We start from the raw sequence: 115,343 nt of genomic DNA, 5'->3' as shown, positions 1-115,343 counted from the left end.
CCCAAAGCGTTCTTCCAGCAGGGCGCAAAAGGCCGGGAAGTCCACGGAGTCGACGCCCTGGCGCAGCAGCGGCGCGGCCGGGTCGATGGCGCGGGCCAGTTCCGGTCGTACGCCGGCCTCTTCCAACAGCAACCGCAAGTCATCCATGCTCAGAGCCATCCGTGTGGCCTCCCTTGGTTCGTACCTGTCCGATCACCTTGACCCTGGTCCGGAAATATCGCCTCCATCTTGGCCGGCAGAGCGGAACCCACTGTGCCGGGTCCACGTGGAGCGACGAAACAAACACCGCCCTGGTCTGCTTGGCGCGACGATAATCGCTGTGCCGATCACACTTGGCGCAGCCGGAAACGCTGTGCCTGTCACACTTGGCGCAGCCGAAAGCGCTGTGCCGATCACATTTGGCGCAGCCGGAAACGCTGCACCTTGCCCGTGGGCGTTTTGGGAAGCTCGGCCAAAAATTGCACGCGTACCGGGCACATGTGGGGCGGCAGCACGCCGCGGGCAAAGCGCATGATCTCCGCGCCGAGCTTTTGCCCGGTCTCGAACCCCGGCGCGACGACCACGTGGGCGCAGGGCCGGACCAGGCCTTCCACGGCCAGGGCGGCCACGGCGCAGTCCAGCACGGCCGGGTGGGCGCGGAGCGCCTCCTCCACCTGCACCGGCGAAACCCAGTACGCCCCGACCTTGAGCATGTCGTCGCCGCGGCCCCGGTGGGTGTACACGCCATTTTCGCGCACGTACACATCGCCCGTGGCAAGCCAGCCGCCGGGCAGCATGGTCTCCCGCGTCTTGTCGGGCCGGTTCCAGTAGCCGGGGGCGATGCCAGCCCCGCGCACCTGCAGGTTGCCCGGCGCGCCATCGGCCACGGGCGCGCCCGCGTCGTCCACCAGCCGCGCCTCGTAGCCCGGCACCGGCACGCCGCTTGCGCCGCAGCGCGACTCGCCCGGGCGGTTGCTGATGAACACGTTCATGGCCTCGGTGGAGCCGATGCCGTCCAGAATCTCCACGCCCGTGGCCCGCATCCACTCGCGGCACAGAGCCTCGGGCAGGGCCTCCCCGGCGGAGAAGCACAGGCGCAGGGACGAGATGTCCATGTCCGCCGCGCCTGGCTCATAGGCGCGCAGCAGCATGTTGTAGAGCGTGGGCACGCAGAAGAACAGCGTGGGCTTGTGGCGGGCAATGGTCTCGAAAAGCTCGTAGGGGCTGGGCTTGCCGGAAAACAGCACAGCCGTGGCGCCGTGGTGCAGGGCCACGGCCAGGCTGCACTCCAGGCCGTAGGCGAAGGAGAACTTGCTGGCCGAGAAGATGACATCCTGCCCGGTGACGCCCAGCACCTGGCCGCCCCAGCCCGCGGGCGGCACCAGCAGATCCTCCTGCCGGTGGATGACGCCCTTGGGCCGCCCGGTGGAGCCGGAACTGTAGAGCATGAAGCCCGGCGCATCGTCTGGGGGCAGGGCGGGCTCGAAATCCGAGGAATGCCCGGCAAGCCCCCAGGGGCCGTGCGGACCGCACAGGATCACGGCGTCCAGCCCGTCCACGCCCCGCGCAGCCTGGGCGGCGGGAGAATCCTCCCAGGTGGCCAGGGCCTTGGCTCCGCAGTCGGCCAGGATGAAGGCGTGGTCCTCCCGCGTCAGGCTTGCGCCCACCGGAACGGGCGCGGCCCCCAGGAGCATGGCGCCCAGAAAGGCCTTGGGGTAGGCGAGGCTGTCCGGCAGGACCAGGGCCACGCGGTCGCCCGCGGAGACGCCGCGCGCGCGCAGCAGGTTGGCGAAGCGGGCCGCGTCGGCCGCCAGGGCCTGGTGGGTCAGGGTGTCGTCGCCGCAAAGATAGGCCGCCTTTTCAGGGTGGCGCGCCTGGTTGCGGGCCAAAAGCTGGGCGGCGATGTTGGCGTGCTCGGACATGGCGTGTTCCTTCTGCGGGGCCTGGCAAGTGCGGACGTGTGCGGACACGTATGCATAAAGGTACCAGAAGCTTTCCCCCATGGTCAATAATATCGCGGAGAACGGGCGCATGGCTTTACAGCGACGGGGCATCCCGGTACAAGCTTGCCATGTTGAAATTTGCGGCGCGACATACGTTTTGTGCAGCCATGCTGCTGGGCTTGCTGGCACTTTGCGGCTTGGCCGCCCGGCCGGTCATGGCGGCGGAGCCCGTGCATGCCGCCCTGGTCCTGCAATGGCAGCCCCAGGCCCAGTTCGCCGGCTATTACATGGCCCAGGTCAAGGGCTTTTACCGCGAGGCCGGGGTGGACCTGAACATCATCCCCGGCGGGCCGGATGTGGTCGCCTCGCGCCTGCTGACCTCGGGCCAGGCCCAGTTCGCCACCATGTTTCTGGCCACCGGCATGGAGCGCCGGGCCGAGGGCCTGCCCCTGGTGAACCTGGCGCAGCTGGTGCAGCGCTCCGCGCTCATGCTCTTCGTCCACGCCGGCTCCAACATCCGCGAGCCCAAAGACCTGGACGGCAAGCGCGTGGGCCTGTGGGACAACGAGTTCCAGCTCCAGCCCCGGGCCCTGTTCCAACGCCTGGGCGTCCATCCGGTCATCGTGCCCCAGTCCAACTCCCTGATCCTGTTTCTGCGCGGCGGCGTGGATGCGGCCTCGGGCATGTGGTACAACGAGTACCACACCCTGCTGGCTTCCGGGCTTGATCCGGAGGACCTGCGCGTGTTCTTCTACCGCGACATGGACCTGAATTTTCCCGAGGACGGCCTGTACACCCTGGAAAAGACCCTGGCCGCCGACCCCGCCCTGTGCCGGGCCGTGACCCAGGCCAGCCTGCGCGGTTGGGAATACGCCTTCGCCCACCCGGAGGAGGCCCTGGACGTGGTGCAGGCCCGCCAGCGCGAGGCGCACCTGCCCACGAACCGCGCCCACCAGCGTTTCATGCTCGCGCGCATGCGCGACGTCATCCTCGGACAGGCGGCGGACCACGTGCCGCCCCTTGGCGTGCTTTCGCGCGCCGACTTCGACCGCGTGGCCGAGACCTTGACCCGCCAGGGGCTCATCCATGCGCGGCCAAGCTTTGCCGACTTCTACAAAGGGGCGCAGAAATGAGGCGGGGCATAGCCCTACGGCTTTCGATCATGGTGCTTTCCGCGGCCGGGCTCATCTTCGTCCTCATGAGCGGGGTGGGCTATTACCTGGCCCGCGAGATGCTGCTCAAGAACGCGGAGGAGAACGCCCGCAACCAGGCCCAGGCCTTGGTGCAAAAAATAGAGTCCAAGCTGGCGCCCATTCCGCGCGTGCCCCGGAGCCTGGCCTACGAGCTGGCCGAGGGCCGTCTTGACGAGGCGGGGATCTTGCGCCGCCAGCGCCAGGCCCTGGCCGACAACGATGAAATATTCGGCATGGCCGTGGCCTTCGAGCCGCAGCCCGGCGTCCACGCCGAGGACGAGCCCGCGCCCTACACCTACCGCACGCCGCTTGGCCCCAAGGTCTCCCGTCTGGGCGGCTCGGCCTACCGCTACCGCAACATGGACTGGTACCAGCTCCCGCGCGAGCTGCGGCGCACCGTTTGGACCGAGCCCTACTTCGACGACGGCGGCGGCAACATCCTCATGGCCACATGCTCCGTGCCCTTCTACCAGGGCAGCGGAATCGACCTGCGGGTGCTTGGCGTGGTCACGGCAGATGTTTCGCTGGAGTGGCTGAAGCGTATGGTCGCCTCGGTCAACGTGCTGGAGACGGGTTATGCCTATCTCATCACCCGCACCGGCACCTATGTCACCCACCCGGCGCCGGGCGTGGCCTTCAACGAGACCATCTTCACCCGCGCGGAGGAGTTCGGCGACGCCAGGCTCCGGCGCATCGGCCAGGAAATGATCCACGGGGCCTCGGGCTTTGTGGCCACAACGAGCCAGCACACGGGCAAGCCGGGCTTTTTGGTCTACGCGCCCCTGCCCACCACGGGCTGGTCTTTGGCGGTGTTCTACCCCAAGGACGAACTGCTGGCCGATGTGGGCCGCCAGGCCCTCGTCAGCGGCGTGCTGAGCGGCGGCGGCTTCCTGCTTTTGGCCCTGGTCGTGGCCTTCATCGCCCGCGGCATCACCCGGCCCCTGCGCCGCCTGGCGGGCGTGGCCCACGCCGTGGCCCAGGGCGACCTGGACGCGCCCCTGCCCGCGCTGCGCACCCGCGACGAGGTCTCCGACCTGGCCGAGGCCTTTGGCCACATGCAGGGCGCGCTGAAGGAGCACATCCGCGAGCTGACCACGGCCACGGCCAGCCGCGAACGCATGGAGAGCGAGCTGCGCATCGCCCGCGACATCCAGATGGGCATTTTGCCCAAGCTCTTCCCGCCCTTTCCCAACCGCAGCGAGATAGACCTTTACGCCAGCCTGGAGCCCGCGCGCGAGGTCGGCGGCGACTTCTACGACTTCTTCCCCTGCGGAACGGATTGCTTCTGCTTCCTCATCGGCGACGTTTCCGGCAAGGGCGTGCCCGCGGCCTTTTACATGGCCGTGGCCAAAACGCTCATAAAGGCCCTGGCCGACTCCGCCTGCCAGCAGACCGAAGGCGTGCCCGACCCCGGCGAGATTCTGGCCCGCGCCAACGAGGACCTGGCCCAGGACAACGAGTCGTGCATGTTCGTCACCATCTTCCTGGCCACGCTCGACATGCGCGACGGCCAGGTGCGCTACGCCTCGGCCGGGCACAACCCGCCCGTGCTCATGCGCCGGGGAGCCAAGCCGGAGTACCTGCCCTCGCGCCAGGACCCCGTGGCCGGGGCCATGCCCGGCATGAGTTTTGTGACCGACAGCCTGCGCCTGGAGACGGGCGACGCGCTGTTGCTGTATACCGACGGCGTCACCGAGGCCATGAACCCGGAGAAGGAGTTCTTCAGCGACGCGCGCCTGCTTGAGCTCGCGGCGGAGCTGACAGGCCCGGAGGCCGGGCTGGACGCCAAGGGCGTTTGCGCGCGCCTGGCCACGGCGGTGCACGCCTTCGCCAACGGCGCGGACCAGTCCGACGACATCACCCTGCTGACCCTGCGCTACGTGGGAACCGGCAAGAAGCAGGGCTCATAAGGCCCGAAGGAGCGATTATGGAATTTTCCGGCGTCAAGGAAGGGAGTTTTCTCGTGCTTTCCGTGGGCGGGCGCATGGACGCCATGACCGCGAAAGAGTTTGAGGACGAATGCGCGCGCTGGATCGAGGCCGGGGAAAAACGCCTCGTCATCGATCTTTCCGGGCTGGAGTACATCAGCAGCGCGGGCTTGCGCAGCATCCTCATGCTGGCCAAGAAACTCAAGACCCAGGCGGGCGATCTGGCCTTTTGCGCCCTTTCGGAAATGGTCACCGAGATCTTCACGGTCTCCGGCTTTGTGAAGATGCTGCCTGTTTTCGCCACGCGCGCCGAAGCCCTGGCCCGGCCCTGAGGCACGCCCGTGCGCGCCGACGAAAGCCTGCGCCTGCCTGCGCAACTGGAGAGCCTTGAGCCCTTCCGCGCGCTGGCTCTGCGCGCCGCGGACCGCGCCGGCCTGCCGGCGGAGGCCGTGGGCCGCATGGAGCTTGTGCTGGAGGAGGCCCTGGTGAACATCGTCCGCCACGCCTATGGGGCGGGGGAGGGCGAGATGGAGCTTGACTGCGGCGTGCCGGAGCCAGGCCGGGTGGTCCTGGTCCTGCGGGACTGGGGCGCGCCCTTCGACCCGCTGCATGTGCGGGACCAGAGCCTGGAGGACGGGCTGGTGGCCAACCTTGAGGCCGACCTTGACGACCGCGAGCCGGGCGGCATGGGCCTGTTCTTCATCCGCAGCATGTCTCAGGCCAGCTACAGCCGCGTGGCCGAGGCCAACGAACTCACCCTGGGCATCGCCTAGCCGCGGCCTTCCGTCGCGTCCCGGTCCCGGGGCGGGAAAACCCTTTCGTGCGCGGACGCCGTTGCGTAACAAAAGAGCCTGTGGCCAATGGTCGCGGGCTCTTTTGTCGTGCAGGTTCCGGATGATTGCCTCCGGCTCGCCTCCCGAACTGCCAGCCTCAGCTCGCGCCAGAGGCCTCCGCGCCATGCAGGGGCTTGCGCCCGGCGCTGTCTCCATAAATCACAGCCAGGGCGTCCTTGACCGTGCCCGTGCCCACCACGATGTCGAGCCCCAGCTCGGTGAGAACCTTGCGCGGGGCGTCGCCCGCGGCCTGCACCAAAATGGCCCGGCAGTCGGACAACTGCTTGGCCAGCTCCTCCCAGCGGTCCGGCCCGCCGCAGCCCCGCCGGGTCGGGCGCTCCTCCATGAGGCGGAAGCTCCCGTTTCCGGCCCGGCTCCATATCTGCAGGCGCTTGGCCTCGCCCAGGTGCGTGTCGATGAGCACGCTGCTGCGCGAGGCCACGGCTGTATACGGACGGTCGTCCTGGGCCTGCGGGGGCAGCTTCCCGCAGGCCGCAAGGACGCCGCCCAGTTCACCGGAGCGGTCGGCGCAGAGAAGTCCTACGGCGTCCGCCCGGCAACGGCGGCAATGGGTCATTTGGGGCACCAGGGGGGCCATTTCCGCGCGCAGGGCGTGGATGGCCTCCTTGCCGGGCTCCGGAAGATGCGCAAAGGGCGTTTCCGCCGTGGGGTGCATGGGCATCAGGTTCATGAGGTCCACGCCGAGCTCATGGGCCTTTTCGGCCACGGCGCGCAGGGGCGCGCCCGCGTCGCCGTCGTTGACGCCCGGGATGACGATGGTGTTGACCTTGACGGCCAGACCGCTTGCCTTGAGCGCGGCGATGGACGCCAGCTGGCGCGAGAGGAGCAGCTCGGCCGCGTCGCGCCCGCGGTAGACCACGTTTCCGTCGCGCACCCAGGCGTAGATCCTGGCGCCTATCTCCGGGTCGACGGTGCTCATGGTCACCGTGGCGTGGGTGACGCCGAGGGCCGCCAGGTCGTGCACATGCTCCGGCATGGCCAGGCCGTTGGACGAAAGGCAGAAGAGCATGTGCGGGTACTCGGCCTTGATGAGCCGCATGGTCTCCAGGGTCTCCGCCGCGTTGGCCATGGGGTCGCCGGGTCCGGCGATGCCGATGACCGTGATGCGCGGCTCCTTGTCCAGCACGCGCCGAACGTATTCCAGCGCCTGGAAGGGCTTGAGAACGCCGCTGGTCACGCCCGGACGCGACTCGTTCACGCAGTCGTACTTCCTGTTGCAGTAGTTGCACTGGATGTTGCACCGGGGCGCCACGGGCAGATGCACGCGCCCGCACGAGCCCGAGGCCTCCTTGTTGAAGCAGGGGTGCTTGACGGACTGCGCAGCGATGGTCGTGGCGGCGGGAATTTCAATTGTGGATGGCATGCTCGGCTCCCTGTGTTGGCACGTGCGGCGGCAGGGCCTCGTCCTGGCGGAAAGGCCGGTACGTCAGGTTGAAACGCTTCATGCGCAGGCTCATGGCGCGGCGCGACAGGCGCAGGGCCGCAGCCGCCTGCGAGGTGTTGCCCTGGTGCCGGCGCAGGGCCTCCACCAGCATCTCGTACTCGATGGATGCCAGCCGGGCCTCCAGGCCGTGCGGGGTTTGCCGGCCGTGGAACACGGGCCCCTGCAGCGACAGGGGCAGGTCGTGCGCCTGTATGGTCTCTTCCTCGGCCAGGATGACGGCGCGGTGGATGGCGTTCTCCAGCTCCCGCACGTTGCCGGGCCAGGTGTGATTCAGAAGCATGTCCAGGGCGGCCGGGGCGATGGCGGTGACGCGCTTCTCCGATTCCTGGGCGTATTGGGCCACAAAGTGCTCCGCCAGGGAGACGATGTCGTTGCCGCGCTCCCGCAGGGCGGGCACCAGGATGGGGAAGACGTTGAGCCGGTAGAACAGGTCTTGCCGGAAGCCGCCCTGGGCGGCCATTTCCGCAAGATTGCGGTTGGTGGCGGCGATGACGCGGATGTTGACGGTGAGGGTGCGGTTGCCGCCCACGCGCTCGAACTGGCGCTCCTGCAGCACGCGCAAGAGCTTGGCCTGCACGGCCAGGGGCAGCTCGCCCACTTCGTCCAGAAAAATGGTGCCGCCGTCCGCTTCCTCGAAGCGCCCCTTGCGGAACTGGACGGCCCCGGTGAAGGAGCCCTTCTCGTGGCCGAAGAGCTCGCTCTCCACAAGGTGCTCCGGCAGGGCCGCGCAGTTGAACTTCACCAGCGGGCCCTTGGGGTTCGGGCCGCCATAGTGCAGCGCCCCCGCGATCATCTCCTTGCCGACGCCGGACTCTCCCAGCAACAGCAGGGTGGTGCGCGTCTGCGAGACCTTGCGCAGCAGGTCGTAAAGCTCGAGCATGGGCCGGGATGAGCCGATGATGCTGGACGGCCGGTAGCGCTCCTTGAGCTTGTCCACCAGCACGCGCGTGCGTTCCTCCCACAGGGTCTTGTCCACGTTTTCGACCAGATGCAGCTCCACGGCCTGGGCCAGCATGTGCGCCACCACCACCAGGGCGTCCACGTGCTTGTCCAGCAGGGCCGCGCTCTCGTAGCGGCGCTCCGCGCTGATGGTGCCGAGCACCTTGGCCCCGCGCAGAATGGGCACGCACATGAAGGAAAGTTCCAGGTCGGCCTTTTGGCACAGGCTCTTGGTGCGGTTCAAAAAGGCCGGCTCGTCGCCGATGCGCCGCACCACGATGGGCCGGGCCGTCTCCACCACCTTGCCGGTGATGCCCTCGCCCAGGGCGTACACGCCGCGCTCCTCTTCCTCGCGGGTGAGGCCGATGCTCTTGTGTACGAAGATGCGGCCGGACTCCCGGTGGTGCAGGCTGATCATGGCGCGCTGCATGCCCATGGCCGCGCGCATGTAGCCGAGCAGGGCCTTGAGCGCGCCGCCGAAGTCGTTCTGCTCCGAGAGCAGGCGGCCCATCTCGAAGAGCAGCGGCACGATCTTGCCCCGGCACACCCCGGCGTGGCACTCCTTCATCTCGCCCGCGGCATCCTGGCCGCAAGTCCGCCCCTCCGCGTCCATGCCGACCTTGGGCTCGGCTCCGTGGTTCGCGGCGTGCTCCGGACCGTGGTTTGCGCCGTGATTGGCGCTGTGGTCTGGCGGGGCCGAGAGGCCGGTGTGTCGTGTCATGCGCGGCCTCCAAAGGTTGCGGGATCACCAGAGCAAGGCATGTGCCAGCGCGGCCGATTGGCTTTGCTTCTTGCTTATTGCTGATTCCAGTTTTGTAACACACTGAATTTATGAATAAAAATATTGAATTCTCGCGGGCGCATCTCTGGCGTGGCAGCCCGCGCCCTGCGCGCCGCATACACCTTGGGCTACCCTTTTGTGTGGCGCCGCCGTTTTTGTCGCCGCCTGTCCGGGGCAAGCCCGGCGGCGCTCACGGCAGCACTAGAATCCGTGCTTTTTGCCCTTCAGGGAGGCGATCTCGATGCGCACCACCGCCGTGGTTTTGAGGTTCGCCTTGGGATATTCGAAGGCCTTGTCCGTGAAGCGGCCCACAATCATGTTGAGCGCCTTGATCTTCTCCGCCTCGTCCTCCACGAACACGGCCCGGCCGAAGCCGATGACCGTGCGGTGCCGGGCCTCGAAGTCGCAAGGCTTGTCGCTTTCGATGATGCCGTGGTCCACGGTGATGCAGAAGCAGACCTTGCTGTTGCGCTGCATGATGTCGATCTTGGTGCCCGCCTTGGCGGAATGGAAATAGAGGGCCGCGCCGTCGTAGGCGTAGAACACCGGCACCACAAAGGGCATGTCGCCGTCGGCCAGGGCCAGGTGCAGCACCTTGCCCGCGCCGATGATGGCGTCCATCTCCGCGCGGTCGGTCACTTCGCGGTCCATGCGGCGCATGGGGCGGCAAGCGGATTCTGGGGAATGGTCTGCTGTCGTGCTCATTGTCTGCTCCAGGGCTGAGGTTGCGTTGGTCCGTGCGGGCGCGGGGCAGGGGCCGGCTTAGGCCCCGCATTCCGCGCAGCTGGTGATGACCCTGATCTCGCGCAGGGTGTCGCCGCGGTCCGGCACCGGGTAGCTTGCCGGAACCGAGGCCATGCGGCGCAGACCCTCGACGTAGTCCGCAGGCAGGCCGCGCTCCGCCGCTCCCTGGACGATGCGCTCCAGATACTCGCGGCTTGGCGCCCTGGCCGGGCCCAGCAGGTCCTTCTTGTACAGCAGCGCCGTCAGCGCGCCGCCCGCGGCGTCGGTCACCTGGACCGGATAATGAAAGTAATTTCCGCCGCCGTCCAGCCGGGCGTCCTGCCATTCGTCCAGCCTTTGCAGGTCCATGAAGGTCAGCTCGTACACCACGCCCCAGAGGTCGTGCCCCGGCGCGGGCACGGCCGTCTCCAGCGCGCCGTCCCAGACCTCGGACCGGCCATGGAAGCCGATGCGGTGGCCGGGCAGCTTGGCCACGGCGAAGACCACCGGCCGCGAGCAGCGCTCGGCCATTTGCGCGGCGTTCATGTTGGCCCCGTAGGCGAAGTAGTATTGCCGGTCCGGGCGGCCGCCAAAGGCGATGCCGCTGGTGGTGCGGAAATCCGCCTCGGCTCTGGTGGTTATCGGTGCATCCGCGCGCATTGTTCACCTCCGCAAGCCTCAAAAAAGCAAGGTTGAAACAGACCGGGAAAGGGAACCGCCCAGGTCGGCGCTCCGTTGCCGGAGCTTGCGCCGGGCGGCTCCCGGCAATCGGCATGGCATGGCTGGCCCCGGGGCTACCAGACGTTCAGGATCCACTCCTTGTTCTTCTTGTATTCCATGTCGGTGAACAGCGTGTTGGCCATCTGCTCCGCAAGCCAGATGGCGCCCGCGTAGCCCACCACCGGATGGCGGTACAGGCCCGCGCGGTCGTAGGTGGGAAAGCCCACCCGCACCATGGGGATGTTGTTGTCGATGGAGATGAAGCGGCCCTTGGAGTGGCCCAGGATCAGGTCGAGCTCCAGGCCCTCGTTCTTGATGCGGTTCTCCAACTCCCAGAAGTCGGCGTTGGTGATGACCTCCATCTCATAATCCACGTTCTCCTGCAGGGCCAGAATGCGCGGGTCGTTCTTGTAGTTCGGGTTGTCGTCGCCCAAAAGCAGCAGCTTGGGCTTCATCTCCAGGTCCAGGCAGAACTCCGCCAGGCCGATGACCAGGTCCGGGTTGCCGTAGATGGCCACGCGCTTGTCGGCCAGGAACATGTGCGTCAGGTCGGTCAGCGCGTCGAGGGCGATGCCGCGCTCCCTCACCAGGGATTCCGGAATGGGCTTGCCCGTCAGGGTCTTGAGGTTCTTGAGGAAGGTGTCCGTGTTGCGGATGCCGATGGGCGTGGGCCCGATGATGGTCGGGATGTCGAACTCGTTGGCCAGGTACTCCGCCGCCTTGCCGCCCTCGTAGCGGTTGAGCGCCAGGGTGCCCAGGGCGTTGGCCGTGCCGGTCAGGTCCTCTATGGTCGTGTCGCCGTGGGAAACGTGGTTGCCCGAGGGCATGATGGGCGAGTCGAAGGCCTCGATTTCGAACAGCACGGTGGCGTCGATGCCCATCTCGGCCAGCAGGTGCTTCAGGGCCGTCACGTCGCCGGGGTTCACCCAGCCGGTGAGCAGGTTCAGCTTGCCGCTGGGCTCGGTCTTCTTGGCGAAGTACTTCACGAAGTCGCGCACGGCGATGTCGTAGCCGGAGACCATGCTGCCCACGAAGCTCGGGGTGTGGATGGGGATGAGATGCACCTCGCGTCCCGGGTACTTCTCCTTCAAAAGCCCTTCGTTCAGCTTGCGCACCACGCCCTCTATGTCGTCGCCGATGACTTCGGTGAGGCAGGTGGAGATGATGGGCACCACCTTCACGTCCGGGTAGCGCATGAGCAGCACATCGACGCCTTGCTCCACGCGGCCGCAGGCGCCGAACACCGCGCCGTCCTCGTGCACGGAGGAGGAGGCGATTTCGAAGCTCTCCTTGAAGTGCTGCGAAATGAGCAGGCGCACGAACATGACGCAGCCCTGGCCGCCGTGGACTATGCCGATGCAGTCCTTGACGCCGATGCTGGCGAACTGCGCGCCGCAGGGCTGGCAGGTGAATATGGGATTGATGATGCCAGCACGTTCCTTGTCCTTAACCTGGCAAAGCATAAGACTCTCCTTGCTAATAGTGCTGGTCGGTAAGCTCGAGATTGAGCGAGCCGTCGATGGTCAGGTAATCCATGCGCGCGTGGAGCATGCCCATGAGCCGGGCGATCTCCTCGTTGCTCATGCCCTCAAGCCAGGCGAAGCGACGCTTGAACTCGTCGGCCAGGCACACGGCGTCGACCCAGAAGCACTTGTCCGCCGGGGTTTCGTTGTTGGCGCGCTCGCCGCACAAAATCTGCCGGGTCTTGGTCAGAATCTGCTCGTTCTGCACCTTTCTGTCCCAGCTGCGGGAGTGGAACTGCCACAGGCAGTTCTTCATGATGTAGTTCTCCATCTCGGCCATGCGGGTCTTCATGAGGTCTTCCATTGCGCCCCCCTATTCCGCCACGGCCGTCTGCCGTTCAAAGGCCGGGTAGGTCTTGCCGCGCAGCTTGGCCAGGCTGTCATACTGGCCGCTGTACGGGCGCATGTCGGTTGCGTTGCGCACGTCCTCGGGCAGGTCCGCGTCGGAGAGCATGCGCGCGGTGGCGAAGCCCTTGTCGCCGGGAATCTCGTCCTTGCTGATGTCGAGCAGGGCCAGCTGGTGAATGGGCGAGTAGATGGCGTTGTAGATGTCGCGCGCAAAGCGCACCCAGCCTTCCCAGCCCTTCCAGGGGCCGTTGTGGTAGGCGTGGGCGTTCAGGTAGGGCACGCGGATCTTCTTGGCCACCTCGCCGGGGCGCTTGCCCGTGAAGATGATGTCCGGCTTGAGCGTCTCCATGGCCTCCAGGCCCTCCAGTTCGTTGGGGTCGTCGATGGCCAGCGCCCCTTCCTCGCAGCGGGAGATGCCCTTCTCCATGTCGCCCTGGTGGCCGAACTTGGTGTAGACCGAAACGACCTCCACGCCCATTTCCTCGTGGATGACATGCGCCCAGTGCCACAGCTTGGAGCCGCCGGGCCACAGGCAGACCTTCTTGCCCGTGAGCCTGGCCTTGTACCAGTCGAGCTCGGGCTTCCAGCGCGCGGTCTCCTCGTCGATGATGGCCTGGGCGCGCTCCTCGATGCCGAAGAACAGGGCGATCTTGCGCAGGGAGTTGGCCAGCGGCTCGAAGCCGAAGCCGTCGATGTCGAGCCGGGGGATGCCGTAGCGCACGCGCAGCTCGTTGCAGATGTATTCGGCGGAGCGCGCGCATTCGAGCACGTTCAGGTGGGCCCGGTGCATGCCCCGCAGGTCGTCGTACGAGCCGTTGCCCGTGAAGGTGGAGAGCACCTGCACGCCCATGCGCTTGAAGAAGTCGGTCATGACCTCCTGGTCGCCCTGGATGTTGTACTCGCCCACGTAGTTGATGACGTGGTCGCTGGTGATCTTGGGCTCGAAGGTGCCCACCTTCTGGTTGATCCAGGCGATGTTGATCTTGTGGTGCCCGCCGGACTGGCTGGGCCCGGCGAAGCCGGGCGAGTTGCACACGAAGATGTCCACCTCGGGCAGTTCTTCCATGACCTCCTGGGCGATGGCGTTCAGGTCGTCGCCGATGAGCGCCGAGGCGCAGGTCTGGTAGATGGTCATGCGCTTGATGTTCGGGAAGGCCTTGAAGGCCTCGAGGATGTTGCTCTTGAGCAGCTTTTCCGCGCCGAAGACGACATGCTTCTCCTTCATGTCCGAGGCGAAGGTGTACTTGAGCTGGAAGTTGTCGTTGTCGCTTATGTAGCGCTTGGTCTGCCACGTGTCGTAGGTGCAGCCTATGGGCCCGTGGCTCAAGTGGATGACGTCCTTCATGGGCGAGCCGATGACGTGCTTGGCGCCGCAGTAGGCGCAGCCGCGCTCGGAAATGGTGCCGGGTATGGTGTTCAGGTAGCCAAGGGGAAGAGCCGATGTCAAATCTTCGCCCGGGCCCTTTATGACAGCGTGCTTCTTCCGCTCCGGGATGCACTTGCTGCATTCAAACTCATGATATGGCATAGTTCGCTTCTCCTTGGCGCGTCTTACAGAATGGCGCTTTCACCGGTTTCGTCCGTGCGCACGCGGACGGCGTCCTCGATGGGGCAGATGAAGATCTTGCCGTCCCCTATCTGCGCGGTCTGGTTGGCCTTGACCACGGCCTCCACCACGGTGTCCACGTTGGCGTCGGGCACGATGATGGAGAGCATGCGCTTGGGGATGTACTTCATGCCGCCGGACTTGCCCTGGCCGTGCAGCTCGGTGGGGATCTCGCAGGCTATTTCGCCCGCGATGCCGCGCTGGTGCCCGCGGCCCAGCACGGAGACGGCCAGGAAGCAGGGAAAGCCGGTGGCCTCAAGCGCTTCCTTTGTGGCCCGCACCTTCTTGGGGCGGATGATGGCGATTATCTCCTTCATGGCGGCACCAGCCTACAGGCCCTTGAGGCCGGTGCGCACGGTGATGGCCTGCTCGACCGAGGTGACGAAGATCTTGCCGTCGCCGAAGTTGCCGGAATAGGCCTTGTACTTGATGAGCTTCAACACCTCTTCCAGGGCGTCGTCCTCCACCACCATCATGATGAGCGTCTTGGGCAGCTCGTCGTAGTGCACGTTGCCCACGGTGATGCCCTTTTGCTTGCCGCGGCCAAAGGCGTTGATCTTGGTCATGGTGTAGTAGCCGGCCTCGGCCAGGCCGTCGGTCACGGCCTCGGCGGAATCGGGGCGCACAATGGCTCGAATCATCTTCATACGCTGCTCCTTTGCGTCCTTGGTTCCGGGTTAGTCGGAGATGCCGTACTTCACGACCATGGCCTCAAGCTCGTCCATGGTCAGCGGCTTGGGGATGACGAAGTTGGTGTTCTCAATGATCTTGCGGCCAAGCTCCTTGTATTCCAGGGCCTGGTTCTCGGTGTCGTCGTACTCGGTCACGGTCTTCTTGTTGAACTCGGCCTTCTGCACAATGTTGTCGCGCGGGACGAAGTGGATCATCTGCGTGCCGATGGACGCGGTGAACTCCTCCAAAAACTCGCGCTCGCGGTCCACCTTGCGGCTGTTGCAGATGACGCCGCCAAGGCGCACGCCGCTCTGCTTGGCGAACTTCAAAAGACCCTTGCAGATGTTGTTGGCGGCGTAGATGGCCATCATCTCGCCGGAGGCCACGATGTAGACCTCCTGGGCCTTGCCGTCGCGGATGGGCATGGCGAAGCCGCCGCAGACCACGTCGCCCAGCACGTCGAAGAACACGAAGTCGAGGTCCGAGGTATAGGCGCCGTTGGCCTCCATGAGGTCGATGGCGGTGATGATGCCGCGGCCCGCGCAGCCCACGCCGGGCTCTGGCCCGCCGGACTCCACGCAGTTGATGTTCATGAATCCGGCCTTGATGACCTTGTCGTTGGTGACCTTTTCCGCGCCCTGGGTGCGCAGCACGTCCATCAGGGTCTCCTGGGGCTTGCCGCCCAGAATCAGGCGGGTGGAGTCGGCCTTGGGGTCGCAGCCGTGGATGAAGACCTTCTTGCCGTGAAAGTGCGCCAGCGCGGCGGCGGTGTTCTGGGTGGTGGTGGACTTCCCGATGCCGCCCTTGCCGTAAATCGCGATCTTGCGTGTCATGTCAGAACTCCTTTGCTGTGCATCAGGGCCCCAGGATGGAAGCGCCCTCGTTGGGAGGGATAAAGCGATTAGCGTGCCACCAAGGGCCCGACACGGGGGCTGCAATACCGGTGATTGTAAGTATAGTATACTGTAATTATTTGATTTATCAAGAGGCGCCGAAACGCGACGCATGGGAGGACGGAATGCGGACGCCAGCCGCGAACGCCTCGGGCGCGGGCCTTGGCGGGTAATTTTCGGGGAAGTTTGCGGCGGGTCGCGGCGGCCGGGCAGCCGGGCTGAAAGCGCTGCCGCCAAGCCCGCCGCGAAGTGACGCAACAGGGCGGAAGCGGCAGGGCGCATGCAGAGACACATCGGGCAGGTTCTGGCTAACGAGCCGGTTTTAAATGATTTTGACGCAAACGGCGCATGTTTTGGGAAATGTTCCGATCCGTAGATTCCGCATTTTCGCCTCCGTCCAAGCCGGGGCCGCAGGCGCGGCGCGTGTGGGCAGGTGGCCGTTGCGGGGGCGGGAGGCGGAGCAAGGCGAAAGGAACGCGAGAGACGGGCGCGCGCCAAGCACATGCAGCAAGGGCATGCGCATGGGCCGGGTGCAAGCGGACGAGGAAGGGCGGGCGTCGAAGGGGGGGGAGAGAAGAACGGAGCGGGTGCGGTGAAGGGTCGCAACGATCCCAAAGACAATGGCTGTCCAGGTGACTGGGGCAGGCGAAACTCCTCGGTCGGTTCAGGCTGCCCGCGGGCCGGGTCAGGTCTGTGCGGCTTCGCCCCCGCGGCCCTTGCGGAACGCGCCGTAGCGCAGCTGGTGCTTCTTCATGCGCAGGCCCATGCTGCGATAGGTCAGACCCAGCTCAAGCGCGGCCTTGCTGGCGTTGCCCTGGTTGCGGCGCAGGGCCTCGACGAGCATCTCGCGCTCAATGGCCCCGAGCTTGTCCTCCAGGCCGCCGCTCTCGTGCCCGGCCGGGGCGGGCGGTTGCAGCGCTTGCGGCAGATTGTAGCCGTGGATGGCGTCGTCCTCGGTCAGAATCACCGCGCGCTCGATGACGTTCTCCAGCTCGCGCACGTTGCCCGGCCAGGAATGGTTCATGAGCATGTTCAGCGCGGGCGTGGTGATGCGCGCCACGGGCTTTTCCGTCTCGCGCGCAAAGCGCGCCGCAAAGTGCTCGGCCAGGGTCACTATGTCGCTGCCGCGCTCGCGCAGGGGGGGCACCACAAGGGGAAACACGTTGAGCCGGAAGTAAAGGTCCTGGCGAAAGGTCCCGCGCTCCACCATCCCGGCCAGGTCCCTGTTGGTGGCGGCAATGACCCGGATGTCCACGTTGACGGGCTTGTTGCCGCCCACGCGCTCAAAGGACTTCTCCTGCAGCACGCGCAAAAGCTTGGCCTGAACGCCCAGGGACATCTCGCCCACTTCGTCGAGGAAGATGGTGCCGCCGTCGGCTTCCTCGAAGCGGCCCTTGCGCAGCTGCGCGGCTCCGGTGAACGAGCCCTTTTCGTGGCCGAACAGCTCGCTTTCCAGAATGCTCTCCGGCAGGGCCGCGCAGTTGAACTTCACCAGCGGACCGCCCGGATTGAAGCCCTCGAAGTGGATGGCGCCGGCGATCATCTCCTTGCCCACGCCGGATTCGCCCAAAAGCAGCACCGTGGTCCTTGTCTGGGCCACCTTGTGCATCAGGGCGAAGACCTCCATCATGGGCTTGGACGAGCCGATGATGTTGGAGGGCTTGAAGCGCGCGCGCAGCTGAACCATGAGCTCCTGATGACGCTCTTCCCACTGCACCTTGTCCACATGCTCAAGCAGATAGAGCTCCACGGCCTGGGCCAGCATGTTGGCGGCCACGGTCAAAGCGCCCAGGCGCTTGCGCATCAGCTCCTCGTCGTCGAAGGGGAGAATGGCGCTGATGCTGCCAAGGACCTTTTTGCCTCGCTGGATGGGCACGCACAGGAACGCATGGTCGCGGTCCTCCGGGCGGGAAAGGCAGCCCGTACGGTTCAGAAAGGCGGGCTCGTCGCCGATGCGCGGCACCAGAATGGGCCGGGCCAGATGGTCCACCTGCCCGGTGATGCCCTCGCCCGGGAAATACACGCCCCGCGCCCGTTCCTCCTCGGTCAGCCCCAGACATTTGTGGATGAAGATGCAGCCGGTCTCCCGGTCGTGCAGGTTGATCATGGCGCGCTCCACGGCCATGTCCGCCCGCATGTAGTCCAGCAGCGACTCCAGGGCCAGGGAGAGGTCACCCTGTTCCGAAACGGCCCGGCACATCCGCAGCAGCAGGGGCACGATTCTGCCGCGGCACGCATCGGCGTGGCACTCCTTGGTGCGCGGGTCGCAGTGTTTGCTGGTGCCTGCGGGGCAGGCGGTCCCGAAGGGCAAGCTACTGCTCCCGCCGCGCTGGCCGCGTCGGCCGGGCTGGCCCCGGGCATGCGCGCCTGAGAGCGTTTGTGCGAGCTGTCCGCAAGGACACGGGCGGGGTTTCGGGAATATCAGGCATGGCTGCGTCGTGCATGGAGCCTCCGACGCATGTCTATACAAGAGTTGTGCCGAAGGGGTAATGCCCAAGCGTGGCGCAGGAATCACGTTGCATAATGTAATTGTACGCGATGCAATTGTGCCATTTCTGTGCACATTGAGAAGCGTGTTATGGCGTCATTGTAAAAGACGCATGCGTCAGTCACGGCAATAATACATTCAGTGACAAATGCATTTGTCGACACGCTTCATGCAATATCGGTGTGTTGCCGTGGCGCGCCCGCGCCGCCCGTTCCGGAACGCGCCGCTACATTTCGCTCCAGGGATGTCCGGCCAGGGGCGCATAGCCCTGGGCCTTGGCCTGCAACTCCAGGGGCAGCATGGTCAGCGCGGCCACGTCGGCGTCCGGCACGTCCACCATCTCGCCCGCGTCCAGGCAGAGGACAAAGGTCTTGCAGCGTTTGCAGGCGTCGGCGCGCTCATGGGGCCGCGCCGGGTCGCGCAGCACCACCAGCTCCTCCGGCTCCTCGCAGCCGCAGGCCGGGCACGACACGCGCTTGACCGTCCATTCCGTGGCGCAGCACGAGCAGCGCAAAAAGCGCCGTCCGCCGTGGGCCTGGATGAATTCCGTGTCGTCCTTGACGCGCCGCAGCGCGCTCATGTTGGGAGCGCCGCCGCAAACCGGGCACATGGCCTGCCGCCACGACAACTCCAGAGTCGGCGCGGCCAGATCCTGGGCCTGGCGCTCCACAAAGGGCCGCACCAGTTCGGCGGCGGCGAAAATCAAGGTTTCGGGGCTGACGCCGGGCACGCTGGCGGTTTCGCCGAAGCCGATGGCGGCCAAGGTCTCCGGCGCAAGCGCGCCGGTCTCCACGGCGGCGAGCAGGGCGCGCAGTTCATCGGCCACGGCCGGAAACGACTGCGCCATGACCGGCAGCAGCAACCCGGCCGCCGCGGGCAGCTGGGCGCTCATGTCCTGAAAGCCCTGGCCGTGCTCCATTTGCGCCAGCACGAAAACGCCCTGGCAGAAGCGCTCGGCGTCGAAGGCCGGGAGCGGGCCGGTCCAGCCCGGAGCGCTCTCGCGCAGTGTTGCGCGCGCGGCGAAAAGCGGGCCAAAGGCCGCAAGCAGGGGCGCCAGGGCCGGCAGCTCCGCGTTGGCTCGGGCGAGCGCGGTCTCGATGGCGCGCAGGGACGGGGAATCCTGTGTGGCGGTGGACGCGGGGCTGGTCATGAAGGCTCCTTGAGGCGTTGGTTCTTGGAAAGGGCGGGGCCGCCCGGCTCTGGAGTGCCGGACGACCCCGCGTCTCTTGGAAGGCGTCTTGTCCCGTTGATGCCGTTGTTAGCCCTGCAACTGCTTGGCGGACTTGCGCAGCGGCGCGAGAAGCCCGGCCAGCATCTCCTGGCGGGTCATGCCCGGCGCGCCCTTCATGGCGTCGGAGGCATCGGCCACGGCCAGCTTGTGGTACTTGTTCGGCGCATCGGCCACCAGGTAGATGACCGAGACGCTTTCCATATCGCACAGCTGGGCTTTGGGGAAGTCCTTCTGCACGGCCACCAGGCGTTCGGCCGCGAGCTTGAGCATGTCGGCCCGCTCGCCGAAGCTCATGGCGCCCATGGCGCAGCTTTTGACGCACATGGGCAGCCGGTTGGCCTTCACGCGGTCGATGCACATGTCGCATTTGACGATGCGCTTGGTCTTGGGATCCTTGCGCGGGATGTCGTACGGGCAGGCCGAGCGGATGGTCTCGAAGTCGTCCTTGGCCGTCTTTTCGGTGTAGATGATGGCGCCGGTGGCCTCATCCCTGATGATGGCCCCTTCCACCGAGGCGCCGCTCATGCAGGGCGCGTCCAGGCAATGGCGGCACTGGTCGGGGAAGAAGTACCATTTCACGGTGTCGCCTTCCAAGTGTTCGGAAAAGCGCACCAGCTTGAAGTTGTAGTGCGTCAGGTCGGGCGGATTTTGATGCGTGCCGCGCTGTTTGGTGGGCACGGCGGGCATGTTCTTCCACTCCTTGCAGCCCACCTGGCAGCCCCGGCAGGCGGTGCAGCGCGTGGTGTCTATCAAAAATGCCTTGGGCATGGTTTTGCTCCTTGCTTGATCGGGCGGACGCGCGTTTGCTGTGGCTTGGCGCGCCCGCCCGGTTGCGACTGCGGGTTGGCGATTACAGCTCGGTCACCTTGGTGGCCTTCTTCACATTCACCAGACAGGCCTTGTACTCCGGTATGGTGGTGTTGGGGTCACCAACCGAGGTGGTCAGCCTGTTCGCCGCATCGCCGCATTTGGGCTTGGTCCAGCCGAAGGCAAAGGGCATGCCGACCAGGTGCACGGTCTTGCCCATGACGGTGAAGGGCCGGATGCGCACCGTGACCATGGCCACGGCCTCCACCCTGCCGCGCAGGCTTTCCACCACGACCACGTCGCCGTTCTTGATGCCTTTCTCCGCAGCCAGCTGCGGGCTCATCTCCACGTACTGCTGCGGTTCGGCCTCGAGCAGGGCCGGGCCGTTGCGCGTTTCCGAGCCGGAGCACCAATGCTCGGTCATGCAGTACGTCGTCAGCACGATGGGGAAGCGCGGGTCGCCGTTCTTGCACAGCACGTCGTACTCGCTGGCGTGAACCTGCTTCATGCACGGATTGCTCATCTGCGCGGAGAAGGGGTTCACGGTCAGCGGAGTCTCGGCCGGCTCGTAGTGCTCGGGGAAGGGTCCGTCCTCGCGGCCGGGGCCGTAAAGCTGGCCGTGGCCCTCGGTCTGCATGATGAACGGGTAGGGGCCGCCCAGGGCCATGGGCTTGGCCGGGCCGTCGGGCACGTCGCCCACCCAGCCCTTGCCGTCCCACGCGATGACGGCCTTGGCCGGGTTGTAGGGCTTGCCGTTCAGGTCCACGCCCGCGCGGTTGTACAGCACCCGGCGGTTCATGGGCCAGGCCCAGGCGAACTTCGGGTACAGGTGGATCTTGGCCTGCATGGGCGTCTGGGTCAGGTCGCGCCGCTTGGCCAGGTTGCCCTCGGCCTCGGTGTAGCCGCCGCAATACACCCAGCACAGGCTCGAAGTGCTGCCGTCGGCCTGGAGGTTGGCGAAGCCCGGCACCAGCTGGCCCTTCTTGTATTCCTTGTCGCCTATCTTGGTGTCGCGGGTGAAGAAGCCGTTGATCTTCTTGGTGATCTCTTCCGCCACGAACTTTTCGGGCAGGTCGTGCTTGAGGATCGGATCCGGGAGGGCGCCGCCTTCCTTCTTGTACAGGGCGCGCACGCGGCCCATGATCTGGACGAACATGTCGCCCATGCTGCGGCTCTGGCCCAGGGGCTCAACGGCCTTGTAGTGCCACATGTGCCAGCGGCCGGAGTTCGATATGGTGCCTTCCTTTTCCGCGCGGTAGGCGCTGGGCAGCAGGAAGATCTCGGTCTTGCACTTTTTGGGGTCCGCGCCGGGGCGCTTGAAGTTGTCGCTGGTTTCGTTGTGGAACACCTCGCCCACCACCAGCCAGTCCAGCTTGTCAAAGGCCTTGCGGACCTTGTTGGAGTTGGGGAAGCTTTGGCAGGGATTGTGGCCGAAGATGAACCCGCCCTTGATCTTGCCCTGGTACATGCGGTCGAAGAGGAACAGGTGCGAGCAGTCCTGGCCCGGGTCGAGCTTGGGCAGCAGGCCGTAGCAGAAGTCGTTCTCCTTGGTGGCGTTTTCGCCAAACCAGCCCTTGAGCAGGCTGACGATGTACTTGGGCCGGTTGCCCCACCAGTTGACGCTCAAGGGATCGACGGTCTTGGGCGTGTTGGCCTTCTGGTAGTCTTCCAGGGTTTTCCACGCCGTCGTGGGCGCGTTGTGGTAGCCGGGCATATAGCCGTAGAGCAGGGCATGGTCGGTTGAGCCCTGGACGTTGGGCTCGCCGCGCAGGGCGTTGATGCCGCCGCCGGCCACGCCGAAGTTGCCCAAAAGCAGCTGGATGATGCCGGCCAGGCGGATGTTTTGCACGCCAACGGTGTGCTGGGTCCAGCCCAGGGCGTAGAGCATGGTGCCGGCCTTGTCGGGCTTGCCCGTGGCGCTGAAGGCCTCGTACACCTTGAGCAGGTTATCCTTGGAGACGCCCGTCACCTGGCTCACGAGGTCCAGATTGTAGCGCTCGTAGTGGGCCTTGAGCACATTGATGACGCAGCGGGGATGAGCAAGCGTCTTGTCGCGCTTGACCATGCCCTTGTCGTCCTTCTCAAAGGCCCACTGACTCTTGTCGTACTTCTTTTTCGCCGCGTCGAAGCCCGCAAACAGGCCGTCCTTGAAGGAGAACTTCTCGCCCACAAGGAAGCTGGCGTTGGTGTAGTTCAGCACGTATTCGGAGAAGTAGAGCTTCTTGTCCAGGATGTACTTGCACATGCCGCCCAGGAAGGCGATGTCCGTGCCGCTGCGCAGGGGAACGTGATAGCTGCTGCGCGCTGAGGTGCGCGAGAACTTGGGGTCCACGTGGATGACCACGGCCCCGGCCTCTTTGGCCTTAAGCACCCAACGGAACGAAATGGGATGGTGTTCGGCAGCGTTGCTGCCCATGATGAGCACCGCATCGGCGTTCGCGATGTCGGTGTAGTGCTGAGTCATCGCGCCGCGTCCAACCGACTCTGCCAGAGCCGGTACAGTGGGGCTGTGTCAGACTCGCGCCTGGTGGTCCATGTGGACGATGCCCAGGCTTCTCAAAGATTGGTGTGCGACGGAGCATTCCTCGTTGCTCATCTGCGAGGAGCCGAGGGAGAAGATGCTCTCCACGCGGTTGACTTCAACGCCCTCGGCGTTCTTCAGCATGAAGTCCTTGTCGCGCTGGTCCTTCACCTTGCGGGCGATGCGGTCGAGCATCCAGTCCCAGTCCTTCTCCACCCACTTGGCGCTGCCGGGAGCGCGGTACATGGGCTTGGTGAGCCGGTTTTCGCTCACGTGCAGCGAGCGCAGGGCCGCGCCCTTGGCGCACAGGCCACCCGCGCTGATGGGGTAGTCCGGGTCGCCCTCGACGTTGATGATCTTGCCTTCCTTGACGTGCACCAGCGTGTTGCACCCGCAGGAGCAGAACGGGCAGATGGAGATGACCTCTTTGCTGCCCTCGATTTTGAGCCCGGCCGCATAGGCCTGGGTGGGCGCGAGATTGACGCCCAGCTTTGACAGCCCGAGTGCGGCTGTGCCCGCCCCGAGCAGTTTGATGAATCCTCGACGTGATACGCTCATGAACCCTCCTTGTGTCTTCCGCTTGGACTCCGGCCGAAAGGGCGGAGTCCTGCCCTCCTCTTGGGGCTTATTATGCCATTACTGACACAGGCAGGTTTTTTCGTCAAAGTTTATCTAATTATTACGATATGTTTTGTGTAGCACATATCCGCTTTCGGCAATGGCTACATAAAATGCGGGGAATTTCAGGGGAGAAGCGAAAGCCGCCCTGTCACGCCGCACCGCATTTTGGTGTCAGTTCAAGGACAAGATCTCGCAACTCGACCGGGATGACCTGCGAACATATAGGGTTGATGCTGAAAAACCGTTTTGCGGCGCAAAGCGCATTCGCGCCGCGAAGGGGACAAGGGAGGTTGCCGATGGCCTTGAACAGTGCATTGTTGTCACCCGCGAGGCCGCTGCCTTCCGGCGAGGAAGCCCAGGGCCCGCAGAACGAGCGCCTAACCAAAGCAGGCCAGCCACGGTCCGTGCCGCGCCGGTCGAGCGGCCCGGCCGCCATCCAGTCCGAGGCCGCGTCCTTTCAGCCGCAGTCGCCGTATCATCCCATCATCCGCCTGCACCTGTGGCTGGAGGACGGGGGCGAGATGTTCTTCGGCATCGGGCGGGCCCAGCTGCTCTTCAACGTGCAGCAGCAGGGCTCCATCAAGAAGGCCGCGGCCAGCATGGGCATGAGCTACCGCGCGGCCTGGGGCAAGATCCAGCAAAGCGAGCAGGCCCTTGGTGTCAAGCTTGTGGAGAGTCGCGGCTCCAAGCGGGATGGCGTGCGCCTGACTCCGGCCGGAGAGGACATCGCGGAGATGTTCCTGGCCTGGTTTACGGTGGTGGAACGTTGCGCGTTGTCCTCCGCCGCCTCGATCTTCCCGTTCCGCGTGGCCGGGTTCGGACAAGAGAACTCCTGAGCCGCGGCCAGCGGCGCAAAAATCACATGCAACGCGCCACGGGCTGAGCCGCAAAGCGCCCAGTTTCCAGCACTGGCGTCCGCGCTGCGGCCTTCCGGATTCCAACCGCGTCCTTGCGCATCTCACTGCATCCGTTGCGCACACCTCTGCCATCCCTCCATTCCTCCCCTTCTTTGCCGCATCACAGGCCCACGCTTCATCATGAAGAACAGCAAAATGCGCGGCCAGTCCAAGGCGCTAATCCTTGCAGTGCGTGGTCGAATCCGTAGATGTAACAAGAGTGGTATATAGCGTATCCATATGCCATAGCACGTTATTTTTGTTTACAGGTCTTCGATGTTTGACTAAGTATTTTTGTGGGTATTTTGTGGCAACTATAATGGGAACAGCTAGTTAACCAACGTCGGTTCTTAACGACATTTCGTGGGGTGGGGTATGAAGACAAAGACGAAGCTGGTGGGGCTGGCCTGCATCTTATCGTTCCTGACGGCCCTGCTGGCATTCTATTGCTTGAACGGATTCAGCAAGCTGGCTGACAACACGCAGTCGCTGTACGCCAAGGACCTTTTGGGGCTGGATATGACCCGGCAAATCCAGACGGATCTGCTCATGGTCGTGCGCGAGGAAAAGAACCTGATCCTGTGCGACAACGAGACCGACTGCGCGAAGTATTTCGAAGGGATTAAAAAGGCGCGTACCGAGTTGGAGAAGGACGTTGCCGAACTGGACAAGTTCTTCTACTCCGAGGCGGGCAAGGCGGATATTGCCAGGCTTCGCGCCGCATTGGCCGACTGGCTGAAGGTGCAGGACGAGGTGGCGCGCCTTGGCAACACCACGGACGCCGCCCAGAGCAAGAAGGCCCAGCAGCTTTCCGCCACGGAAGGCCGGGAAAAGATGCGGGTGGTGCGGGAGATTGCGGACGAGCTCGTGGTTCTGAAGCAGAAGGTTGCGCACGAGGAAGCGGAGAAGGCCGCCGCGGCTTACTCCAACGTCCGCATGGTGGCCATCCTCGCCACCCTCGCCTCCATCCTCATCGGCATCGGCCTGGGGTTCTACATGGCGCGCAACATGCTTCGCCAACTGGGCGACGAGCCCGGTTCCATTTCGGACTTGGCCTTGCGCATCGCCGGGGGCGACCTGAACGTCGTTTTCGATCCCAAGCGTCCGGAAGTCGGCGTTTTCGGCGCCATGAAGCATATGGTCGCCACGCTCAAGAGCAAGATCGCCGAGGCCGAACAGAAGAGTATGGAAGCCGCGGAGCAGGCCCGCCTGGCGGAGATCGCCACCACCGAGGCCACCGAGGCCAAGGCCCGGGCCGAACACGCCAAGGCCGAGGGCATGATGCAGGCAGCCACGCAGTTGGAGAAGGTGGTGGAGGTGGTGTCGAGCGCCAGCGAGGAACTCTCCGCCCAGATCGAGCAGTCGAGCCGCGGCACCGAGGTGCAGAGCCAGCGCGTGGGCGAAACGGCCACGGCCATGGAAGAGATGAACGCCACGGTGCTTGAGGTGGCGAAAAACGCCTCTCAGGCGGCGGAGTCCTCGAACACCGCACGGAACAAGGCCATGGACGGAGCCCAGATCGTGGCTCAGGTCGTGGCGGGCATAGACACCATGAAGCACGTCTCCATGACCATGAAGGAGGACATGGGCGTGCTGGGCAAGCAGGCAGAGGGCATCGGCCAGATCATGAACGTCATTTCAGACATAGCCGACCAGACCAACCTGCTGGCCTTGAACGCCGCCATCGAGGCGGCGCGCGCGGGCGACGCCGGCCGGGGCTTTGCCGTGGTGGCCGACGAGGTGCGCAAGCTGGCCGAGAAGACCATGACCGCCACCAAGGAGGTCGGCGCCGCCATCTCCGGCATACAAAACGGCACGAAGAAGAATTTGGACAACGTGGAGCGCGCGGTGACCACGGTCGAGGAGGCCACCGAGTTGGCGGGCAAGAGCGGCGACGCCTTGCAGGAAATCGTGAACCTTGTGGAGGTCGCCACCGACCAGGTGCGCAGCATTGCCACCGCCAGCGAGGAGCAGTCCGCCGCCAGCGAGGAGATCAACCGCAGCATCGATGAGATCAACCGCATCTCCAGCGAGACGGCCAGCGCCATGAACCAGTCGGCCCAGGCCGTGGGCGAGCTGGCCAGCCAGGCCGGCAATCTGCGCGGGCTCATCGACAAGATGAAGAGCGGCGCGTAGGTTCCGGGGGCGGGCCGGGAGGTGTGAACCACCCGGCCCGTGTTCTCAACTTGAGTGAACCGAATTCTTATTTTGGCTGCGCGCTTACATGGATTCTTGTTTTTTGATTGCACGGTTGCCGTCGTGCGCAACGAAAAAGGGCTTGCGAATCGCTTCGCAAGCCCTTGTCGTTTCGGTGGTGGAGCTGGAGGGAATTGAACCCACGGCCTCTTGAATGCCATTCAAGCAGGATGACGCGCATACCCTGAAATCATTAGTGAAATTTTTTAATGCACTACAAAAAAAAGACCTTTGGACGACATTTGTAGTGCGGATTTGTAGTGCAAAGGGGGGGCGCTCCACGTGCTTCCTGAGCGGCAGACTCCATCCGAAGTCGACGCATGTGGCCGCCCTTCATGCCGGGAAACAGGGAGCCGGCACCATGTTGTCCATGCTTTGAGACGCCTCCTATTTCAGCACCAAATTCTCGCCATCCCGCTCAATGTCGTTAGCCAGCGCCAGCAGGGAAACACCTCTCTGCATATGCGCGCGGACGTTCTGCGTCACGCGTCTGAAGCCCAGGAGGCGAGCGGTTTCCTGTTCAAGGACATCCCGCGAGGCCGAGATGTGCTGACGGAGCACGTGGCGGGCGGTGTTGGCGATCTCCTCCGGCGGAATCTCGCCGGGGTCGCGCTGGCTCTCCTCGCTGCCTCCCGGAATTCTGAATCCCGTGTAGGCATCAGGCGGGGTCTGTCTCTCCCAAAGGAACGTCTCGTCCTTGCCGCGGCGAACCAGGGCATCGCTGGTGTTCTTGGCCACTGCGAGCACCCGTTCCTTGCACTTCTCCGTCGCCTTGGTGAAGCCCCAGCGCGCGGCGACACGCCGTGTAAGCAGCGTCAGGCTCATGGGCGCCTCGCGCTCCATGACCTCCAGCAAGGCCTGCCGGATCTGCGGCGTGCTCTGGGGCTGGTAGTATTCCTCCTGGGTGCCGAAGACGAGGGGCGCAAAGCTGGGCCTGTATTTCTCCAGGTTCTCGTCCGGCGTTGGCCTCGCAGCCTGCCCCGAGGCCGGAGCGCTGGCGAACTGCGGCATGCAGGTCTCGGGCGGACTGAAGGCCGGGGGAGAACACGCCTCAAGCTCTTCCTGCTTTTCCGCCCGGCGGAGCAGCGCTTCCTCGATGGCGGCCTCCACCTTGGCCAGGGCGGCCTGCGCGTTCTGCCACCAGTCCGTGGACCAGATGCGGGCGATCTCCCAGCCCAGTCCACGCAGCACCATCTCCCGCAACCTGTCGCGGTCGCGGGCGTTGCGCGAGCGGTGGTAATTGGCTCCGTCGCACTCAATGCCCAGGAGATAGCGGCCCGGACACTCCGGGTCCACCACGGCCAAGTCGATGCGGTAGCCGGAACAACCCACCTGGGCATGCACCGCGTGCCCCTTGGCCCGCAGCGCCTCGCAGACCTGCTGCTCAAAGGGCGAGTCGAAGTCCGCCGAGGGGTCGCGGGCGATGGCCTCGCGGATGGCCGCCATGCCGCGTTCCGCATACTCCATGTAGCACTTCAAGTCCTGCACGCCCCTGGCCCGTGTGCGCGCCAAGTCGATCTGCTCCGGCTTGAGGGAGGTGAACAGGACCACTTCCTTTCGCGCGCGGGTTACAGCCACGTTGAGCCGCCGCTCGCCGCCGTCGCGGTTGAGCGGGCCGAAGCTCATGCTCACCTTGCCCGCAGCGTCCGGGCCATAACCCACGGAGAAGAAGATGGCGTCGCGCTCGTCGCCTTGGACGTTCTCCAGGTTTTTGATGAACACCCGATTCGGATTCTCGGGGTCGAAGAAGCGTTCAATCTCCGGGTGGTTCCTGCGCTCCGCCTCCAGCAGGTCGGCGATGAGGTCGCGTTGCGCCTGACTGAAGGTCACCACGCCGATGCTCACGGAGGAAAGCACGGGGTCGAGCAGGCGCCGGACCATCTCGCTCACCAGCGCCTCGGCCTCGATGCGGTTGGTGCGGGACTTGGACTTGTCGTAGACGCCCGGCACGTGGCGAAAGCTCACGCCCTGTTCCAGGTGCGGCGAGGGGAAGGTCAACAGGCTGTTGTCGTAGTAGTGGTGGTTGCTGAAGGCGATGAGCCCTTCATTGCGGCTGCGGTAGTGCCAGCGCAGGTGCAACTGGGGCAGTCTGGCCGCAAGGCACTCGTCCAGGATGCTTTCCTGGTCCGCCACGATCTCCTCATCCATGTCGCTCTCGTCATCCTCGCGCTGGAAGAAGCTCGTTGGTGGCAGCTGCTTGGGGTCGCCTACGATGATGGCCTGCCGCCCGCGTGCAATGGCGCCCACGGCGTCCCACACGGGAATCTGCGAGGCCTCGTCAAAGACCACGAGGTCGAAGGGCGTCTGCCCGGCGTCCATGTACTGGGCGATGGACATGGGGCTCATGAGCAGACAGGGCTTGAGCCGGGGCAGGAGGTTAGGAATCTTCTGCACCAGGGCGCGGATGGACATGTGGCTGCGCTGCCGCCGAAGCTGACCGCTCAGGACGCCCATCTCGGACTCGTCGTTGGCCTTGGCCCCGGCGATGGGCACACGGGCGGACAGGCGCGCGTGGATTTCGGCCTGCGTCAGCTTGGTGTAGCGCTCGTCCGTGTCGCGGAACTGCCGGATCTTGTCCTCGAAGCCGGTGCTGAAGAAATTGCGCAACACGGGCTCGGCGTGGACGATGCTCTCCACCCACCACTGGTAGTAGCCGCGCTGGAACACGGGCTCGGTCTGTTCCGGCGTGATGCGCCCCTGCTCCAGGGTCAGCACTAGGGGCTTCAGCCCGATGTCCAGGGCCTCATGGCGGGCTTTGCGCCACTGGCACCAGAGCCTGAATTTGCCCAGGTGCTCGGTCAGCAATTCGGCCCGGCTGACGATGCGCTCCAGGGGCAACGCCTCGCCAGAGGAGGAGGCGAGGGAGACGCCCTTGCCGAAGCCCAGCAACCCGTCCAGGCGCTCCACGGCCTGGCGGAAGCCCTTGCGGGCAGTAGAGTAAGCTTCGACGCCGACGCAGAGGCGGTCATAATCGTTCCATAGCGTGGCGGCCCAGATGCGCTGGATGTCCGCGACGCCGCGCCCGGACAGGTTGGCGGCCTTGACGGCCTTGGCCCGGAGCGCCGTGGCCCGCGTCGAGAGAACCTCCAACTCCGCATCCGTGATCTGGCCCTCGGCCCAGGCAGAGCCAAGGAGGCGGGCGCCGGCATCGGATACGGCCTTCCATTGGCTCTCCAACTCGCGCAGCTCGCGGGCCTGGGCCAGGATGGACTCGAAGCGGTCCGAGGCGGGTGCCTGTCCGCTTTTGGAGACGGGACGCAGCGTCTTGGCGATGGCCCTGTTCTTGAACCAGCGCCCCAGGCCCCAGCTGGCTTTGGCGGCCAGGTGCAGCGCGGCCAAGGCGTCCAGGTCAAGAGCTATGAGTTCTGGCGTGAACGCCTCGCCAAGGGACTCCCACAAAGTCTTGCGGCGGCGGCTCTTGCGCACCAGCTCGTCGATTTCCGTGCGCAGCGCAGGCCAGTCGGCGGCTTCGAGCAAGGGGGCTGGCGGACGCGGCTGTGCCGTCAGGCTCTGGCCCAGTTCCTCGTATTCGTCCAGGCGGGCGGGCTGGAGCTGCCCGATGCCGAGCAGCGGCAGCAGCGCATTCGCCGAACGCTCAAGTTCTCCCGCAACCTCGGGAACATTCTCCAGGGCTTCTTGGACCTCCCGCTGCACCACCGGGCTCCAGTCCTCGCAGACGACGCCCTCCCAGGGATGCCCGGCGGGAGTCCCGATAGCCCCTGCGGTGAGGGCCAATTGCCGGGAGGCTTGATTCAGGCGCTCAAGAAGAGGCTGGTCGATGGAATCCGGCGATGGCCAGGACAGTGTCACATGCAGCACGTCCGTGAGCCCAATGAGTTTGGAAAGACCCTGAAAGGCTGTTTCGCCGGAGCCCTGTACCTTGTGCAGGGCCTGCACGTACTCGTTCAGCTCTGCGCGCAGGGCGGCCAGGCGCTCGGCTTCGCGCCGCCAGTGCTCGGAGTCGAAGGTGGACGGCCCGGTGAGGGACTGGCCGAGCTGCTTGATTACCTCCTGCTTGCTGCTCTTGTTCGAGTGCAGCTCCAGGCAGAATTGCCCCAGTCCGCACTGAGTCAGGCGGTCGCGCACCACCGTGAGCGCGGCCATCTTCTCCGAGACGAAGAGCACGGACTTGCCGCAGGCCAGGCAGTGGGCGATGAGGTTGGTGATGGTCTGGGACTTGCCTGTGCCCGGGGGGCCGTGCAGCACGAAGCTTTTGCCTTCCGCAGCGGCATATACGGCCGCAAGCTGCGAGGAGTCGGTCAGCACCGGGCAGAAGGTTTCCGTGGGCGAGTGGGAGTGGTCCAGCCGCTCGGCGTCGGGGAAGCCCCCGGAGTCCGGAAAGGGCAGGTCCGGCGTGTTGACCAAATGGGACACTATGGGATTCTTGAGCAGTTCCTCGGTGCGCTCCTCAAGGTCACGCCACATGAGAAACTTGGCGAAGGAGAAGAAGCCGAGACAGGCGTTCTCCACAATCTCCCAGCGGTCGATCTTCTTCACCGCCTCGCGGAAGGTGCTCAGGATGAACGGCACGTCAACGCCGTGGTCGTCCTGGGGCACAGGGTCCATGCTGGGCAGAGAAAGCTGAAAATCCTTGGACAGAAGCTCCAGCAGGGTGGTGTTGACGCGCGCCTCGTCATCGCGCTTGCGCAGGCGGAAGCCCTCCAGGGCCGAACCGCGCGAGACCTCCACGGGCACGAGGATGAGCGGCGCGAGCAGGCGTTTCTGGCTGGCCGGCGTCTCGTACCAGGCCAGGAAGCCCAGGGCGAGGTACAAGGTGCTGGCCCCGCCTTCCTCCATTTGCAGAGTGGCTTCGCGGTAAATCTCCAGCATCTGGCGCGACAGCCTGTCGCGTCCGGCCTCGGCGCGCAGGCGCCTGGCCTTGAACTCCTCCTGGAGCACCACCTTGCGGGCGTCGTCGCCCGTCCTGCGGCGGAACACCTCGGCGCTGCGCGGGTCGTCCTCGACGAACTCGCTGGGGTTGGCCAGGACTTCGAACTTGTCGCCGTCGGCCAGCGCGTCCTCAAGGCTGGCGATGTCCGGGCAGAGGATTTGCACGGCCTTGTTGGTGAACTTGAAGTTCAGCAGTTTGTTGCGGAGTGAAAGGTCGAGCAGCTTGCGCTTCCAACGGTCCAGCCGCGTGGCCGGTGTCTCGGGCTGCTCCTCGACTTGGCCATTGGACGGGCCGTCGGGCCGCACCGCCCCTTCCACCAGCGAGAGGTCGGGGGGCAAAGCCGCCCCGTCTGCCGCCTGCCCGGAATTTGCGCGCTCCGCCCCGCCAAGCGCGCCCCGCAGCGGCAACGGACGGATGGCGGCCTTGCGGCACCTCGCCACGTCCACCACGCAGACGAAGTCCTGCTCGCTCTCAAGTTTGGCCTTGCCCAACTGTACGGCGAGATTGAAGTCGTTGGGCGGCGCGGAAGTGAGCGTCGTCGCCTCCACAAGGCAGATTTCCGCAAGCTCGGCGCGCTTGCGCAGCCGCAGCACGTCATCACCGACCACATCGGGGAAGGTCTCCTCCACCAGCCAGAATCCGGCAAAGGCGTGCCCCTTGGTGAAAACCACGAGGGGATGCAGCCCGGCCTGCTCGAAACAGGAGGCCAGGAACAGGGCCAGATCCAGGCAGGTGCCCAGGCCGTTCTCCAGGATGCGCTCGGCCAGACGCACCTTTTGCCCGGCTTGCTCGAAGCTGGCTGGCGGCGATATGTATTTGAGTCCACGGCGGCGGATGGCCTCGTAGATGGCCCCTCCCTGCCGGAGCGCGTCCTGCTTCTTCTTCGTCTGGTAGGCGCAGAGCGAGGCGCCGCGCTCCCAGCCGGAAAGGATGCCTGCGGCGTCGGCCAGGATGCCCTCCACCACCGGGTGATTCGGGGTGACAAAGGCCGCCAGCACCTCAGGCAGGGAGCGCAGGCCGCTCCATTCGTCGTAGGCCAGCACGTCGATGCGCGCGGTCTCTTGCTTCAACTCCTGGCCTGAGGCGCTGACAGACACCGTGATGGTTCCGGCTACGCGTTCGGTAAGTTCTGCCAGGAATTTTGGCGAAAGCTGCAAGGGCACATGGCCGAAGGCATACGAGGCCCCCGGCTCCAGACTGGTGACCCGCCCCTCCCACGTGCTTGCGAAGTCGGGCTCGACCTCGACGCGGACCAGCACATCCTTCAGGCACTCGCCGCCGGAATTGGTCAGGCGAAGCTGCTTGATGACCGGGACGTCATTCTGCTGGAGGGCATAGTTGACCGTGGGGTCGTGGATGAGTTCAAGGTCAAGCGCTTCCGGCATGGCGAGGCTCCTGGGGATTCGATATCGCGATGGCTACGTACATCGCTCAATCCCCGCAAGATGTCTAGCGGCGCGAAGAAAATGTATACCTTGGACACCTTTGCATGGCATGGCAAAAGCCTGTATGGCCCAACGAATGGCAGGTCTGGCGCTTCAGCCAGGGGCAGACAGCGCATGGAGGGGGCGGAGGGATGGTTACAGGGCTGGAAGGCGAACTGGGCAGAGGCGCGGCAAAGACATTACTCGGCTTGCTCGCCAAAATGGGTGGGAAGCTCCTGGCGAACGCTGCGGATAAGCAGCGCATAGAAGAGGCCCTCTGGGCCGCTCTCAATCACTCCTTTGAGGCGTTCTCCAAGCAATATCCGGCGTTCAACACCGGAGAGATGGACATAACTTTTCTCGATCGGGTGGTCGCGGCAGCAGCCCTGAAACTCCTTGCGCCAGGCGATGCTCCTGATCCGGGCAGTCTGGCGGCGGCCTACCATACACAGAATCCGCACGTGGTTGTCGAAGCAGCAACCTCCGCCTTCGGATGGCTTCTCCGGAAAATCCATGAGGAATTGGCAAAGCAACCGGATTTGTCAGACTTGGTTCACCTGCAGCACGGCGCGGCGACCTTGCGGAACACGGAGACGTTTCTCTCTCTTGGGGCAGACACAAATAGCACGGTCCATGAAATCAGGCGGATGCTTGAACGGCCCGTTTTCTCGCCCGAAACCCTGCCGCGCCTTCGGGCGGTGTTCGGGCGCAAATCCGCAGCTTTGCTCGAATGGCAACAGTCCCTCTGCACAGGGGACTGGATTGATCGCCCTGAGGAGCAAAAGCTGCATATCTTCCTAACGGATGATACGACTCGCCTTGTGTTGCTGCTCGGTCCCCCTGGCTGTGGCAAGTCCGCGCTCATGGCGCGCCTGGCCACCGGCCTGCGGTCGCAGGGTACGACCTTCCTTGCCCTCAAGGCAGACACCCTGTCACGCAAAGTCGGCACGTTGGTCGCTTTGCAGGCTGACCTTGAAATGCCGGAGCCCCTGGGCGCCTGCCTCGAACGGTTGGCGGATGAGGGGCCTGTCGTCCTGTTTGTGGATCAGCTGGACGCCTTGTGCGAACTGATGGTGACCCGGCATTCGGAGCGGCTTTCTGTGTTGCTCAACGTCATCCGCGAAGCGTTTTCCCTGCGCCATCGTAATCTCAAGGTCATCGCCTCCACGCGAACCTTCGAGGCCAAGCACGACAGGCGGCTGCGCGACCTCATCGACCTGACCAAGCGCGAGGAATCCCGTGAGACAGTAGCCCGAGTTGAGTTGGGCGAAGTGTCATGGGAAGCTGTCGAAGCCATCCTCACCCGTAGCGGGGTGGCTACACAAGGCTGGCCCGCAGAGCTTCGGCGCATGCTCACTATTCCGCAGCACTTGGACGTTTTCCTCAACTTCCTGAAGGATGAGCAGGACGTCTCTGCGTTGACGGCCTATCCCCGGATGCTTGAGGAGGTCTGGCGACGCCACATCGAAGATGAGGAAGACTCCGCAGACCGGCAGGATTTGGTCATCGCCCTTGCCGAGGATCTTGCTGAAGATGAGGAGCTATGGGCGCCGGAGCTTCAATATTCTTCGAGGTGGTCAGGCGCCCTCAAAGGTCTCAAGTCCTCTGGCTTTCTGTGCACCGAAGGCTCCAGGGCGGTCCTCGGCTTTCGACATCAGACCCTGTTCGACTTCGCACGCTCAAAAGCGTTCCTGCGGCGCGAGGATTCGCTCTCAAGCTACGTGTTGGGCAAGCAGACCAGCCTCTTTGTCAGGCCCATCCTTTGGAGCGCGCTGGGATACCTGCGCGAGGTGTTACCGAAGCGCTACTGCGAGGAGTTCCGGAAGCTATGGGACGGAGTGGAACGGAAGCATCTGCGCTTCCTTCTCATGGAATTCCTCGGAGGGCAGCAGGCCCCCATGCCGGAGGAGCGCGGCTGGCTGCTGCCCTGTCTCGATGACCCGTCGCTCAAGGCAAAGGCCATGCAGTCCATGATGGGGAGCCAAGGATGGTTTGACATCCTTGAGCCGGAGTTGTTGCCCCGGATGATGGCGGAGGGCGAAGCCAATGCCGGCCCCTGCCGCGTGCTACTGTACGCAGCGCTTTCCTTTGCCCAGGCCCGCGTCGTTGCACTGCTCCGCCGCCGATGGCTTCCCCGGCAGGAGATGGACAACGAGACGCTCTGGACGCTCCGGGATGCTCCGGTATGGGACGAGGCGACCATCAGCGTGCTGGAAACCATTGTGGGGCGTATGGATGTCGCCGCCTGGCTCGTGGAAGACATCGTCGGCAAAATTGCCAAGGTGGACCCCACCCGGGCGGCAACGTTCCTGAAGACCAGCCTGGACTTTGCTTTTGCGGAGATGGAGCGCGCGGAGAAGCCGGAGTTCTCGAAACTGCTGAAGGCGCGGGACGGCTACGCCATCGTCAAGACCGCCGGTGCACACCCGGCGGAGTTTTGCCAAGTGTTTTTTCCCTGGTTCCTCCGTGTCGTGGACCGTGATGCAACGTACGAGTGGAAGGGGCAGAGATACCTTTCGATTCACTCGTTGATTGCTGACGATGATGACGAAGATGACCTTCGGCATTACCCGCTTTTCCATGCCGTAGTGGAAGCCCTCTCTGGATATGCGCGGAGCGATCCGGCTGGATTCCTGAAAGACCTCCAGAGCTGGAAGGGCAGTGACCGCATGGTCGTTCACCGCCTGCTTGGCCGCGGTCTCGAAATTGTTGCTTCCGACCACCCGCAGGATGTGCTGGCCTACCTGTTGGAAGACCCCCGTAGACTCGGCATCGGCACTGCGACTAACAACCAGAAGACAACGCGGCGGATTATCCAAGCTGTCGTCCCTGCCCTATCTCCACGCGGACGAGAGCAGCTGGAGAATGCGATCTGCTCTTGGGAGGAGTACCCCGCCGAAGCCGAGGATGACGAGGACTTGAAGCAACAACGTCAGGCTTGGAATGAAGAAAAGCAACTTGGGTTGCTCAATGCCTTTCCAGAACCCTCACGCTCCCCTGAATTGAGCAACAAGCTCTTGCATATGATTCAGAAACATGGCCCGCCTAGGGAGAGTGCTTCGAGTTCTCGCATTGCCTGGATTGGTTCTCCTGTGAGCGCCGAGGAGATGTCAGCCCAAACGGATGACGAGATTGTCGAGCTGTTCAAGCTCCTCCACGATGGCCAGGACCATCACCCCGAAGATTGGATGAAGGGCGGGAGCGTTGAAGCCTCGCGTGAATTCGAAACGTTCTCGGAGAAGCATCAAGAACGCGCGATGGCAATAATCAGGCGTTTCGAGCCGGGAAAGCAGGAGCGTCCTGCCGCGCATGGTTTCCAGGGGTTGCACAAGGGCGGCCTGAACAAGGAACGCCTCTTCGACATGCTACGCGAGTTGCACCGAAGGGGGTTTGCTTCAAGCGACATCCGCCATGCGGCCGCTTCGGTTTTGATGGACCGAGCACAGAGCGAGAAAGGTCTGTCGGACGACATCTGTGGTATCCTGCGCGGGTGGCTGGCGCAGCATGAAGACGCTTCGGAACTTGAGGCAGCTGTGGAAGCTGAACATGGCATCTTGTGGGATTCCATGAGGATGAGCCACCTCACCACCAACAGCATGCTGCTGGATTCCGTTGCCCTTGGGTACATATGCCGAGAGAACCCGGTGTATTCGGAATGGCTTCAGGCGCTTGATGAGGCCTTGGCCGGGCCGACGAATACGCGGAGTTGGGTGGCTTCGGTCCACACGCTGCGTTACCTCGGCAGAGGGGACCGCGCGCAGGCGGCGGCATTTGTCACCGCTCTCCTGGCCAAGCATCCCAACATGAGATGCTGTGTTGAAGGCGCAATACTGCTGGCCCATGCGCACTGGTGGGGAGACGACGGCGTCGTTGCCGGCTGGTTTGCCGATATGCGCGATGCCGCCAGCCCATTCACCGACCAGGCCTTTGGAGAACTGGTTTCGCTCCGGCACCTTGCCCGACCGGAGGACGCCTGGTGCGCTGAACAGGTTCAGGCAATCCTTGACGGCAACGGCACCGACTCCGAACGTTTGGCCCTGTGGCGGCTCGGCTGCGCCCATACCGCCGCCCATTGTTGGAAGGGTGAGGAGACTCGGCATCGGGCCACGGAACTGTTGGAACAGCTTGGCCTGACTGCGGATGAGGCCACCGCCAAGGCGCTATTGACCACCTTTCGGCTGGCAGACCCCCTGCCGCTGGATGCGTATTCGGGGAGGCTTTTTCAATTGCTTTTGGTGGCACCTCACCTTCTGGAAAAGGGGCACGAGCATTTCCTCGTGGAGGCCTTGTCCACTGCTGTCGAGTGGCGTCCGGATCTGGTTTGGGGCATTTGCACCCGCATCGTGGCCATGGCAGGCACCCAGTTGGGAGACCATAGAACCAGTTGGCCGCTTGAGTCGGAGCACCTCGTTGGCATCGCGCTGACCCTGCATCGCCTCACCGGCTATCTGGAGAAGGGGCTTGCCTTATACGAGGACATGCTGGAGTTGGAGGCGCATGGGGCCAAGGATGCCCTGCGGGATATCGATCGGCGCGTCCTGACGTAGGCAATTTCCTGCGGCTATCGTAGATTCTCTGCTTGTTCTGGAACTGCGGACAAAACCTCGTCGGCAGTGAACCACCCATTTGCGATGACATGCGCCCGGGCTGAAGAGGGGTCGGCCGAATAGGCCACGAGAGCCAAGCTGGATTGAGCGCGACTACAGGTCACATAGAACAGGCGCCGAGTGGAATCCACGGAGGTTTCCTTGCCCGCTTGAACGTTCTTGATGTCGGTGGCCGTGGGTGCTTTGGCGCCAAACAACTTGTCAAAACTAAACCGAAAACCGCGGGCCTCCTCGTCGTCCAAAATGACCATGACGCGTTCGAACTCCAGCCCCTTGACCCCCTGATGGGTATCGAATGGAGCCTCGTGCGCTACATATGCGGCATACTGCTCTATTTCCGAGAATGAGCAATTGAGGAACGAAACAAGTGCCGCAATCTTTTCGCTGACAGGATCCGCTTCCACGTCATCAGGGGTTTCTGGCTGTGCAGCCTGCAACGCAGCCAAGGCGGCTTTGAGGTTGTCCGGCACCTCAAAAAGATTGGTTTCGACGATGCTTGCTGTGATTGCAGCGCAGGTGGGGTGGCCATTGGCCCAAAGGGCCATCACGCTGTCTACTGCTGCCTGGGCAACGCGAAGTTGCGCTATCGGATTGTCATGGCTTTTCAAGACGTCCTTGCGAAGCAGTGGTGAGTTCTCTCGCACCAGCTTGGCCGTCGCGAATTTGTCACCCTTCTGCTGGGCCTGGGCCATGACGAGAGGCAGGATGGAATGGGTAAAGAAACGTGTTGGTGCAAGACCGCCGCCGAGAAGCCCGGTCCGGTACTCTTCAACAGAATACAGCGATTCGAATAAGTTGAGGAAGCCCATCCGACGGGCCGCCATGTGATGCTCCAGGGTGAGGGTTTTGCATTTGCTGGCATTGGTCCAATCCTGGTCGCCTGTCAGGCCTGCCATGTATCCTTGGACTTTCTGCTCCAAGGCAGGTTTGTCGGGCACGTCGATTGGAAACACAAATAGCCGTGCCCAGCCTTCTGGACGGTCATCGCGCGGCTCTTGCTTATGGCCGTCAGCGCCGTCACGAACTTGATTGATGAGCTGCACAATGCGCTTGGGACAACGGTGATTGAGCCTCTTCTCCGGCCTCCCCCAGTCCTCTGGTATCTCCTGTTCAATCCGTTCTTTGCCGTCCGCATAAATGCGCTGCATCGTGTCACCGATCAGACCAAGACAAAAGCGGTCGGCATGTGTCTTCTGCACCACGAACAGAGCGTCAATGAGCGCGCGACTGGTGTCCTGGCTCTCGTCAATCAACAGGAACGGGAACTTCCCGACAAAGATACGCTGCATGAGCGGCTTTGCGAGCAGGAAGGCCGAGAAAATTTTGATGACCTCGCTGTGGTTTAGCGAATTCTTCTCCCGGTTTTCACCGTTTGGGTTGTATGTAAAGGTCTTGGTGTCAGCGAGTCGGTCCAGTCGTCGCTGCTTGGATTCGATTTGGGCTTGGCGGGCGATCGACGCCTTGGTGCCCGCTCGGCCCTTTTCCTCTTCGACTTGAAGTTCGGCGATCTCGCGCTGGAGGTTGTCCTTCAACCAGGCGCGGATGTCGGAGTTGAACCCCTGAATTCGCGACCACGCGAAGCTATGTATGGTGCACACGACGAACAGCGGATCGTATTCTGTTCGGCGGGTGATTTCGTCGCATGCGGCATTGGTGTAGGTGATGACAGCGACCTGTCGGCCGTGAAGGCGGAGAACATCCCGGTATGTCTTGGCCAAATAGTTCAGGGCGTTCACCAGCGAACGTGTCTTGCCCGACCCGGCGCCGGCAAAGAGGAAAAAACTGGTTGGTTTCTCAAGGCTCAGGAAGCCAGCCAGTTCATCTTCAACGTGGTCGTCGAGGGTGACGTTCGAAGTTGTGGCAGGGTTGTTCACGCCGTGCCTCCCGCAGGGGCTTCGCCTGCCGATGGCGCATTCTCGTTTTCTTCGACCTGCGCGAGACCAAGCTCGACCTGCTCTCGCTCAAGTTGGGCTGCCAGCCAGAGCAGCCCTTCCTTGATATAGGTTGGCGGTTTTAGCGAAACGGGGTCTTCGATTTCGAGCAGCTCCAACGCGAACTCGGCTTTATCCCCATCTTTGAGCGCCGCCTTTAGTGCGATGCCCAGAGCAGTCAGGTCAGCGCTATCGACGATGGCTTTACGAAATTTTGCGATGAGCCCAGTTCCCTTCAACTTCTCGAACAGGTCGAGGTTCGCCATCACCACCGCGTCTTCCAAGGTGTAGGACAGCGCCTCAGCTGTTTCGCCTTTGAACTGCACCGTGATGGGTGACTGGTAGGCCACGCGCACCGAGAATTTCTCATTGGCGTAGACTTTGACCTTCTCATCTTCGGGTTTGTCAAGAAGTGGGTCAAGTTCGTCGATGGCGGGGCACCATTTCCGCAGAGTGGTATTGCGGGTTGTGCAGCCGGCACCCCGGACCGGAGGCGCGCTGGCACCCTTGGCATTGCAGGAATCGATGTCGGTGATGACCAGCGTGGTGAGCCCGATCTTCTCGATTAAACTGCGCATCTTGTGGGCATGGCTGCCGCCGATCTCAAGCCAAGTGATGTAGCTCTCCTTAAGCTTTTCGAACTCCGGGCGGAAGCCTACAAAATGGGGGACGAGGATGCGTTCGGCCGACCCCTCAATCAAAACGGCCGCATCGGCAAAGAACAGATCACAGTGGGTGACGCGCAGGTAGCGTGTCACAAAGCGCTTGGTGTCCGGGGCGTCACCGAATGCGTCTTCCAGATTGACAACGCAGGAGGTCGGGATGGCTTTGCCACCGCCTGGTAGGCGCCGGAAATAGCGGAGCGATTCAAACTTGCACTCATGAGCGATGTGGCTTGAATGGGTGCTGACCACTAGCTGCGTCACAAAATGTGAGTTCTCATCGAGGTCAGGGTGGTTGCGCAAAATCTTGTGCGCCTGGCGGATGAAAACCTGCTGGACTTGGGTGTGAAGATGCGCTTCGGGCTCTTCGATCAGCACTAAATGCAAGGGAGGAATGATCGTGTCGTCTGCAGCCTTGTGCTTGGCCTTGCCAACCCGCATCCAGCTGTCGCGGAACGCCATGAGGCGAAAAACCATGGAAATGAGGTTCTGGTAGCCTAGCCCGTTGGAGTCCTCCGGAAGATACAGGTCGGTGGGTTTTTCGCCATCAGTGAATGGCACAGCGAATTGCACAGCTGGATCGTGATCTAATCCATCAACTGGGTGCAGCCGTGTCGAAATGTCCAGTCTCGGGTCCGTGACACCGGGGTAGCCGAGCTTGTGCATCTCGTTAAGCGGGCTTTTGAAGCTCTCGCGAAGCTTCGAGTTGAAGACCTGCTGGGCGCCCTCAATCGCTTCAAGCGCAAGGATATCTTGCGCGTCTGGATTCTCACAGGGATTGAGGTGGCGGGCGTAGTATTGGCGGAGTTGAGTTGACAGTTTCCGTGATCCGCTGCTGGTAACGGTGGCGTCTTCAGTGTTGTCCTCACCAGGCATGCCGAAACCACGCTGTGCACCGATTTCGTCGATGCGGATGAGCCCGCGAAATGGGTTGCCGTCAATTGGGTCGCTCCCATTGAGCGCCTGCGGTTTGGCCTCGCTATGCTCCGGATCAACACACGCAGCGGGGTCGAGCACATAGGAGTTGACCGTGAAGAACGCGGTCAATTTGCGTTGCAAGAACTCGACAAGGTCTTGCGGCCAGATGGACACTTGAACGTCTGTTGCGGCCTTGCCTTGCTCTGCGGCCAGTGAGGCGGCTGCCTCTTGCAGCGCCAGCGCTTGGGTGCGCGCGATCACATATTCCTTCTGCAATTGCGCAGCATCCTTTGGCTCATAGCGCATTCGCACGCCAAGTCTGCCACCATCCCAATCAAGGGTGGGGAGGATATTCTGGACGTAGTGCACTTCGTCCTCGGCAACCTGGAGCCAGACATCAAGGAATGGCAAAACGGAGTCCCATTCGGGAGTAGGCGGCTCTCCATTTGCGGCATGCGCTGCCTCCCAAGAAGCCCCCATCTCGTTGATTGCCGGCCAATGGGCCAACGTAAAGTCGTTGAGGCAAAACCTGGGGCGCTCGCGGTCGGCGAGAAAATATCGCAATGCTGTAATCGCAGAAGTTTTTCCGCTGTTATTTGCACCAACAAATACGGTCTTTTCCGGCGACAGGCCAACCCGCGTTGAAAGCAGCTTTCGGAAGTTTGCAATTTCAACAAATTCAATTCGCACTCTTTCCTCCCTCTCAACACGTCGTACGCGCTACCGCGGCAAGACACCTGCGGCAGCCAGGTCGGACTTGGGTGTCTGAACGCTACTGGCCTTGGCGGTATTGGCGCCCACCCGATTTTAAGTTCTCCAAAGCAGTTCTGCCAAATTTGCGTTATCGTCAAGGACGTAGACGCGTGGGCGCTGCCAGCTCGAGCGGTGTCGCATGCCGCCCATAGCACCCCGGAGCCCGAGCGAAAGTCGCCGCTCCCCCTCGCCGTCGCACAGATGCCCTTCACGGCGCGCTAGGTCACGCGGTCACAGGAAGCGCAGGGCGCGACCTTTACCGCGTGACCGCGCGCGGTATCATCCCGCATGACGGCGTGGGGGAGCGCTCCGCGCTGCCTCCCCGTGTGCGCACTCTTCTGCGCACAATGACCGCGCACTGCGGCGCGCACTCTTCCCATCCGATCTGACGGGCGAAGCCGCCGCTGACGTCCGGTTTTGTTGACGCCTCGTGCTGTCAACAAAACCGGACAGGATTTCCTTTCCGCCAGTTTCACAGCCTCCTTCAAAAACCCATTCTCCGGCACTTGCATTGTTTTCAGCCCAGGGCGCAGGCTACTCTATGCCTCTGTTTTGTATTTGGGCTTCGGAGCCTTGGGCTACGAGGACGCCGCCCGCTCGACGGAGTGGCTGAAATCGCCCACCATCAGTTTGTTGGGGTGACCATGAAGTCGCCTCAAGGCCCTGAATCGCTCGCATACCGCGAGCAAAACCACCGGATGGTCCAGTCCGAAACCCCGCTGCAAGAGGAGACGCAGCGCAACATGGAACGGCGGAGTTGCTACCGCCGGCGCCGGAATAATCCTGGCGTACATGCCGACCAGCTCGGCGCGCAGGCAAAGCCTGCAGAAAGAGCACACTACTCAACTGAAGAAGCGGTGGAATGGATCGGAAAGGGAGGGAGGTGAGCGAAATGGGAACAAACAGGTGGCCGAAATCGCTGCACTCGCAAGCCGAAGCGCTCCTCGGCGGCATCCGTGCGATTGGAAGGAAGAAGGGCACCGTGGACAAGCGCTTCATCCGAGGCACAGGCACTTGGGCCGTATACAGAAAGGACATCCATCGTTTCGTGGAGTTCCTGCAGCGCGCCGGGCTGCGCGACCTTCGCCAAGCACAGCGCGTTTCCAAGTTTGCCCGCACGTACATCGCCGTTCGAGGGCAGGCTCTCCGCGAGGCTGGCGGCTCGTTTCAGACTTTGGAGCGCGAAATCTCAGCACTCACGAAGCTTTCGCACGCCCTCGACGTGTACGCCGAGCGCCACGGAGGCGAGCAGGCGGAGGACATCCGGGTGATTCTCGCAGAGGAGAAAGCGCAATGGCGTACAGAACTGGCAGCGCGTTCCGGCGGCCACACGACTCGCGCGTATCCCGACCCCGTCGGACTCTACGCCGCCATTTCTGATTCGGGGCTCCGACTTCAGGCACGCCTCATGGGTGAAACCGGCTGCAGGACGGAAGGCGTCGGCGCTCCGGCGCGCGGAAGCAATCCGCTCACAGCATCGAATCTGCTGGGGCTCGGAGTGGATCCGATCTCCGGCGCTGCCGTCGGGCGCATCACGGTCACAGAAAAAGGAGGCAAGCCGACCGAGCATTTTGTGCAGCCGTCGACATACCGCGAGCTCGAAACGCACATCGCGGAACATGGTCAGCTCGCTTCGCCGTACCGCACCTTTTTGCGCGCCATCGAAGCAGCGGCACGGGCGACGGGGCAGTACGCGCAAGGCCGGGGAACGCACGGGCTCAAGCACAGCTTCACGCAGGCGCGCATGCATGAAGCCATCGAGGTGGGCTTGTCGCACGAGGAGGCAAAACAAGCCGTCGCGAACGAGATCGCGCACAACCGCATCGACAGCGTTGATGTGTATTTGAGGTAGCAGGTGCCCAAGCTCGCGACGCATCCATCGGGCCTGCACACGGCCAAGGAGCGCGCCCGTGCGTTGCGCTGGCTCGCCGGTCTCGCTGAGTCTGACCGCGAACGCATCCTGGCCGAGGCTTTTGCCGTGTGCGCCTCGGCCATCACGCCAACTCCATACGTCGCCCTGCTCATCGCCATCCGCCGCTTCGGCTTCGACACGGTTCGCAGGCGCGGCTTCCGTGCAGCCGGCCTGGAGCAATTCGAGGACTTTCAGCGCGCGCGCGAGTCCCGCGTCCGAAATCTGCGTGAGGAGCGTCCGTCACCTATTCGCGGCAAGGTGCTGCTCCGGTGGGCGCTCGTGCGAGAGCTGCACGGAAAAGGCCTCGGTTTCAGGCTCATAGCACGCTACTTCTCGAAACAGCTGCGCGTTCAGGTCTCGCCGTCGTATCTGCGGAAAATGTGGCGTGAGCTGGAGCCCGATGGCGAAAACGGTCAGCCCCAGCCGTAGCCGCCCGGTCGCAAGTGATGCAGTCTCCCGCCATTCTTCTTCTGCTCGCGCTGTTCGGCCTGCTGCTCCTCTTCGTCGCTGCCGTCACTCCGCAGCGCGTGCAGGCGGTTCTTTTTCCGGCGGCTCACTCTCTTGAAAGCACCACCGTCGGCCATGCGACCAATCACACGGCGGTATGCCTTCGCATTCCGCATTTTTCGCGCAAGCGTTGGCGCAGAACGCCAGGCATGCAGTCTGGTTTGCCGCCGCCAACCCTCTGGGCAGGCTGAACAAGCCCCTCTGCATGTTCTGATGCCTGACGCGTCGCTGGCGGCGCCGTGAGCAATGGGAATGCAAGCTCCTGCTCGTTCGTTGTGGTTTGGAGTGACCGAGTGGTTTGCACTGTGGCCTGCTCAGGGCACGCCCCTTCGCCTCATCGCAAAATACTTTTTGAGGGCTGGGAAATCGTCAAGAATTCGAGGGACTCGAAGTTCTCGAATATAGACTGCAACAGGCTTGATTTTCGAAACATATTTCGAGAGATCATGATCCCTTTCACCTGCAACCCGGAGGGACCATGACCCGACGCCTCACACTCACCACGCTCGCGCAAGCCATCGTCCTGCCTTGCCTGTCCCGACGGACAGGCAAGGCGTGCCGCTCCATCATTACGCGGCAGTTGCTGCTCGGCCAGGCGGAAGACAGTATCCACCTGATGGGCTGCCTCGACCCGCAAGGCCGCGTGCATCGTGCTGCCGTGCGCGACGTGCTCTCTGTGCAGCGCCGCCTTGTCGTCCACGCGGAAGCCCTGGGCGGCGCGGGGCGTGTTTGGAGGGAACTTGATGCTCTGCCGCCGGCGGCGTGCGCGCTCGACGCCACAGGCTCGCCCTACGCCTTCGTTTCACTTGGCAGCCGGGACGCGGTGGAACTCATCGGCGCGTGGCCGTCGCCCAATGGCGACATCACGGCAATGCTGCGACCTGTGTGCGGCATGCTCATTTCCGCTGCAGATTCAGTCGTGCCGCCGTTCCGCCAAATCGGCCATTTGTGGCCCCACGGCGACTTCGCAAGGCCGAGCGGTTCGCTCGTCCTTTCCTTCGCGCGTCGGCCAGGTGTGCTCTTCGCCGCGAGATACCCACTCGAACTGGCCGCCAAGGTCATCGTCCGCAACAGAACGGCATGGGGCGAAAGATGGGAGCCTGATGCTCCGACCGAGGGCAACCAGAATTCGGCCGCGTTGATGGCCGGGCAGTACAAGCCGCGCCCCCACGTGCCGCTCACTGCCGAGCATCTCCGTGAAGCCGCAAAGTCACCCCCCGTCGAAGACCTGGAGACGTGGTGGCACGACTGCTCCATATGGCAGGCCGCTGGTTTTCCGCGCTGGCGCAACGGTCGCAACCGTGGCGGCGTCCTCGTTTCGAATGACGACCCTGGCCTTTGGCATCTGTTCACGAGCCCAGCCGGTGAGGGCTCCGCGTCGTTGCTGGTTCGGTAGAGGCGCCGCCGGCAGGGTCGGGGATTGCCCGACCCTGCCTCCACATGACGTTGCAGGGGAGGGCACCATGCTGAAGTTTTTTGGAGACACCCCCGCATTTCAGCTTGCCAGATTGATTCTCGCAGCTGACGTTTGGGCTGCTGATTCGGTTTTCCTTAGAAGGAGAGAATCGGGTTGGCAGTCACGCCGAGCAGCACCACAAGCAACGTCACGAGCCTGGGCATTGTCTCCGGCCCGTTCTTCACGTTCCGCGACGCTGCTGCCTACTGCGGCTACCAGCACCCCGATTCTTTCGCGCGGATGCTGCGTGAAGAGGACCTCTCCCTTCCTGCCTGCGGTCCGCGCCGCAATCGCTACGCCCGTTCCGTTCTGGATGACTTCATGTCCAATCCCGACGTCTTCCGCGCTGTTCGTTCTGCGCGGGCTCGTCGTCATGCGCCGAAACCTGTTTCCATAGACTGAAGAAGGAGCTCCATGGCAGTTTGTCAACGCAAAGATCGCCGCTGGCAGGTCACGTATCGCGACGGCGAGCACGTGCGTTCGAAGTCGTTTCCGCCAAGCCGGGAAGGAAAGCGCCAGGCAAAGGCATTCGCGGGGAAAATCGCAACACGCAAGGCGTTGCGCGAAGAACTCGTCGATGCGCAGCCCCAGGTGGTCTACTTGCAAGACCTTATGCAGTCCTGGGTCACAGCGAAGAAGACGAATGGCCTCAAGCAATGGGTTCGGGATTGGATATCCGTGTTCAACGCCGTTTTTCTTCCCGCCCTCGGCAGGACTCCGGTTCACTTGCTCACGCAGGATGCGATCCTCGATGTCGTGAACGAACACTACGAACACAAGGCCCAGGCGACACGCAATCGGTACATCGGCTACCTCAAGACCGCCCTGAACATTGGGGTTAAGCGCAAAATCATTCAGGTGAGCCCACTTTCAGAATTTGTGAAGGGCGAAGAGCCGAAGCACGAGTCCTCGCTCACGCTTGAAGACCTGGATCTCATCATCGCGAATGCGCCGACGCACCTCGCTTGGGCGATCCAAGTGGCGTGGAACATCCCCTGTCGCCCCGGCCTGGACCTGTTCTCACTGACGTTTTCAAGAAACGTGAAGTGGCAGCGTGGTGGCGTGCGGGTGTATCATCGCAAGGTGAGAAAATGGGTGTTCGTCAGGTGCTCCGACGAGTTCATGCAGGCGCTGGAGGAGCGGCGCCGCCAGCACAAAAGCGACTATCTCATCGAGTACAAGGGCCGACCGGTCGCAGACATCGGCACGGCCTTGAGCAATGCAGCCAAGCGCGCCGGGCTGGAATACGCGGTCTGCCCGTATGACATCCGGCACCTCTGGATCACGACGATGCTCGACAAGCAGGTGGAGATTTCCGCCATCGCCCACTTGGCCGGCACCAGTGTGCGCATGATCATAAAAAACTACTATGAACCTCATTCCTCGGAGACTGAGAAGGCGGCCGCGCTGCTGCCGAAGCTCGGAACCGTACAGGAGGCACCGTTGCGGCTGGTTGATCGTGTCAGGCCGGTTCAGGTGGCGTGAGGAAGGCGGACAGAGAGTTTCCCTGCAGACGTTTTCCATGAACTTTGCAGGCTACACATCTCTGACCGTGATGCCCCCCTCCGTGGCGTCTACCCTTGCCGTGCCCGTCGTCTGCTGCCGCAGGCTCTTGATGTCGCGCAGGGGCGGGGCGCCGAACACCCGGCTGTACTCGCGGTTGAACTGGGTGCTGCTCTCGTAGCCCACCTGGAAGGCCACGGACGTGGCGTCCAAGTGGTCCGTGAACATGATGCGCCGCGCCTCGTGCAGGCGCAGCCGCTTCTGGAACTGCAGCGGGCTCATGGCCGTCAGCTCGCGGAAGTGCCGGTGAAAGGTCGAGGTGCTCATGCTCGCATGGGCGGCCAGGTCGTCCACGCGCAGCGGCTGGGTGTAGTTCTTCTTCAGCCAGTCGATGGCCTGCGCGAGTTGGTTGCTCTGGGTGCCGGCGGCGCCCATCTGCCGCAAGCGCGGCCCTTGTTCGCCCACGAGCAGCCGGTAGACGATCTCCCGCTGGACCAGCGGCGCCAAGATCGGAATGTCCTCCGGCTGGTCCAGCAGGTCCAGCAGGCGCTGGAAGGCGCAGAGCATGGAGAGCGTGACGCGGCTGACGGCCATGCCCCGGCTGGTCTGTTGCGTGCGCGGCTGGGGCAGGTTGCCGTCCACCAGCAGTTGGGAAATCATGCGAGGGTCGAGCTTGAGCACCATCGCCAGGAAAGGCTTTTCTGGGCTGGCGTCCAGTATCTGGCCCACCACGGGCAGGTCCACGGACACGATGAGGTAGTGGTCCGCATCGTAGCTGAAGACCTCCTCGCCCAGCAGGAGGCGCTTGGCGCCCTGGACCACAAGGCACAGGCTGGGCTCGTGTATATACCCCGTCTGCTCCGTGGGTGCTTCCCGGTGAGAAAGCCCGAGCCCCGGGATGGCGGTCATTGAAAAATCGCCTTTTTTCGCGTGTTTGACAATGGTCCGCAGGAGTTCCTGGCGGGCGGCGCCCAGGTCTTCCCCGGTCTCGCAGACTTCGTTCGTGTCCTGGTGTTTCACGGGATTCTCTCCTGTTCTTGGCTGCATTCTAGCACGAAAACGTGCCTTGTTGTCCAGCGTCGGGCACTACCGGCTCCCCAGCACTTCGCCAAGCGCTGTGGCCGCGTTTCCGGCCTCCTTCTTCCCGACCTTGGCGGCGAGCACCTCCGCCAGGGTCTTGAGTTGCACCTCGCTCAGGCCCACGTTCAATCCGACGCGGCAATGGGAGCGCAACTGGCTGCCCGTTCCGTCCAAGCTGGCCAGCGCTGAAATGGTGGCGATTTCCCGGCTCTGCCAGTCCAGGGCGTCGCGCCCGAAGATGTCCGCGAACAAATGCTCCTTCAGGAACTGGTCAATGGCGGGCGCGAAGTCGAATAGCGGCCCCTTCACCGGCACGCCGACCAGCCTGGTCTGCACCTCCGTGCCCAATTCTAGGCGGCTCTTTCCAGCCGGAAGCGGGCCTGCCTCCTCGCCGGGTTCGTCGGCGATGCCCTTCTGCGCGCGGTCCTTCAGCACTGCCATGAAGGTCGAGAGGCCGTTCAAGCTGCGGGGAAAGCCCGCATAGGCATACAGCTGGACGAGAACCTCCTTGATTTCGCTGACGGTGAGCCCGGCCTCCAGCCCCTCGCGCAGGGCTGCGTCCAGCCGAGGCATGTCGCCGGTGGCTGTGAAGGCCGCAATGGGGACGATGCCCCGCTGTTTCTCGGTCAGGGTGCTGATGTTCATGGTGTGTTCTCCGGCCAGCGCGGGTCGGGCGGTCAGGGTGAGGGCCGCTAGGGTGAGAGCTGCAACGGCCATGGACAAGGCGTGGAGTGCTGTGACCCGGGGAAGATTCATCCGTCACCTCGCCGCGTTTTGGATTAGCCTGCCGCCGCCCGCCATCTGGGCTTCCGCCTCCCACCAGCGCGCAAAGCGCAGGGCCGGTTGTCCCATGTCCACGGCCTCGCCGATTCTTGGCGTGAGCAGCCGGAATGCCTTGCCCTCGCTCACTGCGGCCAGGCGCTTGTACGGGTCGTCCCAGGCGTGGTTGGAGATGGTGAACCGCCCGGAATGCACGGGCATGATGGCCTTGGCGCGCAGGTCTTCCGCGCCCTTGGCCGCCTCTTCCGGCATCATGTGGATGTTCTTCCAAGCCGGGTCGTACTGGCCGTCTTCCATGATGGCCAGATCCACGCCCCCGAAGCGCTCGCCAATCTCCGCGAAGTGCGGGCCATAGCCGGAATCGCCGCTGTAGAACACCTTGCGGCCCGGGGTTTCCAGCAGGAATCCGGCCCAGAGCGTCTTGTTGCGGGTGAGCCAGCGGCCGGAGAAGTGCCGCGCTGGCAGCACATGGACGGTGAAGTCCTGGGCCAGGCGCACGTCCTGGTTCCAATCGGCTTCGTGAATACGCGCCGGGTCAAAGCCCCAGTCTTCCAGAATCGCGCCCACGCCCAGCGGGCAGACCACGGCCTTAATTCTGGGGCGCAGCGCCACCACCGTGTCGTGGTCCAGGTGGTCCCAGTGGTCGTGGGAGATGACGAGACAGTCGATGTCCGGCATGTCGCTGGGGGAATATGGATAGTCGCCTGCGAAAGCCCGGTTCATGAAGAACAGCGGCGCGGCATAGGAGCTGAACACGGGGTCCACAAGCACGGTGTTGCCGCCCAGCCGCAGGAACAAGGACGAGTGGCCGAGCCACACCACCGCGTCACCCCCGTTTGCAGCCAAGGTCTTGAGGTCGGTCTTGAGCATGGGCAGGGGGTGGTCCGGCCGCAGGCGCTCCTTGGGCACGAACAGGAAGTCCCACATGGTGGCCAACTGCCCCTTGTCGCTCGTCATTGTCGCGGTGGGCAGCTGGTTGCGGAACGTCCCTTCCACGTAGTTCGGCGAGGCCAGGATGCGCTCCAGGCGCTGGCCCTGCGGCAATGGGCCGATTTTCGGCTGCAGGGCGCAGGCGGCGCCCCCAGCGCTGGCGACGCTGGCCAGTGCCAAGCCAGCCGCTCCCCGCAGGATGAATTTTCGGCGTGTCATCGTTTCGGACATGGCCCGGCTACTTCTTCATGCCGATTTTGCGCAGCCAGGACTCAATGTCCCCGCGCGCGGTCTTCACACTGCTACCGCGCACGGCCAGTCCCTCCAGCAGCGTCGCCTTGGGGCAGAGCTTGGCCATGTCCGCCGGGGCGCGCCCCAGGCCGCTGCCCTCGTGGGTGATGAAGGGGACCAGCGTCTTGCCGGAGAGGTCGGCGTCGGACAAAAACGTCTTCACCGGCGCGGCAAAGGTGCCCCACCAGCTGGGCGAACCCACGAAAATCACGTCGTAGGACGCGAGGTTCGCAATCTTCGTGGTGAGCGGCGGCTTGTACCCGCTCTGCAACTCCTGTTTGGCCTGCTCCGTGGTGGGCCGGTACTCGGTCGGGTACGGATTCACGGTCTGCAGCTCAACGATATCGCCGCCAGCCAGCGTGTGAATCTGGTTGGCCATGTCCCGCGTGTTGCCGGAGCGCGAGTAGAAGACCACCAGGATCTTTTTCCCCTGCTCGGCTTTCTCTGCGGCGCTGGCCGTGGACAGGCCAGGGACGATCTGTGTTGCCGCGCCCACAAGCAGCCCGGTTATCGTCAACTTCATGAAGCTGCGCCGGGACTGGTCCGGGGTCACGCTGCTGTCCTTGTTGTTCTTGCTCATGGTCTTCTCCTATTCTCCTGCGGGGCAGTCCGTTGAAGCGGCAAGCTCGGCCTGCGCCTCGAAATCAACGATACGCTTGCGTAGCGTGGCAATGGTGCTCGCCAGCGCCTGGGAGCCGAGGACCATGCGCAGCGGCGCAGGGGTCACGTCCACGCTTTCGATGATGCGCGCCGCCATCTTGGCCGGGTCGCCGGGGGCCAGGCCGTTCTTGGGGTCGAGCATCTGGAGGAAGGCGTGCGCCGGAGTCTGGTCATATTCGGGCATGAGCTTGGCCACCTGGGCGCTGCCGTAGCGGAACTCGGTGCGCGCGCCGCCGGGTTCGACGATGGTCATACCGATACCGAAGACCGCGACCTCCTGCGCCACGGACTCCACGAAGCCTTCTATGCCCCACTTGGTGGCGTGGTACAACGAGTTCCCGGCAAATGCGACCTGACCGCCGTAGGAGGAAAGCTGGATCACCCGCCCGCCGCCCTGCGCCCGCATGTGTGGCAGCGCGGCGCGGATGAGCTGGATGGAGCCGACCAGGTTGGTGGCTATCATGTGCTCGACCTGCGTGTCGGAGAGTTCCTCGGCCGCGCCGAACAGACCGTAGCCCGCATTGCTGACCACGACGTCGATGCGCTTGAGCTTGGCGAAGACGCGGTCGACGACCGCCCGGACCGCCGCCGCGTCGGTGACGTCGAGGATTTCGGGCAGGAACGTCTCCGGATACAGCCGCATCAGGTCGGCCACCTTGGAGGTGTCGCGGACAGTGCCGACCACCGTGTCGCCGCGCTTCAGAAGCTGTTCGCTCATCTCATGGCCAAAGCCGCTGCTGACGCCCGTGATGAGCCAATTGCGTTGTTTCATGTCCTTTATCCTTGTGCTCTGGCGCTCTGCGCCGTGACCGCGTTTGTGTCCCGCGTCATATCCATACTGCCGGGCCGCGCCAGCGTGTAGATACGATCCTGTCCAATTATTGCCTGATTCTATCTCCAAGCATCGGAATCGTCTCCTTCCGTGAAGGAACTGCGCGGCGGTAAGATAGGCGCATCCCGCTGCCGCTCTGGTCGGAAGCAGCATGCGCCGCTCCTGACCCTCTTCGGGTCTTCAGGCAGGGCCGAGAATTTCCTGCAGCGCCTTGGGCGGCGCTTCCCGGCCTAATCCAGCTGCTTCTCGTGCAGCCACCTGGACAGCAGGTCCGCGACTTCCATGTTGTTCAGGTCCGAGAAGGGGAAGTGCGTGTTACCGCGCACGCCGATCTCGGGCAGGTGGACCACGGTGACGTCGCCGCCCCTGCGGTTCACGGCATCGGCCCAGAGCCTGGCCATGTGCAGCCGCACGCGCCACTGGTCCTGGCTTGGCACCTGTGTTGGCTGGTCCGGGATGTAATCGCCATAGTAGATGACGATGGGGATTTTGGTGAGCTTCATGAATTCCGCCAGAGGGATGGCGGTCGCCTCAAGCGTTCCGCCCGCGCTTTGCATCGGCGGCGGAACCTCGCCTTCCGGGAAGACGAAGCCGCTGCCGGGCTCATAGGCCACCACAGCGCGGACGTTTGCGCTCTTCATGGCCGTGAGCCAGCCGGGGCCGCCGCCTTGCGAATGGGTCACCAGGATTCCCGCCCCGATTTTGGCATGCAGGGCCGCGAGGGCGTCCGAGATCAGCCCGGCGTCGAAGGGGCCGGTGTTCGGGGTCATCTGCCGGAAATACTGGTCCAGGGCTTCCGCACTGCGCGGGAACTGCACGCCGGGGAAGTAGTCCGGCCAGATGCCCACACGGAAGGTTCCGAACCAGAGCTGGTCGCTCGGAGTCGGGGTGATGGTCGCGGGCAGGGTGCTCTGCCCGGCATCGCCGCGGCGCGGCTGGTCCACCAGGTACACCCCGAAGCCCCGGCGCAGGAAGATGTTCTGAAAGCCCTCGCGCCCGTCCGGCGTGCTCTCCCAGGTCTTGGAGAACTGCCCGAAGCCGTGCAGGAACACGAGGGGGAGTTTCCTGGCGTTCACCGGGCGCTGGTAGAACACATAGGCATGGTCGCCATGCAGCGTCTGCCCGGCTGGGGTGGGCTTGTAGGGATCGAACGCGCCGGTACTGGTGATGACCGTTCCGCCGACGGCGAAACTGCCCTGCTCCTGAATGCTCAACGGGCCTGACGTTTTGCCGCCCCGGGCTGCCGAGCACGCGGACGCCAGCAAACAGAGGGCGAGCAGGAGCGGGGCGAAACGCGCATGATGTCGTGTTGCCATGGTCACTCCTCCTTACCGAAAGGCCTTGCTGTAGAATTCCTTCAGCTTGGTCACCACGGGGCCGATGTATTGGGGCCTGTCGTACAGGTCGATGTGCGAGGCGCCGGGGATGCGGAAGAGCTCCTTCGGCTCCTTGGCCTTGTCATACGCGTCCTGGCTGAAATAGAGCGTGTCCGCCTCGGAGCCGGCGACCAAAAGGAGGGGACGCGGCGAGATGGTCTCGATCTGCTCAAAGGGGAAGAAGGCCATCTGCAAGCCGAGGCTGGTGAAGATGTAGCGGTTGGGAGAGTTGGTGTGCTGGGCCCTGGGCGTGCGGTAATACTCGTAGCCTTCGCGATAGAGCTTCGGGGTGCTCTCGGTGAACAGCTCCGCTGTGTCGGGCACGACAGCAACCATGCGAACGGGCTCGCCACGGGCCTCCAGCGTGCGCTGCTTGCTGATCTCCTCCAGCCGCTTCATGCGCTCCTCGTAGGTGATGGTGCCGCCGACGCCTTCCCGGCGCGCCCTCCCCAGGTCGAAGACGCTGACGCCAGCGACCGCCTTGATGCGCGTGTCCGTCTGCGCGGCGTTGATGGCATACGCCCCGCCGGTGCAGATACCCAGCGCGCCGATGCGGCTTGCGTCCACCTGGGGGTGGTTGCTCAAGTAGTCGACGGCGCTCCGGACGTCCTCGACGCGGGTGGCCGGAACCTCCTTCAGGCGCGGTTCGCCGCCGCTCTCGCCGTAATGGGAGGCATCGTACGCCAGGGCGATGAAGCCCTGTTCGGCGAGCCGCTGCGCGTACAAGCCGGAGGTCTGCTCCTTGACGCCGCCGAAGGGGTGGACCACGACGATGGCCGCGTATTTCTTCTTCGCATCAAAGTTGGCGGGCAGAAAGAGGTTCCCGACCACGGTAATGGTGCTGTTGGGAAACGAGACCTTCTGGACGGTGACGCCGCGATTCTTGTCAGCCATGTCTTTCGCCTCCACGGTTTGGGCAACGGCCAGCAGCGAAAGCAGAAGGGCCAGGCAGAGCGGACCCGTGTGCCGAATAGTCATAACATTACCTCATTTCGTCAGGATTGAGAGGTGCCCCTTGTGAAACTCGCCTATGCCACGCCATGATCTCTATCTCCTGTGCGGGTCGCCGTGTAGATACGATCCACGCACATTCTTGCCTGATTCTATCTGGAGCGAGAAGGCGCTGCCCGCTTCTCCAGTCTCTTTGTGTCCATTCTCCGGTCCTCTCCGCATGTTTGGGCTGCGCCCCTGGGCGTGCGGAATGCCGCGACGAACGCCCCTCGGCCCTTACACGCTGTCCCCGGTTTCCGGGGTCTTGGGCTTTGGCCCGGACGGTGCGAAGGGAAAGGGCTCGGTCATGGCGGCGGTGGCCTTGCCAAGCCAGGCGATGCAGTTGCCGAGGTGCTCCATGTTCCGCAGGCCCTCGTCGTCGTCCAGGACCTCGCCCTTGTCGCGGCCCACACCGATGTTCCAGTAGGTGGAGCCCGGCACAATCATGGAAGACATGAGGAACATGTGGTTGATGGTGTCAAACACGTGGGTGGCGCCGCCACGCCGCACCGCCACCACAGCGGCCCCGATCTTGCCCCTGAACAGCCCGCCGTTGGCCAACGCCACGAAGCCCGCCCGGTCCATCAAGGCCTTCAATTCAGGCGTTATGGCCGCAAAATAGGTGGGGGAGCCAAGGATGAAGGCGTCCGCCGCGTACATGCGCTCCAGGTATTCGTTGATGCCGTCCTTCTCCACGGCGCAGCGGGCGTTTTGTTTCTCAAAACACTTCATGCAGGCCAGGCAGCCATGCACCGCCCGACCTCCAATCTGCATGAACTCTGTGCTCCATCCTGCTGCCTCCAAAGGGGCAAGCACCTTTTTAAGCAGGATTTCCGTGTTGCCGCCTCGTCTGGGACTGCCGCTTATCGCTATGGCTTTCATGATGCATTCCTTTGTGTTGAAACTATGCCGGGCGTGTTGTCCCGGTGGCGGTGAAACGCCGCGCTATGCATTTTTCCCCATGTCAAAGGCCTGCCGCATGGCGAGCGACTTCTTGATTTCGCCGACGTTCCAGGCGCCCACGCCATAGACCACGCCCTTTTCCCGGGCGCGGGTGAGGCAGGACGTGAAGCCACGGAAGCCCTCCACCGTCCGCTCCATTGCCGCCAAGTCCGTGTCCGCCGCGGCCAGGATGAAGTAGAAGTCCTTGTCCTTGAGGTGGGTGTAGCCGGAGCAGGTGCGGTCGATGAGCGTCTTCATCTGGCCGCACATGGTATAGAAATAGACCGGCGTGGCCATGACGATGACGTCCGCCGCCACCATCTTCTCCAGCACCTCGGCCATGTCATCCTTCTGGGAGCAGACCATCTTTTTCTCGAAGCAGGCCCCGCAGCCGGTGCAGTAGTTGATGTCCAGCTCCGCCAGGCGGATCTTCTCCACCCGGTGCCCAGCCTCCTGCGCTCCGGTCAAAAATTGGTCGCACAAGAGGTCGGAGTTGCCGCCCTTGCGCGGGCTGCCCGAGAGAATCAGCACGTTCTTCATGACACCGCATCCTTTGCAATTGGGTTGATTGCCGCCTCTCCAGGATTGGCATGGCCCCCAAAGAACCGGCAGGAGAATCTGCTGGTATTCCCCAGTACGGTGAGAAACGCAGCCGCCGTGAACAGCAGCATTATCCAGGTCATGGTCCACGGCGTGCCATTGCTGAACAGGGCTAGCAGCAGCGAGGAGACGATGCCGCTCCCGTATTGCAGCGCGCCGATGAGCGCGGAGGCCGAGCCCGCGATGTGCGGTACCTCGTCCAGCGCGGCTGCGGTGGCCACGGCTGCGACGATTCCGTTCATGGAGAAGAAGACGAAGACCATCCCGACGATTATGGGCATGCCGAACAGCTCCGCCCGGACGAATACGGCCATGGCGGTGATGGCCAAAAGCGATATGGTCGTCGCGATCTGCAGCAGCGTGCGCAGGGGGAACCGGTAGACGAGATGCCTGTTGAAGAAGCTGATGACCATGACGCCGAGGATGTTGACCGCGAACAGCCACCCGTAATGCTGCGGATCGACGCCGAAATGGGAGATGTAGACGCGCGGAGACCCGGCGATGAAGGCATAGGCAGCAACGTAGTAGAAGGTCACGCAGAGGGTGAACCGCATGAACACCTTGTGCCTGAGCAACAAGCCGTAATTCGTGAAAGCGCTGCGTATCGAGGCAGGCGTCCGCCTTTTGGCGGGCAGGGTTTCCGGCAGCCAGAACAGCGAGACGAACATCAGCAGGCCGATGGCCGTGAGCAGCCAGAATATGCTGTGCCAACTGCTGACCCGGATGATCTGGCCACCCATCAGGGGACCGATGATGGGCGCAATGGCCATGATGATGATCAGGGTCGACAGCATCTGGGCCGCCTTGGTGCGGGAGAACAAGTCCCGAATCATCGCCCGCGCCAGCATGGGGCCGGTGCACGCGCCGAAAGCCTGCACGATGCGCCAAAAGACGATCTGCGCGATGGACTGCGACAGGGCGCACCCGGCGCTGCCCACCGCGAAGATCAGCATGCCGATGAACAGCGGAAGCTTGCGGCCCCTGCTGTCGCTGATCGGCCCCCAGAGAAGCTGGGCGAAGGTGAACCCCACCAGGAACCCGGTGATGGTGAGTTCGGCGTCGCCATGGAGCTCTTGGGCCATCGTCGGCATGGCCGGAAGATAGATGTCGGTCGAGAGCGACGTGAACGCCATCAACGCCCCGAGAATGGCCATGAACAGCGCGCCGGTGGCGACTTGCGCGTCGTTTGCCGTGGGCTTCAGAGTGTCCATACGATTCTTGCTTGTCTCCGATGGCTTGTAAGAACGGTGAGCCGTCCCTACAGCTCCTGGTTCGTGGGGCGGAAGAGGATCTCGTTCACGTCCACGTCCTGTGGCTGGCTCATGGCGAACACCACCATGCGCGCGAAGGTCTCGGCCGGGATGGCGTAATCCTCGTAGAACTTGCGGATGCCTGCGGCGACGTCCGGCTCAGTGACGCTGTGCATCAGCTCCGAGGCCACCGCGCCCGGCGAGAGCACCGTGGTACGGATGCCGTAGGGCTTCACCTCTTGGCGCAGGCCCTCGGAGATGACACGCACGGCGGTCTTGGTGGCCGCGTAGACGGCCGAGCCGGGGCGCACCTTGTGCCCGGCCACGGAGGAGACGTTGATGATGTGGCCGGACTTCTGGCGCTGCATGTGCGGCAGCGCGGCGGCGATGCCGTGGAGCACACCCCTCAGGTTCACGTCGATCATCCTGTTCCAGTCGTCGAGCTTGAGGCGCTCCAGCGGCGAGTGCGGCATGAGCCCGGCGTTGTTGAGCATGACGTCCACGCGACCGAACACGCGCACGGCCTCGTCCACCAGCGCCTTCACCTGGTCAGGGTCGGTGACGTCCGTGGCCTGAGCCAGGGCCTTGCCGCCGCCAGCAATCAGCTCGTCCGCCAGGGCCTGCAGCCGCTCCACGCGCCGGGCACCCAGCACCACGATTGCTCCCTGGGCGGAAAGCATGCGCGCCGTGGCCTCGCCCAGCCCGCTGCTCGCACCAGTGATGACCACTACCTTTCCAGTGATATTGTCATTCATGACGAATCCTCCTTGTGATGGCCTTTCCGGCCAACATCGCGCTGTAGCAGCGCATGCCATGAACCTAGTCACTGCGGGCCTCGGAAGGTAGATACGATCCGCGCGTATTCTTGCCTGATTCTGCCGCAACAGGAGTCCGGGGCACGGTGTTGGGTATCGCTACGTTCCGGCTTCGTGGCCAAGGCTGGTGACGATGTGCGTCACCGTGTCCCAGGCGTTGTGGATGCCCACCAGGAGCAGGCCCAGGGCCACGCCACCGATGGCCAGCAACGCCCATTCGCTCCCGGCGAGGAGCGCAAGTGCGCTTGCCAAGAGCGCTGCGTTGAGGCCGCAAGGCAGCAGCATGTACCAGAAGCGGTCCCCGCAGTCCGGGGCGTAGTAGTCCTGCCGTCTGGAGCGCTTGATGATGCCCACCCCGTTGGCCAGGCCCGCGAGGCCGCAGACGATGAGCGCCAGCGAGGCGTGCACTGGCTCGGCCCAGGGGATGCACATGAGTGCGGACACGGCCAGGGCATTGGCGAGGTGCGCCACAGTGGGCGAGGCGAACGCGCGGAGCGCTTCCATTGGCACAGCCCTGCGCTGGCTGGCGACGAGGGTGATCACCACGAACTGAATGCCGATCAGGGCCGCAGCGGCAGGCCCGACAACGATGTAGTAGTTCTGCCAGGACGGCAGGGCCTGGCTGACGAACGCGTCCATGTGCGCCCCTCCTTCTTTTGCTTCACCGAGGGAAGCGCCGGTCCCCGCGACTTGTCCGCAGGGACCGGCCTTGATACGAGTGTGCCGCCTAGCGGTCGATGAGCGCCATGTGCTCGGGGGGCAGGCGGTCGCCCGTCACGGTGATCTTGGCGAAGGCTTCCTCGATCTGCCTCATGTCCTCGGGCGAAAGCGCGATGTCCGCCGCGGCGAGGTTCTCCTCCAGGTGCTTCAGACTCCGTGTGCCAGGAATGGGCACGATGAAGGGCTTGCGCGCCAGCAGCCAGGCCAGGGCGATCTGCACCGGGGTGGCGTGTTTTTGCGCGGCCACGTCCCGGAGCAGTCCCAGCACCGTCTGGTTGGCCCGCATGGAGTCATGGGTGAAGCGGGGGAAGGACGCCCGCAAGTCGGTGTCCGGGGCGAAGCTCATGGCCGGATCCAGGCTTCCGGTGAGGAAGCCCTGGCCCAGCGGGCTCCAGGGCACGAAGCCGATGCCGAGTTCCTCGCAGACGGGGAGCACCTCGGCCTCGGGGTCGCGCGTCCAAAGGGAATACTCGGTCTGGATCGCAGTGAGCGGGTGCACGGCGTGGGCGCGGCGGATGGTCTTTGCGCTCGCCTCACAGAGGCCGTAGTGCCGCACCTTGCCGGCCTGAATCAGTTCCTTCACCGCTCCGGCCACATCCTCGATGGGCACGTTCGGGTCCACGCGGTGCTGATAGAGCAGGTCGATGTAATCGGTCTTGAGGCGCTTGAGGGAACCCTCCACGACCTTCTTGATGTGCTCCGGCCGGCTGTTGAGGTTCGGGAAGTTCTCCAGGTCAAAACCGTACTTGGTGGCGATGACCACCTTGTCCCGCACGGGCGCTAGCGCCTCTCCCACGAGTTCCTCATTGGTGAGGGGACCATAGACCTCGGCGGTGTCGAAGAGAGTGACGCCACATTCAAAGGCCGTGCGGATGAGTGCGATGGATTCCTGCTTGTCCGCCGCCGGGCCAAGGCCGAAGCTCATGCCCATGCAGCCCAGGCCGATTGCCGTGACTTCCAGTCCGCTTTTGCCCAACAGTCTCGTCTTCATTTTGCCTTCTCCTTGAGAACTTGAGTAGTTGCCAGTTCCGGCGCTGGGGCAGCGCCACAGCTACTGTCTCTAGTCTCGAACCTGCGCAGAAGGTAGATACGATCCGCTCTCTTTCTTGCCCGATCCTCCCGCCACCTGGAGAAATGAGCCTACTTCCCGCCGTACTGCTCGTCCGTGACTTTCTCCATCCACGTGGACGATTTGCCATCCTGTTGCTCCACGATGGCGATGTGCGTCATGGCCGTGGCGGGCGCGGCGCCGTGCCAGTGCTTCACGCCGGGGGCGATCCACACGGTGTCACCGGGGCGGATGGTCTCCACCGGGCCGCCCTCGCACTGGACCAGGCCGATGCCCGAAGTCACTATGAGCGTCTGCCCGAGCGGGTGCGTGTGCCAGGCCGTGCGCGCGCCGGGCTCGAAGGTGACGAGCGCCCCCTGCATGCGCCCCGGAGCTCTCGCCGCAAAGGGGGAATCCACGCGCACGCTGCCGGTGAACCAGTCCGCCGGCCCCCTGACCGACGGCTGCGAACCGCTGCGGGTGATGGTCACGTCCTCGCCCTGCGCGGCCAAGCCTGCGGCGGGCGAGAGCAGCGCCAAAAGCGCCGATGATGCGATGAGCTTCTTCATGGTGATCTCCTTGTTGTTTCGGGGCGAGGCTATTGCTGGAACTGCGGGCCGCAGGCGCCATAGGCGAAGATTGCCCCGTTGGGCGCGTCCTCGAAAATCTTGCCCCCGTAGACCAGCGCTCGGCGGTCCACCCGCATGGCGGGCCAGGGGCCGAACTCCGCGCCCAGAGCGCGCAGGAGGGCTATGGCCGTGGGCGTCACGGTTTCGCCCTGTCCGGCGAAGGGCCGCACGGGAATGCCCTGCAGCAGCTCCAGCACCGCCGGGGCGGGCACCGGAATGATGCCGTGGGCGCAGGCAACGAAGCCGTCCGCTAGGGGCAGCGGGCTGACCACGAAGCGCGCGGGCGAGAGCTTGGCGAAGAGCTCGCAGGTCAGGCTGATGTCCAGGATGCTGTCCAGCGCGCCCACCTCGTGGAAGTGCACGTCCTCGGGCTTCTTCTCGTGCACGGCCCCCTCAGCCCTTGCCAGCAGGGTGAAGGTCTCGGTGGCGAGACCCTTGGCCGCGTCGGTCATGCCGCAAGCATTGATGAGCGCCGTGATGTCGGCCAGCGTGCGGTGCTCGTGCTGGTGGGGCAGGTTCACCTCCGCGTGCCAGCCGCCGATGTGGTTCACCTGCTTGCGCACCAGCCGCACCGAGCCTGCGAGTTCCGGCATGATGGCCGCGAGCATGGCCACCGTCTCCGCCTCGTCCACTTCCGTCATATTCAGCAGTCCGGCCAGCAGCATGTCGCCGGACAGACCGGAGTTGGCGCGGATGGTCAGCACTGACGGGGCATGGTGGCCGTGGCTGTGGCCATGATGATGGTCATGGCCATACTCGTGCTCATGCTTGTGCTCATGCTTGTGCTCATGTCCGTGGTCGTGGTGTTCGTGCTTGCGGCTCATAGGCTGTTCACCACCCGGGCGGCGGCGCAGGCCGCGCCGTAGCCGTTGTCGATGTTCATGATGGCCACGCCTGGGGCGCAGCTGGACAACATGCTGGCGAGCGCCGCGTTGCCGCCCTTGGCCACGCCGTAGCCCACGGAGGTAGGTACACCGAACACGGGCTTGGGCGTGAGTCCACCCAGCACGCTTGCCAGCGCCGCGTCCAACCCGGCCACCACGATGACCGCGTCGAAGGCGTTGATCTCGCCCAGACGCTCGGCCAGGCGCCATAGTCCGGCCACGCCGCAGTCCTCGAAGACCTGATGCAGGATGCCCAGGTACTCCAACGTGCGCGCCGCTTCCCAGGCCACGGAGCCGTCGGCCGTGCCAGCGGAGACGATAGCCACGCGGCCTTTGTCCTTCTGCGACAGCCTGTCGCCGAAGGCCGTGCGCGAGAGCGGGTGGTAGTCGTAGCCGCTGCGCATGGCCTCGGGGACCTGGACGAAGATTTCCGGGGACAGCCTCGTGAAAAGCACGGGGCGCCCGGAACCGGCGCCGAATTGGCCGAGCAACTCGACGAGCGCTTCAAAGGGTTTGCCCTCGCAGAACACCGCCTCGGGCAGGCCGATGCGCGCGGTGCGGGAGTGGTCGAAAAGGATTCCGTGGTCCATAGGGCCTCTTGGCTATAGTTGGTGGGCGGCGCCCCGCAAAGGAAGGAGGACCGGGGCGCCGCCAGGACAGGGGGAGGTGTGTCGTCGGGCGGCTAGACCTTGATGAGCTCGTACTTGGTGCTGCCCAGGCCGATGGCTTCGGCGTAGTCGATCTGGTGCCTGCCGCGCGTATTGGGCCGCAGGGCTGCGAACTTGTCGTAGCCGTGGGAATGCACCGCGTGGCCATCCAGGTGGATGAGGCTCGGCGCGCTGTTCACCAGATCGAAGCTGGCCACGTCAATGGCCACGGGGTCCGTGGAGGCCAGGATGCCCAGGTCCGGCACCATGGCCGGTTCGCTCCAGCCCGCGCAGTCGCACTGCGTGGTCACGTGCATCAGGAAGTTCAGGTACACCACGCGGCCAGCAAGCCCCTGCACGGCGCCGTAGGCGTATTCCATCATGCGCTCCACGAAGTCGCCGAACTCGCTGGTGGCGTCGACGCTGATGGCTCCCTGCTTGCACACGGTGACACACTCGTAGCAGCCGATGCACTTGTCCTTGTCGATGACGGCCTTGCGTCCCACCTTCTTCCCATCAGGGCCCTTCTGCGGTTTGGTGAGCGAGAGCGCGTCCTGGGGGCAGACCTTCACGCATTCGCCGCAGCCCACGCAGCCGGGGTAGATGACCACGTTGCGGCCATGCTGGTCGATCTTGCCCGCCATGGGCGCGCAGCCCATGGCCAAGTTCTTGAGCGCGCCGCCGAAGCCGCCCATCATGTGCCCCTTGAAGTGCGAGAGCACCACCATGGCGTTTGCGCTGCGAAACGCCTGGGCGATTTTCACGCTGGCGAAGTGCTTCAGGTTCACAGGCACTTCCTCATAGCACTTGCTGGTCACTCCGTCGGCGATGATGACCGGCGCTCCCACCACATAGGGCGTGAAGCCGTGCAGGTAGGCTGTCTCCAGGTGGTCCACGGCGTTGTGCCGGGTGGATTTGTACAAGGTGCAGGTGTCGGAGAGGAAGGGCCGGGCTCCGGCGGCCTTCACGCAGTCCACCACCTGCCGGGCAAATGTCGGGTGCAGATAGGTGTCGTTGCCGGCTTCGCCGAAGTGGGCCTTGATGGCCACGACTTCGTCCTCGCCGCCCTTGAGAAGCGGCTTCACCTTGTCGGCCAGGCCCACGGCCTCGCACAGGCGGCGGATTTTGGCCAGGCGGTTGTCGGACGGATTCTTTACGGAGAGGTCCGCGTAATAGACGGGAACAGTCATGCTGCCTCCTTGATTCTAAAGCGTGATGAGTTCGTACTGGTCGTTGCCCATGCCGAGCGTCTTCATGTACTCCAACTGGCGCAGACCGCTGCGGGATTCGATGCGCTCCACCAGGGCGCGCTTCTGGCTTCCCGGCTGGGCATACACCAGGTCCACGCAGGCCTTGTCCACGGCCAGGATGTCCGTGGAGGCCACGATGCCGATGTCCGGCATGGAGGGCGGCTGGCCGTGCGCGTCGCAGTCGCAATCCACGGAGAGGTTCTTCATGACGTTGATGTAGGTGATGCGCTGGCCGAAATGCGCGGCGATGCCCTTGCCCGATTCCACCATGCGCTCCAGGAACAGCGGGCCCTTGCTCCAGCCCTCGCCGTGGATCTGTCGCTTGCCCACCTGCCCGGAGGCCACGCCGATGCCGATGTTCTTGAGCGAGCCGCCGAAGCCGCCGCTGGTATGGCCCTTGAAGTGCGTGTACACGAGCAGCGAGTCGTAGTTCAGCAGGTGCTTGCCCACGGCAATTTCGGTCAAGTGCACGCCCGGCGTGTAGGGGCGGTCCTTCAGGGCCGGGGAGAGCCACTTGTCGAAGAACTCCTGCATGCCGGGAATGGGCAGCATCACGTCGCCATCGGCGTCCATGATGTCCACCGGGCAGAAGTCAAAGCCGTTGGTCTTGATTGTTTCGAGGTGGGTCTTGGTGCGCTGCCGCGGGCTCGGGTAGAGCACGTTGCACTCCACGATGGTGCTGTTGGGCACCTTGGCTTGCAGGCCCTTGATGAGGCAGATGGGCAGGAGGTTGGGGCCATGCGGCTCGCCGGTGTGCAGCTTGATGCCGACCTTGCCGCCGATACCCTGGTTCACCTTGGCATAGACCTTGAGCAGCCCGGCCACGCTGATGTCCTTGGTGAAGTAGACCTTGGCCTTGTCCTTGGCGGAGTCGCCGGAAGCTTTGTCATCCGCTTTGGCCCCTGCCGCAGCCGAAGCCTCGCCAAGGCTGGCGAGTTCATACGCGGCCACGGCTCCCAGCGCCATGGCGCCGCCCTTTAGGAAATTCCTGCGTGTCATCTTGTCGTCCATGAAAACACCCTCCTCCGTGATGAAGACCTTTCGCCAGCTCGTGCAGCGGATCGCGGTCCTTGCCAACTCGCGCGGGCACAGCTTTCCAGCATGCCTCTTGAGGATGATTCTATAGGGCGGACGGCATGGGAGGAGGAGATACGATCCTGCTCAATTCTTGCTCGATTCTCTCGCTGGCAGGGTCTTCGTTCAGAGTGGGCGGGGTTCAGGCAAAGGCTGGGAGGAGTGAATAAGGGAGCATGGGCTTTCTGGCCGTTTCACCCCGCTTACAAAATGTAGTGCAAAGCTGTAGTGCAGCAAAGAAAAAGGCCTTACGAGTTTCCTCGTAAGGCCCTGATCTTTCTGGTGGAGCTGGAGAGAATTGAACTCACGGCCTCTTGAATGCCATTCAAGCGCTCTCCCAACTGAGCTACAGCCCCACGTCGTTGGGAGGTCCTCTTTAGCCGTTGGCCGGTCCTTCTGTCAAGCAATGGAAGCGTCACAATAAAAAAATGGACGAATTATTTTCGCCGTGCCGGGCGGTAAGGATTGAAAACCGTTGCGGCGCATCATGTTTCCGGCAGCGGTTGCGGGGGCTTCACCCCTGCTCCTGCCCCGGAGGATGGGCCTCTTTGGCCAGGGCCAGCCAGGCCTGGGCCGCGTGGGAGAGGTAGCCGCCCTTGCGCCACAGCAGGGCCATGTGCCACACCATGTCCGGTTCGTCCAAGAGGATGAAGCCGAGCCCCGGCTGGCGGCGCTGCTCGGCCATGAGCCGCGGCAGCAGCGCGATGCCGAGCCCGGCCGCCACCAGCCCGGTGATGAAGTCTATCTGCCCGCTGCGCGCGGCGATGGTGGGCGTGAAGCCCCGGCGGGCGCAGCAATCCAGAATGATCTTGTTGAGCAGGAAGCCTTCGTCGAACAGGATGAACGGCTCCTTCGCCAGGTCCTGCAGCCGCAGGGAAGGGCGGCTGGCCAGAGGGTGGCTGGCGGGCAGCAGGGCCACAAGCGGTTCGGCGCGCACGTCCTGCCAGTCGAATTCCTCGGGCACGGGCATGAGCGACGCCGCAAGGTCCACCTCGCCCGCGCGCAGCAGCTCCTCCAGACGCTTGCTGCCATGCTCCACAAGGCTGATTTCCACGCCGGGGTAGCGGCTACGGAACAGCGCGAAAATGGGTGCGAAGAGCACGCTGCTGCCGAACAGCGGCAGCCCCAGGCGCAGCCGCCCGCGCCGGAGCCCGCGCAACTCGTCCAGCTCGGCCAGCATGTCCTCGGTCTCGGTGAGGATGCTCAGGCCGCGGCGGTAGATGACGCCGCCCGCATCGGTGAGGCGGCTCTTGTGCCCCATGCGCTCGAACAGCGGCACGCCGAGCTCGTCCTCCAGCTGGCGCACGGCCTTGCTGACGTTGGGTTGCGTGGTGAACAGGGCCTTGGCCGCCTGGGAGAATCCTCCCCGGCGCGCCACCTCCACCAGGGCGTGCAGATTGCGCAGTTCCATAGCTATTCCATATTGGAATGAATTCTATGCTGTCAATTCATTTTACACCTGGTTCCGACGGTCTTAGATGGAACTTGCGCGCAAGACAAACGCGCCGAGGAGTTCCCATGTATCTGCGCAAGCTGTATCTCTCGTTCCGCTTGGCCCTGCACCGCAGCCGTCTGCTCCAGGGCGGGCTCATCATCGGCTTTTGGGCCGTGGGCGAGCTTGTATCCCGCGCCGCGCACCTGCCCGTGCCAGGCGGCATCATCGGATTGGCGCTGGTGCTGCTGCTGTTCGCCAGCGGCCGGCTCAAGACCATCAGCCTGCGGCGCGGGGCGGACTGGCTGCTGGCCGAGATGCTGCTGTTCTTCGTGCCCGCGGTGCTGGCCGTGCTCGACCACCGGGAGTTCTTGGGCCTGCTGGGCCTGAAGCTTCTGGCCGTGGTGCTGGGCGGAACCCTGCTCGTCATGGGCGGAACCGGGCTGACCGTTGACCTGTGCTGCCGCCTGAGCCCCAGGTTGGTGCGCCATGACGACAAGTAGCCTGCTGCCGGGCGCGGCGTTCTGGGCCGGGCTGTTCTGGTCGGCCGCCACCATCGGGCTGTATTACGGCGCGCGCTTTGTGCACCGCAGGCGGCCGCGCTGGTGGTCCTCTCCGCTCACCCTGGCCCCGCTGCTGCTCATCGGCCTGGCCCTGCTGCTGCACGAGCACTACAGCGAATACATCCGGGGCACGCACTGGCTGGTGGTCATGCTCGGGCCGGTCACGGTGGCCTTCGCCCTGCCCATATTCAAGCAGCGCGCGGTGATACGCCGCCACTGGCCGGTGCTGCTGGCGGGCGTGGTCATGGGCAACGCCATCGCCATGCTCACGGCCTGGGGGCTGGCCACGGCGCTCAACCTCTCGGACACGGTGCGCCTGAGCCTTTTGCCGCGCTCGGTGAGCACGCCTTTCGCCATGTCCGTGTCCGGCGACATCGGCGGCATACCCGACCTGACGGCGGTGTTCGTGGTGCTGACGGGCATTTTCGGCGCCGTGCTGGGCGAGCTGCTGCTGGCCTGGCTGCCCTTGCGATCGGCCCTGGCGCGGGGCGCGCTCTTCGGCATGGGCGCCCACGGCGCGGGCGTGGCCCAGGCCCGGCGCATGGGGCAGGAGGAAGGGGCCATCGCCAGCCTGGTGATGATTCTTGCGGGCTTGTGCAACGTGCTGGCCGCGCCGCTTTTGGCCTTGGCCCTGCGTTAGGTGCGAAGGCATAGGCGGTCGTCCACCCGGCCCGAATCGGTCAGCTTGTGTTTGCGAAGCTCCAATCGGCCAAGGAAAACCGAGGGAATATCCATCAGTTTGGCCGTGGCTCGGGGAGAGAAATTGATGGGGCGGGTTGCGGCCGGGGAGTCCCCCGGAGCCGTGGCCCCAGCCTTGGGAGTCTCCGTGCGGACGGGTTTTACGTGGCCGGCGCGATAGGGGAAAAATGAAGGACTTCGGGACCGCTGCCCCGCGGAATATCCGCCCGCGGCGCTTGGGCCAGCAATGCTGGAGCGTGCCGCGGAGCTGCGCCTTCCGCCGCCCTTTGCCGGGGCGCAACAAAAAGGGCCTGCGAAACGTTTCGCAGGCCCTTTTGTTTTGCTGGGGGAGCGGGCGCTACTTGAGCGAGAACTCCGCCCGGCTCAGGTTCGCGTCCTTCTTGCCGCCGCTGGTCTGCTTGGGCATGGGCTTGGGCGGCAGCAGGAACACGCGCTCCGCCGGGACCTTGCCGCCCGCGCGCAGCCAGTCGGCCACGGCCTTGGCGCGCTGGTCGGCCAATTGCCGCAGCTCCTCGTCGTCCACGGGCGCGTTGGCCAGCATCAGCTTCTCCATTTCCTCGCGCGGCAGGCTCTTGGTCAGCCCGATGAAGTTGCGCGGCTTGGGGAACTTCTCCAGCTTGTAGGCTTGCTCCAGCAGGTCCGGGTATTCCTTTTCGCTCACCACGACTTCGTCGAGGGAACCGGCCTCCTTGCGCTGCTTGACCATCTGGGCCAGCTTGCGCGCCTTGACCTTGCGCTCCATCCAGGCCTGGCGCAGGCCTTCGCGGTCCTTTTCCGGGTCCACGCTGCCCGCCACCTCAAGCTTGAGCGCGGGCCTGTCCTCCAGGGCCTTGGACAGGGCCTCCAGGCGTTTTTGGGCCTCTGGCGTGAGCTGCGCGTAGCCGGGAACGAAGTCCACGTGCGAGAGCTCCTCCCCGCCGCCGAAGAGCGAGCCGAGCAGGGCAAAGGGCGCTGTGACCGCCTTGGACAGCAGGTTCAAGATGACCTGCACCACGATGCCGCCCACGGAGAACTGCGGGTCGTCCAGCGAGCCGGAGATGGGCAGGTTGATGTCGATTTCGCCGCGCCGGTTCTTGAGCAGCGCCACGGCCAGGGTCACGGGCAGCTTGGTGGCGTCCGGGCTGTTCACCTTGTCGCCGAAGGTCAGCTGGTCGAGGAACACGCGGTTTTCGGCCTGCAGCTTGCGATCGGCTATCTTGTAGCTGAGGTACAGGGAGAGCTTGCCCTTTTCCAGGGCGTAGCCCGCGTACTTGCCGAAGTAGGGCGACATGGGCGTGAGCTCCACGCTGCGCACCTCGGTCTTGATGTCCAGCGCGGGCGAGGCGGAAAGCGGGTTCAGCTTGCCGGCGATGGTCAGGGGCGCGCCGTCGTAGAAGCCGCGCAAGTCCATGTCCGCGGTGCTGCCGGGGTCGGACGAGAGGCCGGTGATGCGCCCGCCGATCTTGGCCAGCTTGGCCGAATAGTTGGGCTTGATGAAGTGGTCGGTGAAGCTCACCGTGCCGCCCTGCAGGGTCACCTTGTCGATGCGCACAGGCGTTGCCTGCGTTGCCTGCGTTGCAGGCGTTGCCTGGGCTGCCGGGGCCGCCGCGGGGGGTGCGCTCTGCGAGGCGCTGGCGGCCGCGTCCTGCTTCTTGCCCTTATCCTGCTTCTTGTCCTTCGCGTTCTTCGCGTCCGCGCCGTCTTCCGCCGGGGCATCGGCCTTCTTGACCAGCTGCAGGACGTTGAGCTTGCCTTGCGGGCTCACGATGAGCCGGGCGTAGAAGTCGGAAAGGGCCACCTCGCCCACGCCGACGGCCAGGGGCTTGAGCGCCACGTTCATGCGGCCCAGGTGCAGCGACTTCCAGGTCAGGAAGTCCGCGCTGTTCACCTTGTCCACGCTGTGGAAGTTGCCCACGGTGAGCTGGCCCTTCCAATCTCCGGTGAGGCTGCCGTCCGGCGCGGCGGCCAGGGTCAGCTCGCCGTCGCCCGTGAGCTGCCCCTTGGTGACGGTGAGGTTGATCTTGTCCGCGAAGTAGGGCTGCAAGGGCAGCAGTTCAAAGCCGCGCAGGTCCGCCTTGAGCTTCAGGGAAAGGGGGGTGAGCTGCACCGGGCCGTTCAGGGTCAGCGCGCCCTTCTTGTTGATGACCAGGGCGAGGTCGAGGGTGGTGCTGGTCTTGGGCGCGGTGCTCAGGGCGCCCAGGTTCAGCCGGGTGATGTCCAGGGTCTGCGTGGCCGCGGGCTGCACGGCCTTGTCCTCGAAGCGCAGGCCCACATCGGCGATGGCGGTCTTGGCGATCTCCACCAGCCAGGCCGGGGCCGCGTCCTTGGCCGCGTTCTTGGCAAAGGCCTTGGCGCGGGGCTTCCGCGCGGCCGGTGCCGGCGCGCCGGTGCCGGCGTCCTGCTTGGGCATAAGGCCCTGCAACCCGGCGATCTGTCCGTCGGCCAGGCGCGTGGCCGAAAGGGCCAGCCCGTTCAGCTCCACAGCGCCGACGGTCACGTGGCGCTTGGGCGCATCCACCTTGATGTCCTTGACCGCGAAGCGCTCCAGCGCGGCCGAGGGACCGGCCTCGCGGCCTTGGGCGTCCTGCCAGCGCAGCACGGCCTTGCCCAGGCGCAGGCCGCCCAGGGCCAGCTCCATGGGCTTGGGCTCGGCGGCCTTTTGCGCCTTGCCCGTCTTTTCCGTCTTGTCCGTCGCGTCGGCCGGGGCTGTCTTGTCTGTCGCACCGGGGGCTGCGGTCTTGCCCGCCTTCTCTGTCTTTTCCGTCTTGCCCGGGCTCGCCGCCGCGTCGCCGCCAGGCATCTTCTTGGCCAGGGCCTGCCAGTTGAGGCTGCCGTCGCGGCCGGTGCGCACAAAGATCTCCAGGCCGTCGATGCCGATCTCGCCGAACTGGAAGCGGTTGTTCAGCGGGGCCACGGCGGCCAGGGGCACGTCGAGCTTGGCCAGGTTCAGCAGCGGGGCCTTGCCGCCTTCCAGCAAATGCAGGCCGCTCAGTGTCACCCGGCCAGCGAGGTTCAGCGAGGGCGCTTCCTTGGGGGGCTGGCGGAACACCAGCGTGAGGTCGGTGTCCACCTGGCCGCCCGCGATGGTGAAGGGCAGGGGGAAGGGCAGGTAGGCCAGGTAGCTGGCGAGTTCGAAGCGGTCCAGCTCCAGCTTGAGCTCGCTTTCGCGGTCGGCGGAGAAGGGCTTGCTCTTGCCGTCCAGCTTCAGGGGCGCGCCGTTGATGACCGCGGAGAAGGCCGGCTCTGTGTAGACGTTGGCCTGGTAGGCGAGGTTGGAGACGAAGGGCAGCGAGAGGTTGATGTCCGTCACCGCGTGCTGCTTGCCCACGGGCTGGTCGTCAAAGTCCACGCGGCCGCCGGTGATCTTGATGTTGTTGACCGAAAAGCTGGGCGTGGGCTTGTCGCTCGGCTTCAGCCATTCGTCCAAAAGGTCGGAGATGTCGTAGCGGCCGGGAGCCACGCGCGCCACATGGATGCGCGGGCCCACGAGGCGGAACTCCTCCACCACGGGCGCGGCGTGGATGACCGAGGCGATGTCCACGTCGAGCACGAGCTGGTCGAAGGCGAAAACCTCGCCCCCTTTGCCGTCGCCCACCTTGAGGCCGTCGACCCGGACGGACATGGCGTAGGGATTGATGTAGATGGCTCCTAGGGTGACGGGCCGGTGCAGCTGCTCGGTCAGGATTTTGGTCAGCAGCGAATGGGCGATGGGCGGCCCGGCGAAAAAGCCGAAGGCCCCGAAGAGCGCTGCGGCCGCAAGAAAGCTGATGGCGGAGATGCGCAAGCGGCGCAGCCACGTGGGGGAGATGTGCGGTGCTTCCATGATGGGACGTTCGCCTTGTTGTGTGTTGGCCGCAGGTGGCGGCGGCCTGCCGTCCAAATGTGCGCATGGCCGGGGAATCGAATTTTACGTAGTAAAGATAAGGATGACGGGCGCGTTTTTGTCAAGGAGAAACTGGCGTGTTTCGCCATGGCTGGTCCGGCGAGCCCTGCCGGCCCGGCTGGCTCTGACGAAACGGCGGGCAGCGGCGCGGCGTTTCTCCGCTGCCGCGCGCGGGCGCTGCGGTATGCTTTTGGTAAGTGACGACCTTTTCTGTGCGCTCTTGCGCTTTTTCCTCCTGGCGCGCAAAGCTGGCCGAAACCATCAACCGAAGAGGTGCCCCCATGAACGTCATCGCCATCAACGGAAGCCCGCGCAAGAAATGGAACACCGCGACCCTGCTCGCCCACGCCCTGGAAGGCGCGGAGGAGGCGGGCGCGACCACCGAGCTGGTGAACCTGTACGACCTGGACTACAAGGGCTGCACCAGCTGCTTCGCCTGCAAGAAGATCGGCGGCAAGAGCTACGGCCAGTGCGCCATGAAGGACGAGCTGACCCCGGTTCTGAAGCGCATCGCCGCTGCGGGCGCGCTCATCGTCGGCACGCCCATCTATTTTCATGTGGAGTCGGGCGAGACGCGCTCGTTCCTGGAGCGGCTGCTGTTCCCGTACGTCACCTATACGCCGGGCTACAAGGCCATCTTCCCCAGGGCCATGCCCGCGGCCCTGGTTTACACCATGAACGTGTCCGAGGAGCAGAAGCCCGCGGAGACCATCGGCACCACCCAGGCCTTCATGCAGCGCGTGTTCGGCGGGTGCGAGGTGCTGCTGGGCACGGACACGCTGCAGTTCGACGACTACGCCAAGTATCTCTCCACGGTGTGGGACGCGGAGGCCAAGGCCAAGCGCCGGGCCGAGGTGTTCCCGCAGGACTGCGCGAACGCGCGTGCCCTCGGGGCGCGGCTGGTGGCTCAGGCCAAGGCGTAAGCGCTCGGCCGCGCTGGGTAGTGCGCCAGGCGGAAGCGATGGAGGGCGTGTCAGGACAACGCGCCAGGACAACGCGCCAGGACAACGCGCAGAGTTGGGGGTTGTCCCTCGGCAGGTTCCGGACAGGCGCCGGACAGATGTCGGGCAGCCCCGGCAACTGTCCGGCAACTGTCCTGCATCTGGGCGCAGTCAGCGCCGCAGCCAGCGCCGTGACGAATGCCGCGCGCCGGGCAACGCAATCCGGACAATGGGGGCAGAGGACGCGCGACCGGGCGCGCGGGCCGTATGCCGGGCCGTATGCCGGGCCGTATGCCGAGCAGTATGCCGGAACGGACCCCTGCAACGGCTTGACAGCCCGGCGCGGTGCGGGTAAGCACTCCCCATGAACCTCTCCATGACCCAAAACCTCTTTTCCTTCTTTGAGGACGGTTTTTTTGGGTTTAGTCGCGCCTGCGGCCGCGGAGAGGTTTGTTGACCAAGCGTTAACCAAAGCCTCTTCTGGAAGGGCCGCGGGCGAAAGCCGGCGGCCCTTCTTTTTCGCCGCCGGGCAGCCACCCGCGTCGTTCCCAGGGGCGCAACACGAGACCGGGAGGTCCCCATGCACCTTGGAAAAGCCATCAGACTGGAACGCATCATCAACCGCAACACCAAGCGGGCCATCATCGTGCCCATGGACCACGGCACCACAGTGGGGCCGCTGCCGGGCATCGTCAACATGCGCGCAGCCGTGCAGAGCGTGGTGGAGGGCGGCGCCAACGCCGTGCTCATGCACAAGGGCGTGCCGCGCTGCTGCCACCGCTCCCAGGGCAAAGACGTGGGCCTCATCGTGCATCTTTCCGCCAGCACGTCCCTTTCGCCGCTGCCCAACGCCAAGACCCTGGTGTGCAGCGTCGAGGAGGCCATCCGCCTTGGCGCGGACGCCGTGAGCGTGCACGTGAACCTGGGCGACGAGAGCGAGGCCAAGATGCTGGAGGAGTTCGGCCGCGTGACCGAGTCCGCCCAGAGCTGGGGCATGCCCGTGCTGGCCATGGTCTACGCGCGCGGGCCCAAGATCCGCAGCGAGTTCGACGCCGACATCGTGGCGCACTGCGCCCGCGTGGGCGTGGAGCTGGGAGCCGACGTGGTCAAGGTGCCCTACACCGGCGACCCGGAGTCCTTCTCCCGCGTCATCGACGCCTGCTGCGTGCCCGTGGTCATCGCCGGCGGGCCGAAGCTCGCCAGCACGCGCGACTTTCTGGTCATGGTGCACGATTCCATCCAGGCGGGCGGCGCCGGACTTTCGGTGGGGCGCAACGTGTTCCAGCACAAGCGGCCGGACGTGCTCACCCAGGCCTTGGCCAAGGTCGTGCACGAGGACGCCGGAGTGGACGAGGCCATGGCCCTGCTCGAGGGCCTGGAGTAAAAGCGCGGCAGCGCCCGGCCTGCGCCGCCCGGTCTCTGTGCTTCACGGGCTGGCGGTGCGGGCCAGGCATATATGCGCCAACACAAAGGGCCTGCGGAACGCTCCGCAGGCCCTTGTTTTTATGGGTAGCCCCGCCCCATGGCCGCGGCGGGATCTGAAAAAGAGGCTCCCCGGCCCCGTTGCTCGGACGGGACCGGGGAGGGGCGGGCCCGCGCCCGGTGCGCGAGCCAAGCCCAGAGGGGCTAGATGTCGTTCCGCAGGAAGCTCGGAAGGCGCTTCTTCAGCGCGGCCAAGGCCATCTTGCGGCGCAGCAGGCCCAACTGCTCCTGCAAGGGAATCTTCTTGGGGCACACGTCCTCGCAGGCCAGCAGGCCCATGCAGCCGAAGATGCCGTCGTCGGTGCCCACGATGTCGAAGTAGTCCTGCTCGCCGCGCTGGTCGCGCGGGTCGGCCCTGAACCGGGCGATGCGGTTCAACGCCGCCGCGCCCAGGAAGTCCGGCCGCATCAGGGCCGTGCCGCAGGCCGCCACGCAGCATCCGCACTCGATGCAGCGGTCGAACTCGTAGATCTGCTCGGCCACGGCGTTTGGCATGCGCTCCTCCGGTGCGGCGGGGTCGAAGACCTTTTTGGTGTGCACCCAGGACTCCACCCGCTGGTACATGCCGCGGAACCAGGTGCCCGTGTCCACGGAGAGGTCGCCCACCAGCTTGAACACCGGCAGGGGCATGAGGGTGATCTCGGCTGGCATCTCCTTGGTCTTGGTGTGGCAGGCCAGCCCGGGGCGGCCGTTTATCACCATGGCGCAGGCCCCGCAGATGCCCGCACGACAGCAGAAGTCGAACATGAGCGTGGGGTCTTCGGTCTCGCGGATGCGGTTCAGGGCGATGAAAAGGGTCATGGACGGCGTCTCCTCCAACTCGAAGCTGTCCATGTGGGGCTTGGAGGTCTCGTCCGTGGGATTGTAGCGGAATATGTTGAACGTCAGCGTTCTGGACATTCGGGTTCTCCTTGTGTGTGCGGGCTGGGCCTAGGCCTTGGGCGGCAGGCCGGCGGGCGGATTGTCCATGGGGATGATCTTGCCGCCGCCATAGCCGCGCTCTCCCGGCGGAATCTCAAAGACCTTGGTGGCGTCCTCGTAGGTCAGGGTGGGCAGGTCGGCCCCTTCCTTCCAGGTGGCCAGGGTGCGCTTGAGCCAGTCGCGGTCGTTGCGCGCGGGGTAGTCCTCGCGCGTGTGGGCCCCGCGCGACTCGGTGCGCACAAGCGCGCCCTGGGCCACGCACAGGGCCAGCTTGACCATGCCCTCTATCTTGAGGGCCAGGGTGAGCTCCGGGTTGGCGCCCTTGCCGCTTGAGCCCAGGCCCACGCGCCGCGCGCGTTGCAGAATGTGCTGCAGTTCGCCCACGCAGGCCTCCAGGTCGCGGCCGTTGCGGAAGATGCCCGCGCCCGTCATGATGGCGTCGAACATGGCCTCGCGCACGTAGTAGGGGTTCTCGTGCCCGTTCTTGCAGGCCACCAGGTCGGCGATGCGGGACTGCTGGCGCGAAACGGCGTCGCGCACGGCGGCGGTGGAGAAGACCGTGTCCGTGCCCTTGAGGAACTCCACGATCTTGCCGCCCACGATCATGCCCGCAACGACGGTCTCGGCCAGGGAGTTGCCGCCCAGGCGGTTGAAGCCGTGCATGTCCCAGCAGGCGGCCTCGCCCGCGGAGAACAGGCCCTTCAGACCATAGGCGTGGCCGTCCTTGTTGGTGCGCACGCCGCCCATGCTGTAGTGCTGGGTGGGCCGCACCGGAATGAGCTGGTGCACGGGGTCGATGCCCAAGAACGACTGGCAGATCTCGTCCACCTCGCGCAGCTTGGTGCGGATGTGGTGCTCGCCCAGGTGGCGGATGTCGAGCCAGAGGTGGTCGCCGTAGGCGCTCTTGACGCCGAAGCCCTTGCGCATGTGCTCGGTCATGCGGCGCGAGACCACGTCGCGGCTGGCCAGCTCGGCCTTTTCCGGCTCGTAGTCGGGCATGAAGCGGTAGTTGTCCTTGTCGAGCAGGGTGCCGCCGTCGCCGCGGCAGCCCTCGGTGACGAGGATGTCCGTGGGAACGATGCCCGTGGGATGGAACTGCACTGCCTCCATGTTGCCCAGGGGCACCACGCCCGTGTCCAGCGCGGCGATGAGCCCGCCGCCGTCGCAGATGACGGCGTTGGTGGACTCGCGGTAGATGCGGCCAAAGCCGCCGGTGGCGATGAGCGTGGCCCTGGCCAGGTGGGCCGTGAGCTCGCCGGTCTTGAGGCAGCGCGCCACGGCGCCCATGCAGGCGGCTCCGTCGTGGATGAGCGCGATGACCTCGACCTTGTCCACCACGTTCACGCCCATTTGGGCGGCGCGGTTGTCCAGGGTGTAGAGCACGCAGTGGCCCGTGCCGTCGGAGGTGTAGCAGGTGCGCCATTTGGCCGTGCCGCCGAAGTTGCGGGAGTGGATGAGTCCCTCCTTTTCCTTCTTCTCCACGGCGGTGAAGGGCTTGCCGCCCTTGTAGTAGGTCTGCTCGCCCGCTTCCACGCGGTTCCAGGGCACGCCCCAGAAGGCCATTTGCCGCATGGCGATGGGCGCGTTCTCGCAAAAGAGCCTGGCCACCTCCTGGTCGCAGCCCCAGTCGGAGCCCTTGACCGTGTCCAGGAAGTGGACGTCCGGGCAGTCGCCCTCGCCCATGGCCGAGTTGCCGAGGGCGGCCTGCATGCCGCCCTGAGCGGCCGAGGAATGGGAGCGCCGGGCCGGAACGATGGACAGGCAGGTGGCGGCGAATCCGTTCTCCGCGGCCTCCACGGCCACGCGCTCGCCCGCCAGGCCGGCGCCTATGCACAAAAGATCGGTCTGAAATATCTGCATGACGGCATCCTTAGTTGAGGGGCAGGAAGTAGTAGCGCAGCAGGGAGAGCACGCCCACCGCGATGAACAGGACCGTGGCGAAGTTCTCCCCCAGCTTGGCGCCCTTGCGCCCGGCGCGGCTGAGGAAGCCCCACTTCACCAGAATGCGGTAGAAGCCGATGCCCACGTGGAGCTCCACCATGGGCAGCAGCAGCAGGTAGAAGCCGAACCAGAAGCCCGTTTGGATGCGGGCGGCGCTCTTCTGGGCCGAGATGGGCAGGTCGGTCAGGATGACCCACAGGTGGATGGCCCCCATGATGAGGATGCACATGGCCGTGACGGCCTGAACCACCCACATCCAGGTGTCGCGGTGGCGCAGGCGCTGGGCGTTGGCCAGCATGACGCGCTGCTCCTGCATGCGGAAGGGGATTTTGCGCGCGGCCATGACGAAGTGGACCAGAAAGCCCAGGAAGATGAGCGGACCGCCCACCTGGGCCATGTAGGTGACCTCGAAGAAGCGCGCCAGGGTGTTCATGGCTTCGGCGCTGATGAGAATGCTCGACACCAGGATGAGGTGGCACCACATGAAGAGCACCAGCACCGCTCCGGTGAGCATCTGCACCCAGTCGAAGTAGGCGGCGAGCTTGCCGACCGGGAGCCCTTGGTGGGTCGCCGTGTTTGACAGGGACATCGTTTCCTCCAGTCCTGTTAACGTTTCAGTGCGGTGCGGGCCGCCAGGGCGCCGGCCGCTTGTTCCCGCAGAAGGGAGTCCTCCGGCGCGCCGCTTCCTTCGCCGCGGCGCAGCGCGGCCTCGAACATCCGCTCGTCCAGAGACTTCTCCCACTTGGCCACCACGATGGTGGCGATGCCGTTGCCGATGAGGTTGGTGATGGCGCGCGCCTCGCTCATGAAGCGGTCCACGCCGAGCAGGAGCGTCAGCGAGGCCACGGGAATGGTGCCCATGGTCTGCAGCGTGGCCGCCAGGGTGATGAACCCGCCGCCGGTGATGGCGGCCGCGCCCTTGCTGGTCAGCAGCAGGATGAACAGCAGGCTGAGCTGGGCCTGCAGGTCCAGTGGGGTGTTGGTGGCCTGGGCCAAGAACACCGCGGCCATGGTCAGGTAGATGCAGGTGCCGTCGAGGTTGAAGGAGTAGCCCATGGGCAGGGTGAGCCCCACCACGGACTTGTCGACCCCGGCCTCCTCCATCTTGGACATCATGCGCGGCAGCGCCGCCTCGGAGGACGAGGTGCCGAGCACGAGAAGGATCTCCTGCCGGATGTAGCGCAGGTAGCGCCACAGGGAGAACCCGGACAGGCGGCAGACCAAAAACAGCACGCCGAAGATGAGGCAGGTGGAGTAGACCCCGAGCATGAGATAGAACAGGTTCAGCAGGGCCTCGCGCCCCTGGGTGGCCACCACCACGGCCATGGCGCCGAAGGCCCCCAACGGCGCGAAGTACATGATGTATTGGACCACCTTGAACAGGCCCTTGCCGAATTCATCGATGACGCGGACGAAGTTGGCGGCCTTTTCCCCCAGGCTGGCCAGGGCTATGCCCAGCAGTATGGAGAAGAAGAGCACCTGCAGGATGTCGCCCCGGGCGAAGGAGTCCACCACGGAGTTGGGCACGATGTGCATGATAAAGTCCGAGGTGGAGAGCTCCTTGGCCTTGCCGGCGTAGGCCTCCACCCGCTGCACTATGGACTGGTCGGCCTGCATCCTGGCCGCGTATTCGTCCATGCCCCGGCCCGGGCCGTACAGGTTCACCACCACAAGGCCTATGGCCAGGGCGAAGACCGTCATGGTCCAGAAGTAGAGCAGGCACTTGAGCCCCACGCGGCCCACCTTGCCCATGTCGCCTATTTTGGCGATGCCCGTGACCACGGTGCAGAAGATGAGCGGCGCGATGATCATCTTGACCATGCGCACGAAGGTGGTGGCCAGCGGCTCCATCATGGCCGCCGCCCCTCTGGTGGCCGGCGCCAGGCCAAGGGCAATGCCGGCCACGACGCCGAAGATGACCCAGAAGTACAGCGAATGGCTGAGACGCTTGCCGCTCATCTCCTTGCTCCCATGCCTAGCGCGTTTGCGCCAGGGCGGCTTCCAGGTCCGGCTTGGCGTACAGGTCGCCGCCGTGGCAGTCGTTGATGACCAGCACGGGGAAGTCCGCAACGACCAGCTCGCGCACGGCCTCGGGTCCAAGGTCCTCGTAGGCGATGACCTTGGCTTCCTTGATGCGCAGGCCGAGCAGCGCCCCGGCCCCGCCCGTGGCCCCGAAGTACACGGCCTTGTGCGTGTTCATGGCGTCCTTCACCTCGGGGCTGCGCATGCCTTTACCTATGCTGGCCGCGAGCCCCAGGGCGATGAGCCTGGGCGCGAAGGAGTCCATGCGGTAGGAGGTGGTGGGCCCGGCCGCCCCGATGGGACGGCCGGGAATGGCGGGGGAGGGGCCGACGTAATACACGACGGCTCCCTCGAGTGGGAACGGCAGGGGCGCGCCCGCGTCCAGGGCGTCGCTTATGCGCTTGTGGGCCGCGTCGCGGCCGGTGTAGATGACGCCGGTGAGATGGACGACATCGCCCGCGCGGAGCTTCTCCAGGTCGGCCTTGGCGAGCGGGGTGGTCAGGTGGTGTTCGGCCATTAGAGCGTAACCTCCTTGTGCCGGGAGGAATGGCACTGGATGTTCACGGCCAGCGGCAGGCTGGCCAGGTGGCAGGGGGCGACGAGCACCTTCACGCCCAGGCAGGTGGTTGCGCCGCCCAGGCCCATGGGGCCTATGCCCAGGCGGTTGACGGACGCCAGCAGATCGGCCTCCATGGCCGCCACCTCCGGGTCCGGGTGGGTGTCGTCAAGCTTGCGCAGCAGGGCCTTTTTGGAATTGATGGCGGCCAGCTCGAAGTTGCCGCCAATGCCCACGCCCACGATGATGGGCGGGCAGGGATTGGAGCCGGACTCCGCCACGCGGCGGATGACGAACTCGCGGATGCCCTTCCAGCCCTGGGCCGGGGTCAGCATCATCACGCGCGACATGTTCTCCGCGCCGCCGCCCTTGGCCATCATGGAGATCTTGAGCTGGTCGCCGGGCACGATGTCGAAGTGGATGATGGCCGGGGAGTTGTCGCCCGCGTTCTTGCGGGTGAAGGGGTCGCAGGTGGACTTGCGCAGCCGCCCGGTCTCGTAGCCGCGGACCATGCCCTCGTTGATGGCCTCGCGCAGGGAGCCGCTGGCCACGGTCAGTTCCTCGCCCACCTCCACGAAGAACACGGCCAGGCCGCAATCCTGGCACAGGGGCAGGCCGGTTGAGCGCGCCAGGTCGGCGTTCTCCAGCAGTTGGCGGAAGGTCTCCTTGGCGGCCGGGGCCTTTTCGTCCTCCCGGGCCTTGGTGAAGGCCGCCAGCACGTCCTCGGGCAGGTCGTGGTTGGCCTCGTCGCAAAGCCGGGCCACGGCGTCAACGATCATCGCCTTGGAAATGAAACGCATGGGTCCTCCTTTTCCGGCCGGGCGCAGCCGGCCGCATGACACGCCGCGGGGCTTAGGCCCGCATCAAATTCCAGGGGAAGCCGACGGCCAGGAACACGCCCAGGTAGATGACGCCGAACACCAGCCCCAGCACCCAGAACTCCCTGCCCTTGATGTAGCCGGCGCCGTAATAGATGGGCGAAGGGCCGGTGCCGTAAGGCGTGATGATGCCCATGATGCCCAGGCTGCCGCACAGCATCATGGCCGCCAGGTTGATATCGAGCCCGGGCACGGCCATGGCCGCGGCCAGCATGACCGGCAGCAGCGCGGCCACGTGGGCGGTGACGCTGGCGAACATGTAGTGGCTGACGAAGAAGACCAGCACCAAGCCGACCAGGGTCGCCGTGGGCGAGTAGCCCTGCAGATAGGTCGAGGCGGTCTTGGCGAACCACTCCAAGAACCCGGTCTTGCGCAGGCCGTCGGCCAGGGTCACCAGGGTGGCGAACCACGCCAGCACGTTCCAGGCCTGCTTGTAGCCCAGCACGTCCTCCCAGCTGACCACGCGGGTTATGGCCATGACGCAGATGGCCGCCAGGGCCACTGTGGTTGCGTCCAGCGCGTCCTTGAGGAAGATCCAGCCCAGCAGCGCGGCCACGGCCAAGAGGCCCATGGTGATCTCGCGTCCGGTGATGGGCCCGAGCTTGCGCAGTTCCTCGGCCGCCCAGATGGGCGCGTTCTCCGAGGTCTTCTGCGTGGGCGGGTAGATGACATAGGCCAGAAGCGGCGTGATGAGGAACAGGATGACGCCCACCGGCAGGGAGCTCATGAACCACTGGTTCCAGGTCAGGGTCACGTGGGCCGTCTTTTCCACCAGGGACTGGGCCAGAACGTTGGGCGCCAGGGCGGTGAGGAACATGGACGAGGTGACGCAGGTGGTGGCGAGCGCCGTCCATATGAGATACGCGCCGATGCCGCGCGGGTTGTTTTCCGGCGTGGAGCCGTACAGGGGCGGAATGTTCTTGATGATGGGGAAGATGGTGCCGCCGCTGCGGGCCGTGTTCGAGGGCATGAAGGGCGCCAGGATGAGGTCGGACAGGGCCACGGCGTAGCCCAGGCCCAGGGTCTTGCGGCCCATGCGGCGGATGAGCGTGAGGCCCAGGCGCTTGCCGAGGCCGGTCTTCTCATAGCCCAGGGCGAACATGAAGGCGGCGAAGATGAGCCACACCGTGCCGTTGGAGAAGCCGGACAGGCCCCACTTGATGGCCTCGGCCGCGCTGGGTGCGGCGCCGGCCTTTTCGGGAACCAGGCGCAGCACCGTGGCCAGGGTGACGCCCACCAGACCGGCCAGGGCCGGGGCGATGGGCTCCAGCACCAGGGCCAGAATCACCGCCGCGAACAGGGAGAAATAGCTCCAGGCCGATGCCGTGAGCCCTTGCGGCGCGGGCAGCGCCCACAAACCAAGTCCGAGGATGATCGGCGCCAGCGCCTTGATGTACCGTTGCATTACTCCTCCTTGCGCAGTTCCGTTGGCCCCACCGAAGCGTGAAGCGTTGTTCCGCCGGGTGTCTCCCGCCCGTTTGGCGGATCATCCGGCGCGGCGCCGAACGCCTCGGCGCGCCAAACCCAACGGGCCTAAAGCAACAGGCGCACCAAAGCGGAAGAAGTGATGGATCTGTTTTGAATCAAAGGAGAAAAGGAGAAGAAGAAACGGCGTGGGCAAGCCGAACCCTCATAACAAAAGTTATGCTGGGCTGGTGCTTTTTTTCACAAAAGGCTTTGGGGGACGGGGCCTGCCGGGCGCATTCCAAAAGGAATGGCCAGAAGTCTGGTTATGACTCTTCTTTTTGGGCGTTCTTCAAGCGCTTGCTGAGTGCGGGCTGGGAGATGCCGAGAAGCCGGGAGGCCAGGGTCTGGTTGCCGCCGGCGCGCACAAGGGCCTCGGCGATGAGCTGCTCCGCGGCTTCGTCGAGGGTGGGCAGGGGCTCCACGGCGGCAAAGGGATTCGGCGCGGGAGGCGCGGCGCTGGGCACGGCCCCGCCGATGGCCCGCAGGAAGGTCTCCATGGACAGCATGCGGCCCTTGTGCAGGCTCACGGCGTCGAACACCATGGCCCGCAGCTCGCGGATGTTGCCGGGAAAGGCATAGGTGCCGAGGTAGGCGGGCAGCTCGCGCGGGGGGGTGGGCTTGGGCTTGCCCAGGCTTGCCGCCGCCTCGGCCAGAAAATGGTCGAGCAGGGGCTCTATGTCCTCCTTGCGCTCGCGCAGGGGCGGAATGTGCACATGGTGGGTGCGCAGGCGGTAGTACAAATCGCGCCGGAAGCGCCCGGCGGCTTCCTCGGCCGCAAGGTCCCGGTGGGTGGCCACGATGACCCTGGCCCGCAGCCTGCGGGGCTGGTCGCTGCCAAGGGGGTAGAACTCCCCCTCCTGCAGCAGGCGCAGCAGCTTCACCTGCGACGAGGTGCTCAGGTCGCCTATTTCGTCGAGGAACAAGGTGCCGCCAGCGGCCTCCTCGATCATGCCCCGGCGCGCGCCCTCGGCCCCGGTGTAGGCGCCGCGCACGTGGCCGAAGAGCGTGTCGGAAAAGATCATGTCGTCCAGCCCGGCCACGTTCACCGCCACAAGCTGGCCGCTGCAGCCGCTCAGGGTGTGGGCGGCGCGCACAAGGTCCTCTTTGCCCACGCCGGACTCTCCGGTGATGAGCAGGGGCTGGCTGCTGGTGGCCACGGCCTCGATGTAGGAGAACACCGCCTGCATGGACTTGGAGCGCGTCACCGTGCCCTCGAAGGCCTCCGGGTGGGCCGGCCCGCCGGACACCAGCCGGCTGATCATGGCGCGGTTTTCGTCGCGCAGCTCCAGCATGTGGATGGCCCGCATGACGCCGCCGACGATGCGGTCCTCCTCGTCGGTCTTGACGTAATAGTCGTAGGCTCCGCGCTTCATGCAGCGCACGGCCGTGTCTATCTGGTTGGCGCCGCTGATGATGATGCAGATGATGTCCGGGTGGCGCTCGCGGATGCGCGAGAGCAGCTCCTCGCCGGTCATGCCCGGCATGGTCAGGTCGAGCATCACCAGGCCGATGGCTTTTTTCTCCAGCAGGGGCAGCACTTCCGTGCTCTCCTGGCAGAGGTGCATGTTGGTGATGCCCGCGGCGGACTCCAGCGTCAACGACAGGGAGCGCAGCCAGGCGGGCTCGTCGTCGACCAGCAAAAGGCCGAAGGAAGGGAAGAGCGCGCCGTTCATGCCTGGATTTCCTCCTGCGCCGCGGGCAGCTCCATGCGCACCGCTGTGCCCTGGCCCACGGCGGATTCAAAGCTCAAGCTTCCGCCGTATTCCTTCAGAATTCCGGTGGAGACCGAAAGACCAAGCCCTGTGCCGCCGGTGTCGCGCTTGGTGGTGAAGAACGGGTCCGTCAGGTGGGGCAGGTGCTCGGGCGCAATGCCCTTGCCCTCGTCGCGCACGCAGAAGACCACCTTGCCGTTTTCCTCGTCGTGCCAGGTGGAGATGTCTATGGCCCGGCTCTTGTCCGGCAGGGCCTGGCAGGCGTTCAGCACCAGATTGATCATCACCTGCTCGATGCGCTGGGAGTTGGCCCAGACCATGGGCAGGTCCGCCTCGTAGCGCGTGCTGAAATGGTCCGTGCATTTGCGGATGGTGGTCTCCACCAGGCGCACGGCCTTGCGCGAGGCGTCGTTCATGTCCACCAGCACGCGGGTCACCCCTTCCTCCGGCTTGGAGAACTCCTTCAGGTCGTTGACGATGCGCTTGATGCGCATGGCGCCTTCCTGCATGTCCTCCAGAATCACCGGCAGCTCGCGGCGCATGCGCTCGTACGGAATGCCGCCCAGGGTCAGCTCGCCCTCGGTTTCGCGCAGGCGGTCGAGGATGCTCGTCACGTCCGCCAGCACCCGGCGCAGAATGGGGATGTTCAGCAGGATGAGCCCGTTGGGGTTGTTGATCTCGTGCGCGACGCCGGAGACGAGGATGCCCAGCGCGGCCATCTTGTCGGCCTGGACGAGCTGCCGCTGGTTGCGCGAAAGCTCCTCCAGGGCGTTGCTCAGGGACACGGTGCGCTGGGCCACCTGCTTGCGCAGAAAGTAGGTCCACAGCACGGACCCGCCGAGCAGCAGCAAGAGCGGCGCCACCACCACGCCCACATACATGGCGATGACCTGCCATTTGACCTTCTGGTTCTCCAGCACGCCAAGCCACTTGTCGTGGATGGCCTGGTAGCGGCCGGTCTCGCGCAATATGGCCAGCCCTTCGCTGAAGCGCGCCAGCAAAGCCTCGTTGCCTTTTTTCACGGCATAGCCGTAGCGCACGGTGAACACGCTGCGCGCCACGGCCTCGATGTTGTCGAGCTTGTTCTCGCGGATGATGTAGATGCCGGGCAACATGGCCACCACGGCGTAGTCGCCCTCGCCCGAGGCCAAAAGCCGCAGGGCGTCGGCCGGGGTGTCGGTCAGAATCAGGTCCTTGCCGAAGCCCTTGCTCTCCAAAACCTCGTTCATCACGCCGCCGCGGTGCATGATGACCTTTTTGCCCGCCAGGCCGTCCAGGCTGGTCACTGGCGGGGTGCCTTTGCGGGCGTAGATGGAGTGGTCCACTATGGTGTGCGGGGCCAGGTCGAGCCGCTGGGCCCGGTCATCCGTGGCGGACATGCCCTGGAGGATGTCCATGCTGCCGTCCATGAGGCCCTCGCGCTTGCTGGCCCAGGTGCCCAGGTGGATCTCCACCTTCATGCCCATGACCTCGGCTATGGCCCGGGTCAGGTCCACGTTGTAGCCCGCGGGCTGGCCGTCCTTGTCGAGGAATTCATAGGGCGGGTAGTCTCTGTCGCCGCCGACGATCACCGCCCGGTCGATGCCGGGCGCCTCCTGCCTGTCCTGCGCGGAGCAGGGCCGCACAAAGGCCGCAAGCATGAGTGCTGCAAGCAGAAAGAGGAGTGGTGTGCGCGCGGGGAACGGCTTCATGGCAGCGGCCTTTGGGAAAGCGGACGTGCTTTGCCGGTAGCACGGATGCCCATCCCAGTCCATGCCGCCCCCCAGGGGCCAGCCGGACGGTGCGGCCCTGCGCCGCGCTCAAGCGGGAAGAACGATGTGGCCTGGGGCGCGGTCGTGGTGCTCCTTGCGCTTGCGCGCCATCAGGCTTGCGCACGGAGGGCGTGGGCGCGCTTGGCGAAATTGTTGTATGAAATCATCATGCGTTCCAAATAGCCGACCTTTCCGACCCTCTCGTCGTGCGGCTTTGCCGTGCGGCCTGCCGCAGGCAAAAGGTCATGCCCCCGCTTTCCACGGCGAGTTTCGCTCCGGGGGGCGGCCCCCGTGGCGGGGCAGGGGGCGATGTCCCAGGACCGAGACGCCCTTTGGCTCAAGGGATGCGGGAAGGACACGTCCGGGTTGCTGAACCCGTTGGAGGCGCGGCTGCTCATGGGCGCCCCTGCCGCGCGCCGGATTGTGGCGGGTGCAGGACGGTGGCGCATGAACCCTCTCCCGCAGGGACAATCTGGGCGACAACCTTGACAATTTACAGAAATTTTAGTCAGGTTGCTATATTGGCAAGAAGCAGTCGCCTGGGTGCCCGGGGAGTCCCGGTCCGCCGCATCGTTGCCCGCAACTCCTGCGGCCAGGCGGACTTAGCCCTTGCCTGCCCCGGAACGAATGGGTGTCCTTGGCGGCATTGCAGAGAGCTTTCCCGTTCGGAGGCCAATGCTCCGGCAAGCGTTGCCCGGCTCCGCCGCCGGCGTCTCCCCTGACCGGGAGATATGCGTGCTCCGGTCGTCGGCTTGGCCGTATAGCGAAGCGAGAATCGTATGCTCGATATGCTGAGCGCCGTCATCGATTCCATCAACCGGAACCTGCTGGAGGGGGGTGCGTACCTCTCGGTCCTGGAGGGCCTGCGGGTAACGGTCTTGATCTCGGCCCAGGGCCTGCTGCTCGGCACGCTCGTCGGCGCGGCGCTCTGCTGGCTGCGGATTTCCAAAATACCCGTCCTGAGTTCCCTGGCGCAGTGCGTGGTCGTCGTGCTGCGCGGAAGCCCTGTGCTGCTCCTGCTGATGCTGCTCTATTACGTCGTGTTCGCCAAAAGCCGGGTGGACCCGGTGGGCATCGCGGTCTTGGCCTTCGCCCTCAACAGCGGGGCGCACATAGCCGAGCTGATGCGCTCCGCGCTGGAGGCCGTGGACAAGCGCCAGTTGGAAGCGGCCAGGATGCTTGGCTTCTCGCGGGCAAAGGCCTTTGTGGCGATCACGTTGCCGCAGGCGGGGAAAATAGCCAAGCCGGTGTATCAGGGCACCATCATCAACACCATCCAGTGGACCTCCGTCGTCGGGTATGTCGCCATTACCGACTTGACGCGGACGGTGAACAACATCGGCAACCGCACGGGCGACCCGTTCTTCTCGCTGTTCTGCGGCGTGCTGATCTATTTGGGCCTGTCCTACCTCGTCCACGCGCTGTTTTCCATGGCCGGGAGGAGGGCTGAAGAGCCGTGATAAGGCTTGCGGGCGTATCCAAACGGTTCGGGCGGGTTGATGTGCTGAAGCACGTCGATGCGCATGTGGCGAAGGGCGAATGCGTCGCGCTCATCGGGCAGTCCGGCAGCGGGAAAAGCATGCTGCTGCGCTCCATCGCCATGCTGGAGCGGCCGGACACGGGCGCGATATACATCAACGGAACGGACATCACGGCCAAGGGCGTGGACCTGAACCACGTGCGCGAGTCGATGGGCATGGTCTACCAGGGCTTCAACCTGTTCTCGCATCTGAACGTGCTGGACAACATCACCCTTGCGCCGCGCTGGATCAAGAGGCTGGGCAGGGCGGAGGCCGAGGCTCGGGCCATGGAGCTGCTTTCCATGGTGGGCCTGGCGGACAAGGCCCGCAGCTTTCCCCACCAGCTTTCGGGCGGGCAGCAGCAACGCACGGCCATCGCCCGGTGTCTGGCCATGGAGCCGCAGATCATGCTCCTCGACGAGCCGACCTCGGCCCTTGATCCGGCAATGACCAGCGAGGTGCTGTTCATCATACGCAAGCTCACCCGCCTGGGCCTGACCATGCTCATCGTCACCCATGAGATGGCCTTTGCGCAGGATGTGGCCGACAGGGTGTTCTTCATCGCGGAAGGCACGATTTACGAAGAAGGCACCCCGCAGCAGATTTTCGAGAACCCGGGCAGGGACAAGACAAGGGCGTTCATCACCCGGCTCAAGACCTTCACCCACGAGATACGTTCGCTGGATTTCGACGCCGTCTCGATGAACGCCCGGATTGAGGTGTTCTGTAAAAAATACGCCATCGATCAGCAGAGGATCTATCGTGTCCAACTGGTTCTGGAGGAGCTGTTGCAGATGATTTTCGTGCACTGCTACCAGCATGCGCAGCCCGACATCGTGTTCACGATGACGTATGCTCAGGAACAGAACGATATCTCTTTGGACGTTGTCTTCAGGGCTGCGGAGTTCAACCCTTTTGATCCACAAAGGGAAAGCTCCGACGATTTGGGGATGCTCTTGGTGCGAAACTATGCAAAACGGTGCGGCCATGCTTTCGACCGGGGAAATAACCGCATAACAATCAACATCTAGGGGGGCATATGGCGCGGTATTGGGCAATGGTGTGTGTGCTTGCGACGGCGTTGGCCTTGGGCGGTTGCGGCGGCGGCAGCCCCGCCAAGGTGGAGAAGGTGGGCGACTTGAAGGGCAAGATTGTTGCCTCGGTGTCTCCGGCGGGTAGCCCCCAGAACCTGGAGGCATCCGTTGAGAAAATCATCGGCGGTAAGCCGAAAGAAGTAAAATACTTCAATAAAATGTCGGATTGCATCATGGCGCTGCAGGCCGGTAAGGTGGACGCGGTGCTGAGCCCCCGGTTCGGGGTGGATTATTTCGTGAAGCGCAACGCGGCGTTTAAGGTCGTCGCCAGCGAGCCGCTCAAGGCTCAGGTGGTCATGGCCCTGCGCAGCGAGGATACCCAGTTGAAGGACGATCTGGACAAGGCCATCAGCACCTTGCAGGAAAACGGCAAGCTGAAGCAGCTGGAGGACGAGTGGGTGACCAATCTGCCCGCCGCCAATGAGCCCGCCAACAAGGCCGCCGATCCCATTCCCGGAGCCAAGACGGTGTACGTCGGAATCTGCGGCGACTACGTCCCGCTGGACTACATCGCCGCCAACGGGAGGCCCGCCGGGTTCAATGTGGCCCTGCTGAACGAGATCAGCCACATGTTGAACGTCAACTTCGAGTTCGTCTCGCTTGAGAGCCAGGCGCGGTTCGCGGCCCTGAGCGCCAAAAAGATCGACCTGATCTTCTGCAACCTGACGGCGAGCACGCCCAGCCTCATGGGGATGCAGAACAAGAGCTGGGTCGCCACCAAGCCGTATTTCACCTCGGAAGTCGGTTGTCTCCTGGTCAGGAAATAGGCCGCGCAGGGCAGGGCCGGCGTTTGCCGGCCCTGCCGGGCCGGTCGGGGAATATGGCCCGGCAGCATGACTGAGCCGCATCCCGGTCCCGCACCGGCACCGCTCACGCCCACGCAATGGCTGATCTGCGCCACTGCGGCCATGGGTTTCGCGTTCGACATCTACGAACTGCTCGCCCTGCCGCTGGTCGTGCGCCCCGCGCTGCTGGAGCTGGGCGGCATTCGTCCAGGCACGCCGGAGTTCAGCCTCTGGTTCAGCCTGTTGTTCTATGTTCCGGCCCTGTGCGGCGGCTGCTTCGGCCTGGCGGGCGGCTATCTGACGGACCTGCTTGGCCGCAAGCGCGTGCTGAGCTGGAGCATTCTCCTGTATGCCTGCGCGTCCTTCTCGGCGGGATTCTCCACCACGCTGCCCATGCTCTTGGCGCTGCGCTGCCTGGTGTTCGTCGGGGTGTGCGTGGAGTTTGTGGCGGCCGTGGCCTGGCTGGCGGAGATCTTTCCGAACGACCGTCAGCGAGAGGCGATGCTGGGCGGCGCACAGGCCTTTTCCTCCATCGGCGGCCTGATGGTGGCCGTGGCCAACGGCATCGCCGCCGCGTGGGCGGTGAACCAACCCGCGCCGCTGCTGCCGGGGCTGGAGCTGCCCGCCCTCCAGTTGCCGCCCCTCCAGCTGCCGGAATTTCTCGCCTTTTTTGGGAACATCGCCAACCCGCACGCCCACTGGCGCTATACCCTCATGTCCGGGCTTGTTCCCGCCATCCTGCTGATGGTGGTGCGGCCCTTCCTGCAGGAGTCGCCCCTGTGGCTGGGCAAGCGCCGGGCAGGCACCCTGAAGCGGCCGAGCATCGCCGAGCTTTTCAGCCCCGGTTTGCGCCGCACGACCCTGATCACCACGTTGCTGATGGCCTGCTGCTACGCCGCGTCCTTCGGGGGGCTGCAGCAGGTGCCGCAGATCGTTCCCGGCTTGCCGGAAGTGCGGGCCGAGGTTGCCGCGCAGCGGGCCGTGGCCGGGGCTCCGGTCGCAGCCGGGGCCACCATCGAGCAGCTCCATTCGTCGCACCTGATGAAAATGCAGGAGTTCGGCGGCCTGGCCGGGCGCCTGGCCCTGGCCGGACTGGCCCTGTGCGTCGTCAGCCGACGGCTGCTGCTGCGCCTGTTTCTGGTGCCGGGGCTCATCGCCATGCCGCTGTGCTTCGGCTGGGCCGCGGTGACGTGCCTGCACCGGCTGGAGTGGAGCGTTTTTGCGGCGAGCTTGTGCATCGTCGCCCAGTACAGCTTCTGGGGCAACTACCTGCCGCGCGTCTTTCCGCTGCATCTGCGGGGAACGGGCGAGAGCTTCGCGGCCAATGTCGGCGGGCGGATGATCGGCACCTGCTTCGCCGCCGTCACCCAATGGCTGGCCTATTGGCTGCCGATCAACGCCCTGCACGCGCACAAGGTGGCTTATGCCGCCGCAGGGGTGGCCCTGGCCGCGTTCGTGGTCGGCCTTGCCGCGTCGTTTCTGCTGCCGGAGCCCCGGCCGGGGAGTCTTCCGGACTAGGAGCGCTGTTTCGCCTCCGCAACGTCCTCTTCCGCCAGGCGCACCAGCCGCGCCCGGTCGAGCTTGCCCTGGGCGGTAAGCGGCAACCGCTCCAGCCTGAGGCACCGGACCGGCACGGATTCGGTGTCGACCCGCGCCGCGACCCAGGCCGGCAGGTCTTCGGCCCGGGGCGCCTCCGCCGTCGCCCGGACACGGTAGAAGGCCACGGGCACCTGTCCGGCCTCGGGGTCGGCTATGCCCACCAGGGCGGCCTCCTCCACGGCGGGATGCTCCAGCAGCGCCTCCACCACCAGGGCCGAGGACACGTTCACCGCGTTGCGCACGATGACGTCCGCCGCGCGCCCAAGAAACCAGTAGTCGCCGTCCGCGTCGATCCGCGCCAGGTCCCCGGTGTCCAGCCAGCCCGCGCCGATGGCCCGGTGCGTGGCGAGGGTGTCGTTCCAGTAGCCGACCATCATGTTGGGCGAGCGCACCAGAAGCCGCCCCGGTTCGTCCACGCCCGCATCGCTGCCGTCCGGGCCCACGAGGCGGCTTTCCACACCGGCCATGGGCCTGCCGATGCACCCCGGCTTGTCGGCGCGCTTGTCGGCGCCACCGGGCCGGGGGATGAACAGCGCGCCGGTTTCCGTCATGCCGAACATGGGCAACAACGGCCTGCCGGTGACGGTGCGCACGGCCCGGCAAAGCTCCGGCCCGGTCTGATCGCCGGCCGAAAACAGGAAACGCAGGCGGGAGTGGTCGGCTGCGGCGGCGGCCGGGTCGTCCAAAAGCGTGCGGACATAGCTCGGCATGACGATGCCGTAGGTTGGGCGAGTCTGTTCGTAGAGCCGCCAGAACGTGGCGCTTTTCGGGCGCTCGGCCAGGACCGCGCAGCCCCCGGCGTGCAGCATGGCCAGAACCTGTTGCACCAGAAACAGCGGCCGCAGGGCGGGAAAGACCGTCAGCGCCACATCGTCGGGCGTTAGGGACAGCTCGCGCACGAACGTTTTGGCCCGCGCCGCGAGGCGGCCCTGGGTGTGGGCGATGCCCTTGGGCCTTCCCGTGGTGCCGGAGGTGTACACGATGAGCGCGAGGGGATCGGCGGCGGTGCCGGCGGTGGGCGGCGCGTCCGCTTCGAGAAGCGCCCCGTGGCGCACGCAGCCCGGCAGGTCCGCATCGGTGAGGATGCAGGCGCACAGCGCGTCCAGGGCTGCGGCGGGGATGGCCTCGCGCAGGGCCGAAGACGTGACGAGCGCGCGCGCGCCCGTGTCGGCGAGGATCTGGGCGTGCTGGCGCGGGGCGTACTGCCGGGACAGCGGGACGAGGATCAACCCCAGGCGGCAGGCCGCAAGGGCCGTCGTCACAAGCGCAACGGAGTTGGGGAGCAGCACCGCCATGCGGTCGCCGGGAGCAAGGCCGAGCCGTGCGAAACCGCCCGCCAGGCGCGCCGCCTGATCCGCGAGCGAACCATAGCTGACGGCCTCGTCGGCGGTCCGCAAGGCGATGCTGTCCGGGCTTCGCGTTGCGGCGCTTTCCAAAATACGATTGATCGGCATTGCTTCTCCTTTGGCGGCGGGGATAGGGCGCAGGCTTGCGGCATAAGCCTGCGGAGAGATTACCCCAACAGGCGGGGGGTGTCATCTGGCCGTGGCGGTGAGCGCAGAAATGGGCAGGCCAAAGCGCCGCTGAAGCGGCCGGTGTCGGCGTCGTCGTCGCGCCACCCTGTAATGAAAGGGGCGCGCGCCAGGCCGGTGTCGGCGTCAAAGAGCCCGCCCGCAAAGCCCAGCGGCAGGCGCACCGCATCGCCCCGAACCTGCAACAGCTTGCCGAAGCTGTCGTATTGCATCGTCTGTACAATATGGCCTTCTGCCGTGGCAAGGGGCAGCGCCGTGCCGACCTGATCGCAGAGCAGAAAGTGCGAGTCGATGCCGTTCGTCACGCCAACCGGCGTCCGGCCTTTGAGGTACGCCAGCCGCCACCACTCGCGCCCGTCGTGGAATTCCGAGAGCCGCAGCGGGTCCAGCCACTGGTAGGCCTCGACGACCCGCCCGTTAACACGCTTCTGCGTCCGCTGGCCCTTGGCGTCGCACTTGGCATGGATGCTGGGACTCCGCGAAAGGGGCTTGTCGATAGGCACAAGGGCCCCAGACAGGGCTTGCGCGCCGGACACAACATCCGTCGCAAATGACGCAAGGATAACAATGGGTTTTGGGGCCGGACCAAAATGGCATGGTTTTGGCTGGCAAAAGGACAAAAATAGCGGGTTGACAGGGTTTGGGGAAGGGAGGGGGAAATCGCGTGGAACTGTGCAACCCCCGGCCCGCGTTTTCAAATGGCATGAATGGGATTCTCAGTTTGAATGCGCGGTTACATGGGACCGATCAGTGCCGAATCGCGCGTTGCTCTCGGCCGTTTCCGCTCGCGCGCAGAATGCAGTGCGAGGCTGCCGCGCCAAAACGAAAAAGGGCCTGCGATTCGCATCGCAAGCCCTGATCTATCGAAGTGGTGGAGCTGGAGGGAATTGAACCCACGGCCTCTTGAATGCCATTCAAGTAGTGTGCCACGTATACGCTGAAATCATTGTGGAAAATTATGCCTGCACTACAAAAAAACGACCTTTCCGGGACTTTTGTAGTGCGGATTTGTAGTGCAAACGAACCCGGGCAAGGGGACATGACCTCGCGAACGGCAGGGTCGTGTTTTAGGGGGCGCTGCCCCCTGCACCCGGTCAAGGGAAGAATTCCAACACCCAACACCAACGGTTCTGGGCTTTTCTTCCAAGTCGACCTGGCACAGGGCTCAGGCTCTGCAAGACGTCACTCTTGGTCCCTGTGCAAAATTGAAAAATCATTAAACAATTCAGAGCAAAGAAACAACTGGATGCTCTCTCTGTGGCTTCTGGCGAATAGGTTTTCTGGCAGCACCGCAGTGCCGTCCGTAGGCAGAAGGCCTGCCGCACGCTGCCAAGCGTGGGTCTGATCCGCCTCGAAGCCCGGATGTGGACGTGGGGGCTGCCCGCCGTGCCGACCGTCAGCGGGGAGGCACAGACGGCAAGCTGTGCTACCAGCTTTTTGATGCGAGAAGGCCCGGACGGCCAAACACAGAAAGGAATTTTTTCGCGCTTTCCTCGCCAAGCGCCGCCCGTCGTGCTATGATTTGGTCTCTCTCGGACACTCTCGTCCCCTGGGGCGCGTTCGCGAGCCACGCCGCCCCGGCCGACACGGATATCCTCCACGTCCGGACCCACCTCTCACCTCACCTTTGCCAGGTTGCCATAAGCTTCGACTGCGCAGCCCTGTGAAATCGCAGTAGGCGGCGGCCACCGGCAATTTCAATTCCTCCGGCGAGCCGTCCAGGCTTCCTGCAGGGGGGCAGGAGAAACAAACAATGAAAAATATAAGCATCTGCGGGATATTGCCGGGCCCGTGTGCTCTGTTTGGTGGCGCGGCGCTGAAGCTTGGCCATGACGAGCTCCCCTTGCGTTCCGACCTTTTTAGCGCCGACCAGATGGAGCAGCACGGCAAGGTGTTGGCCGGGGCGCATCAGGTGCGCTCCGGGCGCGCCCGCGACCGTCTGCTTGCGCGCTTGGCCGAGAACGAGACGCTTCTGCTTGAGGTCCACAAGCTGCTGACCCTGGACGTCAAGGCGGACCGCAGGATCACCCCGGCCGGGGAATGGCTGCTGGACAACTTCTACGTCATCGAAGAGCAGATCCGCACCGCCGGCCACCACTTGCCCAAGGGCTACAGCCGTGAGCTGCCGCGCCTGGCCCGTGGGGCTTCCGCCGGGTTGCCGCGCGTGTACGACCTTGCGCTGGAGACCATTGCCCACGGCGATGGCCGGGTGGACCCGGAAAATCTGCGGCGTTTCGTGGCCGCCTACCAATCCGTGACAGCGCTCAAGCTCGGCGAACTCTGGGCCATCCCCATCATGCTGCGGCTCACGCTCATTGAGAACCTGCGGCGCATGGCCGCGCGCATTGCGGGGCACCGCCTCGACCGCAACCGCGCAGAGGCCTGGGCCGACAAGATGACGACCGTGGCGGCGAAGGAGCCGCAGAGCCTGATTCTGGCTATTGCCGACATGGCCCGTTCCAATCCGCCCATGGTGAGTTCCTTCGTGGCCGAGTTGACTCGCCGCCTGCACGGGCAAGGCCCGGCCCTGGCCCTGCCGCTCACCTGGATCGAACAGCGGCTTTCTGAATCCGGCCTGACCAGCGAGGAGCTTGTCCGCTCGGAGAACCAGCAGCAGGCCGCGGACCAAGTGTCCATAAGCAACAGCATCGGCAGCCTGCGGGCCCTTGGCGCCATGGACTGGCGCGGGTTCGTGGAGGACATGAGCGTTGTGGAGCGCACCCTGGCCGAGGACCCGGCGGGCGTCTACGCCGCAATGGATTTCGCCACCCGCGACCACTACCGCCATGTGGTGGAGCGCACGGCCAAGGCCAGCCCGCTTTCCGAGGGCGAGGTGGCGCGCATGGCCATAGGCCTTGCGCAGGCGGCGGCGGCGCGTTTGGGGCCCGGGGACCGCACCGCCCATGTGGGCTTCTCGCTCATCGACGAAGGGCTGCTGCCGCTTCAGCGCGCGGTTCAGATGCGCAGCGGCGTTGCCGATTCCTTGCGGGCCATTGGCCGCAGGCATCCGTTTTTGCTGTATTGCGGCGGGATCTTGCTCATGACGCTGCTTTTCGCCGGCAGCCTGACGGGCAAGGCCTGGAGCGACGGCCTGCACGGCTGGCAACTGGAAATGGTCGGCTGCCTCGCCCTGTTTTGCGCCAGCCAGCTGGCCGTGGCCCTGGCGAACTGGCTGACCACCCTGCTGGTGACGCCGCAAGCGCTGCCGCGCATGGACTTCTCCAAAGGCATCCAGAAGCAGTTTCGCACCATGGTGGTCGTGCCCACCATGCTCACCAGCCCACGGGGCGTTGAGGAACTGATCAAGGCGCTGGAGGTGCGTTTTCTGGCCAACCGCGACGAGTTTCTGCATTTTGGGCTGCTGACGGATTTTTGCGATGCCCCGACCCAGACCCTTCCCGAAGACGAACCGCTGCTGCGCCAGGCCAGGGAGCGTATCGAAGGTCTCAACGCGAAATATCATAGCGGGAAGGGCGACAGCTTCTACCTCTTCCACCGTCCGCGCCGCTTCAACCCGCAGGACGCGGTGTGGATGGGGCACGAGCGCAAGCGCGGCAAACTCTCGGACCTGAATGCGCTTTTGCGCGGCGGCGGCGCCGAGGCCTTCTCGCTGGTTGTGGCCGACAGGGCCACCCTGGCTGATGTGAAATACGTCATCACCCTGGACACGGATACGCTGCTCCCGCGCGACACGGCCCGGCAGTTCGTGGGGGCCATGGCCCACCCGCTGAACCACCCGCGCTTCGACGCGCAGACTCAACGCGTCACGGGCGGCTACGGCATCCTGCAGCCGCGCATCGCGGCCAGCCTTTCCGGCACCAACCGCTCGCGCTATGCGCGCATGTGCGCCAGCGAGATAGGCATCGACCCATACACCCGCGCGGTTTCCGATGTGTACCAGGACCTGTTCGGAGAGGGCTCGTTCATCGGCAAGGGCATCTACGACGTGGACGCCTTTGAGCGCACCCTGGGCGGCCGCTTTCCCGATAACCGCATACTGAGCCATGACCTGCTTGAGGGCTGCTACGCCCGCTGCGGACTGCTAAGCGACGTGCAGCTCTATGAGGAATATCCCGCGCGCTACAGCGCGGACGTGAGCCGCAGGCACCGCTGGATCCGCGGCGACTGGCAGATCGCCCGCTGGCTTCTGCCGGGCGTGCCCGGTCCGGACGACCGCCAGCATCCGAATCCGCTTTCGCTGCTTTCCCGCTGGAAGATCATGGACAACCTGCGGCGCAGCCTCACAGCCGCGGCGCTGACGCTGCTCCTGCTGACCGGCTGGACCGCGCTGGCCTCGGCCTGGTTCTGGACCCTCGCCGTGTGCGGCATCATTTTGCTGCCGGCCATCGTCTCCGCGGCATTGAACGCGCTGCAGAAGCCGGATGCCCTCACCCTGGGGCAGCACCTGGCCGCCACGGCGCGCCTGTTGCCCCGGCACTTCGCCCAGGCCGCCTTCGCCCTGGTGTGCCTGCCGCACGAGGCCTATTTCAGTCTGGACGCCCTGGCGCGCACGGCTTGGCGCATGCTGGCCACGCGCCGGGGGCTGCTTGAGTGGAACCCCTCCGCGGAAGCGGACGCAAAGGACAGCACGGATCTCGCCGGCTCCTATCGGGCCATGTGGTTCGGTCCCTTCCTCGCGGCCGCCATGGGGCTCGGCCTGGCCGCGTTCCGGCCTATGGCGCTGCTTGTCGCTATGCCCATACTCGGGCTCTGGCTCATCTCTCCGGCCATGGCCTGGTGGCTCAGCCTGCCCCTGGCCCGCCACCGCGAGCGCCTCACGGAGGCCCAAACTCTGTTCCTGCGCAAGATTGCGCGCAAGACCTGGGCCTTTTTCGAGACTTTCGTTGGTCTGGAGGACCACTGGCTGCCGCCGGACAACTATCAGGAGCATCCCGTGGCCGTGGTGGCCCACCGCACCTCGCCCACGAACATGGGCCTTGCGCTTTTGGCCAACCTCACGGCCTACGACTTCGGGATCATCTCCTGCGGGAAGATGCTGGAGCGCACCACCAAAACCCTGGAGACCATGACCGCGCTGGAGCGGCACCGTGGGCATTTCTTCAACTGGTACGACACGCTCTCGCTCAAGCCTTTGCCGCCGCAGTATATTTCCGCAGTGGACTCCGGCAATCTGGCCGGGCACCTGCTAACCCTGCGCTCCGGGCTTTTGGCCCTGGCCGGCGAGCCCATCCTATCAGCGCGGCTCTTTGAAAGCCTGGGCGACACCCTCGGGCTGGCCCAGGACGCCGCCGTAATAATGCCGGCTGCGGATTTGGGCACGGATGTTCCGGCCTTGCTGGCCGGACTGCGCCACGACCTCGCCGCCGCCGAACTGCCAGGCGGTCCGTCCGGCACCCTTGGCGCCATGCGGCTGCGCCTCTCGCGGCTGGGTTCGGCCATCGAAACCCTGGATGGGGCTTTGGCCGCGCGGAACGCCGCACCGGACAATGAGCTGGGCTGGTGGGTGCGCGCCCTGGCCGAGCAGTGCCGGGACGCCCTGGCCGAACTGGATCTGTTTACGCCGTGGGCCGCGCCCGAAGCCGGGCTTGGGGCTCTGGTGAACATTCCGGCCCTGGAAGCCATGCCGACCTTGCGCGGGCTTGCGGCGCTGGAGCCGGAGCGTCTGGCGGCCCAGGTCCAGGGGCTTGCTCCCAGCACGCCTTTTGACGCCGGACCCGCCCTTGCGGTCCTGCTGGCCGCGGCCCAGGCGCGCGCGCAGGCCAGATTGGCGGCCCTGGAGACGCTCGCCGCGCAGTGCGGCCAGCTGGCCCGCATGGACTATGACTTCCTGTACGACGAGAAGCGGCGTCTGCTCGCCATCGGCTACAATGTGGACGAGCGGCGCCGGGACTTGAGCTGCTATGATCTGCTGGCCTCGGAGTCGCGGCTGGCAACCTTTGTGGCCATCGCCCAGGGGCAGCTGCCGCAGGAGAGCTGGTTCGCCCTGGGCCGCCTGCTCACCACGGCCGGAGGAGAGCCCATTCTCCTCTCGTGGAGCGGCTCCATGTTCGAGTACCTTATGCCCATGCTGGTGATGCCGAGCTACGAACACACGCTGCTCGACCAGACCTGCGCGGCGGCGGTGGCCCGGCAGATGGACTACGGCAAGAAGCAGGGCGTGCCCTGGGGCATCTCAGAGTGCGGCTACAACGCCATCGACATGAACCGCAACTACCAGTACCGGGCCTTTGGCGTTCCGGGCCTGGGGCTCAAGCGCGGCTTGGCCGAGGACCTGGTCATCGCGCCCTATGCCACGGTCATGGCCCTCATGGTGGCCCCGCTTGAGGCCTGCCGGAACCTGATGCGCCTGGCCGCGGACGGCTATGAGGCGCGTTTCGGGTTCTACGAGGCCATCGACTTTACCCCGTCGCGCCTGCCACGCGGGCAGACCAGCGCCGTGGTGCGCTCGTTCATGGTCCACCACCAGGGCATGGGCCTGCTCTCCCTGGCCAGCCAGCTCTTGGGCCGCCCCATGCAGCGGCGCTTCAAGGCCGACCCCCAGTTCCAGGCCACGCTGCCGCTGCTGCAGGAGCGCATCCCCCAGAACGGGGCCTCCTTCGCGCACACCACCGAGCTTTCGGAAAGCCAATTAACCTCAAGCCTTCCGGAAACGCCCACCCGCGTCTACACCAGCCCGGATACGCCGAACCCGGAGGTGCAGCTGCTCTCCAACGGCAGGTACCATGTCATGGTGACCAACGCGGGCGGCGGCTACAGCCGTTGGAAGGACCTCTCCGTGACGCGCTGGCGCGAGGACGCCACCTGCGACAACTGGGGCTCGTTCTGCTACCTGCGCGACGTGGCCACCAGGGAGTTCTGGTCCACGGCGCACCAGCCCACGCTGAAGCCGCCCAAGCACTATGAGGCCATCTTCTCGGAGGACCGCGTCGAGTTCCACCGCCGCGACAACGACTACGACACCCGTCTGGAGATCGCCGTCTCGCCCGAGGACGACATCGAGCTGCGGCGGCTGCGCATCACCAACCGGGCGCGCACGCGCCGGGCCGTAGACGTCACCAGCTACGCCGAGGTGGCCCTTGCCCCGCAGGCGGCCGATGCGCTCCACCCGGCCTTCAGCAATCTCTTTGTGCAGACCGAGGTGCTTGCCCCGCAGCGGGCCATTTTGTGCACCCGCCGCCCCCGCTCCGAGGACGAGGCCGCGCCGTACCTGCTGCACCTCATGGTGGCGCGCGGCGAAAAGCAGACGGATGCCTCCTTTGAAACGGACCGCATGCGCTTTCTCGGCCGGGGCAACACGGTCGCCAATCCCTTGGCGCTGCGCGCCGGTGCCGCGGACTACGCCGTTTCTCTTTCCGGCACGCAGGGCTCTGTCCTCGATCCCATCGCGTCCATACGCCAACGCATCTCCCTTGATCCGGGCGAATCGGTGACGGTGGACATGGTCACTGGCATGGCCGAAGACCGCGAAGCCGCCATGCTGCTGGTGGACAAGTATCAGGACCGCAGATTGGCCGACCGCGTCTTTGACCTGGCCTGGACGCACAACCAGGTGCTGCTGCGCCAGCTCAACACCTCCGAGGCCGAGGCCCAGCTCTATGGCCGCCTGGCCGGGGCCATCCTTTACGCCGGGGCGGCGCTGCGGGCCGAGCCGGGCGTGCTCGGCAAGAACCGCCGGGGCCAGTCCGGGCTCTGGGGCTATTCCATCTCCGGCGACCTGCCCATGGTGCTGCTCAAGATCGAAGACGGCGCCAACATCGAGCTGGCGCGCCAGCTGGTGCAGGCCCACGCTTACTGGCGGCTCAAGGGCCTGGCCGTGGATCTGGTCATCTGGAACGAGGACGACGCTGGCTACCGGCAGGTGCTGCACGACCAGATCATGGGGCTCATCGGCGCGGGCACCGAGGCCAGCCTGACCGACCGGCCCGGCGGCATCTTTGTCCGCCCCGCCGACCGCATCGCTGAGGAGGACCGCCTTCTGTTCCAGAGCGTGGCCCGCGTCATTTTGGCCGACAGCTGGGGAACCCTGGCCGAACAGCTTGGCGGGCGCACCCTTGGGAGTGCGCTGCCCGCACAGCTCAAGCCCACGCGCGCCCTGCGGGCCGAACCCCAGGCCGAGGCGCCGCTGCCGCGCCCGGACCTCAGCTTCTCCAACGGTCTGGGCGGCTTCACCCCGGACGGCCGCGAATATGTCATCACCACGGCGAGAGCTCAGCTGACGCCCACGCCCTGGGTCAACGTGCTGGCCAATCCGACCTTCGGCACTGTGGTCTCCGAAAGCGGCCTGGCCTGCACCTGGAGCGAGAACGCCCACGAGTTCCGCCTCACTCCCTGGGGCAACGATCCTGTGGGCGATTCGCGCGGGGAGGCCTTCTACATCCGCGACGAGGAGCGCGGGCACTTCTGGTCGCCCACGCCCCTGCCCTGCCGCGGGTCCGCGCCGTATGTCACCCGGCATGGCTTCGGCTACAGCGTGTTCGAACACACGGAGCGCGGCATCGCCTCCGAGCTCTGGGTCTACGTGGCCCTTGATGCCCCCATAAAATTTGTGGTGCTTAAGGTGCGCAATGAATCGGAACGCTCGCGCAGGCTCTCCGCCACCGGCTATGTGGAATGGGTGCTGGGCGATTTGCGATCCAAAACTGCCATGCACGTCGTGACGGAGGTCTCGCCGTCCAGCGGGGCGCTCTTTGCGCGCAACGCCTACAACACGGAATTCGGCGAACGCACGGCTTTCTTCGACGTGGACGACCCGGCGCGCACGGTCTGCGGCGACCGGACGGAATTCCTGGGCCGCAACGGAAGCCTGGCCGCACCAGCCGCGCTGACGCGCACGCGTCTTTCCGGCCATGTGGGCGCTGGGCTGGATCCCTGCGCCGCCATTCAGATGAGCTTCAACCTTGAGCCCGGCGAGGAGCGCGAGATGGTGTTCCGCCTCGGCGTGGGGCGCAATGCCGAGGACGCCAAGGCGCTGGTGAAGCGCTTCCGGGGCGTGGCCTCCGCGCGTTTGGCGCTCGACAAGGTCTGGCAGCACTGGACGCACACCCTGGGCGCGGTGAACGTGGAGACGCCCGATCCGGCCTTCAACGTGCTGGCCAACGGCTGGCTGCTGTATCAGACCGTGGCCTGCCGCCTGTGGGCACGCTGCGCCACGTATCAGTCCGGCGGGGCCTTCGGCTTCCGCGACCAGCTGCAGGACGTGATGGCGCTCGTCCACGCGCGCCCCGGCCTGGTGCGCGAGCACCTGCTCCTGTGCGCGGCGCACCAGTTTGAAGAAGGCGACGCGCAGCACTGGTGGCACCCGCCCCTGAGCCGCGGCGTGCGCACCCGCTGCTCGGACGATTACCTGTGGCTGGCGCTTGCCGTGTGCCGCTACGTGCGCACCACCGGCGACACCGGCGTTTTGGAGGAACTTGTGCCCTTCCTGGCCGGTCGCGCGGTGAAGGAGGACGAGGACTCGTATTACGACCTCCCGGGCCGCTCGGATGAGACGGCCAGCCTGTACGCGCACTGCGTGCGGGCCATCGGCCACGGGCTGCGCTTCGGGGAGCGCGGCCTGCCGCTCATGGGCACGGGCGACTGGAACGACGGCATGGACCTGGTGGGACGGGAGGGCCGGGGCGAGAGCGTGTGGCTGGGCTTCTTCCTCTATGACGTGCTGACGGAGTTCGCCCAGGTGGCCCGCGCCCACGACGACGCGGCCTTTGCCGTGCGCTGCGACGCCGAGGCGGCGGAGCTTCGGCAGAACATTGAGCGCAACGGTTGGGACGGAGAGTGGTACCGCCGGGCCTACTTCGATGACGGCACGCCGCTGGGCTCCGCCGCCAACGCGGAGTGTCAAATTGACTCCATCTCCCAGAGCTGGTCCGTGCTCTCCGGCGCGGGCGACCCCACGCGCTCGCTGCAGGCCATGAACGCCCTGGACCGGCGTCTGGTGAACCGCGAGGCCCGGCTGGTGCAGCTTCTCGACCCGCCCTTCGACACCTCGGCTCTGAACCCCGGCTACATCAAGGGCTACGCCCCGGGCGTGCGCGAGAACGGCGGACAGTACACCCACGCCGCCGTGTGGGCGGCCATGGCCTTTGCCAGCCAGGGTGACGCCCGTCGCGCCTGGGAGCTCTTTGACCTCATCAACCCCGTGAACCACGCGCGCACGGCGGAGGAAACCGCCGTGTACAAGGTGGAGCCCTACGTGGCGGCGGCGGATGTGTACGCCGTGGCCCCGCATACCGGGCGCGGCGGCTGGACCTGGTACACGGGCTCGGCCGCGTGGATGTACCGGCTTATGGTGGAGTCGCTTTTGGGCCTGCGGCTGGAGGTGGACCATCTGCGCTTTGCGCCGTGCCTGCCCGCCGCGTGGAAGGAGTTCACCATGCACTACCGCCACCGGGAAACGGTTTACCACATCAAGGTGGCGCAAACCGCGGCAGGGAGCGCCCTGTGCGTGAGCCTGGACGGCGCGCGGCAAGCGGACGGCCGCATTCCCCTGCGGGACGACCACAAGGAGCACTGGGCTGAGGTTCATGCGCCCCTTGGAGGCTGAAGCCTTCCCGCCGGGGGGCTTGGGGCGGCTGCCGGGGGCCGGGCTGATTCGCATTGCGCCGGGCAGCTCTGCCTGCTGCCGGGAGAGGCCTCACGGACCGCTTCAGCCGCCGCGCCTTGGGGCATGCCCGGACCAGGTTCGGTACTGCGTGTCGTGGCGAACAGACAAGCGTCCGGGCAAAGCCTACGGCTGCCGTATCGGGACAGATAGGCACCTCTTCCGCGCCAAACCTTGGCCTCCTTTGTGCTCTAGGACGACATTGAAATGCCGGAATCACCGCTTGCGCCAGTCGTCAATCTTCTGCTTGCCGGTCTGCCGGTTGATGAGTTGGGCAGGATTCGCGAGTGCTGCGAGGAGGTCGACCTGGTCTTCGGCACCATCTTGTGCGAATCCGACCAGCCCTTTTTGCATGTGTATTTCCCACTCACCGGTTTTGTGTCGCGCGTTACCGCGCTTGAGGGGCACCCGGCGCTGGAGATGGGCCTTGTGGGCAATGAGGGCATGCTCGGCGCGACCTTGGCCCTTGGCGTCAACGGCGCGCCCATGCGCGCGGTGGTGCAGGGCGCGGGCACGGCGCTCAGAATGACAGCCTCGCAGCTCCGGCGGGAGCTGAGCCGTTGCCCGTTCCTGCGGCACACGCTCAACCGCTATCTCTTCGTTTTGCTGGCGCAGCTGGCGCAAACCGCCGCTTGCACGCATTTTCACGAGATTGAGCCGCGGCTTGCGTGCTGGCTTTTGATGACGCACGACAGGGCGCACGCCGATCATTTCCACCTCACCCATGCCTATCTGGCCGACATGCTCGGCGTGCGCCGCAGCGGCGTCACCATCGCCGCGGGCGCATTGCAGCAGCTGGGGTGCATCCGCTACAGCCGCGGCGAGATAAGCATACTCGACCGCCAAGGCCTGGAGCGGGCCGCCTGCAAATGCTACACGGCCCTGCTGCAGGATTACGCCCAGGGATTCTCCTAGCCGACGGCCCCGCGTAGCAGCACAGCGCCCCATGTACGGACGCATCAGCCCCCTAGCGCTCGCGTGAGACGCCGGGGGCTTTTTTGCGGCGTACCGCAAATGGAGGCCGCCCCCCTGTTCGATCCCGGCGTTGGCCGGTGCGTCGAGCGGGGGGCGGCTGGAGGAAGGGAGACAAGAAACAACGGCGGTACAAGATGCAAAACGGTGGGTGGCCGGCTGCTGAACCGTTTCATTCCGCAGCCAGCGGTGAGAGGGAAGGCTAGTTGGTGGTGATCTCCACGCGACGGTTCAGGTGGCGGCCGTCGGAGGTGGTGTTGTCGAACTTGGGGTTGGACTTGCCCATGCCTACGATCTTCAGCTGGCCCTTGTAGCCCTTGGCGCTGATCCACTTGGCCACGGAATTGGCGCGGCGCTCGGAGAGCTTTTGGTTGTAGGCAACGGTGCCCACGCTGTCCGTGTTGCCCGTGACGGTGAAGCCCTGGCAGCTGGAGTCGTTCAGCAGCGTGACGGCCTGTTCAAGGGCGGGGATCATGTCCTGGGTGATCTGGAACTTGTCGAAACCAAAGTTCAGGTTGCCGAAGGTGATGGTTTCGCACGCACCGGAGGCGACAACAGCGGCGGGAGCCATGGCGCGGGGAGCGGAGGCTTCGTCGGGAACGACGGTGTAGAACACGTCGCGCACGAACTGCTTCATGCCCGCATCACTGGCCATGACCTTGGGGTCGCCCACAACACTGCAACCCTTCAGGGCACGTATCTGGGAAACGACTTCCTTGCCGTGGGCCTTGTCGGCATAGCTGACGATATGGATGCACAGGTTGGGGTACTTGCTGTAAAGCGCCTGGGCCTCGGCCACGGGGTCGTTGCCGTAGTTCGAGTTGCCGTCGGTGAAGATTATCAGCGCCGTTCTGCCCTGAAGAGAGGACAGCACGGGGTCGATCTTGTCCAGGCCAAAACCCAGGGGGGTGATGCGGCCGTAGGGGTCGTACTTGGTGTCGATGGACTCAATAGCGGGAGCCACAAGGGACCGGCGGAAGGGGGTGGCGGCCAATTCCGTGGCCGTTGGGGCGAAGGTGTTCACGCCGCTCTTGTAACCCAGCTCCGGAATCTCGGCGTTCATCTTGGCGCCGAGCTCCTTGGCCATCTTAAGCTTGAACTGGCTCCAGTCGGGGCTGTCCAGAACCATGGAGCCGGAGTGGTCGAAGAGCAGAATGAAGTTGTCGACCTTGGGGCGCAGGGTTTCGGCCTGGGCCGGGAAGCTCATGGCCAGCACCACGAGGGAGGCCAGCAACATGGAGGAAAGAAGGCGTTTGCGCATGCTCATAAATTGTCTCCTGAGAATTGCAGTGTGTTCAGACGTTGGCCGCGTCGAGAGAGGATTTGCGGCCGCAAAATGCCATCAAATAGTATCCGCGTGTTGACGCGGGCTAGTTCATCATCATCCTGTCCGCGCCGGTGTTCATCGGCATGCGCACCCCCGTTTCCCTGGCGATCCTGGTGTGCATCTCGATCAGGAGGTCCATCTCCTCAATCCGCAGCGTGGCGATTTCTCTGGAGACGGCCTTGGCGGCGATGGGATCCGGCTGGGGCTGCAGCATGATCGCGTTCAGTGCCGCGTTCTTGGCGTAAATATCCTGATGCAGCCGGAAGAGCTTGTCGCGGTAATCGCCCTGAATGGTGCGGATGGACTCGCGCTTCTCCGGCGAGACGCCCAGCAGACTCATGCCGCCGCTGTGGCTCTCCACCATTTGGTTCATGGGCATGGCGCTGGAGGCGGGCACGCGCACCTGCTGGGCCAAGGCCGAAGAGGCCATGAGGCACAGCGCCGCGGCCGCAGCCGCCAAGAGGGTAGTTTTCCGTTTCATCGTGTGCTCCGTGCGTTGTTGTTATGGCTGGTGCGCCAGGTTTCGCCCAAGGCCAAGAAGGAGAAGAAGCCGCGCTTTGACCGGCAAAGAATGATGCCCTTTGGCGAGGTTGGCTTGCGCCACGCCCGGAGGACCAGTCGTTTCACGAGATTTTTCGGTCGTGTTAAAACGTGTACCCCTGCGGGTCGACGCTCCTGACGCCGCGCACATTGCGCGCCAGCTCAATGGCCAAGGCGCGCTCGGTGCCGTTCTTGGCCTTGCCGGTCAGGGTCACGTCGCCCCGGCTGACGCTGACCAGAACGTTGGCCGCCGCGGCATTGAGGGAATATAGGAGGGTGGACTGCACCTTGGCCCTGATCCAGACGTCGTTGACGCTGTTCTCCGCCACGCCTGTGTCGCTTTCCAGCGCGGAAGGCCGCACGCCGGTGATGGTCAACTGGTTGTCCACGGCGGTGACGTTGCGGGTGGTTTCGGCCAGATGCCCGGCGAGATTCTTGGCGCTCATGCTGTCGGCAGTGCCGCGCAGCCGCACCTTGCCCAGGGTGGTGTCGACCATGGCGTGCAGGCCCTGGGTCTGCTTGCTCCACGCGATCTTCGACTTGACCTCGGTGGTGACGCCGGCGTCGTCGACGATTTGGCCATAGTTGCGTCCAGCATTCTTTTCCATGGGCACATAGCCGGGCTGCACCACGATCTGGTTGTTCACTTCCTGAATGCCCGTGACCGCGAAGGCGATTTCCGCAGCAAGGTCCTTTTCGGCATCCTCGGCCACTGCGCCCGTGAGCCTGACCATGCCGCTTTGCACAAGCACGGTGAGATTGCTGGCGCGCAGGTATGGGCTCAAAGCATACGTTGTCCAGATCTGACGTTCCTGCCGAGCATCGACCAGATCCTGCGAAACAGGATCAGCTGCGGCCACGCTGCTGAGCACGGCAAGCGCCAGGACAAGACCGGTGGCGAGGATCAGTTTTCTGGAAAAGGAAGTCATGCTGTCGCTCCATGTCGAAAGTGTTGCCGCTGGCGCACGGTCCGCCTGTGGCCATCGGCCGACTGAAAAGGATGATGTGCCCGCTTGCCGCGCTGTGCGCCGCATGGCAAGCGGGCGATGTTCGCTGTGCTAGTTGTGCTCCAGGCCGTGCATGCTGTCCGCGCCGAAGGCGCCCATGCACATTGCGGTTTCGCCGCAGACGGTATGCCGCGGCCGGACAGAGATCACGGGCATGTTGCCCACGGCGGCTTTCTTGCCCTTGCCCTTGTGCTGGGGCGCGCGGTCCTGCCTGGCGTCGGGGGCGGCTCCTGCGCCGGGTGTCGCGATCTGGGGCTTTTCGGGCTTTTTGGCGAGGCCGCTGGTGGATTTCTTGTCAAAGGGCTTTTTCATGATGACCTCCGAATACAGCCATGCCACGCGTCATTGCGAGGGCTTGGTATGATCACAATGGCAGAGGCGGCGGGAGGCGTCGGTGCGCTGTCGCGCATAGGCCGGAAAGTAATTTTACTGTTACGCGAGCGGATGGCAGAGGTTTGCCGCATGAGCAACCGTATGTGCTGCGTATTGACGGCGGGGCATGCACCTGCCAGTGTGTGCGCTAACGCACAGACTGGGCCGCATATCTGACAATATTGCAAGCAACTGTGAGGTCTCACTAATCTAAGGATGGTAGCGATGCATGTGTCCCCCACCCCGAAGCAGAACCATCTGCTGGCCGCCCTGCCCGCTGAAGTGTTTGACCGCCTGCTGACAAAGCTTGAGCTGGTACCGATGCCCCTGGGGATGGTACTGTACGAATCCGGCGACACCATGCGCCATGTCTACTTCCCCACAAATTCCATTGTTTCCATGCTCTATGTCATGGAGAATGGGGCTTCTGCGGAGATTTCCGTGGTGGGCAACGAGGGCGTCATCGGCGTTGCGTTGTTCATGGGCGGGGAAAGCACCTCCAGCCGGGCCATAGTGCAGAGCGCGGGCCACGCCTACCGGCTGCTTGGGCAGACCTTCAAGGACGAATGCAACCGCCACACCGGGCTGCTTTTGTTGATGCTGCGCTACACCCAGGCGCTCATCACCCAGATGGCCCAGACGGCGGTGTGCAACCGCCACCACTCCATCGACCAGCAGCTGTGCCGCTGGCTGTTGCTCTCGCTGGACCGCCTGTCGGACAACCAACTGAGCATGACCCAGGAGCTCATCGCCAACATGCTCGGCGTCCGGCGCGAGGGCGTCACCGAAGCCGCGGGCAAGCTGCAAAAGCTTGGCGTCATCGAGTACACCCGCGGGCACATCTCCGTGCTGGACCGGCCCAAGCTCGAAGCGCTATGCTGCGAATGCTACGCCGTGGTCAAAAAAGAGACGGACCGCCTGCTGCCATATCTCGACTCGGCAAAGGGGCGCGTGTCGCGGTAGATGTGACAGCCCCCTGTGCGTGAGTGAAGGCGCGTGGGCGTTTGCCCGCGCCCTGGTCCGGGCTTCGTCCTGTTGAGCGCCCGGTTTGATCCGGCGACTTCGTGGCCGGCTGTATGACAAATCTCCGGCGGCCCTTGCGGCAGCGCCGCGCGCAGGCCTGTGTTTCTTGAGGCGGGCGGCGCGCACGGAACAACCGTGTGCTGCCCCGTCCGCACTACTTCTGCCCCTTGTTCTCCTCGTCGGCATCGTCTTTATCCGCTGCTTCCGCTGGTGCGGGCTTTGCGCCTGCGGCGGCGGCAATCAGCAGCAGTCCCGCCAACATGATCGTGATGAGATCCATTCCGAGCGCCTTCCTGTGTTCAACGATGCTGGCGGTGGACTTTGCCGCGCCTTAGCCCCCCCGCCTTCATCACGGCATCCTGCCCGCGCCGGCAGGGTGCCTTGTCCCGCTCTGCCGCCGGGCAGGGGGATCACTCGTTCGTGCCGGTGTCGTCGTTTGCGCTGGCCGCGCCTTGGCCCGCATGGAGCGAGTCGTACCAGGCCTGCGGTATTGTGAGGATCTTGAAAGGCCCCTTTGGAATCCTTGCCAAGGCAGTCTCCCTCGTCGTCGGACTGGGAGACCGCACTTCCTCGGTGTCGGCGTCGTTCACCGCGCCGTCCGGAGTTTCGTGGCGAAACCCAAGGGGGAGGCATACGGGGATGTTCTTGACGGTTTGTTCAATGCGCGTGTTCATGTCTGCCTCCGGATGCACCCGTGGCCCGCAAGATGGCGGAGTCCCGGTATGTGGACCATGACAAGGATCCTGCGTCGCGTCGGTGCGCTGTCCCGCATACTCCTCCCTGTTTTTTCCCGGTCCGCTCCCCGCCATCCCCGAAAGTCATGCCCGCCTATGCGCGGCAGCGCACCGACGCGCTGCACATTTTCCTCCATCCTCCAGACCATGGCTCACCCTTTTTGGGGGACCGGCTTTGCCTGCGCATCGGCGCGGGCGGATCGACAGCCAAGGGCCTGTGGCCCCTTGCGCGGATGATCGCGTCGCATTGAGCCGGGCATTTGCACGGCCGTTACACTTCCCTGGAGGAAACACATGAGCAAGCAAGCATCTGCCAGCAATGCGCTGGAAGCCCATATGACGGCTTTGGAAAGCGAAGACGGCATGCTGCGCCAGAGTGCGCGGGAGGCGCTGGTGAGCCTGGGCGCGGCGGCGGTGACGCCGCTGGCGCGAGCTTTGGAAAACGCCAAGCTGAAGCAGGTGCGCTGGGAAGCGGCCAAGGCCCTTGGCGTCATGGGCCAAGCCAGGGCCATTCCGGCTTTGGTGGCGGCGCTGGAAGACAGCGACTCAGACGTCATCTGGCTTGCCGCCGAGGCCTTGAACGGGTTCGGCAAAGAAGCTTGGCCCGCGCTTCTGAAGGCCCTGGTCATCGAAGGAACGGAGTCCGTGATCTTGCGCCAAGGCGCGCACCATGTGTTCGCCAATCAGGAGGAAAGCAAGGGTGACGGCGCGCTGGCGCTTTTACAGACTGCGCTGGAGCCCGGCGCATTGCCGGAAACCGCGCCCATGGCCGCTCAGGAGCTGTTGCGTCAACTGAGCGCACAGTGAGGCGCGACCTGGCGCCAAGCCGCGGCGAGGGGGGGTGCCCCGCCCCAGCGGCTCCTCCCGGCATCTCCACGGTCCATCTTCAACGTGCTTGAAAATTCAAACGGGAGCGTTTCATGGAAGGACTCCTTCTCTTTATCGTGATCGGACTCATCGCCGGCTGGCTTGCCGGGGTTTTGGTGAGGGGGGGCGGCTTCGGCGTCCTGGGCGACATCGTCGTGGGCGTTTTGGGCGCGGTGATCGGCGGCTACTTCTTCGGCCGCGTCAGCCTTGGCGGCAGCGGAATGCTTGGCGAGATACTCATCGCCACGGTGGGGGCGATACTGCTGATCTTCGTTCTGCGGCTCATCAAAAGGGTTTAGCCGCTGCCTGGAGCCAACGCGCCGCCGCTGTCCGCTGCTGTTTCCGGTTTGCAAAGCGTTGGAGCGCGCGTTCCAAAGAGGCGGCGGTCTTCCTTCCCCACTGGCGCTGCGGCCCGCTCTGCAAAATCTCTGTCACGTCAACAACACGCACTTTTATCTTTAACCCCTAAGGAGCTTACAATGACCATTTACAAGCGTCTCTCCATGCTGTGCCTCACCGTCATGCTGGCCTTCGCCTTCGGTTGCGCGGCGACCTCCACCAGTGAAGGCACCGGCGGATACATCGACGATTCCGCCATCACGGCCAAGGTCAAGTCCGGCCTTCTCGGCGAGCCCAACCTGAATTCCAACGACATCCAGGTTGAGACCTTCAAGGGGGTTGTGCAGCTCTCCGGCTTCGTCACCTCCCCCGCGCAGATCAATACCGCCGTCGCCATCACGCGCAAGGTCAAGGGCGTGAGCGACGTGCGCAGCAACATGGTCGTCAAGGGCCAGCAGTAAGAACGTCCATGGGTCCCCGGATCGCCGCCTGAGTTCAGCGCGGCGGTCTTGAGCCCACGTTGTCGCATTCTCCCGCCACGTCGGGCTGTTGCCCTCCTCCAACGCAGCCCTGGCGTGGCGACCCCGTCTCTCTCCCCTGCTGCGAGAGGGAGGCGGGAAATAAAGAGTCATGGCGCCATGCCCTGCGCAGCAATGCGCCAAGGATTCCGGTTTCTGCTCCGGGCGCCGACCACTGTCCAGTCCGAGGCCTCGACCTTGGCCGCGCCGGACGCGGTTCTCCGGCGGAAACAATCCAGAGGGCTTGACCGGCAGAAGCATGCGCGACGCGACAGCCGCAGCGTGAGCCTTCGGGCGAGCTGGGGCCGGCACGTGTTGAACCACCAGTAACCACGCAGGAGAGAAAGCATGAAAGCGAGCACCAAGGACAAGGTCGCGGGCAAGCTGCACGAGGTTTCCGGCAAGGTGAAGGAAGTCGTCGGCAAAGCCATCGACAACCACGAGATGCAGATCAAGGGCAAGGCCGAGAACATGGCCGGAAAGATCCAGCAGAAGGCGGGCGAGATAAAGAAGGTCGCGGGCAAGTAGCCCGCCTCCCGGCCGTTGGGTGCGGCTCTCCAGGCATTGTTGCGCATGCTTCGCGCCCAGGGAGCGGCGATGCGTTTACCCAGGAAATTTCTTGAACGCTTTGGGGCCCGCGCGGCGATTCTTCCCGCCGCGCGGAGACGACACCTAGGCCAGACAATCTGTAACGCAAGAGGAAACAATGAAAAAGAATAACTACCTCGTCCTGTTTGCGCTTGTGGGCCTGCTGCTCTTCAGCGCTGGCTCCGCCCTTGCTCAGGGGGCGATGGAGAACTCCGACCCGGACATCGACGGCAAGGTGTGGACCCATTCGACGGATTCCGACAAGCGGGCGTTTTTGCTCGGCGTCAGCAACGCCGTCGTCCTTGAATACCACCTGCGCACCAAGCGCTCCGAAGAACCGTCCAGGTTCGTCAAAGGCTGGGTCACGGCTTTCAAGGACTCGAAGTGGTCTGAGATGGTGAGCCGGGTCGACGCCTATTACGCGAACAACCCCACAAAGCTGCGCCGGAATGTGCTGGACGTGGTCTGGCACGAGATGATCGCGCCCAACTGGAAGAACTAAGGAGCATCTTATGAAAACAGCATTCATCGCCGCGTTGCTTGTCATGTGTCTCAGCTTTTCCGCCTGCACGCAGATGACGAAGACCCAGCAGGGAGCCTTGTCCGGCGGCGCCATCGGCGCTGGCGCGGGCCTCGGGATCGCCGCCTTGACTGGCGGCGGCCTTGGTCTTGGCGCCTTGCTTGGCGGCGGCTTGGGCGCGGTCGCCGGCGGTCTCTATGGCAATCAGCAGGAAGGCCAGCACCACAAGAGATAGATCGATCGTCACGGTGGCGCAGCGTTGGGCGGGGTTTCCGCCGCGCTGCGCCTGCTGCGGATCGGTTTCGGATTACTGCAAGGCCAAACGCCCTGAAGTCGCCACCTTCCGTGTTATGCCGAGCGATCAGGGCATGGAGCAATCTCTGCCCTGCTGCGAGGTTTGATCCCCCCAAGCAGACAGCACATGACCATCGGAGCAGACCATTGCGAATGCGCCATTCTTTTTGCCTCATACTCGTGTTGTGCGTCACGGTGCTGTTGTCGATACCGGTCCGGCAGAGTCTCGGGGCCGAGCCACAGCAGCCCGCCAGCACGGCCTCAACGCTCATCATCACGGAAGAAAACGACTATTTTGCCGGCACGGACAACCACTATACCAACGGCATCAAAATTTCCTGGGTGTCCGGCGATCTTAAGAAATACGCCGAGGACGAACGCCTGCCGGAGTTCGTTTTGCCCTATCTGCGCATTCTGCCCTTTGTGAACGAACCGGGGCAGCAGTATAACGTGGCCCTGTCCCTGGGGCAGAACATGTACGTGCCGCGCAACACCACGCTCAACACCCCGCAGCCAGACGACAGGCCCTTTGCCGGATGGAGCTACATCTCCCTGGCCATGCACGCCAAGACCGCCACCCAGCTCGACACCTTTGAGACGAGCGTGGGCGTCGTGGGACCTTCGTCCATGGCCGAGGAGACCCAGAACAACTACCACGCCGTCATGGGCTTCGAGCGCGTCCGGGGGTGGGGGCATCAACTCCACGACGAACCCGGCCTCGTGCTTTCATGGCAGCGCACCCTGCGCGCCGCGCGGGCGGACTTGGGCAGCGACGTGGCCTGGGATTTTCTGCCCCATGTGCGGGCAACGGCGGGCAACGTGCAGACCCACGCGGCCGCGGGTTTCGAGACGCGCCTCGGCTATCGTCTGCCGTGGGACTTCGGCACCTCCCTCATCCAGCCCGGCGGCGGCGTCAGTGCACCGGCCGATGCGGATGACCCCCGCCTGCGGCCGGACACCGAATTCGGGCTGCACGTCTTCGCCGGGGCAGAGGGGCGCGCCGTGGCGCGCAATATCTTCCTCGACGGCAACACATGGGAGAACAGCGCGCACATAGCGAAGAAAACTTTTGTGGCGGACCTCATGGGCGGCATCGGCCTCGTCATGGGCCGGACCAAGCTCACCTACACCCATGTGTACCGGACAGAGGAATACTATGGACAGAAGGGCGGCCAGCTGTTCGGGTCCGTCAGTCTGTCTGTCACGTTCTAGGCCTGGAAGGTCCGAATACGCCCAGGCCTAACCTTGGACGTTCAGGCAGCGCGTGGGCAGCGGTGATGGGTCCGCATAGGAGTCCTGCGTGGCATGTGGGGGTTGGCTGAGCCGGCGATGCTGACTTCCCCGTCACAAGTTCCCCTGAGCCCGAGCGAAAGTAGCCGCTCCCCCTCGCCGTCGCACATGCTGGTTCCACGGCGCGCTAGGGGCTGGAGTCAAGCGTAAGCGCGTCCGCGCGTGCTTGACGCCAGCGCAGCGCGTCGTACCTTGCCGACGCTCGGCGAGGGGGAGCGACCCGCGCTGTCTTCCTGTGCGCACACCGGGCTGCGCACACCGGGCTGCGCACAATGACCGCGCACTGAAGCGCGCACTCTTCCCATCCGGTCAATCCTGCGAAGCCACCGCTGCTGTCCGGTTTTGTTGACGGGCCTGTGCTGTCAACAAAACCGGACAGGATTTCGTCGAGGTGCTTCTTCTCTTCACCGCCGCCAGCGTCCTGCCCATAAGATTCCTTCCGCGACCTCCTTCGTCCGACTTGCTGCGGCTTAATTCGGTGTGGCAGGCTTTCCTGTGACCAGATTCCTTGTTTGGGCTTCGAAGCCTTGCGCTTCGTGAACGGCTGCCTGCTCGACGGGATGGCTGAAGTGCCCACCAAAGTGTTTGAGGTGACCACAGAGTCGCCTCGCAGGCTCTGAACCGCTCACCGCGTTGTGGGCAAAACCAACGGACGGTCCAGTCCGAACCCCGCTGCATAAGGAGACGCAGCGCAAAATGGATCGGCGGAGTTGCTACCGCTGGCGCCAGGACAACCCTGGCGCACATGCCGAAAACTCGGCGCGCGAGCCTGGCTCGCAGAAAGAGCACACTACTCAACGGGAGAGGCGGCGGAACGAATCAGAGCAGAAGGAAGGACAAGTTGATGGGAACGAACAGATGGCCGAAATCGCTGCACTCGCAAGCCGAAGCGCTGCTCGGTGGCATTCGGGCGATTGGCAGGAAGAAGGGCAGCGTTGACTGGCGATTTATTCGCGGCACTGGCACATGGGACGTCTACCGTCGCGACATTCACCGCTTCATCGAGTTCCTGCAGCGAACTGGGCAGCGCGACCTGCGCGACGTGCCCAGGGCTGTCGACCTCACGCGTGCGTACATCTCAAGCCGTGGGCAAGCGCTGCGCGGCGCTGGCGGCTCGTTCCAGACGATTGAGCGCGAAATCTCCGCGCTCACGAAGCTTTCGCACGCCCTCGACGTATACGTCGAGCGCCACGGCGGCGAGTCGGCGGCGGCCATCCGCTCCGTCTTGGCGGAGGAGAAAGCGCATTGGCGCGCCGAGCTTTCTGCGCGTTCCGGCGGCGACACAACTCGCGCGTATCCCGACCCAGAGGGGCTCTACGCCGCCATTTCCGAACCTGCGCTGCGGCTCCAGGCGAAGCTCATGGGCGAGACGGGCTGTAGGACGGAAGGCGTCGGCGCGCCAGCGCGCGGCAGCAACCCGCTCACGGGCGCCAACCTGATCGGCATGGGCACGGACCCAATCTCCGGCGCTGCCGTCGGGCGCATCATGGTCCGGGAGAAGGGCGGCAAGCATACAGAACACTTCGTGAATCCAGCGACGTACCGCGAACTTGAAGAACACATCCAGGCGCACGGCAAGCTCGCTTCGCCGTACCGTACGTTCTTGCGTGCGGTCGAGGCGGCAGCACGGGAGACGGGGCAGTATGCACCTGGCCGGGGCACGCACGGGTTGAAGCATAGCTTCGCCCAGGCGCGCATGCATGAGGCCATTGAGGCCGGCTTGGCGCATGAAGAGGCGAAGCAGGCAGTGGCCAACGAGATCGCGCATAACCGCCTCGACAGCGTCGACACGTATTTGAGGTAGACCGTGCCGAAGTTCGCGATACATCCCTCCGGCTTGAACACAGCGAAAGAGCGCGCCCGTGCGTTGCGCTGGCTCGCCGGCCTGGCCGAAGTTGACCGCGAGCGCATTCTCGCCGACGCCTTCAGCACATGCGCCACGGCCACGCCGCCGACGCCGTACGTTGCGTTGCTTGGCGCTATCCGTGGCTTCGGCTTCGACACGATCCGGCGGCGCGGTTTCCGTGCCGCCCGATCGGAGCAATTCGAGGATTTTCAGCGCGTGCGCGAGTCCCGCGCCAGGAATTTGCGGGACGAGCGGCCCTCGCCGCTGCGCGACAAGCTGCTCCCACGCTGGTCCGTGGTGCGCGAGCTTCATGCCCAGGGTCTCGGCTTCAGGCTCATCGCCCGCTACTTTTCGAAGCAGCTGCGCATCCAGGTGTCGCCGTCGTACCTACGGAAGATGTGGTTCGAGCTGGAGCAGGCTGGAGATAACGACCTGCCGAGCCAGTAGACCGTGCGGCAGAGCGCAAAAAATAATTCTCCGCGGCTGAAAATCGCCATGAATTCCAGAGACTCGAAGATCTCGAATATAGATTCCAACCGGCTTGATTTTTGAGACATAATTCGAAAGATCATGATCCCTTTCACCCGAACCCGGAGGGACCATGTTCGAACGTCTCACGCTCATCACCCTTGCCCAGGCAATCGTCCTGCCCTGCCTGTCGAAACGGACCGGCAGGCCCTGTCGCACCACCATCACCCGGCAACTGCTGCTCGCCGAAACGGCAGACTGCCTCCATCTGGTTGGCTGCTTCGACCCGCAGGGCCGCGTGCATCGGACTGCCGTGCGAGATGTGCTCTCTGTGCAGCGCCGCCTCGTCGTCCATGCGGAGGCGCTGGGCGGCGCGGGGCACGTCTGCCGAGAACTCGAAGCGCTCCCACCTGCTGCGTTCTCTCTCGACGCCACCGGCTCACCGTACCAGTTCGTTTCGCTCGGGTCGCGGGATGCGGTGGAACTCATCGGCGCCTGGCCGTCCACCTGCGGCGACATCACGGCCATGCTGCGACCTGTGTGCGGCATGCTCATCGCCGCAGCGGATTCCGTGATTCCGCCGTTCAGGCTAATCGGGCACCTCTGGCCAAATGGCGATTTCGCGCGGCCCGGCGGCTCGCTCGTGCTGTCTTTCGCACGCCGTCCTGGCGTGCTTTTCGCCGCGAAGTACCCGCTGGAACTGGCGGCAAAGCTCATCGTGCGGAACCGCAGTGCCTGGGGCGAAGCGTGGGAGCCAGAAGCGCCGACGGTGGAGAATATGCGCTCGGCAGCACTCATGGCTGTGCAGCACAAGCCGCGTCCGCAGGTGCCGCTCACTGGCGAACTCCTGCGTGAAGCCGCGCAGTCGAAACCGGTCGAAGACCTCGGTGACTGGTGGCACGACTGCTCTATCTGGCACGCCAGTGGCTGGCCACGTTGGCGTAATGGCTGCAACCGCTCCGGCGTCCTGGTGTCGAACGACGATCCCGGGCTGTGGCATCTGTTTGTGGCCGATGGTGGCGGAGACTCTGCGTCATTGCTGGTTCGGTAGAGGCGCCGCCGGCAGGGTCGGGGATTGCCCGACCCTGCCTCCACATGACGCCGCAGGGGAGGGCACCATGCTGAAGTTTTTTGGAGACACCCCCACATTTCAGCTTGCCAGATTGATTTTCGCAGCGGACGTTCGGGCTGCCAATTCGCGTTTCTCAAATGGAGGAAACCGGGTTGGCAGTTACGCCGAGCAGCACCACAAGCAACGCCACGAGCCAGGGCATCCTCTCTGGGCCGTTCTTCACGTTCCGCGACGCTGCTGCCTACTGCGGCTACCAGCACCCCGATTCCTTCGCTCGGATGCTGCGCGAAGAAGACCTCTCCCTTCCTGCCTGCGGTCCGCGCCGCAATCGCTACGCCCGCTCTGTTCTGGATGACTTCATGTCCAATCCCGACGCCTTTCGGGCCTCGCGTACCGCGCGGGTTCGTCGTCATACACCGAAACCTGTTTCCATAGACTGAAGAAGGAGTGTCATGGCAGTCTGTCAGCGCAAAGATGGCCGTTGGCATGTCACGTACCGCGACGGCGGGCACGTGCGCTCGAAGTCGTTTCCGCCAGGCCGGGAAGGAAAGCGCCAAGCCAAGGCGTTTGCAGCCGAAATCGC

Annotated in this window: 92 protein-coding genes and 1 tRNA gene (2 of these 93 only partly in view); 36 read left to right on the top strand and 57 right to left on the bottom strand. The window is 64.7% G+C overall.

All coding sequences use genetic code 11. The annotated features are described in order from the left end of the window. Both ACYQ4W_RS09805 and ACYQ4W_RS09800 read right to left on the bottom strand, forming a co-directional pair. Positions 1-159: the 5' portion of an acyl carrier protein gene (locus ACYQ4W_RS09805; RefSeq protein WP_459855860.1), read on the bottom strand. The gene continues 78 nt to the left of window position 1, outside the view; only the first 159 of its 237 coding nucleotides appear in the window; its start codon is at positions 157-159; its stop codon lies off the left edge, out of view. A 233-nt stretch (positions 160-392) separates the two neighbouring features. Then, positions 393-1,901 (bottom strand): benzoate-CoA ligase family protein, encoded by a 1,509-nt coding sequence (locus ACYQ4W_RS09800; RefSeq protein ID WP_459855858.1) that lies wholly within the window; start codon positions 1,899-1,901, stop codon positions 393-395. A 188-nt stretch (positions 1,902-2,089) separates the two neighbouring features. On the opposite strand from ACYQ4W_RS09800, the gene ACYQ4W_RS09795 reads away from it, so the two are divergent. From ACYQ4W_RS09795 to ACYQ4W_RS09780, 4 genes are read left to right on the top strand one after another with little or no spacing between them, the layout of a single operon-like run. After that, positions 2,090-3,055: an ABC transporter substrate-binding protein gene (locus tag ACYQ4W_RS09795; RefSeq protein ID WP_459855856.1), complete on the top strand. Its 966-nt coding sequence runs from the start codon at positions 2,090-2,092 to the stop codon at positions 3,053-3,055. Beyond that, on the top strand, positions 3,052-5,025 hold the full coding sequence (locus tag ACYQ4W_RS09790) for a SpoIIE family protein phosphatase (RefSeq protein WP_459855854.1): 1,974 nt from the start codon (positions 3,052-3,054) through the stop codon (positions 5,023-5,025). Before ACYQ4W_RS09795 ends, ACYQ4W_RS09790 begins: the two co-directional genes overlap by 4 nt. A gap of 17 nt (positions 5,026-5,042) precedes the next feature. Next, positions 5,043-5,375, top strand: coding sequence for an STAS domain-containing protein (locus tag ACYQ4W_RS09785; protein ID WP_459855852.1), 333 nt, complete (start codon positions 5,043-5,045; stop codon positions 5,373-5,375). A gap of 9 nt (positions 5,376-5,384) precedes the next feature. Beyond that, on the top strand, positions 5,385-5,816 hold the full coding sequence (locus ACYQ4W_RS09780; RefSeq protein WP_459855850.1) for an ATP-binding protein: 432 nt from the start codon (positions 5,385-5,387) through the stop codon (positions 5,814-5,816). A gap of 157 nt (positions 5,817-5,973) precedes the next feature. Here ACYQ4W_RS09780 and ACYQ4W_RS09775 read toward each other — a convergent pair whose 3' ends face one another. The 14 genes from ACYQ4W_RS09775 to fdnG all read right to left on the bottom strand — a co-directional run bounded on the left by ACYQ4W_RS09775 (position 5,974) and on the right by fdnG (position 23,151). Continuing rightward, positions 5,974-7,260, bottom strand: coding sequence for a radical SAM protein (locus ACYQ4W_RS09775; protein WP_459855848.1), 1,287 nt, complete (start codon positions 7,258-7,260; stop codon positions 5,974-5,976). Next, complete coding sequence (locus ACYQ4W_RS09770; RefSeq protein ID WP_459855846.1) at positions 7,244-9,001, bottom strand: sigma 54-interacting transcriptional regulator; 1,758 nt, start codon at positions 8,999-9,001, stop codon at positions 7,244-7,246. The genes ACYQ4W_RS09775 and ACYQ4W_RS09770 overlap by 17 nt, the downstream gene beginning before the upstream one ends. Positions 9,002-9,262: 261 nt before the next feature. After that, the gene (locus ACYQ4W_RS09765) at positions 9,263-9,766 is read right to left on the bottom strand and encodes a pyridoxamine 5'-phosphate oxidase family protein (RefSeq protein WP_459855844.1); all 504 of its coding nucleotides are present in this window, start codon (positions 9,764-9,766) and stop codon (positions 9,263-9,265) included. 57 nt (positions 9,767-9,823) lie between these two features. Continuing rightward, a complete protein-coding gene (locus tag ACYQ4W_RS09760) occupies positions 9,824-10,444 on the bottom strand; it encodes a gamma-glutamylcyclotransferase (RefSeq protein WP_459855841.1) in 621 nt (206 codons plus the stop codon). A 134-nt stretch (positions 10,445-10,578) separates the two neighbouring features. Next, positions 10,579-11,967 carry a Fe-only nitrogenase subunit beta gene (gene anfK, locus ACYQ4W_RS09755; protein ID WP_459855838.1) on the bottom strand — a complete coding sequence of 463 codons (1,389 nt, stop codon included), beginning with the start codon at positions 11,965-11,967 and terminating at the stop codon, positions 10,579-10,581. A 13-nt stretch (positions 11,968-11,980) separates the two neighbouring features. Further along, positions 11,981-12,331 (bottom strand): Fe-only nitrogenase subunit delta, encoded by a 351-nt coding sequence (anfG, locus tag ACYQ4W_RS09750; protein ID WP_459855835.1) that lies wholly within the window; start codon positions 12,329-12,331, stop codon positions 11,981-11,983. Between the two features lie 9 nt (positions 12,332-12,340). After that, a complete protein-coding gene (gene anfD, locus ACYQ4W_RS09745) occupies positions 12,341-13,903 on the bottom strand; it encodes a nitrogenase iron-iron protein, alpha chain (protein WP_459855833.1) in 1,563 nt (520 codons plus the stop codon). A 23-nt stretch (positions 13,904-13,926) separates the two neighbouring features. Beyond that, complete coding sequence (locus ACYQ4W_RS09740) at positions 13,927-14,298, bottom strand: P-II family nitrogen regulator (RefSeq protein WP_459855831.1); 372 nt, start codon at positions 14,296-14,298, stop codon at positions 13,927-13,929. 12 nt (positions 14,299-14,310) lie between these two features. Beyond that, the gene (locus ACYQ4W_RS09735; protein ID WP_459855829.1) at positions 14,311-14,628 is read right to left on the bottom strand and encodes a P-II family nitrogen regulator; all 318 of its coding nucleotides are present in this window, start codon (positions 14,626-14,628) and stop codon (positions 14,311-14,313) included. Positions 14,629-14,658: 30 nt separating this feature from the next. After that, positions 14,659-15,486, bottom strand: a complete 828-nt coding sequence (nifH, locus tag ACYQ4W_RS09730) for a nitrogenase iron protein (RefSeq protein WP_459855827.1) — start codon at positions 15,484-15,486, stop codon at positions 14,659-14,661. A gap of 745 nt (positions 15,487-16,231) precedes the next feature. Next, positions 16,232-17,857: a sigma-54-dependent Fis family transcriptional regulator gene (locus ACYQ4W_RS09725; RefSeq protein ID WP_459855825.1), complete on the bottom strand. Its 1,626-nt coding sequence runs from the start codon at positions 17,855-17,857 to the stop codon at positions 16,232-16,234. A 403-nt stretch (positions 17,858-18,260) separates the two neighbouring features. Beyond that, positions 18,261-19,184 (bottom strand): formate dehydrogenase accessory protein FdhE, encoded by a 924-nt coding sequence (locus ACYQ4W_RS09720; protein ID WP_459855823.1) that lies wholly within the window; start codon positions 19,182-19,184, stop codon positions 18,261-18,263. A 108-nt stretch (positions 19,185-19,292) separates the two neighbouring features. Further along, positions 19,293-20,033, bottom strand: coding sequence for a 4Fe-4S dicluster domain-containing protein (locus tag ACYQ4W_RS09715; RefSeq protein WP_459855821.1), 741 nt, complete (start codon positions 20,031-20,033; stop codon positions 19,293-19,295). Between the two features lie 82 nt (positions 20,034-20,115). Next, positions 20,116-23,151: a formate dehydrogenase-N subunit alpha gene (gene fdnG, locus ACYQ4W_RS09710; RefSeq protein ID WP_459855819.1), complete on the bottom strand. Its 3,036-nt coding sequence runs from the start codon at positions 23,149-23,151 to the stop codon at positions 20,116-20,118. Between the two features lie 467 nt (positions 23,152-23,618). Between fdnG and ACYQ4W_RS09705 the strand changes: the two genes are divergently transcribed. Both ACYQ4W_RS09705 and ACYQ4W_RS09700 read left to right on the top strand, forming a co-directional pair. Further along, a complete protein-coding gene (locus tag ACYQ4W_RS09705) occupies positions 23,619-24,050 on the top strand; it encodes a winged helix-turn-helix domain-containing protein (RefSeq protein ID WP_459855817.1) in 432 nt (143 codons plus the stop codon). Between the two features lie 435 nt (positions 24,051-24,485). Then, positions 24,486-26,246: a methyl-accepting chemotaxis protein gene (locus tag ACYQ4W_RS09700; protein ID WP_459855815.1), complete on the top strand. Its 1,761-nt coding sequence runs from the start codon at positions 24,486-24,488 to the stop codon at positions 26,244-26,246. 447 nt (positions 26,247-26,693) lie between these two features. On the opposite strand, the gene proA is transcribed toward ACYQ4W_RS09700, so the two are convergent. Then, on the bottom strand, positions 26,694-32,582 hold the full coding sequence (gene proA / locus ACYQ4W_RS09695; RefSeq protein WP_459855813.1) for an anti-phage protein ProA: 5,889 nt from the start codon (positions 32,580-32,582) through the stop codon (positions 26,694-26,696). A 104-nt stretch (positions 32,583-32,686) separates the two neighbouring features. Between proA and ACYQ4W_RS09690 the strand changes: the two genes are divergently transcribed. Then, the gene (locus ACYQ4W_RS09690; protein WP_459855811.1) at positions 32,687-37,168 is read left to right on the top strand and encodes an AAA family ATPase; all 4,482 of its coding nucleotides are present in this window, start codon (positions 32,687-32,689) and stop codon (positions 37,166-37,168) included. Between the two features lie 14 nt (positions 37,169-37,182). Here the strand turns inward: ACYQ4W_RS09690 and ACYQ4W_RS09685 are convergent, their stop codons facing one another. Both ACYQ4W_RS09685 and ACYQ4W_RS09680 read right to left on the bottom strand, forming a co-directional pair. Further along, entirely contained in the window at positions 37,183-39,102 is a 1,920-nt protein-coding gene (locus ACYQ4W_RS09685) for a UvrD-helicase domain-containing protein (RefSeq protein ID WP_459855808.1), read from the bottom strand. Further along, positions 39,099-41,429 (bottom strand): AAA family ATPase, encoded by a 2,331-nt coding sequence (locus ACYQ4W_RS09680; protein WP_459855806.1) that lies wholly within the window; start codon positions 41,427-41,429, stop codon positions 39,099-39,101. Before ACYQ4W_RS09680 ends, ACYQ4W_RS09685 begins: the two co-directional genes overlap by 4 nt. 955 nt (positions 41,430-42,384) lie before the next feature. Between ACYQ4W_RS09680 and ACYQ4W_RS09675 the strand changes: the two genes are divergently transcribed. The 6 genes from ACYQ4W_RS09675 (at position 42,385) to ACYQ4W_RS09650 (ending at position 46,852) form a co-directional block, all read left to right on the top strand. Continuing rightward, positions 42,385-43,344, top strand: a complete 960-nt coding sequence (locus ACYQ4W_RS09675) for a hypothetical protein (RefSeq protein ID WP_459855803.1) — start codon at positions 42,385-42,387, stop codon at positions 43,342-43,344. 3 nt (positions 43,345-43,347) lie between these two features. Beyond that, entirely contained in the window at positions 43,348-43,833 is a 486-nt protein-coding gene (locus ACYQ4W_RS09670; RefSeq protein WP_459855800.1) for a hypothetical protein, read from the top strand. Between the two features lie 17 nt (positions 43,834-43,850). Beyond that, positions 43,851-44,102 carry a hypothetical protein gene (locus tag ACYQ4W_RS09665; RefSeq protein ID WP_459855798.1) on the top strand — a complete coding sequence of 84 codons (252 nt, stop codon included), beginning with the start codon at positions 43,851-43,853 and terminating at the stop codon, positions 44,100-44,102. A gap of 287 nt (positions 44,103-44,389) precedes the next feature. Then, complete coding sequence (locus ACYQ4W_RS09660; RefSeq protein ID WP_459855795.1) at positions 44,390-45,307, top strand: hypothetical protein; 918 nt, start codon at positions 44,390-44,392, stop codon at positions 45,305-45,307. A 174-nt stretch (positions 45,308-45,481) separates the two neighbouring features. Continuing rightward, positions 45,482-45,769, top strand: a complete 288-nt coding sequence (locus ACYQ4W_RS09655; protein WP_459855792.1) for a hypothetical protein — start codon at positions 45,482-45,484, stop codon at positions 45,767-45,769. Between the two features lie 12 nt (positions 45,770-45,781). Further along, positions 45,782-46,852, top strand: coding sequence for a tyrosine-type recombinase/integrase (locus tag ACYQ4W_RS09650; protein ID WP_459855790.1), 1,071 nt, complete (start codon positions 45,782-45,784; stop codon positions 46,850-46,852). A gap of 51 nt (positions 46,853-46,903) precedes the next feature. Here ACYQ4W_RS09650 and ACYQ4W_RS09645 read toward each other — a convergent pair whose 3' ends face one another. The 20 genes from ACYQ4W_RS09645 to ACYQ4W_RS09550 form a co-directional block, all read right to left on the bottom strand. Next, positions 46,904-47,890, bottom strand: a complete 987-nt coding sequence (locus ACYQ4W_RS09645; protein WP_459855788.1) for an AraC family transcriptional regulator — start codon at positions 47,888-47,890, stop codon at positions 46,904-46,906. 66 nt (positions 47,891-47,956) lie between these two features. Next, positions 47,957-48,706 carry a carboxymuconolactone decarboxylase family protein gene (locus ACYQ4W_RS09640; protein WP_459855785.1) on the bottom strand — a complete coding sequence of 250 codons (750 nt, stop codon included), beginning with the start codon at positions 48,704-48,706 and terminating at the stop codon, positions 47,957-47,959. Between the two features lie 3 nt (positions 48,707-48,709). Then, on the bottom strand, positions 48,710-49,840 hold the full coding sequence (locus ACYQ4W_RS09635; protein WP_459855783.1) for an MBL fold metallo-hydrolase: 1,131 nt from the start codon (positions 49,838-49,840) through the stop codon (positions 48,710-48,712). Between the two features lie 58 nt (positions 49,841-49,898). After that, positions 49,899-50,531 carry a flavodoxin gene (locus tag ACYQ4W_RS09630; protein WP_459855781.1) on the bottom strand — a complete coding sequence of 211 codons (633 nt, stop codon included), beginning with the start codon at positions 50,529-50,531 and terminating at the stop codon, positions 49,899-49,901. 9 nt (positions 50,532-50,540) lie between these two features. Further along, on the bottom strand, positions 50,541-51,383 hold the full coding sequence (locus ACYQ4W_RS09625; protein ID WP_459855779.1) for an SDR family oxidoreductase: 843 nt from the start codon (positions 51,381-51,383) through the stop codon (positions 50,541-50,543). A gap of 290 nt (positions 51,384-51,673) precedes the next feature. Continuing rightward, complete coding sequence (locus tag ACYQ4W_RS09620) at positions 51,674-52,759, bottom strand: alpha/beta hydrolase (RefSeq protein ID WP_459855777.1); 1,086 nt, start codon at positions 52,757-52,759, stop codon at positions 51,674-51,676. Between the two features lie 12 nt (positions 52,760-52,771). Next, positions 52,772-53,797, bottom strand: coding sequence for an alpha/beta hydrolase (locus tag ACYQ4W_RS09615; RefSeq protein WP_459855776.1), 1,026 nt, complete (start codon positions 53,795-53,797; stop codon positions 52,772-52,774). Positions 53,798-54,046: 249 nt separating this feature from the next. Beyond that, positions 54,047-54,691: a flavodoxin family protein gene (locus tag ACYQ4W_RS09610; RefSeq protein ID WP_459855774.1), complete on the bottom strand. Its 645-nt coding sequence runs from the start codon at positions 54,689-54,691 to the stop codon at positions 54,047-54,049. A 63-nt stretch (positions 54,692-54,754) separates the two neighbouring features. Then, complete coding sequence (locus ACYQ4W_RS09605) at positions 54,755-55,291, bottom strand: flavodoxin family protein (protein WP_459855772.1); 537 nt, start codon at positions 55,289-55,291, stop codon at positions 54,755-54,757. Then, positions 55,288-56,562 (bottom strand): multidrug effflux MFS transporter, encoded by a 1,275-nt coding sequence (locus ACYQ4W_RS09600; protein WP_459855770.1) that lies wholly within the window; start codon positions 56,560-56,562, stop codon positions 55,288-55,290. The genes ACYQ4W_RS09605 and ACYQ4W_RS09600 overlap by 4 nt, the downstream gene beginning before the upstream one ends. A 47-nt stretch (positions 56,563-56,609) precedes the next feature. Beyond that, entirely contained in the window at positions 56,610-57,356 is a 747-nt protein-coding gene (locus tag ACYQ4W_RS09595; protein WP_459855768.1) for an SDR family oxidoreductase, read from the bottom strand. Positions 57,357-57,515: 159 nt separating this feature from the next. Then, positions 57,516-58,055, bottom strand: a complete 540-nt coding sequence (locus ACYQ4W_RS09590; RefSeq protein ID WP_459855766.1) for a hypothetical protein — start codon at positions 58,053-58,055, stop codon at positions 57,516-57,518. A gap of 88 nt (positions 58,056-58,143) precedes the next feature. After that, a complete protein-coding gene (locus ACYQ4W_RS09585; RefSeq protein ID WP_459855763.1) occupies positions 58,144-59,127 on the bottom strand; it encodes an aldo/keto reductase in 984 nt (327 codons plus the stop codon). 149 nt (positions 59,128-59,276) lie between these two features. Next, complete coding sequence (locus ACYQ4W_RS09580) at positions 59,277-59,753, bottom strand: (R)-mandelonitrile lyase (RefSeq protein WP_459855761.1); 477 nt, start codon at positions 59,751-59,753, stop codon at positions 59,277-59,279. A gap of 29 nt (positions 59,754-59,782) precedes the next feature. After that, a complete protein-coding gene (gene larC / locus ACYQ4W_RS09575) occupies positions 59,783-60,637 on the bottom strand; it encodes a nickel pincer cofactor biosynthesis protein LarC (RefSeq protein WP_459855758.1) in 855 nt (284 codons plus the stop codon). Next, entirely contained in the window at positions 60,634-61,287 is a 654-nt protein-coding gene (gene larB, locus ACYQ4W_RS09570) for a nickel pincer cofactor biosynthesis protein LarB (RefSeq protein ID WP_459855756.1), read from the bottom strand. Before larB ends, larC begins: the two co-directional genes overlap by 4 nt. A gap of 92 nt (positions 61,288-61,379) precedes the next feature. Beyond that, positions 61,380-62,534: a DUF362 domain-containing protein gene (locus tag ACYQ4W_RS09565; protein WP_459855754.1), complete on the bottom strand. Its 1,155-nt coding sequence runs from the start codon at positions 62,532-62,534 to the stop codon at positions 61,380-61,382. 15 nt (positions 62,535-62,549) lie between these two features. Then, positions 62,550-63,605 carry a DUF362 domain-containing protein gene (locus ACYQ4W_RS09560; protein WP_459855752.1) on the bottom strand — a complete coding sequence of 352 codons (1,056 nt, stop codon included), beginning with the start codon at positions 63,603-63,605 and terminating at the stop codon, positions 62,550-62,552. 343 nt (positions 63,606-63,948) lie between these two features. Further along, positions 63,949-64,024, bottom strand: a tRNA-Ala gene (locus tag ACYQ4W_RS09555). Between the two features lie 158 nt (positions 64,025-64,182). Next, positions 64,183-65,079 carry a LysR family transcriptional regulator gene (locus ACYQ4W_RS09550; RefSeq protein ID WP_459855749.1) on the bottom strand — a complete coding sequence of 299 codons (897 nt, stop codon included), beginning with the start codon at positions 65,077-65,079 and terminating at the stop codon, positions 64,183-64,185. Between the two features lie 107 nt (positions 65,080-65,186). On the opposite strand from ACYQ4W_RS09550, the gene ACYQ4W_RS09545 reads away from it, so the two are divergent. After that, positions 65,187-65,603 carry a CidA/LrgA family protein gene (locus tag ACYQ4W_RS09545; RefSeq protein WP_459855746.1) on the top strand — a complete coding sequence of 139 codons (417 nt, stop codon included), beginning with the start codon at positions 65,187-65,189 and terminating at the stop codon, positions 65,601-65,603. Then, complete coding sequence (locus ACYQ4W_RS09540) at positions 65,590-66,303, top strand: LrgB family protein (RefSeq protein WP_459855743.1); 714 nt, start codon at positions 65,590-65,592, stop codon at positions 66,301-66,303. The genes ACYQ4W_RS09545 and ACYQ4W_RS09540 overlap by 14 nt, the downstream gene beginning before the upstream one ends. 396 nt (positions 66,304-66,699) lie before the next feature. Here ACYQ4W_RS09540 and ACYQ4W_RS09535 read toward each other — a convergent pair whose 3' ends face one another. Continuing rightward, positions 66,700-70,164, bottom strand: a complete 3,465-nt coding sequence (locus tag ACYQ4W_RS09535) for a DUF748 domain-containing protein (RefSeq protein ID WP_459855740.1) — start codon at positions 70,162-70,164, stop codon at positions 66,700-66,702. Between the two features lie 341 nt (positions 70,165-70,505). On the opposite strand from ACYQ4W_RS09535, the gene ACYQ4W_RS09530 reads away from it, so the two are divergent. Beyond that, the gene (locus tag ACYQ4W_RS09530; protein ID WP_459855737.1) at positions 70,506-71,147 is read left to right on the top strand and encodes a flavodoxin family protein; all 642 of its coding nucleotides are present in this window, start codon (positions 70,506-70,508) and stop codon (positions 71,145-71,147) included. A gap of 598 nt (positions 71,148-71,745) precedes the next feature. After that, positions 71,746-72,549: a 2-amino-3,7-dideoxy-D-threo-hept-6-ulosonate synthase gene (locus ACYQ4W_RS09525; protein ID WP_459855734.1), complete on the top strand. Its 804-nt coding sequence runs from the start codon at positions 71,746-71,748 to the stop codon at positions 72,547-72,549. Positions 72,550-72,791: 242 nt separating this feature from the next. On the opposite strand, the gene ACYQ4W_RS09520 is transcribed toward ACYQ4W_RS09525, so the two are convergent. From ACYQ4W_RS09520 to ACYQ4W_RS09480, 9 genes are all read right to left on the bottom strand, one after another. After that, on the bottom strand, positions 72,792-73,547 hold the full coding sequence (locus ACYQ4W_RS09520) for a fumarate reductase iron-sulfur subunit (RefSeq protein WP_459855731.1): 756 nt from the start codon (positions 73,545-73,547) through the stop codon (positions 72,792-72,794). A 30-nt stretch (positions 73,548-73,577) separates the two neighbouring features. Beyond that, positions 73,578-75,428, bottom strand: a complete 1,851-nt coding sequence (locus tag ACYQ4W_RS09515) for a fumarate reductase flavoprotein subunit (protein ID WP_459855727.1) — start codon at positions 75,426-75,428, stop codon at positions 73,578-73,580. A 10-nt stretch (positions 75,429-75,438) separates the two neighbouring features. Next, positions 75,439-76,098 carry a succinate dehydrogenase/fumarate reductase transmembrane subunit gene (locus tag ACYQ4W_RS09510; RefSeq protein WP_459855724.1) on the bottom strand — a complete coding sequence of 220 codons (660 nt, stop codon included), beginning with the start codon at positions 76,096-76,098 and terminating at the stop codon, positions 75,439-75,441. A gap of 17 nt (positions 76,099-76,115) precedes the next feature. Next, the gene (gene dctA / locus ACYQ4W_RS09505; RefSeq protein ID WP_459855722.1) at positions 76,116-77,468 is read right to left on the bottom strand and encodes a C4-dicarboxylate transporter DctA; all 1,353 of its coding nucleotides are present in this window, start codon (positions 77,466-77,468) and stop codon (positions 76,116-76,118) included. Between the two features lie 16 nt (positions 77,469-77,484). Next, positions 77,485-78,048 carry a Fe-S-containing hydro-lyase gene (locus tag ACYQ4W_RS09500; protein WP_459855719.1) on the bottom strand — a complete coding sequence of 188 codons (564 nt, stop codon included), beginning with the start codon at positions 78,046-78,048 and terminating at the stop codon, positions 77,485-77,487. Further along, on the bottom strand, positions 78,048-78,887 hold the full coding sequence (locus tag ACYQ4W_RS09495; protein ID WP_459855716.1) for a fumarate hydratase: 840 nt from the start codon (positions 78,885-78,887) through the stop codon (positions 78,048-78,050). The genes ACYQ4W_RS09500 and ACYQ4W_RS09495 overlap by 1 nt, the downstream gene beginning before the upstream one ends. A gap of 52 nt (positions 78,888-78,939) precedes the next feature. Beyond that, on the bottom strand, positions 78,940-80,370 hold the full coding sequence (locus ACYQ4W_RS09490) for an anion permease (protein WP_459855713.1): 1,431 nt from the start codon (positions 80,368-80,370) through the stop codon (positions 78,940-78,942). Between the two features lie 325 nt (positions 80,371-80,695). After that, a complete protein-coding gene (locus ACYQ4W_RS09485; RefSeq protein ID WP_459855711.1) occupies positions 80,696-82,105 on the bottom strand; it encodes a sigma-54-dependent transcriptional regulator in 1,410 nt (469 codons plus the stop codon). Beyond that, positions 82,102-83,835 (bottom strand): transporter substrate-binding domain-containing protein, encoded by a 1,734-nt coding sequence (locus ACYQ4W_RS09480; protein ID WP_459855709.1) that lies wholly within the window; start codon positions 83,833-83,835, stop codon positions 82,102-82,104. Before ACYQ4W_RS09480 ends, ACYQ4W_RS09485 begins: the two co-directional genes overlap by 4 nt. A gap of 839 nt (positions 83,836-84,674) precedes the next feature. Here ACYQ4W_RS09480 and ACYQ4W_RS09475 point away from each other — a divergent pair. The 4 genes from ACYQ4W_RS09475 to ACYQ4W_RS09460 all read left to right on the top strand — a co-directional run bounded on the left by ACYQ4W_RS09475 (position 84,675) and on the right by ACYQ4W_RS09460 (position 88,812). After that, positions 84,675-85,355 carry an ABC transporter permease subunit gene (locus ACYQ4W_RS09475; protein WP_459855707.1) on the top strand — a complete coding sequence of 227 codons (681 nt, stop codon included), beginning with the start codon at positions 84,675-84,677 and terminating at the stop codon, positions 85,353-85,355. 41 nt (positions 85,356-85,396) lie between these two features. Next, entirely contained in the window at positions 85,397-86,446 is a 1,050-nt protein-coding gene (locus ACYQ4W_RS09470; RefSeq protein WP_459855704.1) for an ATP-binding cassette domain-containing protein, read from the top strand. Between the two features lie 236 nt (positions 86,447-86,682). Continuing rightward, complete coding sequence (locus tag ACYQ4W_RS09465) at positions 86,683-87,276, top strand: substrate-binding periplasmic protein (protein ID WP_459855702.1); 594 nt, start codon at positions 86,683-86,685, stop codon at positions 87,274-87,276. Between the two features lie 66 nt (positions 87,277-87,342). Continuing rightward, positions 87,343-88,812 (top strand): MFS transporter, encoded by a 1,470-nt coding sequence (locus tag ACYQ4W_RS09460; RefSeq protein ID WP_459855700.1) that lies wholly within the window; start codon positions 87,343-87,345, stop codon positions 88,810-88,812. Here the strand turns inward: ACYQ4W_RS09460 and ACYQ4W_RS09455 are convergent. Together ACYQ4W_RS09455 and ACYQ4W_RS09450 are read right to left on the bottom strand one after the other, a co-directional pair. Beyond that, positions 88,809-90,347, bottom strand: a complete 1,539-nt coding sequence (locus ACYQ4W_RS09455) for a class I adenylate-forming enzyme family protein (RefSeq protein WP_459855697.1) — start codon at positions 90,345-90,347, stop codon at positions 88,809-88,811. The two genes, ACYQ4W_RS09460 and ACYQ4W_RS09455, sit on opposite strands and share 4 nt — an antisense overlap. A 59-nt stretch (positions 90,348-90,406) precedes the next feature. Then, on the bottom strand, positions 90,407-90,928 hold the full coding sequence (locus tag ACYQ4W_RS09450; RefSeq protein ID WP_459855695.1) for an RHS repeat domain-containing protein: 522 nt from the start codon (positions 90,926-90,928) through the stop codon (positions 90,407-90,409). Positions 90,929-92,268: 1,340 nt separating this feature from the next. On the opposite strand from ACYQ4W_RS09450, the gene ACYQ4W_RS09445 reads away from it, so the two are divergent. Both ACYQ4W_RS09445 and ACYQ4W_RS09440 read left to right on the top strand, forming a co-directional pair. Next, the gene (locus ACYQ4W_RS09445; protein WP_459855693.1) at positions 92,269-100,926 is read left to right on the top strand and encodes a GH36-type glycosyl hydrolase domain-containing protein; all 8,658 of its coding nucleotides are present in this window, start codon (positions 92,269-92,271) and stop codon (positions 100,924-100,926) included. A gap of 264 nt (positions 100,927-101,190) precedes the next feature. Continuing rightward, positions 101,191-101,898: a Crp/Fnr family transcriptional regulator gene (locus tag ACYQ4W_RS09440; RefSeq protein ID WP_459855691.1), complete on the top strand. Its 708-nt coding sequence runs from the start codon at positions 101,191-101,193 to the stop codon at positions 101,896-101,898. A 259-nt stretch (positions 101,899-102,157) separates the two neighbouring features. On the opposite strand, the gene ACYQ4W_RS09435 is transcribed toward ACYQ4W_RS09440, so the two are convergent. From ACYQ4W_RS09435 to ACYQ4W_RS09420, 4 genes are all read right to left on the bottom strand, one after another. Beyond that, complete coding sequence (locus ACYQ4W_RS09435) at positions 102,158-103,222, bottom strand: OmpA family protein (protein WP_459855688.1); 1,065 nt, start codon at positions 103,220-103,222, stop codon at positions 102,158-102,160. A gap of 103 nt (positions 103,223-103,325) precedes the next feature. Next, entirely contained in the window at positions 103,326-103,763 is a 438-nt protein-coding gene (locus ACYQ4W_RS09430) for a periplasmic heavy metal sensor (protein WP_459855685.1), read from the bottom strand. 163 nt (positions 103,764-103,926) lie between these two features. Continuing rightward, positions 103,927-104,751 carry a BON domain-containing protein gene (locus tag ACYQ4W_RS09425; RefSeq protein ID WP_459855683.1) on the bottom strand — a complete coding sequence of 275 codons (825 nt, stop codon included), beginning with the start codon at positions 104,749-104,751 and terminating at the stop codon, positions 103,927-103,929. 129 nt (positions 104,752-104,880) lie between these two features. After that, positions 104,881-105,141, bottom strand: coding sequence for a hypothetical protein (locus ACYQ4W_RS09420; protein ID WP_459855680.1), 261 nt, complete (start codon positions 105,139-105,141; stop codon positions 104,881-104,883). Between the two features lie 285 nt (positions 105,142-105,426). Here ACYQ4W_RS09420 and ACYQ4W_RS09415 point away from each other — a divergent pair, with 285 nt between their 5' ends. Next, positions 105,427-106,164, top strand: coding sequence for a Crp/Fnr family transcriptional regulator (locus ACYQ4W_RS09415; protein ID WP_459855677.1), 738 nt, complete (start codon positions 105,427-105,429; stop codon positions 106,162-106,164). 214 nt (positions 106,165-106,378) lie between these two features. Here ACYQ4W_RS09415 and ACYQ4W_RS09410 read toward each other — a convergent pair whose 3' ends face one another. Together ACYQ4W_RS09410 and ACYQ4W_RS09405 are read right to left on the bottom strand one after the other, a co-directional pair. Then, complete coding sequence (locus tag ACYQ4W_RS09410) at positions 106,379-106,504, bottom strand: hypothetical protein (protein WP_459855675.1); 126 nt, start codon at positions 106,502-106,504, stop codon at positions 106,379-106,381. 130 nt (positions 106,505-106,634) lie between these two features. Then, the gene (locus ACYQ4W_RS09405; protein WP_459855673.1) at positions 106,635-106,898 is read right to left on the bottom strand and encodes a hypothetical protein; all 264 of its coding nucleotides are present in this window, start codon (positions 106,896-106,898) and stop codon (positions 106,635-106,637) included. 354 nt (positions 106,899-107,252) lie between these two features. Between ACYQ4W_RS09405 and ACYQ4W_RS09400 the strand changes: the two genes are divergently transcribed. From ACYQ4W_RS09400 to ACYQ4W_RS09345, 12 genes are all read left to right on the top strand, one after another. Then, on the top strand, positions 107,253-107,765 hold the full coding sequence (locus ACYQ4W_RS09400; protein WP_459855670.1) for a HEAT repeat domain-containing protein: 513 nt from the start codon (positions 107,253-107,255) through the stop codon (positions 107,763-107,765). 113 nt (positions 107,766-107,878) lie between these two features. Beyond that, positions 107,879-108,124, top strand: coding sequence for a GlsB/YeaQ/YmgE family stress response membrane protein (locus tag ACYQ4W_RS09395; protein WP_459855667.1), 246 nt, complete (start codon positions 107,879-107,881; stop codon positions 108,122-108,124). Positions 108,125-108,304: 180 nt separating this feature from the next. Continuing rightward, on the top strand, positions 108,305-108,625 hold the full coding sequence (locus ACYQ4W_RS09390; protein ID WP_459855664.1) for a BON domain-containing protein: 321 nt from the start codon (positions 108,305-108,307) through the stop codon (positions 108,623-108,625). A 405-nt stretch (positions 108,626-109,030) separates the two neighbouring features. Then, on the top strand, positions 109,031-109,210 hold the full coding sequence (locus ACYQ4W_RS09385) for a CsbD family protein (RefSeq protein ID WP_459855661.1): 180 nt from the start codon (positions 109,031-109,033) through the stop codon (positions 109,208-109,210). 178 nt (positions 109,211-109,388) lie between these two features. Next, a complete protein-coding gene (locus tag ACYQ4W_RS09380) occupies positions 109,389-109,772 on the top strand; it encodes a hypothetical protein (RefSeq protein ID WP_459855659.1) in 384 nt (127 codons plus the stop codon). 10 nt (positions 109,773-109,782) lie between these two features. Then, positions 109,783-110,025, top strand: coding sequence for a YMGG-like glycine zipper-containing protein (locus ACYQ4W_RS09375; protein WP_459855657.1), 243 nt, complete (start codon positions 109,783-109,785; stop codon positions 110,023-110,025). A 212-nt stretch (positions 110,026-110,237) separates the two neighbouring features. Next, entirely contained in the window at positions 110,238-111,296 is a 1,059-nt protein-coding gene (locus ACYQ4W_RS09370) for a lipid A deacylase LpxR family protein (RefSeq protein WP_459855654.1), read from the top strand. A 922-nt stretch (positions 111,297-112,218) separates the two neighbouring features. Beyond that, positions 112,219-113,178, top strand: a complete 960-nt coding sequence (locus tag ACYQ4W_RS09365; RefSeq protein ID WP_459855652.1) for a hypothetical protein — start codon at positions 112,219-112,221, stop codon at positions 113,176-113,178. 3 nt (positions 113,179-113,181) lie between these two features. Next, complete coding sequence (locus tag ACYQ4W_RS09360; RefSeq protein WP_459855649.1) at positions 113,182-113,667, top strand: hypothetical protein; 486 nt, start codon at positions 113,182-113,184, stop codon at positions 113,665-113,667. A gap of 154 nt (positions 113,668-113,821) precedes the next feature. Next, positions 113,822-114,739: a hypothetical protein gene (locus ACYQ4W_RS09355; protein WP_459855646.1), complete on the top strand. Its 918-nt coding sequence runs from the start codon at positions 113,822-113,824 to the stop codon at positions 114,737-114,739. A 173-nt stretch (positions 114,740-114,912) separates the two neighbouring features. Further along, positions 114,913-115,200 (top strand): DNA-binding protein, encoded by a 288-nt coding sequence (locus ACYQ4W_RS09350; protein ID WP_459855643.1) that lies wholly within the window; start codon positions 114,913-114,915, stop codon positions 115,198-115,200. 12 nt (positions 115,201-115,212) lie between these two features. Then, a protein-coding gene (locus ACYQ4W_RS09345) for a tyrosine-type recombinase/integrase (RefSeq protein ID WP_459855641.1) crosses the window boundary here: on the top strand, positions 115,213-115,343 show its beginning. Its footprint extends 940 nt past the window's final position; the window shows 131 of its 1,071 coding nt (coding positions 1-131); its start codon is at positions 115,213-115,215; its stop codon lies beyond the right edge, outside the window.

Source organism: Humidesulfovibrio idahonensis (assembly GCF_054657715.1).
This window is presented reverse-complemented; position numbering and strand designations above follow the sequence as displayed.

Coding starts and splice junctions, on each gene's coding strand:
- ACYQ4W_RS09800 (WP_459855858.1), bottom strand. CDS start 1,901: ATGTCCGAGCACGCCAACATCGCCGCCCAGCTTTTGGCCCGCAACCAG.
- ACYQ4W_RS09795 (WP_459855856.1), top strand. CDS start 2,090: ATGCTGCTGGGCTTGCTGGCACTTTGCGGCTTGGCCGCCCGGCCGGTC.
- ACYQ4W_RS09790 (WP_459855854.1), top strand. CDS start 3,052: ATGAGGCGGGGCATAGCCCTACGGCTTTCGATCATGGTGCTTTCCGCG.
- ACYQ4W_RS09785 (WP_459855852.1), top strand. CDS start 5,043: ATGGAATTTTCCGGCGTCAAGGAAGGGAGTTTTCTCGTGCTTTCCGTG.
- ACYQ4W_RS09775 (WP_459855848.1), bottom strand. CDS start 7,260: ATGCCATCCACAATTGAAATTCCCGCCGCCACGACCATCGCTGCGCAG.
- ACYQ4W_RS09770 (WP_459855846.1), bottom strand. CDS start 9,001: ATGACACGACACACCGGCCTCTCGGCCCCGCCAGACCACAGCGCCAAT.
- ACYQ4W_RS09765 (WP_459855844.1), bottom strand. CDS start 9,766: ATGAGCACGACAGCAGACCATTCCCCAGAATCCGCTTGCCGCCCCATG.
- ACYQ4W_RS09760 (WP_459855841.1), bottom strand. CDS start 10,444: ATGCGCGCGGATGCACCGATAACCACCAGAGCCGAGGCGGATTTCCGC.
- anfK (WP_459855838.1), bottom strand. CDS start 11,967: ATGCTTTGCCAGGTTAAGGACAAGGAACGTGCTGGCATCATCAATCCC.
- anfG (WP_459855835.1), bottom strand. CDS start 12,331: ATGGAAGACCTCATGAAGACCCGCATGGCCGAGATGGAGAACTACATC.
- anfD (WP_459855833.1), bottom strand. CDS start 13,903: ATGCCATATCATGAGTTTGAATGCAGCAAGTGCATCCCGGAGCGGAAG.
- ACYQ4W_RS09740 (WP_459855831.1), bottom strand. CDS start 14,298: ATGAAGGAGATAATCGCCATCATCCGCCCCAAGAAGGTGCGGGCCACA.
- ACYQ4W_RS09735 (WP_459855829.1), bottom strand. CDS start 14,628: ATGAAGATGATTCGAGCCATTGTGCGCCCCGATTCCGCCGAGGCCGTG.
- nifH (WP_459855827.1), bottom strand. CDS start 15,486: ATGACACGCAAGATCGCGATTTACGGCAAGGGCGGCATCGGGAAGTCC.
- ACYQ4W_RS09720 (WP_459855823.1), bottom strand. CDS start 19,184: ATGACCAGCCCCGCGTCCACCGCCACACAGGATTCCCCGTCCCTGCGC.
- ACYQ4W_RS09715 (WP_459855821.1), bottom strand. CDS start 20,033: ATGCCCAAGGCATTTTTGATAGACACCACGCGCTGCACCGCCTGCCGG.
- ACYQ4W_RS09700 (WP_459855815.1), top strand. CDS start 24,486: ATGAAGACAAAGACGAAGCTGGTGGGGCTGGCCTGCATCTTATCGTTC.
- proA (WP_459855813.1), bottom strand. CDS start 32,582: ATGCCGGAAGCGCTTGACCTTGAACTCATCCACGACCCCACGGTCAAC.
- ACYQ4W_RS09690 (WP_459855811.1), top strand. CDS start 32,687: ATGGCATGGCAAAAGCCTGTATGGCCCAACGAATGGCAGGTCTGGCGC.
- ACYQ4W_RS09675 (WP_459855803.1), top strand. CDS start 42,385: ATGGGAACAAACAGGTGGCCGAAATCGCTGCACTCGCAAGCCGAAGCG.
- ACYQ4W_RS09665 (WP_459855798.1), top strand. CDS start 43,851: ATGCAGTCTCCCGCCATTCTTCTTCTGCTCGCGCTGTTCGGCCTGCTG.
- ACYQ4W_RS09660 (WP_459855795.1), top strand. CDS start 44,390: ATGACCCGACGCCTCACACTCACCACGCTCGCGCAAGCCATCGTCCTG.
- ACYQ4W_RS09650 (WP_459855790.1), top strand. CDS start 45,782: ATGGCAGTTTGTCAACGCAAAGATCGCCGCTGGCAGGTCACGTATCGC.
- ACYQ4W_RS09640 (WP_459855785.1), bottom strand. CDS start 48,706: ATGAATCTTCCCCGGGTCACAGCACTCCACGCCTTGTCCATGGCCGTT.
- ACYQ4W_RS09630 (WP_459855781.1), bottom strand. CDS start 50,531: ATGAGCAAGAACAACAAGGACAGCAGCGTGACCCCGGACCAGTCCCGG.
- ACYQ4W_RS09625 (WP_459855779.1), bottom strand. CDS start 51,383: ATGAAACAACGCAATTGGCTCATCACGGGCGTCAGCAGCGGCTTTGGC.
- ACYQ4W_RS09620 (WP_459855777.1), bottom strand. CDS start 52,759: ATGGCAACACGACATCATGCGCGTTTCGCCCCGCTCCTGCTCGCCCTC.
- ACYQ4W_RS09615 (WP_459855776.1), bottom strand. CDS start 53,797: ATGACTATTCGGCACACGGGTCCGCTCTGCCTGGCCCTTCTGCTTTCG.
- ACYQ4W_RS09610 (WP_459855774.1), bottom strand. CDS start 54,691: ATGAAAGCCATAGCGATAAGCGGCAGTCCCAGACGAGGCGGCAACACG.
- ACYQ4W_RS09605 (WP_459855772.1), bottom strand. CDS start 55,291: ATGAAGAACGTGCTGATTCTCTCGGGCAGCCCGCGCAAGGGCGGCAAC.
- ACYQ4W_RS09600 (WP_459855770.1), bottom strand. CDS start 56,562: ATGGACACTCTGAAGCCCACGGCAAACGACGCGCAAGTCGCCACCGGC.
- ACYQ4W_RS09595 (WP_459855768.1), bottom strand. CDS start 57,356: ATGAATGACAATATCACTGGAAAGGTAGTGGTCATCACTGGTGCGAGC.
- ACYQ4W_RS09590 (WP_459855766.1), bottom strand. CDS start 58,055: ATGGACGCGTTCGTCAGCCAGGCCCTGCCGTCCTGGCAGAACTACTAC.
- ACYQ4W_RS09585 (WP_459855763.1), bottom strand. CDS start 59,127: ATGAAGACGAGACTGTTGGGCAAAAGCGGACTGGAAGTCACGGCAATC.
- ACYQ4W_RS09580 (WP_459855761.1), bottom strand. CDS start 59,753: ATGAAGAAGCTCATCGCATCATCGGCGCTTTTGGCGCTGCTCTCGCCC.
- larC (WP_459855758.1), bottom strand. CDS start 60,637: ATGAGCCGCAAGCACGAACACCACGACCACGGACATGAGCACAAGCAT.
- larB (WP_459855756.1), bottom strand. CDS start 61,287: ATGGACCACGGAATCCTTTTCGACCACTCCCGCACCGCGCGCATCGGC.
- ACYQ4W_RS09565 (WP_459855754.1), bottom strand. CDS start 62,534: ATGACTGTTCCCGTCTATTACGCGGACCTCTCCGTAAAGAATCCGTCC.
- ACYQ4W_RS09560 (WP_459855752.1), bottom strand. CDS start 63,605: ATGGACGACAAGATGACACGCAGGAATTTCCTAAAGGGCGGCGCCATG.
- ACYQ4W_RS09550 (WP_459855749.1), bottom strand. CDS start 65,079: ATGGAACTGCGCAATCTGCACGCCCTGGTGGAGGTGGCGCGCCGGGGA.
- ACYQ4W_RS09545 (WP_459855746.1), top strand. CDS start 65,187: ATGTATCTGCGCAAGCTGTATCTCTCGTTCCGCTTGGCCCTGCACCGC.
- ACYQ4W_RS09540 (WP_459855743.1), top strand. CDS start 65,590: ATGACGACAAGTAGCCTGCTGCCGGGCGCGGCGTTCTGGGCCGGGCTG.
- ACYQ4W_RS09535 (WP_459855740.1), bottom strand. CDS start 70,164: ATGGAAGCACCGCACATCTCCCCCACGTGGCTGCGCCGCTTGCGCATC.
- ACYQ4W_RS09530 (WP_459855737.1), top strand. CDS start 70,506: ATGAACGTCATCGCCATCAACGGAAGCCCGCGCAAGAAATGGAACACC.
- ACYQ4W_RS09525 (WP_459855734.1), top strand. CDS start 71,746: ATGCACCTTGGAAAAGCCATCAGACTGGAACGCATCATCAACCGCAAC.
- ACYQ4W_RS09520 (WP_459855731.1), bottom strand. CDS start 73,547: ATGTCCAGAACGCTGACGTTCAACATATTCCGCTACAATCCCACGGAC.
- ACYQ4W_RS09515 (WP_459855727.1), bottom strand. CDS start 75,428: ATGCAGATATTTCAGACCGATCTTTTGTGCATAGGCGCCGGCCTGGCG.
- ACYQ4W_RS09510 (WP_459855724.1), bottom strand. CDS start 76,098: ATGTCCCTGTCAAACACGGCGACCCACCAAGGGCTCCCGGTCGGCAAG.
- dctA (WP_459855722.1), bottom strand. CDS start 77,468: ATGAGCGGCAAGCGTCTCAGCCATTCGCTGTACTTCTGGGTCATCTTC.
- ACYQ4W_RS09500 (WP_459855719.1), bottom strand. CDS start 78,048: ATGGCCGAACACCACCTGACCACCCCGCTCGCCAAGGCCGACCTGGAG.
- ACYQ4W_RS09495 (WP_459855716.1), bottom strand. CDS start 78,887: ATGCGTTTCATTTCCAAGGCGATGATCGTTGACGCCGTGGCCCGGCTT.
- ACYQ4W_RS09490 (WP_459855713.1), bottom strand. CDS start 80,370: ATGCAACGGTACATCAAGGCGCTGGCGCCGATCATCCTCGGACTTGGT.
- ACYQ4W_RS09485 (WP_459855711.1), bottom strand. CDS start 82,105: ATGAACGGCGCGCTCTTCCCTTCCTTCGGCCTTTTGCTGGTCGACGAC.
- ACYQ4W_RS09480 (WP_459855709.1), bottom strand. CDS start 83,835: ATGAAGCCGTTCCCCGCGCGCACACCACTCCTCTTTCTGCTTGCAGCA.
- ACYQ4W_RS09475 (WP_459855707.1), top strand. CDS start 84,675: ATGCTCGATATGCTGAGCGCCGTCATCGATTCCATCAACCGGAACCTG.
- ACYQ4W_RS09465 (WP_459855702.1), top strand. CDS start 86,683: ATGGCGCTGCAGGCCGGTAAGGTGGACGCGGTGCTGAGCCCCCGGTTC.
- ACYQ4W_RS09460 (WP_459855700.1), top strand. CDS start 87,343: ATGACTGAGCCGCATCCCGGTCCCGCACCGGCACCGCTCACGCCCACG.
- ACYQ4W_RS09455 (WP_459855697.1), bottom strand. CDS start 90,347: ATGCCGATCAATCGTATTTTGGAAAGCGCCGCAACGCGAAGCCCGGAC.
- ACYQ4W_RS09440 (WP_459855691.1), top strand. CDS start 101,191: ATGCCGGAATCACCGCTTGCGCCAGTCGTCAATCTTCTGCTTGCCGGT.
- ACYQ4W_RS09435 (WP_459855688.1), bottom strand. CDS start 103,222: ATGAGCATGCGCAAACGCCTTCTTTCCTCCATGTTGCTGGCCTCCCTC.
- ACYQ4W_RS09430 (WP_459855685.1), bottom strand. CDS start 103,763: ATGAAACGGAAAACTACCCTCTTGGCGGCTGCGGCCGCGGCGCTGTGC.
- ACYQ4W_RS09425 (WP_459855683.1), bottom strand. CDS start 104,751: ATGACTTCCTTTTCCAGAAAACTGATCCTCGCCACCGGTCTTGTCCTG.
- ACYQ4W_RS09420 (WP_459855680.1), bottom strand. CDS start 105,141: ATGAAAAAGCCCTTTGACAAGAAATCCACCAGCGGCCTCGCCAAAAAG.
- ACYQ4W_RS09415 (WP_459855677.1), top strand. CDS start 105,427: ATGCATGTGTCCCCCACCCCGAAGCAGAACCATCTGCTGGCCGCCCTG.
- ACYQ4W_RS09410 (WP_459855675.1), bottom strand. CDS start 106,504: ATGGATCTCATCACGATCATGTTGGCGGGACTGCTGCTGATTGCCGCC.
- ACYQ4W_RS09405 (WP_459855673.1), bottom strand. CDS start 106,898: ATGAACACGCGCATTGAACAAACCGTCAAGAACATCCCCGTATGCCTC.
- ACYQ4W_RS09400 (WP_459855670.1), top strand. CDS start 107,253: ATGAGCAAGCAAGCATCTGCCAGCAATGCGCTGGAAGCCCATATGACG.
- ACYQ4W_RS09395 (WP_459855667.1), top strand. CDS start 107,879: ATGGAAGGACTCCTTCTCTTTATCGTGATCGGACTCATCGCCGGCTGG.
- ACYQ4W_RS09390 (WP_459855664.1), top strand. CDS start 108,305: ATGACCATTTACAAGCGTCTCTCCATGCTGTGCCTCACCGTCATGCTG.
- ACYQ4W_RS09385 (WP_459855661.1), top strand. CDS start 109,031: ATGAAAGCGAGCACCAAGGACAAGGTCGCGGGCAAGCTGCACGAGGTT.
- ACYQ4W_RS09380 (WP_459855659.1), top strand. CDS start 109,389: ATGAAAAAGAATAACTACCTCGTCCTGTTTGCGCTTGTGGGCCTGCTG.
- ACYQ4W_RS09375 (WP_459855657.1), top strand. CDS start 109,783: ATGAAAACAGCATTCATCGCCGCGTTGCTTGTCATGTGTCTCAGCTTT.
- ACYQ4W_RS09370 (WP_459855654.1), top strand. CDS start 110,238: ATGCGCCATTCTTTTTGCCTCATACTCGTGTTGTGCGTCACGGTGCTG.
- ACYQ4W_RS09365 (WP_459855652.1), top strand. CDS start 112,219: ATGGGAACGAACAGATGGCCGAAATCGCTGCACTCGCAAGCCGAAGCG.
- ACYQ4W_RS09355 (WP_459855646.1), top strand. CDS start 113,822: ATGTTCGAACGTCTCACGCTCATCACCCTTGCCCAGGCAATCGTCCTG.